The organism is Mesorhizobium sp. ZC-5, assembly GCF_025753855.1.
Classification (GTDB): domain Bacteria; phylum Pseudomonadota; class Alphaproteobacteria; order Rhizobiales; family Rhizobiaceae; genus Neomesorhizobium.
Map to the genome: position 1 here is coordinate 113,652 of NZ_JAOWPT010000007.1, position 115,343 is coordinate 228,994.

The 115,343-nt window shown below is 58.9% G+C and carries 98 protein-coding genes and 21 pseudogenes (2 of these 119 cut by a window edge); 59 read left to right on the top strand and 60 right to left on the bottom strand.

All coding sequences use genetic code 11. From position 1 onward, the window contains the following. The 3 genes and pseudogenes from OHD58_RS19255 to OHD58_RS19265 form a co-directional block, all read right to left on the bottom strand. Positions 1-78, bottom strand: partial view of a hypothetical protein gene (locus OHD58_RS19255; RefSeq protein WP_263805008.1) — the start only. It extends 216 nt beyond the left edge of the window; the window shows 78 of its 294 coding nt (coding positions 1-78); the start codon lies at positions 76-78; the stop codon falls past the left edge of the window. A 1,232-nt stretch (positions 79-1,310) separates the two neighbouring features. Beyond that, positions 1,311-1,780, bottom strand: a pseudogene (locus OHD58_RS19260) (formyltetrahydrofolate deformylase); the annotation flags it as partial. 112 nt (positions 1,781-1,892) lie between these two features. Further along, the gene (locus OHD58_RS19265; protein WP_263805009.1) at positions 1,893-2,078 is read right to left on the bottom strand and encodes a hypothetical protein; all 186 of its coding nucleotides are present in this window, start codon (positions 2,076-2,078) and stop codon (positions 1,893-1,895) included. A gap of 106 nt (positions 2,079-2,184) precedes the next feature. On the opposite strand from OHD58_RS19265, the gene OHD58_RS19270 reads away from it, so the two are divergent. Next, on the top strand, positions 2,185-2,502 hold the full coding sequence (locus tag OHD58_RS19270) for a hypothetical protein (RefSeq protein ID WP_006199600.1): 318 nt from the start codon (positions 2,185-2,187) through the stop codon (positions 2,500-2,502). Between the two features lie 114 nt (positions 2,503-2,616). Here OHD58_RS19270 and OHD58_RS19275 read toward each other — a convergent pair whose 3' ends face one another. Together OHD58_RS19275 and OHD58_RS19280 are read right to left on the bottom strand one after the other, a co-directional pair. After that, positions 2,617-4,575, bottom strand: coding sequence for a putative bifunctional diguanylate cyclase/phosphodiesterase (locus OHD58_RS19275; protein ID WP_263805010.1), 1,959 nt, complete (start codon positions 4,573-4,575; stop codon positions 2,617-2,619). Between the two features lie 265 nt (positions 4,576-4,840). Then, the gene (locus tag OHD58_RS19280; protein WP_263805011.1) at positions 4,841-5,122 is read right to left on the bottom strand and encodes a hypothetical protein; all 282 of its coding nucleotides are present in this window, start codon (positions 5,120-5,122) and stop codon (positions 4,841-4,843) included. Between the two features lie 1,152 nt (positions 5,123-6,274). Between OHD58_RS19280 and OHD58_RS19290 the strand changes: the two are divergent. The 9 genes and pseudogenes from OHD58_RS19290 (at position 6,275) to OHD58_RS19330 (ending at position 13,923) form a co-directional block, all read left to right on the top strand. Beyond that, a pseudogene (locus OHD58_RS19290) lies at positions 6,275-8,090 on the top strand (EAL domain-containing protein). Positions 8,091-8,174: 84 nt separating this feature from the next. Next, entirely contained in the window at positions 8,175-9,209 is a 1,035-nt protein-coding gene (locus OHD58_RS19295; protein ID WP_263805016.1) for a diguanylate cyclase, read from the top strand. Positions 9,210-9,292: 83 nt separating this feature from the next. Then, positions 9,293-9,839, top strand: a pseudogene (locus OHD58_RS19300) (IS630 family transposase); the annotation flags it as partial. A 46-nt stretch (positions 9,840-9,885) separates the two neighbouring features. Continuing rightward, positions 9,886-10,866: pseudogene (locus OHD58_RS19305) on the top strand (IS110 family transposase); the annotation flags it as partial. 307 nt (positions 10,867-11,173) lie between these two features. Next, positions 11,174-11,731: pseudogene (locus OHD58_RS19310) on the top strand (IS630 family transposase); the annotation flags it as partial. A 799-nt stretch (positions 11,732-12,530) separates the two neighbouring features. After that, complete coding sequence (locus OHD58_RS19315) at positions 12,531-12,722, top strand: hypothetical protein (RefSeq protein WP_263805017.1); 192 nt, start codon at positions 12,531-12,533, stop codon at positions 12,720-12,722. A 40-nt stretch (positions 12,723-12,762) separates the two neighbouring features. Further along, positions 12,763-13,083: pseudogene (locus OHD58_RS19320) on the top strand (TCP-1/cpn60 chaperonin family protein); the annotation flags it as partial. Positions 13,084-13,126: 43 nt separating this feature from the next. Beyond that, positions 13,127-13,446, top strand: a pseudogene (locus tag OHD58_RS19325) (LysR family transcriptional regulator); the annotation flags it as partial. A gap of 243 nt (positions 13,447-13,689) precedes the next feature. After that, a complete protein-coding gene (locus OHD58_RS19330) occupies positions 13,690-13,923 on the top strand; it encodes a hypothetical protein (protein ID WP_263805018.1) in 234 nt (77 codons plus the stop codon). Here the strand turns inward: OHD58_RS19330 and OHD58_RS19335 are convergent. From OHD58_RS19335 to OHD58_RS19345, 3 genes and pseudogenes are all read right to left on the bottom strand, one after another. Further along, on the bottom strand, positions 13,920-14,354 hold the full coding sequence (locus OHD58_RS19335) for a PIN domain-containing protein (RefSeq protein WP_263805020.1): 435 nt from the start codon (positions 14,352-14,354) through the stop codon (positions 13,920-13,922). The two genes, OHD58_RS19330 and OHD58_RS19335, sit on opposite strands and share 4 nt — an antisense overlap. Positions 14,355-14,357: 3 nt before the next feature. After that, entirely contained in the window at positions 14,358-14,606 is a 249-nt protein-coding gene (locus OHD58_RS19340; RefSeq protein WP_263791350.1) for a type II toxin-antitoxin system Phd/YefM family antitoxin, read from the bottom strand. Between the two features lie 341 nt (positions 14,607-14,947). After that, positions 14,948-15,207: pseudogene (locus OHD58_RS19345) on the bottom strand (transposase); the annotation flags it as partial. A gap of 131 nt (positions 15,208-15,338) precedes the next feature. Between OHD58_RS19345 and OHD58_RS19350 the strand changes: the two are divergent. Then, positions 15,339-15,800, top strand: a complete 462-nt coding sequence (locus tag OHD58_RS19350) for a phasin (RefSeq protein ID WP_263805022.1) — start codon at positions 15,339-15,341, stop codon at positions 15,798-15,800. Between the two features lie 382 nt (positions 15,801-16,182). Here OHD58_RS19350 and OHD58_RS19355 read toward each other — a convergent pair whose 3' ends face one another. The 3 genes from OHD58_RS19355 to OHD58_RS19365 all read right to left on the bottom strand — a co-directional run bounded on the left by OHD58_RS19355 (position 16,183) and on the right by OHD58_RS19365 (position 18,081). After that, a complete protein-coding gene (locus tag OHD58_RS19355) occupies positions 16,183-16,599 on the bottom strand; it encodes a hypothetical protein (RefSeq protein WP_263805024.1) in 417 nt (138 codons plus the stop codon). Positions 16,600-17,140: 541 nt separating this feature from the next. Then, a complete protein-coding gene (locus OHD58_RS19360) occupies positions 17,141-17,413 on the bottom strand; it encodes a hypothetical protein (RefSeq protein ID WP_263805025.1) in 273 nt (90 codons plus the stop codon). Between the two features lie 422 nt (positions 17,414-17,835). After that, positions 17,836-18,081: a hypothetical protein gene (locus OHD58_RS19365; protein WP_263805026.1), complete on the bottom strand. Its 246-nt coding sequence runs from the start codon at positions 18,079-18,081 to the stop codon at positions 17,836-17,838. Between the two features lie 759 nt (positions 18,082-18,840). On the opposite strand from OHD58_RS19365, the pseudogene OHD58_RS19375 reads away from it, so the two are divergent. The 3 genes and pseudogenes from OHD58_RS19375 (at position 18,841) to OHD58_RS19385 (ending at position 22,462) form a co-directional block, all read left to right on the top strand. Next, positions 18,841-19,331, top strand: a pseudogene (locus tag OHD58_RS19375) (DUF1173 family protein). A 345-nt stretch (positions 19,332-19,676) separates the two neighbouring features. Then, positions 19,677-20,570 (top strand): pantoate--beta-alanine ligase, encoded by an 894-nt coding sequence (panC, locus tag OHD58_RS19380; protein WP_263805030.1) that lies wholly within the window; start codon positions 19,677-19,679, stop codon positions 20,568-20,570. A 713-nt stretch (positions 20,571-21,283) separates the two neighbouring features. Further along, on the top strand, positions 21,284-22,462 hold the full coding sequence (locus tag OHD58_RS19385; protein WP_263805031.1) for a hypothetical protein: 1,179 nt from the start codon (positions 21,284-21,286) through the stop codon (positions 22,460-22,462). Positions 22,463-22,818: 356 nt separating this feature from the next. On the opposite strand, the gene scpB (OHD58_RS19390) is transcribed toward OHD58_RS19385, so the two are convergent. Next, entirely contained in the window at positions 22,819-23,535 is a 717-nt protein-coding gene (scpB, locus tag OHD58_RS19390; protein WP_263805032.1) for an SMC-Scp complex subunit ScpB, read from the bottom strand. A gap of 6 nt (positions 23,536-23,541) precedes the next feature. Beyond that, entirely contained in the window at positions 23,542-24,552 is a 1,011-nt protein-coding gene (locus tag OHD58_RS19395) for a DUF1403 family protein (RefSeq protein ID WP_263805033.1), read from the bottom strand. Between the two features lie 118 nt (positions 24,553-24,670). Here OHD58_RS19395 and OHD58_RS19400 point away from each other — a divergent pair, with 118 nt between their 5' ends. Continuing rightward, positions 24,671-25,819, top strand: a complete 1,149-nt coding sequence (locus tag OHD58_RS19400; RefSeq protein WP_263805035.1) for a site-specific integrase — start codon at positions 24,671-24,673, stop codon at positions 25,817-25,819. 345 nt (positions 25,820-26,164) lie between these two features. Here the strand turns inward: OHD58_RS19400 and repC are convergent, their stop codons facing one another. The 10 genes from repC to OHD58_RS19445 all read right to left on the bottom strand — a co-directional run bounded on the left by repC (position 26,165) and on the right by OHD58_RS19445 (position 33,779). After that, on the bottom strand, positions 26,165-27,370 hold the full coding sequence (repC, locus tag OHD58_RS19405; RefSeq protein WP_263805036.1) for a plasmid replication protein RepC: 1,206 nt from the start codon (positions 27,368-27,370) through the stop codon (positions 26,165-26,167). A 154-nt stretch (positions 27,371-27,524) separates the two neighbouring features. Then, the gene (gene repB, locus OHD58_RS19410) at positions 27,525-28,490 is read right to left on the bottom strand and encodes a plasmid partitioning protein RepB (protein ID WP_263805037.1); all 966 of its coding nucleotides are present in this window, start codon (positions 28,488-28,490) and stop codon (positions 27,525-27,527) included. 76 nt (positions 28,491-28,566) lie between these two features. After that, positions 28,567-29,769, bottom strand: coding sequence for a plasmid partitioning protein RepA (gene repA, locus OHD58_RS19415; protein ID WP_263805038.1), 1,203 nt, complete (start codon positions 29,767-29,769; stop codon positions 28,567-28,569). Between the two features lie 1,012 nt (positions 29,770-30,781). Further along, positions 30,782-30,907 carry a hypothetical protein gene (locus OHD58_RS30745; protein ID WP_412177250.1) on the bottom strand — a complete coding sequence of 42 codons (126 nt, stop codon included), beginning with the start codon at positions 30,905-30,907 and terminating at the stop codon, positions 30,782-30,784. 9 nt (positions 30,908-30,916) lie between these two features. Further along, a complete protein-coding gene (locus tag OHD58_RS19420) occupies positions 30,917-31,279 on the bottom strand; it encodes a Fic family protein (protein ID WP_263805040.1) in 363 nt (120 codons plus the stop codon). Positions 31,280-31,306: 27 nt separating this feature from the next. Next, positions 31,307-31,477, bottom strand: coding sequence for a hypothetical protein (locus OHD58_RS19425; RefSeq protein ID WP_263805042.1), 171 nt, complete (start codon positions 31,475-31,477; stop codon positions 31,307-31,309). Between the two features lie 30 nt (positions 31,478-31,507). After that, positions 31,508-31,747, bottom strand: a complete 240-nt coding sequence (locus tag OHD58_RS19430) for a Fic/DOC family N-terminal domain-containing protein (protein WP_318528270.1) — start codon at positions 31,745-31,747, stop codon at positions 31,508-31,510. A 246-nt stretch (positions 31,748-31,993) separates the two neighbouring features. Continuing rightward, on the bottom strand, positions 31,994-33,139 hold the full coding sequence (locus OHD58_RS19435) for a tyrosine-type recombinase/integrase (protein ID WP_412177247.1): 1,146 nt from the start codon (positions 33,137-33,139) through the stop codon (positions 31,994-31,996). Then, complete coding sequence (locus OHD58_RS19440; protein ID WP_263805044.1) at positions 33,136-33,522, bottom strand: type II toxin-antitoxin system VapC family toxin; 387 nt, start codon at positions 33,520-33,522, stop codon at positions 33,136-33,138. Before OHD58_RS19440 ends, OHD58_RS19435 begins: the two co-directional genes overlap by 4 nt. Continuing rightward, positions 33,522-33,779, bottom strand: coding sequence for a type II toxin-antitoxin system VapB family antitoxin (locus tag OHD58_RS19445; RefSeq protein WP_040583545.1), 258 nt, complete (start codon positions 33,777-33,779; stop codon positions 33,522-33,524). The genes OHD58_RS19440 and OHD58_RS19445 overlap by 1 nt, the downstream gene beginning before the upstream one ends. Positions 33,780-33,948: 169 nt before the next feature. On the opposite strand from OHD58_RS19445, the pseudogene OHD58_RS19450 reads away from it, so the two are divergent. The 14 genes and pseudogenes from OHD58_RS19450 (at position 33,949) to OHD58_RS19515 (ending at position 46,189) form a co-directional block, all read left to right on the top strand. Then, positions 33,949-34,940, top strand: a pseudogene (locus tag OHD58_RS19450) (DUF1403 family protein). 5 nt (positions 34,941-34,945) lie between these two features. After that, positions 34,946-35,532: pseudogene (scpB, locus tag OHD58_RS19455) on the top strand (SMC-Scp complex subunit ScpB). 306 nt (positions 35,533-35,838) lie between these two features. Next, complete coding sequence (locus OHD58_RS19460) at positions 35,839-36,321, top strand: hypothetical protein (RefSeq protein WP_263805047.1); 483 nt, start codon at positions 35,839-35,841, stop codon at positions 36,319-36,321. Positions 36,322-36,454: 133 nt separating this feature from the next. Next, positions 36,455-37,153 carry a hypothetical protein gene (locus OHD58_RS19465; protein WP_263805048.1) on the top strand — a complete coding sequence of 233 codons (699 nt, stop codon included), beginning with the start codon at positions 36,455-36,457 and terminating at the stop codon, positions 37,151-37,153. Next, the gene (locus OHD58_RS19470) at positions 37,150-39,141 is read left to right on the top strand and encodes an ATP-binding protein (protein WP_263805050.1); all 1,992 of its coding nucleotides are present in this window, start codon (positions 37,150-37,152) and stop codon (positions 39,139-39,141) included. Before OHD58_RS19465 ends, OHD58_RS19470 begins: the two co-directional genes overlap by 4 nt. An 86-nt stretch (positions 39,142-39,227) precedes the next feature. Then, positions 39,228-41,042 (top strand): hypothetical protein, encoded by a 1,815-nt coding sequence (locus tag OHD58_RS19475; RefSeq protein WP_263805051.1) that lies wholly within the window; start codon positions 39,228-39,230, stop codon positions 41,040-41,042. Between the two features lie 228 nt (positions 41,043-41,270). Then, positions 41,271-41,567, top strand: a complete 297-nt coding sequence (locus tag OHD58_RS19480) for a hypothetical protein (protein ID WP_263805052.1) — start codon at positions 41,271-41,273, stop codon at positions 41,565-41,567. Beyond that, positions 41,557-42,138, top strand: a complete 582-nt coding sequence (locus OHD58_RS19485) for a type II toxin-antitoxin system VapC family toxin (protein WP_263805053.1) — start codon at positions 41,557-41,559, stop codon at positions 42,136-42,138. Before OHD58_RS19480 ends, OHD58_RS19485 begins: the two co-directional genes overlap by 11 nt. A 203-nt stretch (positions 42,139-42,341) precedes the next feature. Next, positions 42,342-42,953 (top strand): dTMP kinase, encoded by a 612-nt coding sequence (locus tag OHD58_RS19490; protein ID WP_263805054.1) that lies wholly within the window; start codon positions 42,342-42,344, stop codon positions 42,951-42,953. An 80-nt stretch (positions 42,954-43,033) separates the two neighbouring features. Beyond that, the gene (locus OHD58_RS19495; RefSeq protein WP_263805055.1) at positions 43,034-43,375 is read left to right on the top strand and encodes a hypothetical protein; all 342 of its coding nucleotides are present in this window, start codon (positions 43,034-43,036) and stop codon (positions 43,373-43,375) included. Continuing rightward, on the top strand, positions 43,372-43,743 hold the full coding sequence (locus OHD58_RS19500) for a helix-turn-helix domain-containing protein (RefSeq protein ID WP_263805056.1): 372 nt from the start codon (positions 43,372-43,374) through the stop codon (positions 43,741-43,743). The genes OHD58_RS19495 and OHD58_RS19500 overlap by 4 nt, the downstream gene beginning before the upstream one ends. 1 nt (position 43,744) lies before the next feature. Then, positions 43,745-44,764 carry a protease inhibitor I42 family protein gene (locus OHD58_RS19505; RefSeq protein ID WP_263805057.1) on the top strand — a complete coding sequence of 340 codons (1,020 nt, stop codon included), beginning with the start codon at positions 43,745-43,747 and terminating at the stop codon, positions 44,762-44,764. Further along, complete coding sequence (locus OHD58_RS19510) at positions 44,764-45,441, top strand: C1 family peptidase (RefSeq protein WP_263805058.1); 678 nt, start codon at positions 44,764-44,766, stop codon at positions 45,439-45,441. The genes OHD58_RS19505 and OHD58_RS19510 overlap by 1 nt, the downstream gene beginning before the upstream one ends. Then, complete coding sequence (locus OHD58_RS19515) at positions 45,413-46,189, top strand: hypothetical protein (protein WP_263805059.1); 777 nt, start codon at positions 45,413-45,415, stop codon at positions 46,187-46,189. The genes OHD58_RS19510 and OHD58_RS19515 overlap by 29 nt, the downstream gene beginning before the upstream one ends. Here the strand turns inward: OHD58_RS19515 and OHD58_RS19520 are convergent, their stop codons facing one another. Beyond that, positions 46,190-46,858, bottom strand: coding sequence for a uracil-DNA glycosylase (locus OHD58_RS19520; RefSeq protein ID WP_081709733.1), 669 nt, complete (start codon positions 46,856-46,858; stop codon positions 46,190-46,192). Continuing rightward, complete coding sequence (locus tag OHD58_RS19525; protein WP_263805060.1) at positions 46,855-48,003, bottom strand: nucleoside triphosphate pyrophosphohydrolase family protein; 1,149 nt, start codon at positions 48,001-48,003, stop codon at positions 46,855-46,857. The genes OHD58_RS19520 and OHD58_RS19525 overlap by 4 nt, the downstream gene beginning before the upstream one ends. A gap of 129 nt (positions 48,004-48,132) precedes the next feature. On the opposite strand from OHD58_RS19525, the gene OHD58_RS19530 reads away from it, so the two are divergent. From OHD58_RS19530 to OHD58_RS19540, 3 genes are read left to right on the top strand one after another with little or no spacing between them, the layout of a single operon-like run. Beyond that, on the top strand, positions 48,133-49,266 hold the full coding sequence (locus OHD58_RS19530) for a hypothetical protein (protein WP_263805061.1): 1,134 nt from the start codon (positions 48,133-48,135) through the stop codon (positions 49,264-49,266). Further along, positions 49,263-50,408 carry a caspase family protein gene (locus OHD58_RS19535; RefSeq protein ID WP_263805062.1) on the top strand — a complete coding sequence of 382 codons (1,146 nt, stop codon included), beginning with the start codon at positions 49,263-49,265 and terminating at the stop codon, positions 50,406-50,408. The genes OHD58_RS19530 and OHD58_RS19535 overlap by 4 nt, the downstream gene beginning before the upstream one ends. Continuing rightward, positions 50,405-51,739: a hypothetical protein gene (locus OHD58_RS19540; RefSeq protein ID WP_263805063.1), complete on the top strand. Its 1,335-nt coding sequence runs from the start codon at positions 50,405-50,407 to the stop codon at positions 51,737-51,739. The genes OHD58_RS19535 and OHD58_RS19540 overlap by 4 nt, the downstream gene beginning before the upstream one ends. A gap of 208 nt (positions 51,740-51,947) precedes the next feature. Here the strand turns inward: OHD58_RS19540 and OHD58_RS30750 are convergent. Further along, positions 51,948-52,052, bottom strand: a pseudogene (locus OHD58_RS30750) (IS30 family transposase); the annotation flags it as partial. Positions 52,053-52,125: 73 nt separating this feature from the next. Next, complete coding sequence (locus OHD58_RS19545) at positions 52,126-52,515, bottom strand: nucleotidyltransferase domain-containing protein (protein WP_263805065.1); 390 nt, start codon at positions 52,513-52,515, stop codon at positions 52,126-52,128. Positions 52,516-53,330: 815 nt separating this feature from the next. Between OHD58_RS19545 and OHD58_RS19550 the strand changes: the two genes are divergently transcribed. From OHD58_RS19550 to OHD58_RS19560, 3 genes are all read left to right on the top strand, one after another. Beyond that, the gene (locus OHD58_RS19550) at positions 53,331-54,026 is read left to right on the top strand and encodes a DUF2971 domain-containing protein (RefSeq protein ID WP_263805066.1); all 696 of its coding nucleotides are present in this window, start codon (positions 53,331-53,333) and stop codon (positions 54,024-54,026) included. Positions 54,027-54,165: 139 nt separating this feature from the next. Further along, positions 54,166-55,080: a hypothetical protein gene (locus OHD58_RS19555; RefSeq protein WP_263805067.1), complete on the top strand. Its 915-nt coding sequence runs from the start codon at positions 54,166-54,168 to the stop codon at positions 55,078-55,080. Between the two features lies 1 nt (position 55,081). After that, entirely contained in the window at positions 55,082-58,660 is a 3,579-nt protein-coding gene (locus OHD58_RS19560; protein WP_263805068.1) for a DEAD/DEAH box helicase, read from the top strand. Between the two features lie 565 nt (positions 58,661-59,225). Here the strand turns inward: OHD58_RS19560 and OHD58_RS19565 are convergent. The 12 genes and pseudogenes from OHD58_RS19565 to ehuB all read right to left on the bottom strand — a co-directional run. Continuing rightward, a pseudogene (locus OHD58_RS19565) lies at positions 59,226-59,396 on the bottom strand (S-(hydroxymethyl)glutathione dehydrogenase); the annotation flags it as partial. Positions 59,397-59,519: 123 nt separating this feature from the next. Then, positions 59,520-60,173, bottom strand: coding sequence for a GntR family transcriptional regulator (locus tag OHD58_RS19570; protein WP_263805069.1), 654 nt, complete (start codon positions 60,171-60,173; stop codon positions 59,520-59,522). Positions 60,174-60,270: 97 nt separating this feature from the next. Beyond that, entirely contained in the window at positions 60,271-61,506 is a 1,236-nt protein-coding gene (locus OHD58_RS19575) for an NAD(P)/FAD-dependent oxidoreductase (RefSeq protein ID WP_263805070.1), read from the bottom strand. A gap of 184 nt (positions 61,507-61,690) precedes the next feature. Next, positions 61,691-62,011 (bottom strand): non-heme iron oxygenase ferredoxin subunit, encoded by a 321-nt coding sequence (locus OHD58_RS19580; protein WP_263805071.1) that lies wholly within the window; start codon positions 62,009-62,011, stop codon positions 61,691-61,693. A gap of 126 nt (positions 62,012-62,137) precedes the next feature. Further along, complete coding sequence (locus OHD58_RS19585) at positions 62,138-63,151, bottom strand: sterol desaturase family protein (protein WP_263805072.1); 1,014 nt, start codon at positions 63,149-63,151, stop codon at positions 62,138-62,140. A gap of 580 nt (positions 63,152-63,731) precedes the next feature. Continuing rightward, the gene (locus tag OHD58_RS19590) at positions 63,732-64,511 is read right to left on the bottom strand and encodes an NAD(P)-binding domain-containing protein (protein WP_263805074.1); all 780 of its coding nucleotides are present in this window, start codon (positions 64,509-64,511) and stop codon (positions 63,732-63,734) included. A 34-nt stretch (positions 64,512-64,545) separates the two neighbouring features. Further along, positions 64,546-65,307, bottom strand: coding sequence for a GntR family transcriptional regulator (locus OHD58_RS19595; RefSeq protein ID WP_263805076.1), 762 nt, complete (start codon positions 65,305-65,307; stop codon positions 64,546-64,548). Between the two features lie 43 nt (positions 65,308-65,350). Beyond that, positions 65,351-66,169 (bottom strand): aspartate dehydrogenase, encoded by an 819-nt coding sequence (locus OHD58_RS19600; RefSeq protein ID WP_263805078.1) that lies wholly within the window; start codon positions 66,167-66,169, stop codon positions 65,351-65,353. Continuing rightward, complete coding sequence (gene ehuA / locus OHD58_RS19605; RefSeq protein WP_318528271.1) at positions 66,169-66,984, bottom strand: ectoine/hydroxyectoine ABC transporter ATP-binding protein EhuA; 816 nt, start codon at positions 66,982-66,984, stop codon at positions 66,169-66,171. Before ehuA ends, OHD58_RS19600 begins: the two co-directional genes overlap by 1 nt. Next, the gene (gene ehuD, locus OHD58_RS19610; protein WP_172235024.1) at positions 66,984-67,649 is read right to left on the bottom strand and encodes an ectoine/hydroxyectoine ABC transporter permease subunit EhuD; all 666 of its coding nucleotides are present in this window, start codon (positions 67,647-67,649) and stop codon (positions 66,984-66,986) included. The genes ehuA and ehuD overlap by 1 nt, the downstream gene beginning before the upstream one ends. A gap of 3 nt (positions 67,650-67,652) precedes the next feature. After that, positions 67,653-68,318, bottom strand: a complete 666-nt coding sequence (gene ehuC / locus OHD58_RS19615; RefSeq protein WP_263805080.1) for an ectoine/hydroxyectoine ABC transporter permease subunit EhuC — start codon at positions 68,316-68,318, stop codon at positions 67,653-67,655. 60 nt (positions 68,319-68,378) lie between these two features. Then, positions 68,379-69,218 (bottom strand): ectoine/hydroxyectoine ABC transporter substrate-binding protein EhuB, encoded by an 840-nt coding sequence (ehuB, locus tag OHD58_RS19620; RefSeq protein WP_263805081.1) that lies wholly within the window; start codon positions 69,216-69,218, stop codon positions 68,379-68,381. 221 nt (positions 69,219-69,439) lie between these two features. On the opposite strand from ehuB, the gene OHD58_RS19625 reads away from it, so the two are divergent. The 10 genes from OHD58_RS19625 to OHD58_RS30755 all read left to right on the top strand — a co-directional run bounded on the left by OHD58_RS19625 (position 69,440) and on the right by OHD58_RS30755 (position 81,000). Further along, the gene (locus tag OHD58_RS19625; RefSeq protein WP_263805082.1) at positions 69,440-70,597 is read left to right on the top strand and encodes a M24 family metallopeptidase; all 1,158 of its coding nucleotides are present in this window, start codon (positions 69,440-69,442) and stop codon (positions 70,595-70,597) included. A gap of 277 nt (positions 70,598-70,874) precedes the next feature. Continuing rightward, positions 70,875-72,281 (top strand): amidase, encoded by a 1,407-nt coding sequence (locus tag OHD58_RS19630; RefSeq protein WP_263805083.1) that lies wholly within the window; start codon positions 70,875-70,877, stop codon positions 72,279-72,281. 183 nt (positions 72,282-72,464) lie between these two features. Further along, on the top strand, positions 72,465-73,703 hold the full coding sequence (locus OHD58_RS19635; RefSeq protein ID WP_263805084.1) for an FAD-dependent oxidoreductase: 1,239 nt from the start codon (positions 72,465-72,467) through the stop codon (positions 73,701-73,703). Positions 73,704-73,722: 19 nt separating this feature from the next. Continuing rightward, complete coding sequence (locus OHD58_RS19640) at positions 73,723-73,989, top strand: sarcosine oxidase subunit delta (RefSeq protein ID WP_245951940.1); 267 nt, start codon at positions 73,723-73,725, stop codon at positions 73,987-73,989. Continuing rightward, positions 73,986-76,871: a 2Fe-2S iron-sulfur cluster-binding protein gene (locus tag OHD58_RS30590; RefSeq protein ID WP_318528272.1), complete on the top strand. Its 2,886-nt coding sequence runs from the start codon at positions 73,986-73,988 to the stop codon at positions 76,869-76,871. Before OHD58_RS19640 ends, OHD58_RS30590 begins: the two co-directional genes overlap by 4 nt. A 1-nt stretch (position 76,872) precedes the next feature. Continuing rightward, entirely contained in the window at positions 76,873-77,496 is a 624-nt protein-coding gene (locus OHD58_RS19660; protein WP_263805086.1) for a sarcosine oxidase subunit gamma family protein, read from the top strand. Next, positions 77,447-78,553, top strand: coding sequence for a threonine aldolase family protein (locus OHD58_RS19665; RefSeq protein WP_263805087.1), 1,107 nt, complete (start codon positions 77,447-77,449; stop codon positions 78,551-78,553). Before OHD58_RS19660 ends, OHD58_RS19665 begins: the two co-directional genes overlap by 50 nt. A gap of 87 nt (positions 78,554-78,640) precedes the next feature. Then, positions 78,641-79,606, top strand: coding sequence for a threonine/serine dehydratase (locus tag OHD58_RS19670; protein WP_412177251.1), 966 nt, complete (start codon positions 78,641-78,643; stop codon positions 79,604-79,606). A 146-nt stretch (positions 79,607-79,752) separates the two neighbouring features. Then, positions 79,753-80,637, top strand: coding sequence for a formyltetrahydrofolate deformylase (purU, locus tag OHD58_RS19675; RefSeq protein ID WP_263805089.1), 885 nt, complete (start codon positions 79,753-79,755; stop codon positions 80,635-80,637). 171 nt (positions 80,638-80,808) lie between these two features. Next, the gene (locus OHD58_RS30755) at positions 80,809-81,000 is read left to right on the top strand and encodes an ATP-binding domain-containing protein (protein ID WP_354494736.1); all 192 of its coding nucleotides are present in this window, start codon (positions 80,809-80,811) and stop codon (positions 80,998-81,000) included. Positions 81,001-81,062: 62 nt separating this feature from the next. On the opposite strand, the gene OHD58_RS19680 is transcribed toward OHD58_RS30755, so the two are convergent. The 3 genes from OHD58_RS19680 to OHD58_RS19690 form a co-directional block, all read right to left on the bottom strand. Further along, positions 81,063-82,715: a hypothetical protein gene (locus tag OHD58_RS19680; protein ID WP_263791597.1), complete on the bottom strand. Its 1,653-nt coding sequence runs from the start codon at positions 82,713-82,715 to the stop codon at positions 81,063-81,065. 193 nt (positions 82,716-82,908) lie between these two features. Further along, a complete protein-coding gene (locus OHD58_RS19685; protein ID WP_263805091.1) occupies positions 82,909-83,772 on the bottom strand; it encodes a DUF3800 domain-containing protein in 864 nt (287 codons plus the stop codon). Between the two features lie 46 nt (positions 83,773-83,818). Beyond that, complete coding sequence (locus tag OHD58_RS19690) at positions 83,819-84,328, bottom strand: helix-turn-helix domain-containing protein (RefSeq protein WP_263791600.1); 510 nt, start codon at positions 84,326-84,328, stop codon at positions 83,819-83,821. Between the two features lie 229 nt (positions 84,329-84,557). Between OHD58_RS19690 and OHD58_RS19695 the strand changes: the two genes are divergently transcribed. Together OHD58_RS19695 and OHD58_RS19700 are read left to right on the top strand one after the other, a co-directional pair. Continuing rightward, complete coding sequence (locus OHD58_RS19695) at positions 84,558-84,710, top strand: hypothetical protein (RefSeq protein WP_263805093.1); 153 nt, start codon at positions 84,558-84,560, stop codon at positions 84,708-84,710. A 251-nt stretch (positions 84,711-84,961) separates the two neighbouring features. Then, the gene (locus tag OHD58_RS19700) at positions 84,962-85,744 is read left to right on the top strand and encodes a YkgJ family cysteine cluster protein (RefSeq protein WP_263805095.1); all 783 of its coding nucleotides are present in this window, start codon (positions 84,962-84,964) and stop codon (positions 85,742-85,744) included. 629 nt (positions 85,745-86,373) lie between these two features. Here OHD58_RS19700 and OHD58_RS19705 read toward each other — a convergent pair. Next, a pseudogene (locus OHD58_RS19705) lies at positions 86,374-86,529 on the bottom strand (IS256 family transposase); the annotation flags it as partial. Positions 86,530-87,419: 890 nt separating this feature from the next. Here OHD58_RS19705 and OHD58_RS19710 point away from each other — a divergent pair. After that, positions 87,420-87,899 (top strand): annotated as a pseudogene (locus OHD58_RS19710) (IS6 family transposase); the annotation flags it as partial. Between the two features lie 112 nt (positions 87,900-88,011). Next, positions 88,012-88,932 (top strand): omptin family outer membrane protease, encoded by a 921-nt coding sequence (locus tag OHD58_RS19715; protein WP_263791605.1) that lies wholly within the window; start codon positions 88,012-88,014, stop codon positions 88,930-88,932. 538 nt (positions 88,933-89,470) lie between these two features. On the opposite strand, the pseudogene OHD58_RS19720 reads toward OHD58_RS19715, so the two are convergent. Continuing rightward, positions 89,471-89,850 (bottom strand): annotated as a pseudogene (locus OHD58_RS19720) (IS6 family transposase); the annotation flags it as partial. 244 nt (positions 89,851-90,094) lie between these two features. Between OHD58_RS19720 and OHD58_RS19725 the strand changes: the two are divergent. Beyond that, positions 90,095-91,270, top strand: coding sequence for a cytochrome P450 (locus tag OHD58_RS19725; protein WP_006204707.1), 1,176 nt, complete (start codon positions 90,095-90,097; stop codon positions 91,268-91,270). 194 nt (positions 91,271-91,464) lie between these two features. Here the strand turns inward: OHD58_RS19725 and OHD58_RS30760 are convergent. Continuing rightward, positions 91,465-92,259: pseudogene (locus OHD58_RS30760) on the bottom strand (IS6 family transposase). A gap of 127 nt (positions 92,260-92,386) precedes the next feature. Here OHD58_RS30760 and OHD58_RS19740 point away from each other — a divergent pair. Beyond that, a pseudogene (locus OHD58_RS19740) lies at positions 92,387-92,488 on the top strand (IS6 family transposase); the annotation flags it as partial. A gap of 103 nt (positions 92,489-92,591) precedes the next feature. Here OHD58_RS19740 and OHD58_RS19745 read toward each other — a convergent pair. The 10 genes from OHD58_RS19745 to OHD58_RS19790 form a co-directional block, all read right to left on the bottom strand. Then, positions 92,592-93,029, bottom strand: coding sequence for a VirK family protein (locus OHD58_RS19745; protein ID WP_006204705.1), 438 nt, complete (start codon positions 93,027-93,029; stop codon positions 92,592-92,594). A 533-nt stretch (positions 93,030-93,562) separates the two neighbouring features. Beyond that, entirely contained in the window at positions 93,563-94,612 is a 1,050-nt protein-coding gene (fni, locus tag OHD58_RS19750; protein ID WP_040583539.1) for a type 2 isopentenyl-diphosphate Delta-isomerase, read from the bottom strand. Between the two features lie 85 nt (positions 94,613-94,697). After that, entirely contained in the window at positions 94,698-95,600 is a 903-nt protein-coding gene (locus tag OHD58_RS19755) for a terpene synthase family protein (RefSeq protein ID WP_263805097.1), read from the bottom strand. Then, entirely contained in the window at positions 95,597-97,147 is a 1,551-nt protein-coding gene (locus OHD58_RS19760) for a hypothetical protein (protein ID WP_263805099.1), read from the bottom strand. Before OHD58_RS19760 ends, OHD58_RS19755 begins: the two co-directional genes overlap by 4 nt. A gap of 307 nt (positions 97,148-97,454) precedes the next feature. Beyond that, positions 97,455-98,453: a polyprenyl synthetase family protein gene (locus tag OHD58_RS19765; RefSeq protein ID WP_040583538.1), complete on the bottom strand. Its 999-nt coding sequence runs from the start codon at positions 98,451-98,453 to the stop codon at positions 97,455-97,457. Positions 98,454-98,600: 147 nt separating this feature from the next. Beyond that, positions 98,601-99,944: a cytochrome P450 gene (locus OHD58_RS19770; RefSeq protein WP_006204700.1), complete on the bottom strand. Its 1,344-nt coding sequence runs from the start codon at positions 99,942-99,944 to the stop codon at positions 98,601-98,603. Between the two features lie 9 nt (positions 99,945-99,953). Next, positions 99,954-100,799: an SDR family oxidoreductase gene (locus OHD58_RS19775; RefSeq protein ID WP_006204699.1), complete on the bottom strand. Its 846-nt coding sequence runs from the start codon at positions 100,797-100,799 to the stop codon at positions 99,954-99,956. Further along, complete coding sequence (locus OHD58_RS19780; protein ID WP_006204698.1) at positions 100,786-101,094, bottom strand: ferredoxin; 309 nt, start codon at positions 101,092-101,094, stop codon at positions 100,786-100,788. Before OHD58_RS19780 ends, OHD58_RS19775 begins: the two co-directional genes overlap by 14 nt. A 1-nt stretch (position 101,095) precedes the next feature. Then, positions 101,096-102,385 carry a cytochrome P450 gene (locus OHD58_RS19785; protein WP_006204697.1) on the bottom strand — a complete coding sequence of 430 codons (1,290 nt, stop codon included), beginning with the start codon at positions 102,383-102,385 and terminating at the stop codon, positions 101,096-101,098. Between the two features lie 93 nt (positions 102,386-102,478). Next, positions 102,479-103,681: a cytochrome P450 gene (locus tag OHD58_RS19790; protein WP_006204696.1), complete on the bottom strand. Its 1,203-nt coding sequence runs from the start codon at positions 103,679-103,681 to the stop codon at positions 102,479-102,481. 712 nt (positions 103,682-104,393) lie between these two features. Here OHD58_RS19790 and OHD58_RS19795 point away from each other — a divergent pair. Further along, positions 104,394-104,817 (top strand): annotated as a pseudogene (locus tag OHD58_RS19795) (IS6 family transposase); the annotation flags it as partial. Between the two features lie 281 nt (positions 104,818-105,098). Here the strand turns inward: OHD58_RS19795 and OHD58_RS19800 are convergent. After that, a complete protein-coding gene (locus OHD58_RS19800) occupies positions 105,099-105,341 on the bottom strand; it encodes a hypothetical protein (protein WP_006204694.1) in 243 nt (80 codons plus the stop codon). 282 nt (positions 105,342-105,623) lie between these two features. On the opposite strand from OHD58_RS19800, the gene OHD58_RS19805 reads away from it, so the two are divergent. After that, a complete protein-coding gene (locus OHD58_RS19805) occupies positions 105,624-105,791 on the top strand; it encodes a hypothetical protein (protein ID WP_156788646.1) in 168 nt (55 codons plus the stop codon). On the opposite strand, the gene OHD58_RS19810 is transcribed toward OHD58_RS19805, so the two are convergent. After that, positions 105,768-107,660: an amino acid adenylation domain-containing protein gene (locus OHD58_RS19810; protein ID WP_006204692.1), complete on the bottom strand. Its 1,893-nt coding sequence runs from the start codon at positions 107,658-107,660 to the stop codon at positions 105,768-105,770. The two genes, OHD58_RS19805 and OHD58_RS19810, sit on opposite strands and share 24 nt — an antisense overlap. Positions 107,661-108,323: 663 nt before the next feature. Here OHD58_RS19810 and OHD58_RS30595 point away from each other — a divergent pair. Next, a complete protein-coding gene (locus tag OHD58_RS30595) occupies positions 108,324-108,560 on the top strand; it encodes a DUF1403 family protein (RefSeq protein WP_318528273.1) in 237 nt (78 codons plus the stop codon). A 615-nt stretch (positions 108,561-109,175) separates the two neighbouring features. On the opposite strand, the gene OHD58_RS19820 is transcribed toward OHD58_RS30595, so the two are convergent. Both OHD58_RS19820 and OHD58_RS19825 read right to left on the bottom strand, forming a co-directional pair. Then, the gene (locus OHD58_RS19820) at positions 109,176-109,490 is read right to left on the bottom strand and encodes a hypothetical protein (RefSeq protein WP_006204690.1); all 315 of its coding nucleotides are present in this window, start codon (positions 109,488-109,490) and stop codon (positions 109,176-109,178) included. Positions 109,491-109,805: 315 nt separating this feature from the next. Then, on the bottom strand, positions 109,806-110,612 hold the full coding sequence (locus OHD58_RS19825; RefSeq protein WP_006204689.1) for a cyclase family protein: 807 nt from the start codon (positions 110,610-110,612) through the stop codon (positions 109,806-109,808). Positions 110,613-111,156: 544 nt separating this feature from the next. Between OHD58_RS19825 and OHD58_RS19830 the strand changes: the two are divergent. From OHD58_RS19830 to OHD58_RS19850, 5 genes and pseudogenes are all read left to right on the top strand, one after another. Further along, positions 111,157-111,300 (top strand): annotated as a pseudogene (locus OHD58_RS19830) (hypothetical protein); the annotation flags it as partial. Continuing rightward, positions 111,237-111,958 (top strand): annotated as a pseudogene (locus OHD58_RS19835) (alpha/beta-hydrolase family protein). The pseudogenes OHD58_RS19830 and OHD58_RS19835, both read left to right, overlap by 64 nt. 160 nt (positions 111,959-112,118) lie before the next feature. Next, positions 112,119-112,283, top strand: a complete 165-nt coding sequence (locus tag OHD58_RS19840; protein WP_006204685.1) for a hypothetical protein — start codon at positions 112,119-112,121, stop codon at positions 112,281-112,283. A gap of 64 nt (positions 112,284-112,347) precedes the next feature. Continuing rightward, the gene (locus OHD58_RS19845) at positions 112,348-113,910 is read left to right on the top strand and encodes an asparagine synthase-related protein (RefSeq protein ID WP_050900815.1); all 1,563 of its coding nucleotides are present in this window, start codon (positions 112,348-112,350) and stop codon (positions 113,908-113,910) included. A gap of 140 nt (positions 113,911-114,050) precedes the next feature. After that, complete coding sequence (locus OHD58_RS19850; protein WP_167361638.1) at positions 114,051-114,869, top strand: phosphotransferase enzyme family protein; 819 nt, start codon at positions 114,051-114,053, stop codon at positions 114,867-114,869. Positions 114,870-115,315: 446 nt separating this feature from the next. Here the strand turns inward: OHD58_RS19850 and OHD58_RS19855 are convergent, their stop codons facing one another. Next, positions 115,316-115,343, bottom strand: the 3' portion of a protein-coding gene (locus OHD58_RS19855; protein ID WP_263805101.1) for an HlyD family type I secretion periplasmic adaptor subunit. Its footprint extends 1,283 nt past the window's final position; the window shows 28 of its 1,311 coding nt (coding positions 1,284-1,311); its start codon lies off the right edge, out of view; the stop codon is at positions 115,316-115,318.

Genomic DNA, 115,343 nt, shown 5'->3' on the forward strand with positions numbered 1-115,343 from the left:
CGCCGTGTCATCAGCCGCAAGCAGCACTGTAAATGGCCTTTCGGCGATGTGTTTTTTCCGCCGGCGCCAGCTAGCCATCCAACGTCTCCCCCAAATCCGGTGCAGACATCAGCGTTCGTCGATTGGTGGCTTGCTAGCAAGGCCGAGCCTGGCTCGTTGGTCATCGGCGGAATTTTCGGCCGGAGACTGTGTCTTGAACCGAAGAACTGTCAGTTTGCCGTCCTCAACAATATGAACGACCCATCCCCCACCGGCGCGTTTGACGCGCACGTCATTAGGTTCGCCAGCCACCATCGCTGCCCCTCATTTTCGTCGCCCTGGACCGAGACTGGAAGTCACTCCCTGCACCGCGAACAACACGGGACCTTACGTTACGTCAAGCAGAGATTTTCTGATAACTGACGCGCTCTATGGTTTGACCGCAGCGGCAATTTAGGTCCGGAACGTTCGGGCGCGCGTCATATTGCGATCGGATCGATTTAGATGCCCAAATTTTGCATTTTTATGCAGCCTTAATTATCTGCAGCTAATGTGATTGGGAGCGCGTATCCAGTTCGTGTAGCTCTGCAATAAAAGCCCGCCACTCTTGCCCTCAAGAGTAGCGGGCTTTTCGGCTGTGAAACGCTGGCGCGGAGAAGCTGTGTAGGTGGGATGTGCCGAACGACAGTTGGCCGCAAACAGGTTGCGACCGGTGTGCGGCAGGACATCGTCGGCAAACCGTGGTTTTTATAGCAGCGCGTCAAGATCGCTCCTGGTTTTGCCGAGCCGGCATGCGCAGCCACGGCGTTCCAGCCGAACTGAATCCGGCGCGCATCGTTAAATGTGGCGTTTTCGACTGGGTTGTTGTCGAGCTCGAGCCGGCCGTCGCCGAGGAAGCGAGTTAGCCCTCCCAATGGGCAAGACCATAGCCGATGTCTTCGGCCAGCTTTGAGCCCGAGGAGATCATCGACAATTGCTTCAAACCACGGAAAGGCGGCGATGATCGGGGGGCATTACCTGCTGTCAGGCGGTGAGCCGAGCTTATGGCGTCATGCCGCGGACCGTCGCATCGACGGGCGTAGAGCGTGGCGATCTGGCGCACGGCGGCTTCGGCGATCGGGGACTTGGTGTTGTGCGCCAGCTTCCAAAACGTCGGTTGCGGCGCGGCGATCGATCAGAATGAGATTCGTATTGCCTCACCGGGGAATGCTCCGGACCGACATTGGTAGGCTGGACCGACATCGCAAGCCTTGTTTTCATACTCTCGCCTGCTTCAGCACCTCAATAACAGTTGCCGCCACCTGCTTGCCGTCGATGGTATTTGTCATCGCTTAGCCCATGCGCTCAGAAGCGTAGCTTCCCGGGCTTGCCGGGGAGACGACGGTTCGTCTGCCGTTGATGAAAGTGCGGTGGTGTATATGCGCATGTATGGCGCGTGCCAGCACTTGGCTTTCGACGTCGCGGCCCATCGAGACGTAGTCCTCGGCTGACTGCGCATGGGTGACGCGCACCGTGTCCTGCTCGATAATCGGGCATTCGTCGAGATCGGCGGTGACGTAGTGTGCTGTTGCCCCGATCAGCTTGACGCCGCGCTCATGGGCCTGCTTGTAGGGATTGGCGCCCTTGAAACTTGGCAGGAAAGAATGGTGGATGTTGATGATGCGGCCGGACATCTTGTTGCACATCTCGTCGGAGAGGACCTGCATGTAGCGGCGAGCACAATCAGCTCGGTGCCGGTCTGCTCAGCCAGATCGAGGATCTGCGCCTCGGCCTGAGCCTTGTTCTGCTTCGTCACCTTGACCCGCTGTTCCTAGCCCTCAGCCAGGTCCCAACCCTCTGCTGGATGCCGATCGTCATTCTCATCGTCGGCATTGACGAAGGCTTGAAGATCATCGTGATCGGATGGTCAGCTTTCACTCCAGTGGTACTGAACACATCCCAGGGCGTGCGCGACACCCGTCCTCGTTGCGCTCTATGCCGCCGGGGTCCACCGTCGCCATCAGCGTCGTCGGAAAAGTCCTGATACGCCCTGGAGCCGACAGGCCGGTGCCGTCCGTCGTCACGATCACGGTGCCGAGATGTTTTGTCAGTGTCGTCACGTGGCCTCACCTGTGGTCGCGCACGAAGGATGGAATCACGTCGTGCAGTTGTCATTCGTTGCTGCCTGGTTATATGGTTGCCGCCGACAGTCAGAAGAGAGCTTCCATGAATCCGATCAGACAGGTTCTCAACGTCCTGCTCCCCATCCGCCCAATTTCCGGCAAGAGCCCGGTCCGCTACAGGACAACCGCCCAAGCTCTTTCGTCGGCAATTCGGATCGCACGGCGCCGCAAAGCTGTCGACCTTGCTGCATCATTCGCCACTGAATCTGTTATCGAGGAGATCGAAAACAGTTCTGTGCCTTGGGACTTCCTGAAGGACAGATCCGACGATGCTGCCCGGGAACCGACGCCTGCCATGGCCAAGAAAACTGTCGGAAATTCCGATGAGTTCGCGGAGTGGCATCGTCTGCCATCAAGATGAAAGCAGACCCATTGCCTCAAGAAAAATGTTGCCGGATGGCGTCCGCCTCGCCTCGTCACCGTTGGCATACGAGATAAAACCAGACCATCACCGGTAAAGTGCGGGTCGTGCCATTCATGTATTTAGCTGCTGACCAAACGACTCCGCAGCAGTGCCATGAATGTCGTCAATCCGGATAGGTTTCCCGATTAAATAGCCTTGAGCTTCGTCACATCCGACGCGGCGAAGATAGTCGAGCTGTTCGGGAGTTTCGACGCCTTCGGCCGTTACCTTAATTCGAAGCTCGTGCGCCAATTCAATCAGTGATCTCACAATCGCGGCGCAGTCCGCATCGGTGAGCATATCCTGGACAAAAGATCGGTCGATCTTGAGCCGCGAAAGAGGCAATTTACGAAGATACGTGAGTGATGAAAGGCCAGTGCCAAAATCGTCAAGGGCAACTGTGATGGATAGAAAACTCCACGATTGTAACAATGAAATGGCGCCTTCAAAATCCGAAATCAGCACCGACTCCGTAATCTCGACCTCCAGTCTTCGGGGCTCCAAACCGGCTTCAGCCAAGGCCATTGCAATTCCATCCAGCAAGGCCTTGTCCTTAAGCTGCACTGCCGACAAATTGACGGAGACCCGCAAGTCGCGCGGCCATTGTGCCGCGGCCAAGCAAGCCGTCTTGGCGGCCCAATGTCCGATGCCGTGAATCAATCCGGTTTCTTCAGCGATAGGAATGAACTCCGCTGGAGGGATCGCGCCAAGGGTCGGATGCTGCCACCGCAGAAGCGCTTCAAAACCACAGATGCGATCGCTCCCGAGGTTGAGAAAGGGTTGAAATGCGAGCCAGAGCTGGTCGTTGGCGAGCGCGGATGCCAGATCGCGTTCAAGGGCATGGCGCCTTGCAGCAGCCTCATCGTCATTTGCGCTGAAAAACTGGATGGAGCTCGCCCCCCGCGTCTTGGCCCTGTATAGCGCGGTATCGACGCACCGCAGGAGCTGGTTGGCATCCAAACCGTCAGTGGGCGCCAGAGCGATGCCGATAGAGGCCCTGCAATATATTTCGCGCCCTTCGATCAAGAACGGCGCGCGCATGACATCTATGATCTGTTTGGCCAAGGACCTGATTTGATCTGGCCTGATATCGCGTGCAGCGATTATTGCAAATTCGCCGCCCTCCAACCTGGCAATGCCATCGCACTCGCGCGTCGATTTGCGAAGTCTCGCAGCCACTTCGACCAAAAGGGCATCCGCCATTGCTCGACCAAAGTGATCATTCACCTCGTCGAAATTGTTAAGGTCGAATAAAAGTAACGCAAAGTGCTGGTCGAACTGCTTTGCGTCCACCAACGCGGTCTCAAGCCGCTCGTTGAAGCTGAACCGGTTTGGCAAACTGGTTAGAACATCCCTGCGAATGGCATTTTCGCTTTCCGCTTGTAGAATGAAGCGTTGGGTAAATTCGGACGCGTGAGCAAGCACTGCACGAAACAGCGTGATGGCGTAGCTCACTATCAGGATTGCGACGGGCAGATTGACGGCGTCTCCCACCCGCACAATGGCAACCGCCGAACCGACGAAGATCGGTAGCGTATACGCGATGGCCGCAATAGGAATCGTGCAAAAGGAAGCGGCACCGCCTGCGATCATCCCCGCGCTCAGGCAGGTGATGACGACTTGGGCGGCAGTTGTTGCCCCACCGAAGAACAGAATGGGAAGTGCGCCCCACCAAGTACCGAACAGGAAGGCGTTCCGCACCAGGTTTTGCGTAGTCCGACGAGACACCGACCTTGGTTTGACTGACCGAAACGATGATCTCGCTCTCAAGCCCACGAAACCAGCGGCGACGATGATCCCACTCGACCAGACGATGGCTTTCGTCTGGTCGGGCGAGCCCCAAACCGCCATAACAAGAGTGGCTGCATTGAGTATATTGGCAACCATGCCAAGAAGGGTGTTGCGAAGCACGATACTGACCTGCTCCGCTCTAATGCGGCCGGCAAGTGGTTCGATCGTCGAGGGCCCGCCAAAAGCCCGCAGGTCGCCCGCCAGAAGGTCCCCGAGCCTTGCGGCAGACAGACGCTGCATCACTCTTTCACCCCCCGCTCTAGAGTAGTCGCTGCGTGTTGATCCCCTACCGAACAATTCGGTAAAAGTAAATTTCCCCCAGCGCCGATCGTCATATCGCTCTTGTGGCGGACGCCGCGATCATGCCTGCCGAGCAGAGGGACCCCGCCCGGTCGCCATGATCCAGTCGGCCCGCTCGAGATGGATTCCGCGGCTTTCGACGCGGCGGGCCTCCTCCTTCGAAGCTGGAGTGTCAGCAGCTCCAGAAGGTTTTCAGATCTTCTCTTCAGCGCCGAGCGACTTGCAGGCAGAGTTGACGCAGGTCGTTATCATAGGTGCCTTCGTTGTTGATGACATCGACGCAGCGCTTCTTCATCCGCGCCAGTTGGCCGCTCGATATGTTGGCAGAGATGCCAGGCGGATTGGGATTGCTGGGAGTCCCGATGGTCGACGGAGTGGCCCCGACACCGAGGCCGGTCCCGGTTCCGGTTCCGACCGCTGCGGTGGCGTTGTCGGTCCCCAGAGTTACATTGGCAACACCGTTCGTTCCTCCGACAGCAGGCGCCACGCCGGAGCTGCCGATTGAGGCAGTCGCGTTGGCGCTGTCGGCACCGATTGAGGCATTAGCACTACCGTTTGCTGGTGCACCGGACCCGCCGACGTTGGCGCCAGCGCTTCCGCCCCCCGACGGATACGCCGCCAATGCCACCTATACTAATTCCAGCGGCATTGGCTGGCATGCAAAGAATTGCGAGAACCGCTCCGCTGGCAAGGCTGCCAGCGAGACATTTGAATATTCTTGTCATTTGATGCCTCCCTTTTATATACGGCAATTACAGATTCAAAGCACTGCACTTCCGACAACGAGAAGACGAGCCACAGGTTTCACCAAGAAACAAGTTTGGCTACGACATGGATGATTGTTCTGTAAAATCGGATCAACCAAATACAATAAAATTCTAGCTCTATCATTTTCGCGCAAAGAGGGCGTTCCCACGGGCCAAGATCGACGGGTGACGAAAAGTAATTGCGCCGGGATTGTTGCTAGGCTGCTAAAGGAGCGCGATCCCCCCGATTTGGTCCGCGACGGACCTAATTCGCGCAACGCGATGGGGACCTCCGGCTTCGACAATGATGCGCGGGCGTGGATGGATGAAGGCGTCGCGTGAGGACGACGCTCGTCAGGTACGGGCGCATTGCGGAACTGGAGCGCGACCTCATTGCGGTCACACCTCAAGGACGCCATCGACGTTTGGATGTCGGACTTGAGCTTCGCAATGCGAAGTTCCGCCTTGAGTGCCTTGAGGAATGCATCGCCGGAGTAACGAGGAAAGGTGCGCGTTAGGGGAAGCTTCACCGCTCTCAATGCTTGGAGCTAGTGCGACTGGTTGGAGGGGAAGCCAGATGCGGTCTGCAACCATGGTCTCTCCTTCAGTGATGGCCGACCTTCCAATATCTGGAGCACCAGCGATCGCTAACGTATGGCGCTCAAGGCGCGTGGCGGACGCACGGGAACACTGAGACCGCCTTCACTCGCCGCCCGTCGCTGTGGTGGATCCTCCCGCGGAAACGGGTTCGTCCAACTTATAAAGAATTGCGCGACATTATCATCTCGTACACTGCGACTCCTCAAAGGGATTTCACCAGGAATGCCAGCAGGGTATTCAGGAACGCGGATTGGCGGGTTAACGTGCTGCATCTCCAGAACACTATTCTCGAAATGATCGCCCGGGGCGAAACGCTCGAAGCGACGACGGACCGTCTTTCCCAGCAGATCGAGAAACTGTTGCCGGGCGTCAGATGTTCCGTTCTGCGCGTTGACGGTAACGGCCTGTTGCATCCTCTCCCAGGGTCCAGCTTCCCGAATGAATATGTGGCTCTTCTCGAGGGCCTGATGATTGGCCCGCTTGTGGGCTCCTGCGGCAGTGCGGCCTATTTCGGAAAGGCGGTGGCTGCGAAGGACATCGCGACCGACCCGGGCTGGGTCAGCTTCAAGGAGCCTGTCCTGGCACTGGGCCTGAAGGCCTGCTGGTCGAGCCCGATCTGCGACGCAGAGGGCGCCGTGCTCGGCACCTTTGCCCTGTACTTTACGGAGAAGCGCGGCCCCCACGCCTCGTGAGGAAAAGATCGTCGCCTCGTCTACCTCCCTGTGCGCCATCGCGCTTGAGCGTCACAAGCGGGTCATCGAGCGAGAGCACGGCGCCTATGTTGATGCCCTCACCAACCTGCCGAACCGGGCCAGCTTGGACGTCGCCCTTGAGCGGCTGTCCTGTGTCCAACCGGGCGCCTGGGCGGTCCTGATCATCGACCTCGACAACCTCAAACCCATCAACGACACCTTCGGCCATGCGGCTGGCGATGCTTTGCTACAGGCCGTGGCTTCACGTGTCGCCGAAAGCGTAGCGCCTGACCGTTTGTTCCGCATGGGCGGCGACGAGTTCGTCGTAATCCTTCAGCGAGCCGTAGCGCCCGCCGGCATTGAGAGCACGGCGCGTCATATTCTCGACACTCTCGCTGTGCCCGCCGACTGCGACGGGCACATGATCCTGGCACGGGCTACCATCGGCGGCGCAGTGTTGTCAGCGGGGGACGTCGATGCGAAAAGCGTGCGCCAAAACGCTGATTTCGCGCTCTACCACGCCAAGGAAACTTCGCGAGGCGGCTTCGTGCTGTACTCGCCGGGAATCGGCAGCGCAATCAAGACCCGGATCGAGGTGATCCGCGATGTTGACGTGGCATTGCGCGAAGGCCGGATCGACGCGTTCTATCAGCCGATCCTGCGGCTCGACACCCGCGCGATCGTCGGCATGGAGGCCCTATGCCGCCTTCGCAAGCCGGATGGCGAGGTCGTTTCCGCCGCTGCTTTTCACCAGGCGACGTCCGATGTCAGCGTCGCCTCGAATCTTACGGAACGCATGATGGCGATCGTCGCAACGGATGCGCGCGCGTGGCTGGATCAAGGTATTCCGTTGCAGCATGTCGGCATCAACATTACCTCAGCCGATTTTCATAGCGGCACGCTTTACGCGCGTCTTCAAGCCGCCTTCGGCCGCGAGAACGTTCCGTTGAAGCACATCATTTTGGAGGTCACGGAGTCGGTCTATCTCGGCCAGCGCGATCCGGTCGTCGCTCGGGAGATCAAGGCGTTGCGAGCCCATGGCCTGCGTGTCGCACTCGATGATTTCGGAACCGGTTTCGCTTCGCTCACGCATTTGCTGACGGTGCCGGTCGATATCATCAAGATCGACAAATCGTTCATTGATCGCCTTGTCCAGGGAGATCCGAGCCTGGCGATCGTCGAGGGCTTGGTCGGCATCGCTCGCAAGCTCAATATCCAGGTCATCGCCGAAGGCATCGAGAACGAAACCCAGGCCGTCTTACTTGCGGAGATCGGGTGTCAGCTTGGTCAGGGATATCTGTTTTCGCAAGCGGTGCCGCGTCAGATCGCGAAAGGGCTTTTGAAGCGGTTCGGGCGACCGCCTGCTGAGGAGGCTTGGATGGCGGGCGAAGCGAACCCAATCGATCGGAGCGCCTGACAGAAACCCTCCCTGGGGTGGCTTGAACAACCGATAAAGAATGCTGCGGCGCCCCCCACAAAAGTGTCCGAAGAGGAGATAAATATGCGCCTGCCATCCGCGTCACAGCTTATTCGCAAGGCTTTTGGTCGCACCGGGTCCGGGCAATCGCCGGCCGGCCGTGCTATCCCTTCGGACATTCTCCCGGAGGAGACGAATTTCCGGATGCTCACTGAGAACAGCGGTGACGTCATCATGCAACTCGGACCGGACACGAAGGCACGCTACGTTTCACCGTCATGCACCCGACTTCTGGGATGGCTGCCGGAGGAGATGGTGGGGCATGGTCCGGAGGTGTTCGTTCCGCCCGAGCATCTTCAAAACATCGCCGCGGCAGCCGCGCTCTTGCTTGCCGGGGCAGATGAAGGCGAGCCGCTTGCGATCGAGATTCGACGGAAGGATGGGAAAACCGTCTGGGTGGAGACCAAGGCGCGCATCGTGCGTGATCCGCTAACTGGCGTTCCTGGCGACTTCGTGCTGATCATGAGAGATATTACAGAACGCAAACGGCTCGAAGAACAACTCCGCTCGCTTGCGATGACGGACGGGCTGACCGGCCTCGGCAACCGCCGAGCCTTCGATGAGACCCTGGACAGGGAATGGCGGCGCACCGTTGGCAGCGCTGGACAGATGTCCTTGCTGTTGCTCGATATCGATCGTTTCAAAGGCTTTAATGACAAATACGGTCATCAGGTAGGCGATGATTGTCTTCGTGCCGTCGCTGCCGCTATGAAAGACGTGCTTCATCGTCCTGGGGATCTGGCATCGCGATACGGCGGGGAAGAACTCGCCGTCATCTTGCCTGATACCGACAGCGAGGGAGCGCTCGAAATAGCGGAGCGGCTGAGGATCGCAATCGAAAACCTCGGCCTGCCTCATGACGACAACCCGGAAGGCGGCGGACACGTCACCGTCAGCATCGGTTCAGCGACCGCACTGTCACGATCGGGCGGGACGATCAGGATGCCGGAAGGCCTGCTTCTCGCCGCCGACACCGCCCTTTACAAGGCCAAGCACAAAGGCCGAAACCGCGTCGAAGTTGCACTGCTGCTCGCATCGGAAGGTCCCGACCCGGTCTGATCAAAGCACGCCACAGCCTAGTCATCTGGAACTAAAGTTCGTTACATTGTAAGCTGTTCGCCTATTTGATGGAGGGTGCAGCGATGGCGAACGCGACAGGCCGACCGACGGCGCCTCTGGTTCTGGGGCTGGAAGAGCGCGAATATCTGGAACGACAGGTGCGTCGGCAGCGTGTAGCGCGATCCATGTCCGAGCGGTGCCGGATCATTCTTCGTTGCGCCGACGGCATTGCCAGCAAGACCGTCGCAGCTGAGCTGGGGGTGCATGAGCATACGGTCGGCAAGTGGAGGCGCCGCTTCCTCAAGGATCGCGTGGAGGGTCTGCTGGACGAAGCCCGGCCAGGCAGGCCCCGTACGATCGATGACGATCAGGTCGCCGCCGTGATCGAGCGGACGTTGCGCTCCACGCCCAGCGATGCGACCCATTGGTCGATCCGATCGATGGCCGGTGCGACCGGCTTCTCGCACACGACGATCCGCAGGATCTGGACCGCCTTCGGGCTGCAACCGCACCGCTCGGAGACGTTCAAGTTGTCGAGTGATCCCCTGTTCGTCGACAAGGTGCGCGACATCGTTGGGGCTCTACCTGTCGCCACCCAATAGGGCGCTCGTGCTCAGCGTCGACGAGAAGAGATCCCATGGGGAGTGGATAGCGACCGACGCTCTGGCAGAGTGAGGTTGCTAAACCATGGGCACGGTTCTCTCAGCTCAAGGACAAGGTGCAGGTCCGCATTGGGCAGGTCGTTCCAATCATCGTGATTCAAGAGGCGGGCCTCGACGGCTTTTGGATCCACCGCTTGCTGCAGGACGGACGGGCCGAAAGCCACGTCGTGGACCCCGCTTCAATTGCGACGTCGCGCCGACGTCGACGGGCGAAGACTGACAAGATCGACGGGGAAGCTCTGGTGCGTGCGTTGCTGGCGTACAAGCGAGGCGAGCCGCGGGTGTGCGCCATGGTTCGAGCACCGACCCCACAAGAGGAGGATCGCCGCCGGGTGACAGCGGAACGGGTCGAGCACGTCAATCGGATCAAGGGGCTGCTCTTCGCCCAGGGCATCTCAGACTATGAGCCGTTATCGCGCAAAAGACGGGAACGGCTTGAGGAACTCAGGACCGGCGACGGTCGTCCGCTGCCTGAGCATTTGAAGGCACAGATCGGGCGCGAACTTGATCGTCTCGAACTCACACTTCAGCAGATCAAGTCCGTAGAGGCTGAACGGGATGCTGTGCTCAGCCCGTCGCACGAAGGCACGCCAGCGCCAGGAGCAATGTTAAAGAATTTGAAGGGGATTGGCCCGGAATTCGCCGGCGTCCTGTGGTCGGAGGGATTGTTCCGAAGCTTTTCCAACCGACGGCAGGTTGCCGCTTATGCCGGATTGGCGCCGACGCCCTGGCGGAGCGGATCCGTCGCGCACGAACAAGGTGTCTCCAAAGCCGGAAACCCCCGGCTGCGAACGACCATGATCCAGCTCGCTTGGTTGTGGGTAAGGCATCAGCCCCGTTCGATGCTGACCCTGTGGTTTCATCAGCGTGTACAGCTCAATGGTGGCCGAGTTCGGAAAGTGCTGATCGTTGCCTTGGCGCGAAAGTTGCTGATCGCCTTCTGGAAATATGTGACCGCCGGGGTTGTGCCGGAAGGAGCCGAGGTAACGGCCTGAAAACAAACGCTTCCCCCTTTCAATCTTCCGGAGCTTGATCAGCTCCGGCGGATCCAGGTGAGCGGACCGGCAATTTGGCTTGGCTTAAAAAGCCGAAGAAAAGAATGGTCCCGCCCTCCTGAGCCTTTGCCCGACGCAAGCGGGATATTGGTGCGGCCGATGAGAGCGGCGACCGGATGTGAGTTTGAAGCGGCATCGGAAACGGGCCGGGTCACGCAAACGGGCTCAGACCTTGGATACGCAGTAACGAGCGGAGATTTACCATCGAATCCTGATCCGAACATCTTGACCCGCAAATCCCCATGTGAGCCAGATTCAGGCGCTCGACCGTGAGCAACCCGTCCTGCCGATGATGCCGGGCATTTCCGAGCGCCGGACACATAGCTATGTCCGGCACGGCACGACCTCGCTGTTTGCAGCGCTCGACGTCGCCTCCGGCTTCGTTATTGGCAAGTGCTACAAACGGCACCGGGCCACCGAGTTCCTGGACTTCCTGAAGCAGGTCGATGCCAGTATTCCGCCGAACCTCGACGTCCACATCGTGATGGATAACTACGCGACTCATAAAACCGCGCTGGTCAGGTCATGGCTGGCGCGACGGCCGCGCTACCATGTCCACTTCACGCCGACATCGGCATCCTGGATCAACCAGGTCGAACGCTGGTTTGCCGAGCTCACCCGCAAGCAGCTGCGCCGCGGCGTCCACACCTCGATCAGCAAACTCGAAGCCGACATCCGCACCTTCATTGAGCGGCACAATGAGAACCCAAAGCCCTATCGCTGGGTCAAATCCGCCGACGACATCCTCTCATCAGTCAAGCGCTTCTGTCAAAAGGCCGAACAAACATTATGCAGCGAATTTTAGATTCAGATGACTAGCACATCGACTCGGAAGGTCCCGATTTCGTTGGCCTGGCCATAGGCAAGCATGGCCGATCCATTCCCGACGAGATTGACGAGGCGCATGTGGAACGAACACTGTTCGGCTTTCGTCGGAACCGCGAATTAGCGGAATGGGTGTCCACGAATTTCTGAAACACGCATGCAGACCTCTCGCAGGCATTCGATCCAGACGCCTGGACGGAATGGGATTGTTTCTGGGACCAGATTGTCCGCATCGATAAGAACGTTCCGTCATCCTGGAAACTTGCGGATCTGGTCATCACCGCCGGACTTCGCGGCATCCTGTTTCCTCGCTCCGCTGCCATGAAAGTACCAGCGTGTCGCCGATGAGGTCGCCTGCGGCACCGGTGTGGCCCATCATCGTCCTGGCGTGATTGGAGCCAACCAACCTGGGGCCTGGCGGCCGCATTCTGGCTCTACGCCGCAAGATCGGGGCCGGTTCCGCGTCTGCATCGAATGACGGAGGTAAGAGATGGTCTCGGAACGGGTTGCTCGGCATTTATGATCCGACCGAGCGCTAGTCTAGCGAGTGATCGTCGCGGGCTCGACGGCGGCATCATCTCAGGGGATTCCGGCCTCCAGGCGCGCGAGGAATGCCGAGACCTCAGCCTTGATGTCGGCCGGTTCAGTGACCGTGGGGGGGCGTCTTGGCTACTCCCCAGTCATCCCCGATTTAAATCAAATCCGTCTGTGGATCTTGACGATTGCGCGACTCTCACCTCGTACATCGCGTAAATGCGGGCGCCTATTGAGAGGGTTCTATGACAAGCGATTTTTCCGCCGCCCGAGTGCATTTAGATCGAGCGTATGACTACCTTCGTGGCGATGACCCGATGAGCCGGAGGGGACGCGAAGTCTTGGACCTGTTAATTGAGGCGGTTGCTGACGAAGAGTTCAAGCAGCCACGACAAAACGCGGAGGTGCTAACGTTTCCGATTGGGCGCCGCTTCTGAGGCAATCTCCATGGCCGCCGTGTATCCCGGATTGCGCCGCCGTCGTGCGCTGCAGGCTCCGGCCCGCCAGATCGCGGCCAACGCCAGTGCGGAAGCATCGATGGTTGCCGGCAAGATCCTCGACAACAAGGATGCGACCCTCGGCTACAACGCCCAGACCGGCGCCCATGGCCACATGATCGCCATGGACATCGTCGACCTGGTCAAGGTTGTGCGCACGGGTCTTCAGGATGCGACCTCGGTCGCCAGCCTGCTGGTCACCACCGAAGCCATGATCGCCGAGGCGCCGAAGAAGGATTCCCTGGCGGGCATCCGGTGGAAGGCGGTGGGCCTCATGAGTGCTCAAGCCCTGCGCCTTTAGCAGCGTCAGATACTGGCCGTTTCAACCTGGCTGTCCTTTATCGCTGGCGGTTCCCATGCGCAACAATGTCCGGCGGTCGGTGGCGGATGTCGTTGCCCAGCACGGTTGTGTGCTGGACTGGTCATGGAAGGAAAGGCGTATTCCATCCTTACCCCGTCGGCCATTCAGAAAGAGGCGTCTCAAGGCCAGGTCCGCACCGTTAAGATCATCGATCCAGTGATCACCCGTTCCGTTGTGCTTGCCGTCAACCCGAAAGATGAGCGCTCTCCAGCCGTGTCTGTGGTCCGCAAGCTGATCCCCAAGGTCGTAAGGACCTTGATCGAGAGCAGGCACTGGTCAGCCACGCTTCCGGACCGGGCTTAGGCCCATCCTTCAAACCAAGTTCCAGCTGCTACCGCTCCTCCGCCACTGCTTGAGCCGCATTAATCTGGATTCGGGATGGTTTTGGGCGACATACGATATTTGACCGCATGCGACGATCGCGGTGAAATCGCAGAGCAGCCAGGCTCGGTTCGGATATCGGCCGTTGTCGTATCTGGCAGGAATATGGATTGATTTCCATCGAGCTGGCAGGGTCATCAGGGGATTATACGGGCTTTCTGGCCATTGAACGGTTACCTGAAGGTTGTTCGAAACGAGCCAAGTTACAACGCCGGGCGATCTCGGCTACCTCAACTTGAGGAAGGAACGACCCGCGCGCCGCAAGAAACAGGTATCTCGGTGCGAATTTCGGCGCGGGCGAACAACCGCGATCAGTGGGCAGATTACATCCACGACCGCGATCAATACGGGTTCGAGACCAACGGCTTCGCGGTCGCTCGTTTCGAGCGCGGGGACTAAGCCGGGAGTTCCTTGAGCGGGTTCGCCCACGGCACCCCGAGCGGCTGAAAATGCCGCTCGTTTGCCGTCAGGACCATGTAGCCTCGCGCTGCCGCCGTGGCGGCTATCGCGATGTCTTCGAAGACGGGATCATGCGCCCGCGCCCGGTCAATGATGGCGCCGGCGTGGCGGGCCTCGTCGATGCCGAACGGCAGGATGCGGCCAGCATAGAGCTGCTCGACGGCGGCGAGCCAGCGGCGCAGCCGTACTGTCTTCGTCGTCGCGCCGATCCTGACGGCGCGGGCAATGCCCGCCTCGATCTCCGCGACCGTGACCGTCGACATGTACAGATGGTCATTGTTCTTGCGCAGCCAGTCGGCGAACGGCTGCAAGCCGACTTCCTGTTTCGTCGGCGCGTCGGCCGACACGATATTCGTGTCCAGCAGATACACGGGCTAGAGGCCCTCACGCAAAGCGCGGGCGGGCTTGCGCCTCCGTTCCGGAATGTCGTCGCCGTCGCCCGGGAAGGCTAGCAGGAGGTCTGCAAAGCTGGGCACCTTGGAAACCCTCTCCCATTCTTCGAAAGACACAAGCACGGCCTCCGGCTTGCCGTGGCGGGTGATCACGGAAGGCTCTCCGGCAACGGCCTGGTCGACCACCGCGGACAAGGTGGCCTTCGCGTCCTTCAACTGAATCTCTCTCATGTCGACGTCTCATTATGACTACCTATAGTCATATTCTATTTTGTTGGCAGGCGCAAGAGATAGGATCGTTATCCTATCTTCAATTTGACGTCTGGTGTGCTGCCGTGGGCGGCATCGCCGCAACCCCGGACGATGGAACTTGCCGCCGATTCTGCTCGGCGAGCTCAGTCGTACTCCAGACGTTCCGAGAGCAACACCACACCTCAAGGCTGCCACAATCACCACGCTGGCGGGGCACTCCTCCTTGCCGCTCCGCAATCCCGGAGGGGTTGGTCGAAAGTATCTCATCTTACGGCACTACGCTGCCATAAGGTCTCGCCCCACAGGCGAATGCGAGCGACTTACATCAAGGCTTCTGTGGAAGCGATGGATTTCTCCCTGTCCCTGGCCAGCCTGCGGCATCGCCCCAGCCATGCGAAATGCGCGCTCCACGACCCAGCCACTCGGCAGGACCTCGAAGCCCTTGGCTTTATCCGTCCGCGTGACGATCTTCACGGTGAACGTGCCGACCTTTTGCATCGGGCCCTCAAGCTTCGGTCCAACATAGCCGCCGTCGGCGAAGACGTGTGGCAAGCCACGCCCAGCGTTCGAGAATGTTCTTGGGGGTATTCGTGTAGCGCCAGGCACAGCCGCTCGCGCAAATTCATGGCAGCTTCATAAATCCGTTGCGGCGATTTCGTACATGGTGGAGACGGCTTTGTTTTGAGGCCGCCCCTGGAAAAGGATGGAAAAATGTCCAAGATCATCGGCAATACCGAAACGATCGAAAACGCCGGCTCCCCTGCCTTCGACTCCTCCAAGTCTGTCGAGCAAATCCGCGCTGTCGCCGAACAGGGCCTTGAGCGGTCGAAGGAGGCATTTTCCAAATTGAGCTCGGACGTCGAAACGACTCAAAGGGCTTTCGACTCCACCTTTGAAATGGCCAAGACCACCAGCAACGAGATGCTCCTGAAGACGATTGCCGCTCTGCAAGCCAATGCCGAAGCCGGCTTCACGCACCTCGAGGCCCTGGTTGCCGTGAAGTCGCCGTCCGAGTTCTTCGAACTGCAGGCCGCATTCCTGCGCAAACAGATCGAGAAGGCCTCCGAGCAGGCCAAGGCCCTCCAGGCATTGATGGTGAGAGCTGGCGATGACGTATCCAAGCCGATCAAGGATGCCTTTGAGAAGGCGTTGAAGGAACGCAAGGCCGCCTGATTCTTTTAAGGCAACCCGAGACCGAAGGTCAGCACCTCGCCCAAGGGCCACATTAGAACCGGCACCTTCTTCCATTTGGTCGGACGGCTTTGTCTGCCCGACCGCATCGCAGGCCCGTCGTCCTGACTGTTTTCGGCGCTTCTTGGCCTTTAGGTCCGGTCGACAATCAGATTAACGCAAAAACGGTGGGGCCGATTGTCGTAACCAATTTCCGCAACAACGCGTCAATCTTCACAGCAAGACTTAGCATCGGGAATGCCTCACGCCGGTTGCGACGGGAAATCGTGCCCCATAGCGCAGATATTCACAACAGCTAAAAGTAGGGTGGATTGTGCCGCGTGAAGGACTTGAACCCTCTCGGGTAGTCGCCAGTTTGAAGCCTTTAGGTCCGGTTGGCATTGTCGGATTTCCATTGTTCCATCATCATCGTCATCCACGGCCCGAATTCTTGCCAGTTCTCGCGATCCCACGCTGTCAACGTGTGCATAATTGCCGAGCGACCTTCGCCGGCAGAACAGTGGCCATCTCGCACCCTTGTTAGGACTGCGGAGATGAAATGGTCCAAGGTGTAATAGTCATCGTCCGAAATTCGCATGTTGGCTCCCTTGCCATCCGCCAAGTATATAGGAGATTGCGGCTGATATGCCACGCTTCTCAACACGCTTGCCACCGAATTGACGGCTGCGAACATGATGACGTGCAGCTTAGCGAAGCTATCAAAGCCCTTAGCCGTGATTTGAACAGGCAAGACGACTTCGAAAATAAAAAGGCCCGATACGAGCTTTTTCAGACCGGCCAACACGACGTGGTTTTCAAGTTGAGGGAGGTCATGCGAACGGGCAGCCGATTTATTTCATATGCCCGGTGTGTCCCAATGCCGACAGGCTGATCGGCTTTAGTTCCGGGGAAGGCGACTTCAAGGTCTGCTAGGGGAACCGTGTGGGCGCCTCTGCAGCCAAATCTTCCGAACTACCCAGGCAAAGCCTTCCTGCCGGGATCGCGCTTTTCAGGTGTCCGCCGCATTGCACCGGGCACGCACACGGGGGACAGCGCGAACATTCCAGGCGCAAATTTGGGGGAAGTAGGGAGCCTCGCCGTTCTTGCATAGCTGCACTGCACAAAATGTGTTTGCGCATTGCACAACTTTTAGCCACTAGGGCTACAGCTGGTGCACACGATGGTTTCCTCCCATTTCCATCGCGTCAGCTGTTCCTCTGGAGGTTTCAACCTTCACACCTAAAGGGCCTCGGTTTTCCGATGGCCCTGTTTTTTTGGCGGTACCATTACCTTCGTCACTGTGCGCAAAGTGGGGCGAAGCTTCAGCCATCGGACTTTAGGGGTCATTTCTGCCTGGCGGAGTCGACCCCTCCCGACAGAAGCCTGACCTTTGCCAGTCTTCTACGGGCAAGCGTTCGCGCCAAAAGTTCAAAGCCGCGTCCGTAAGATTCAACAATGAACGCCAGCGTCATCAGATCGAGCAGAAAGTCGTCGATCGCATGTGTGAGCGCGTCAGACCTTTGTTCAAGCTGAAGCAGCAGGGCGCGCGTCTCTTCGATTGCGGCCCCGAAATCTTCTGCGTCAATCCGCGAGTCGATCCTGTCGAATATCTGCAAGCGTCCTCACTCTCCCCAAGACATACTTAGCGCATGTTCAAGTTGCACGGGGGAGAGGAAGCGCCTCAAATGACGCTTTCGAAAGAGCGGCCGACAAGCTCAGCGCGCAAACCCTATCAGTCAATTCTTCACCTTCCCCGTCATTGAGCCCGACCATCCAATATCTGGATAAGCAGGCTGCGGGCTTCGACATTCCGAAGACTTGAGGCCGCGCGCATCGGGACCAACCCCATGCGGCGGAGAACTGGGCCGCGAGCGCCGGACGGCCGGCGATTTTCTCTTAAGCTTCGGCCCTCTAGAAATTGGGCATGGATGACACAGCAAGCTTTCCGATCTGTACGATAATACGCCCCGTATTGGCGGCGCGTGTGACAGCTTCGATCGCCTCCGCTACGCGAACCAAGCGTTTCGTTCGGCGTTTTTCATTGAGGCCGACCAGATGCTGACGCACTACCGAATGGTTGATGAAATTGCGCCTTACGAGAGAGCTGAATATCGCCCCGCCGTGTCCTGTCGCGGCAGTTGAGAAGGTCGACCAAGTCGTCGGCCTCTTCGATAGGCATGTCGATTAAGGGGACGCCCACCTCGACGACCGGCAGCCCCGTGAAGACGTCGATAATGTCCCACGTGCCTTCGGGCGTCTTCTCTATGTCGTAACGCTGGGCCATTGGGGGTTTGGGCGGGATATCTAGAGGTTACAGGTGATCCTTTGGGCTCCGAGAATGGCCTCCCGATCGGACTGCTCTAGCGCCTCAATTTAACGAAGCGAGCGGACTTGGCAATCCTAGGTCGACCGCCAGATTTCGCATGACGCGTTAATAACATCGGCTGCGAATGCAAACCGTCTTGTTTCGGAAAGACTGACCTAGCGAAACGGGTTCCAGCAGATCTGAACAAAGCAGACCGTCGAACAAAAAAGGCCGGGCTCGAATGCGGCCCGGCCAAAGGAAGGTCAAAACCTTCAGAGGGGAACACCGTTTAGCGGAATGGGAGGAAAACCGCCGAACGATTTTGTCTTTCTGAGCTCATTTCAGGGCTTTGGCGACGAATTACATTCCAAAGAAAGCGCGAAACGGCAAAGATTCGTGCTCCGACCGCAAACTTGAAGACGACATGGTACCGGCGTGCCACATCGGCATACGAACGCAGTCGGCTTTTCAGGTGACATGTCGGAACAACGGTGCCCGACCACTTGCCGGTCCGCGGGCCTCGGCCGCCATTCTTTCGGCAGGCTCAGAAGCGGCATGGTCGCATTCCCGCCGCGCCTAAGAAAAACGGAACGGAAGCCCTGGACGCCGGCGGCGGCGTCACGACGCGATGCAAGGTCGCACGCAAATAGCCATCGACGCCAGTTCGAGCACCGCGCCGAGATTGACGACTTGCCTCGGCACCATATGCCCGACGCGCCGGTCTTCTTGGATGAGAAAATGTTCAAGGCGGTGCCGAAGCTCTTTGCAGCGGAATTCGACCTGTTGCGACTGCACGAAAATTCGCACCTGATCATTAACGCAACGGTCATGCGGAAGCCGTTCGGCATCATGTCGATCGACGAAATCGGCTTTCTGAAAGTGACGGAGAATTGGATTCTGTTCAGCACAACGACAAAAAGGATTTGATCGAGGTCCTGACCAGGGAGCATCGGCGATTTGTGAAAACGTTGCGCTACAACGCCTTGCCGGCGGCGCCGATGGCGTTTGGTCTTCTGACCGACGCTGACTGGCAGGGAACGGCCCTTTTCGTCGTACCGTACGATGCTAAGGGGGCCGTGCGGTCGGAATTCGACCATCTGATTTCAAGCTGCGAGCTTCAAACCTGGTGCTGGGACGCAAGCGGCCCTCGGCCAGCGCTGCTGGGCAAACAGCAGCGGCTTCCCGCGCCGGACAGCAGACCGGCTTTGGAATATCAACCGAACACGTGAAACACGGGATCTCCAAGTCTGAGCGCACCGCGTGCCAAATCGGGCGCAATAGCGCCCGTCAACCGGCGCCGAAACCCGCGAACTAACTAGAGGACACTCACGTCGGACCCACGCGAGAACATCGTCGGCAAATTATTGTGCGCTGCAATTTTCTCTTTCGCACTTGCACAAAAATGTGGCAAATGCATCATTGCCTGACGTTGCGGAAGGACCTTGAGATGGCCCGGCACGTCTACGGGCGAAGTCGAGGCGGCGAGTGCAAAGTGCGCAAGAGGCACGAGCACCGATTTCCGCTGGCCATGTGGTTGGCGGCGCGCCCGAGGCGGGTAGAAGAGGAGCGTCGGCGTGAGCATTCCCATCCTTCGCACAGTTGCGGAACTGCGCAGCATCGTAGCCGTGTGGCGCCGAGAGGGCTTGAAGGTTGCCCTGGTTCCTACCATGGGCGCCCTCCACGACGGACACCTCAGCTTGGTGCGAGCAGCCCTCGCCAAGGCCGACCGGGTGATCGTAACGCTGTTCGTCAATCCGAAGCAGTTCAACAGCCTTGCCGATCTCCAAGCATATCCGCGTACTGAACATGACGATGCTGCGAAGCTGGCGTCGGTTGGAGCCCATATCGTCCTCTATGCACCGGATGCGCTGGACATGTATCCGAAGAGCTTTGCCACGACTGTATCCGTGAGCGGGGTGAGCGAGGGCTTGTGCGGTGCATTCCGGCCGGGCCATTTCGATGGTGTGGCGACAGTCGTGACAAAGCTTTTCCTGCAGACTGGCGCCGACCTCGCTTTCTTCGGCGAGAAAGACTTTCAGCAGTTGCATGTGGTGCGCCAACTCGTGCGCGACCTCGACGTTCCGATCGAGATCGTCGCCTGTCCGACAGTGCGCGAAAGCGATGGACTGGCGATGTCGTCCCGCAATGTGCGGCTACGCGAAGCCGAGCGCCAGGCAGCACCGCGACTGGCCGAAATCCTTCACGAAGCGAGCGAGCAACTGACAGACGGAGACCCCGTTGCACGCGTTCTTGCCGTCGCGCGCCAGACCATACTTGCTGCGGGTTTTGAGCGCGTGGAATATCTCGAACTGCGTGCCGACGAGGACCTAATGCCAATGGCGGCGCTCGACCGTCCCGCACGACTGCTCGCCGCCATCTGGCTTGGACAAACCCGGCTGATCGACAATGTAAGCGTCCGTCCGCGGCAAAATGCTGGCGCCTTCAACAGAGCGACAATCGCAGCATGAGATCGGACCCTAACATTCGCCGCTTTCAGCGCCTCGGCCTTACAACGCGGATACCCTCAGCGACCTCAACCAGAAACGGATCTCGGTCATTGCGACCGGCGAGCCGTCGAACACTTACCCCCCGCGGGCAAACTCACGCGATCGCCAGCGCAAGGCTGAGCGTATTTCGGCAGCTGTGCGAATCAGGCAAGCCGCCGAAACTCCTGGCGGCCACGTTGCCTAAATGAATGCGATAAAGTCGTCGATCACGATCCAGCATGGCCAGGGATATTCGAAGAGCAAAAGCGTCGGATCTTGGAGGTGATCGGCGACATGGTCGAGAGCATCCATGACAGAGCTATGACGGAATTTGGGAGACTGGGTTGATCAAGCGGCGCTTTGCGGCTTCATTTCGATGACCTCGATGCCGTCCTGGAACCTGGCACCTGCGAGCAGTTTGGGCGGCGTTTTCACGTTGTTTGAAATGTGGCCGCGTGGGAAGCCGTGAGTGCACGGCCTGCCTGAAAAGCGCGGTGTCGGCCTCACGCGGATTAGCGCAGATACTACAACGAGGTGCGCCGGCATGGGGCGATCGGGCACAAGGCCCGATCTCGTTGCTCAATCCCGATGGCGCCACCAGCCCGCGATCGTGAGAAAGCCGGGAAATTCTACCTTCCGGCGGTCCAGAAAATGGTATCGGAGCAGCAGTGAGTTCAAGTCTAAAGGTCCAACATATGATCGATGGGTTCGGTTTTCCGATGCTCAATTGGATTTATCCGGGCAGGGGAAAAATCCTGCCTTCCGGCGCCGCATGTGGATCCTGCGCAGCCAGGATTATACTTTTGTACGCAGTCGCTTTTTTAGTAGCTCTAGGCACCGATCCCGCCTTTGCCCATGTGAAGTGGTTCTCTGCATACGACCTGGGCATGCCCCCTCAGCCGCTTTCGTCGCTCATCAACCCGCTGTTCATCGGGTCGGTACTGCTTTCGATGTGCTTTGTCATCGTAATGTTCTGGTTCGATGCCTGGCTCGCCTCCTGGCCTGCCTACGCCGACTACATGCGTCAGTTTGAACATTGGCGGAGGGCATCGCCGGATCTCCTTCGCATCGGGCTAGGGCTATTTCTTTGGGCACTGTGGCTGCTTGGAGGAATTATCCTCACGCCTGAGCTAAGGATCAGCAGCACCTATATCGGCTGGCTGCAATTTTTCCTGGCCCTGTGCACCCTGACCTGGCCAACGACCCTGATCTCTGGCGCAGGTTTGATTGGATTGTACGCCTATGGCATCCATGATTATGGGGTGTTCCATATGATGGATTATCCGTTGTTCCTCGGCATCGCGGTCTATCTGATCATCCAGTCGGCCCGCCTGGAACGTTTCTACCGTCATGCTGACATGATCCTTGTCGTCTCGCTATCGGCCACGCTCCTTTGGGCTGCGGTTGAGAAGTGGCTCTATTGGTCCTGGACCATGCTGCTGCTGGAGAAGCATAGCTATCTAGCTCTCGGCATAGACCATCATGAATACATCATTTTGGCTGGATTCGTGGAGTTCGTCGCAGCCTTCCTCGTTCTGTTCGGCAGAGCGAGCCAGATATTGGCTTCAATAGTGCTGTTGGCGATATTCACCTCGGCAATTGCTGAATTCGGAAAGATCGATGCGGTTGGACACCTCATGATTATCCTGGCGCTTGTGGTTATCATTCTCGATGGCGTTGCGACGACTGCACATGGCAATTTCACGAGAAGGCAATTGAGGGTGAGCCGAGCAGGCACTGCACCATTGGCTTTTTCAGCATTCCTGTTTCTTTATGTATTTGCCTATTCCTTGATGTATCAGTTGGCTCCCCCGACAGACAAACTCCCAAAGGAACTTCCTAATTCCTTGCCTCGGCGCGATGCCGAAAAGTAAAGTCGGCAGCGTCTGTTTTTGTACCTGATTTGAAGCCGGCGGCAATGGGACTGGGCGGAGCGACAAAGTGTGCAGGAGTCGATCCAGATCTGGGCAACCTGCACAAGCTGCTCTGTTTCGGTGCCCGAGAACTGGAACTTCTTTACTATATCGCCCATGAAGCGCTTGCTCGACGGGTGCCGCCCATGCCCGGCCTCAATGGGATCGATGTCGACATAGAGCCGGTCCCTTCTTGCCCTTGAGCATCTGGGCATGGTTGGTATCGTCGTCGATCCAAGTGTGAATCCTGTAGCCCTTGTAATCGATTCTCATGCGAAACCTCGTGTGGCGCGTTAACCGGTCGTGGTTGATGTCACTCAGCTGAATTCGTCGTCGGCTCTCATTTCGGTTTCGACTGCCGGCAAGATGTCGCCCGCGAGCAGCTTTTCCTTCGACAGCAGCCCCGCATCCTCGAGCGCCTCGACGTCGGGCAGATCGCGCAGTGTGTCGAACCCGAACTCGAGCAGGAATTCTTTCGTCGTGACATAGGTATAGGGCGCGCCCGGCGTCGGGCTGCGCGGGCCGGAGGCGATCAGGCCGGCGCCGCGCAGATGGCCGATCAGGTCGCGACTGATCTCCTTGCCGAAGAAAGACGACAATTCTCCACGCGTGATCGGCTGGAAGTAGGCGATGCACATCAGCACCAGCACCTCCGACTGCGTCAGATCGGCCGCCCGTTCATTGCCGCCGACGGCCGTGCCAAATGCACTGCGGATGGCGTCGGCATAGGCCGGCCGCGTCAGGTGCCGAAAACCGCCGGCGACGGCGACCAGGTCGTAGGGCCGGCCACGCAGTTCCTCCCGGATGTCGTCGATCAAAAGGTCGATGCTGCAGCTTTTTCCGACGATGCGGGCCAGCGTCTCGCGGCTGACCGGTTCGCTGGCCGCGAAAATCGTCGCCTCGACGCGGTTCATCCATTCGCGCCAGCGCGCTTCCGGCGGCAGGTGATCCAACTCGCGGTCAAACAGGCGGTCGCCTGACCGACCGTCGTCTGGTCGGCCTTTCGCTCGTCGCGCGTGCGTCGCCTCGGCCATCGTTTCTCACAGCCCGTAGATGCGGAAGGTCGCTCGACCAGAGAGTTCGCGGACAGCGCCGAGCTCGACCAGGCGGTCGAACAGGCGGCGCAGGCCACGGTCGCTCATCCCGGTGCTTTTGTCGCCGCGCGATGCAACGAGCGCGTCGTCGTTCAGCAATCGGTCGACGACGGTGTCCGCCCCCTTGGCTCTGAGTTTTGGTGCGACGGCGAGCAACCGATCCGCGCGGCGTTCGAGCTCCGCCGAGAGATCGATGGCGAGCAGCGCCGCGTGCGCCTGCGCGGCAAGCAAGAACTTCGCCGGATACGAGGCCGCGGCCGAAGGGGTACCCGCCGGGAGGCGCGCCCGACTGGAACTTTCGCCCCCCTTTGGCTCGCTGGTCAGCACGGGTACTGCATGGCTCCAGCCGAGCCGCTGCGCCAGCAAGGCGTCGGCAAGCCAGGGTCCCATGGCGCGTGGCAGGCCGTGGCCCTCGACGGCCGCGTAGGCGCCTGTCAGCATCCCGACTGCGCCTTCGGTCGTGGCGAGCCGCCGCAGCGCGTCCGCCAGATCGCTGACCGCCGCGCCGTCGCGGGCGAAAAAACCGAATTCCTCCAACACCGCGGCGAGACTTTTCTTCGTCAGAAGCTCCTCTGCGGGCCGCGCTGCCAGCCGGCGCCAGCCGAGGAGCAAAAGGCCGCCCGGCCCAACGTCGTCGCCGGGGCGGGTGAGGAGGAAAGAATCGCGCAGCGCCGCTTCATCCTCGACGCGCCCCGTATGCCGCGCCGTCGCCGCAGCCGCGGCGAGCGCGAGGCGCTGGCGCCAGGCGCCGGCCCATTTTTCGTCGCGGCGCACAACCGCATCCAGCGTGGCGATGGCCGCGCCGGTGGCCAGGGTAGCATCCTCAACGGTTTGCGCCGCCTCCACCGCCTTTCGCAGCCAGCTCGGCACGGTGACAGTCGGAGCGGCCGGGGCGGCGCCGGACTGCGTGACGTGACGGCGTAGGGGCGATTTCGGGCGCAGAATCATCGTCGACATGATGATTCATTGCGGCGCTTATTACAACACAAATGGCAGCAATCCGCCGCACCTGTCGCCACACAATCATGTCCGGTAAGCTTGCCTTATCGGACGTATGCGGCTAGCCTGCCAAATCATGGCAGAGTCTCCGGAAAACACCCCCAAAATCGACGATAGCGCCTCCGACCATCCAGAGGGCGATCTGCCCGACATCGTCGATCTGGTCATGGAGATGGGCGCCTTACCCCCCGCCTCGGGACCGACACCCCGTGTCCCGGCGCCCCTGGAAGCCCTCGTCGCGACCGCGACAAGCTACGCGAAGGCCGCCAGTTCCGAGAACACGCAAAATGCCTACGCCAAGGACTGGCGGCATTTCACCTCCTGGTGCCGTCGGGAAGGGTTCAATCCGCTGCCGCCCTCCAGCCAGGTCATCGGCCTCTATATTGGCGCCTGCGCCTCAGGCAGTGTCATTGACACCGCTGCCGGTGATCCGAAACGCGGCGCCCCTGCCCTCTCGGTCGCGACGATCGAGCGGCGCCTCTCCGGCCTTGCCTGGAACTTTACCCAGCGCGGCGTGCCCATGGATCGCGCCGATCGCCATATTGCCACCGTGCTTGCCGGCATTCGCCGCAAGCACGCAAAACCGCCGCGGCAAAAGGAGGCTGTGCTCGGCGACGATATCAAGGCGATGGTCGCCACGCTCAGCCATGATCTGCGCGGCCTGCGCGACCGCGCTATTTTGCTCCTGGGCTTCGCCGGCGGCCTACGCCGTTCCGAAATCGTCGGCCTCGACGTCGTCCGCGATGATCACAGCGACGGCGCCGGCTGGATCGAGATTTTTCCTGACCAGGGCGTCCTGGTGACGCTGCGCGGCAAGACGGGCTGGCGCGAGGTTGAGGTCGGCCGCGGCGCTTCCGATCAGACCTGCCCCGTCGCCGCCCTTGAGAGTTGGATCCGCTTCGGCCGCATCGCGAAGGGGCCCCTCTTCCGCCGCATCTTCAAGGACAACAAGACCGTCGACGTCGAGCGGCTCAGCGACAAACACGTCGCCCGCCTGGTCAAACAGACCGCGCTCGCCGCCGGCATCCGCTCCGATCTTCCGGAAGGGGAACGTGCGCTGCTGTTCTCAGGGCACTCGCTGCGCGCCGGCCTCGCCTCGTCGGCCGACATCGAGGAACGTTACGTGCAGAAGCAACTTGGCCACGCCTCGGCCGAGATGACCCGCAAATATCAGCGCCGTCGCGATCGGTTCCGCACCAACCTCACTAAGGCGTCCGGGCTTTGAAAAGGGCCCCTCCCCCGGCCGGGCCCGCCTCACGGTGCTGCGGGAGGGCAGGATTTTCCGCCTTATCGCTTCAATTGAACTCGGGACGTGAAAGCGACACAGTATCTTCGGCGGCTTTCTCGCTATCGATAATCACCTCTTATCGATAGCGGTGGAGGCGAATCCGTGGATCAGCGACCTATGAGAGGATGCCATCGTGCCAATCCCCTCCCCTCTTCCGACAGAAAAGCCCACAGCCGGATCGTCAGAGTTGTCGGTCGCTGTGCGGCACGCCCTGTGCGAACCTATCACCGTCAGCATCGCAAAATACTACCTAGCCCGGTCGTCCAGCGGCGCTCGCAATTCTCATCCGGCCATCCTCGCCGTCACGCCATTCGCCTTCAGGGCGGCCATCAGCATAGGTCCGACGGAAAACTGCCCTGCCCTCGCCTTTTCGGTCAAAACCCGCAGATAACCGCCGGCCGAGTTGATGTGCTGGGCCCGCTGCAAGATGCAGGCAATTACGATGGCGGCGACCTCCTGGCCCATCTCATGGCAAGCCTCCTCGTATGCTGAGGGCGAAATACCAAGGTAGCCTCGCACCTGGGCCGCGGTGATCATCAAATCGCGCCAGTTTCCGATCCCGCGCACGGCGTAGTCTGAGATTTCGGGGCACGCTTTCAGCACCAGCCCTATTGGATAGCTTTTCAGCTTCTCATCCGTTCCTTGCCTTGGCTCGACCGCCGCCCTGCTTTTCTCGAAAGCTGGTTCAAATACAAAATTGGAGTCTGTGTTTGAATCAGATTGCTGCCGCTCATTTTGGGACTCATTGGCGCTAGGATTCGTGGAATTCATGAAGCTTTCCAGCATCATATCCACTTCGTCATGAAGTATGGTCAGATCGGCTACAATTGCCTCCAGTTCTGACAACCCTGCCCGCCGCGGGATTGCATCCACAATGGCTCTAAACCGTCTCCAGACGCCTCCCCAGTCGCCAGGAACGTCCTCCTCGATCGCAGCCTCGACAAGTTTGTGGATGTCGCGACGATGGAGCGTAATCCGCTCCCTCATCAACCTGAGAGCCAGGGCGTCGGCGCGCACCTGTTCGGCAGCATGCTGGAACTCAGCAGCCCGCGTCAGCAGCGGCGCTAGCGAAAATCCGAACGCTTCCGCAATAGCGCCACCCTTTCCCTTCCGGGCAAACCTTTTGCCGTTTGGGCTGTCCCGACGGATGACCAGGCCGCAACTCACCAGCTCGGCCAAGTGTCGCCGCAATGTGGAACTGGGCATGCCGTGCGTGCGAAGCGACAGCTGCGCATTCGAAGGAAAGACCATCAGGCCGTTTTCCTCGCTGATCTGATCGTCCGGATAGAAAGACAAGAGCCCGCTCAGCACGGCCAGAGCGCGATCTCCCACACCTACGACAGTCTTGCCTTCGCACAACCAACGATAGACCTGCCATTTCTCGACAAGAGCGCCGTCCGGAATCTCTCGTGATGCCGCATTCGCTTGCACCAAGGCAAGCGTCATCGGCCGCCGCCCAAAGGGCGTCGTCGCGTATCCCCTCTCCATTTCCCTCACCTTTCAATCAGGCAAAAGAAATTGGCTCGCCGAAACGGCGCCACGACTCTTGACAGTGATTCGGGGAAGTGCGATTCTCAGCTTGCTACAGACCGAGAAGGGCTTCCGCGACGGCGACGTTCGGGGGCCTTTTTCTTTTGCGGTTTTAGTCTCCTGTTTTCTTCGCCATTTCCGACTCCCGAAAAGCCTCGAAAAGCTCGTCGAGCTTGCCGGCGATGAATGCGCCAAAGGGCGATGCTTCCTTAGACTTCAAGGCGAGCGTAAACACCTTTCCGGTGTCGGTGATTTTGGCTCGAACCGATCTATCATCGGGTGTCCAAGCCGTTTCCTTGGACTTCGTAGACGCATGCGGGCGTTTCGCTGGCACACTCATGAAGTCGAAGAGGCGGGTAAACCGGGCCTCGCTGGCTGGTTGGGCGAAATCGGTGCCTGCCACATACTCTGCCGCCCTCACCCCTGCCCCGGGCGGCTCCATGAGTTTGGCAAGCTGCCACCAGCGGTCCCGACCAACGCTCTTGGCGGCGCCTATCGCCAAAATGACCCGCTCGGGAATGTTACTGGTAACCGAACGCATCTTCGAGAACGTCGTGTCATCGAGCGCAAGCGCCGACTTCACCGTATCCGGGGAATGGCCCCGCTTGAGAATTCGGTCGGCAAACAGGGTCCTTTCGATGAAGGACAAATTGGCTCTGGCAGCATTTTCCTGCCCTTGGGCGATAACATGGTCCTCATCGTCCATCTTCTTGACGACGGCGCGGACCGGTCGGTCCAACTGGCGCGCGACCCTGACACGCCTGTGGCCAAAGACGGTTTGGAAGCGGCCCGAAACCTCGGGGTGAGGCCTGACAAGAACCGGCGAATCCTGCCCTCTCTCACGAATAGCTGCCAGCAATTCCTGGAAAGCCTCATCGTCATCGTCCATGCGGTCTGAAACGAATGACGTGTCGACTAATGCCGGATCGAGATCGACGACCGAACTCTTCGAGAGTTCCTCGAATGACTGCATAATCGAGCGGGAAGCGCCGCGAACGGCATAGGCTGAGATGTCCTTGACGTTCGCAACCGAGGCCGCGGGGCCCATGACGCTGCCAAATATGTCCTTGCGTGCCATCAATCGCCCCGATTCTCGGTTAGTCGACTGATTTCACGGTCAAAATTCCCATTATTTACTGCCGTAAAACCCGCCGTCATGACCGCCCCCATGCGCGATGGATGAGCGTCGCGATCTCGGAGTTCACCGCATCCAGTGATTCCAGTGCGCGGTCGTAGGTAGAGCGGGTAAAGGACGACTTCTCGACCTCGTAGAGTGTCTGTTTCGTCAACCCCGCATCCGAAATGGCCGTCGACTTGAGCATCGGATTTTCGAGTATCTGGCCGGCCAGCATCGACTGCATGAAGCCAACCATCTGCGCTTGCGGGATGTCTGTCGGTTCGTAGCGCGTGATCAGGTAGCGAAACCAATCCAACTCGATTGCTGCACCGGCTGCCTTGATGGTCTTCAAGATGCCGCCGAGCATCAGCAGGAACTGGCTCATCGACATCAGGTCGAGCATTTGAGGATGAACCGTGATGAGGACAGATGTCGCCGCCGACATCGCCGTCAAAGTCAGATAGCCTAGTTGCGGAGGGCAATCGACAATCACTACGTCATAGCGGTCGTCCACCTCCGACAACGACCTTGCAAGCCTGGTGAAGAACTGGCGACCTACGTTGGACGTTCTGTCCTGCATGGCGAGCGGCGTGTCGTACTCATACTCCTGCAGTTCAAGACTGGCTGGAATGATATCCAGACCGGGAAAATTCGTCGGGACGATCACGTCAGAGATCGGTTTGCGCTCGTCGTCATAACGGATCGCCTCATACAAAGAGAGGTTCCGATCAAGTTCCGGCTGGAAGCCATGCAAGGCGGACAGTGAGGCTTGCGGGTCGAGATCGATGGCAAGGACGCGATGGCCCGTCAGAGCTAGATGCTGGGCGAGGTGGGCGGCGGTGGTTGTCTTGCCGCTGCCGCCCTTGAAGTTGACGACAGCAACAACCTGGAGCTTGTCGCCAGGCTTGCGGTGCGGCACGTATTTCTTGACCTCGGTCCTGCCGTGTCGGTCCAGGAAATGGCGCAGCTCAAGCATCTGCTCCGCGGTATAGGATCGGCGTCCCGACGGTATCTGCTCGGGCAGGGGGCCCTTGCGTTCCAGATGGAGACGCTTCAGATTGTTTTGCGATACTCCCAGATAGTGGGCTACCTCCGCCATCGAAAAAGACCGAAGGGTCTTGGTCGCATTGGGCGGGAACTTGTCCATACGAAGCTGGTTCAGTCGCCGGGATATCTCTTCGCCCTGCTCGATGATCGTGTTATCGAACTCGAAGCGTGGAAGCCGCATGGCAATGTTCATTTCTTGTCGAAACCTGAATTGGCGCTTTTTGTAAGTAATCCACTTAACAAGTGCCATTAAGCTCCGATTCGGCCAACCGCGGCAAGAAGTTTTAGGTTAACAGAACGTTACCGGGGCCGAGAGGCTTTTTACTGCCGGCTGCAGCTGAGGTCATGAAGCCAATGCTCATGTGTGGAAGCCCATATAAATTGCCCCGCGCTCTGAGCTAAACCCATGTTTTCTCTGTAACAAAGGCCCGTTTTTACGGCAGTAAATATGATTCTTGCCGGGGGAGGGATGCAAGCGGCCGCACGCGGAACACGGCCGCCTAGGTCTCAGTCGAGGCCGGCCGCGCGGAGTTGCGGTCACCGTGGAGGTGGGGCGCTGGCTCGCGAGAACACTGGTATCGGATGGATGCCGGCTCGAGCTGACACCATTTCTGGACTCGCCGGCCTGACTGACGCATTCTTGGTGTAGGGCGATGGCGGCGCGGTCGCGGCAGGCACGGTCGGGGCGGGCGCAAGATCATTTTCACATGCTCGCATCTTCATGTTATTGAGGGCCCGCCTATGCGCGAATTGCCCGAGAACATCGATGCTGACGTTGTGATCGAGATCAGTAAGTTGCTCGATTAGCATCCTTACATGGTTCCGGTTCCAGTGCATAAGCTCGCCGGGCTGGTTCGCCAAAGGCTCAAGACCGGTCTACCCAGTCCATGAAGAGTTGGTCATCGAAATGGCCACGACACGCCAATTGGCAATGGTTTTCGATCTGCCAAACCACGAGAATGTCGTGCCGCTCCCGGTGAGACGATAAGTTGGAGACAACGGGCATCATCCGCCGCCGATCGCGGTCCTTCAAGAAACTCAGTTGCTGGCCGAAAAGATATGCCGGAACCAGGGCAATCAAACGGTCCTTCTCGGGTGAGGCAAGATGCACGGACGGTCGGTTTAGTGCCCGGTAGGAAGAAGAGCGCTTCACCGGCCGATTTGCGCTCGCGCACGGTGAGAAGCGCGATCAAGGCCGGATTGATTTAGAGGTTCTCCCGACCAGCCTTGACTTCTTGTGCCAGGCCATTGTCGACGAGGGTCTTTAGATAGACCGATGCCGCCTGTCGTTTCGCTATGCCGGATGAAACCAGGTCGCCGATCCGACGGATTAACGAAGATCATCTCGGATAGCTCTCGGAGTAGATTTTCGGGAGGTCTCGGCGCAAGCGCTCGGCGGTCTGGTCGAGCAGGTCGCGGATCGCGTGTATACGGTCAGTTGACCAGCCAGCAGCCTCCTTTACCGCGGCGAGCATGTAGAGGATCCAACTTTCCCACGCGCCCTCCGTCGTTACGGCGAGAAGGCGATCGTAGTAGGCTCCTTTGTTTCGGATGATATAGCGGCTTAGATAGAGCACCGGGATGTTCAGGAGGCCCTTGTCGACCAGATAGAGCAGGTTCAGCACGCGGCCGGTCCTGCCATTGCCGTCGACAAATGGATGGATGGCCTCGAATTGGTAGTGCATCACGGCGAGGCGGATCAACGGATCGATGTCCTTGGCCTCGTGGATTCAGCGCTCCCAGTTCGCCAGCTTGTCGCGCAGGAGGTTCTCCCCCCTCGGGTGGGGTGTAAACGACCCACCCATCGCCTGGTTGACCAGGGCCGTGCCGGGCGTCGACCGAATGTCGAGTTCGACGCCCTTGATCGTGCGGCACACCGCGACCGCCGTTGACGTCGTCACAGGCGCCTTTGCATAGTTCGTAAGCCCTGATTAAGCGCAGTGCGGTAGCGCAGCGCCTCCTTCGTGGCAGGCATCAGCGAGATTTCCGGCTTCATTGGCGAAGCGAAACAATCGGTCCATCGTTGTGACGATGTTCTCCATTTCGGAACTTGCCTGGGCTTCGAGTAGAGGAATAGAGTTGACCAGGACTGCTTGGTTCGGGATAAGCTGACCCGATACTCTGAGCTCTGCCAAGGCCGCGCGCGCCGCTATGCAGGCCTTGAGCACCACATTCGTTTCAACATCCTCCTTTGGGGGCAGGAGAGGGAGGTCATTGTAAGGCCTGTCAGCCTGAAACGTCCATGTCGATGGTTCCTGGTTCGATCGACATGTCAGGGTTGATATGTCGTTGGCATCGACATATCGTCAAATCGTGTCGATAAAATCGTAATCTGTCGACATATTGTGATTGCAGCAAGGCGATCGCAAACGGAAGCTATTGCCCCTTGGCAAGGCTGGGCTCCCTTGTCAGCGCGTTTACAGCCCGCTGGCCTTGGTGAGATTGACGAGAAAACGGTCGCGGCGGCGCTGATATCTCCGCGTCATCTCTGCTGAGGCGTGGCCGAGCTGCTTCTGCACGTAACGCTCATCGACCTCGGCTGAGGAAGCGAGGCCAGCGCGAAGCGCATGGCCGGAAAACTTTTGGCCGCGTTCGCCTTCCGACAGGTCACCGCGCACCCCAGCAGCGAGCGCCGCGCGCTTGACTAGGCGCGCCACCTCCTGGTCCTTCAATCGCTCGGCGCCGACAGCCTTACCTTGGCCGGTGACGCGTCGAAATAGCGGGCCGTGCCCAATCCGTGCCAGTTTCAGCCACGTCTGCATGGAGACGACCGGGCAGGTGGCATCGGAAGCGCCGCGACCGATCTCGACCTCGCGCCAGCCGGTTTTTCCCCGCAATGTCACCAGCATGCCTTTGTCAAAAATCTCGATCCAGCCCGACGAATCTTTGGTCTGATCGCGGCCAACATCGAGACCAACGATTTCGGAGCGGCGCAGGCCGCCAGCGAAGCCAAGCAACAACATGGCCCGGTCGCGTAGGCCCCGTAAGCTACCGCGATCGAGCGTTTCCAGCATGATCAGAAGATCCTCGGGCAGGATGGCCTCCTTCTGCACCGGCGGTTTTGCGTGGGTGTTGCGAATGCCGGCAAGCACGGTGGCGATGTGGCGGTCTTTGCGGTCGAGCGGCTGGCCACGCTGGGCAAAGTTCCAGGCGAGCGACGAAAGGCGGCGCTCGATCGTCGACACAGAGTTCGGCTTTTTGTCCCCTGTTACGGCCCCCGACGCGCAGGCGGTGATGTAGAGGCCGACCACCTGCGGTTCCGGGGGCAGAGCATCAAGATGCTGGCGCCTGCACCACGCGGCAAAATGCTTCCAGTCAGATGCGTAGGCGCGGCGGGTATTGGCTGAGCTCGCCGCTTCGACATAGTCACGGGCGCGGTCAGCGAGCGCGTCGAGATGAACGGGAAGCCGTTCCATCCCGTTTGCCGTGCCCGCCAGGGGAGGGGAGGGGGCCTTCTTCTGCTCTGCAGGACGTCCCATTTCCATCACTAGGTCGATGATGTCGGGGAGATCGTCCTTTCCGGAACCCGCTGATGAGTCCTGAGCGTCATCAGCCATCGTCATGCTGCCACCACATCTGTCTTGGAAAAGTCATTACCGATGAACAGCAGCGGCTCGTCCGAACGTTTTGCCAATGCGTAGGAGAAGCAATCGGCAAACTTCAGGGCGGCCGGATGATGGCCCTTGCCGTAGGAGAGCCAAGCTTGGGTGGCCAGATCAACCAATTCGGAGTCAACGGGAATGATGTTGACAGCGATCTTATGAAGCCAAAGATCGATCTCGGCCAATGCGTGTTCGCCGCGCCTGCTGACCATCACCATACGTGCTTCGAGTACACAGGTCGCCGGAACCAGACGGATTGGATCGGAGACAAGTGCTCTTTCAAGCCTTGCCGCCTCGGGTTCACTACGCAGGATCGCCACAATGGCTGAGGTGTCGATCACCATCAGTTCGGAATTCCGTGTTCGTCGTACCCGATGATCTCCTCGTCGGTGCGATTATCCCGGTCAGGCAACCGCGCCAGTCTCTCCCGGATCGCGCGCAGTTCCGCGAGCAGACGCTCCTGCGCAGCGTCACCGAAACCCATTCGATGCAGGCGCTCGCTCAGGGCCTGATGAATGGCCGCAGTCTTGCTGATACCCTGGCGGCGTGCGAGCTCCTCGGCGAGGGCGACGGTTGCCGGATTTTTGATGTTGAGGGACACCACAGGCTCCAAAAATCTACCTTTCTGGCATTTTCTACCCATCGTTCTGAGATTTGTCAATAAACGAACGATAATGCAACATTATCGTTCGTTGTGTCAGGGCGACAGGTGCGGCGGTTATTGCGCAAATCAAATACCAAAAGCGCCGCCGTGATTCATCCTGCTTCGGATGATTCTGCGCCTCAAACCCTCTCCGCGCCAATACGCCACGCTTGGCGGTTCGACCGCGGCGATGACGGTGCCGGCCTGGCTGCGTCGGGCTATCCCGGATGTGCAAAGCCTTGCGCGAAAAGATGTTGAGGAGGTCGTGCTCACCGCAGGCGCCACCATCGGCGCGTTCGATGCGGTGGTCCGCCGGCAGGAGCGGTGGGCCGGCGCCTGGCGGCAGCGTCTGGCGCTTTCGGCGGCCGCGGTGACGGCGAAGCAGGCCGGCCGCGTCGAGGATGAAGGCGCGCTGCGCGACGCCGTGCTGCTCACACGGCCGGGCGATTTTTTGTCCGTCGGTCCCGCCGGGCTTTTGCTGATTGCCTGGCGCCGGCTGGCAGCCCGGCCCGGGGACGAATTGCTGACGGAGAAAAACCTCGCTGCGGTGTTGGAAGAGTTCGGCTACGCCCCGGATGATGAGGTGGTCAGCGACCTGACGGACGATCTTCGCCAGTTAGCCGCCATTGACGGGACGGTGGGAATGATGATCGGCGCCATCGTGAGCGCCGAGCGCCACGGTTATGGGCGCGCTGTTGGCGCCTGGCTCGCCGATGCCTGGGCACATGCGGTGCCCCTGCTGGGCGCCGAAGCGGTCTTGGGCACCAGCGCTCGCCCGCGTTGATCGACAGGCAGCTCTGTGGCGACAAGCATTGAGACAGATCCTGAGCGTGCGAAAGGCCTGCTTGCCGCGCAGGCGCGTGCTGCGCTGCGCGCGATTGATCTTTCCGCCGAGCTCGAGCGCCGCGCGGACCGTCTGCTCGCTGTCGCCCCGAAACTCAGGGCCAAGGCGGCGGACGCTGTTGTCAACAAGCTCCTGTCCGACGACGCGATCGTTGCCTCGGAAAAGATCGCGGGCATGAGCGACCGTGGGCTGCGCCGCCTGTTCGACCGCTGGTTGAGCTTGGCGCCGTGCGCGAACTGTCGGGCCGCACCGCGTTCCGCATCTACGGGCTCTGACGACCATGGCGGAAGCGGTGCGCAGACGCGGAAAGGATCGGTCGATCAGCTGACCAGCTGTTTGACCGGGAGCTGGATCACCTGCCGCCGGAGGCACGCTGGCGGGAATGGATGCCGCGCGTCGAGGCCACCATTTTCGCGGCCAGCGAGCCTGTTGGTCGCGAGGTACTTGCGCGGGTCGTCGGCAAGAGCTGGAGCATCGATCTTTTGATCGACGACATTCGCGAGGAGCTGCGCGGCCGCCCCTATGACCTCGTCTCCGTCGTTGTGCATCGCCTACTTCCAGCCGATCACCCGCGCCGAGTTGTCGTCTTTCTTCGGCAAGGAGATCAGTCGCGATTTTATTGGTCATCTGCGCGGTGCCCGCTTGATCGTTTCCGGTCCGCGCAGCCCGACGCCGGGCGCGCCCTACACCTACGTTACGACAAAAGAATTCCTGCTGGAGTTCGGGCTCGACACTCTGCGAGACTTGCCGGATTTCGAGGCGCTCGAGGATGCCGGCCTGCTATCGAAGGAAAAGCTGCTGGCCGCTGACATCACGCCCGACTTTGCCACCGGCCAAGAGGAGGTAGGAGGTGAGACGAGCGAATAGCTGCGGGCGTTCGACGAACTCGACACTTTGTTCAGTCATTGTCGAAATATGCAGCAAATTTCAGACATAGCGCGATTCCGATTGAAGGTCTTGCGTCTCACTCGTCGCTCTCGCCACTTTCTGGGCAGTCACTGGCATAATCGAACAAAGGTAGAACAATGGCTTTGACAATTCTTAGAATCGGTGGATGATCACCAGCCACAGCGTTCGGCGAAGTTGCATTGAATACCGTGAGCCCTGAGAGGGGTCGATAATATCTACCAGCCGCACCGCTTTCTCCATTCAACATTTGATGGGACGAAGTTCATGGCCAAAGACTCTGCACTATTGTCGGAGCTTCATAAACTTATTGGGCAGCGGATGGATGCTGGCCAGATTGCACAACCAAGCCAAATCGTTGCAGATATTTTCGAAAGCAAACCTCTGGCGGGCCCGCATGCTGACTTCTATAAAGCGTTCGCTAAGAAGGAACTGGTAGGTGTCGTCACACGCATGTTGAAGCGCGTGGGGATGAGCGACGATCCTGCGTCTCCACAGATGGTCTTTCCCGGCCACACTCGCTTGGTCAAATCGTATCCCGTGCTTCGCGATGGTGAACGCTCCCTGGTTCCAATAGGCCTTTGCACAACGCACGAACTTTCTAACCATGTCTCGCTTCTTCGAAAGCAGGCAAAAGGCTGCGAGAACCACGCCGCAGAATTAGAGGAGTACCTGGCCAACAAGGCTTCTCGGAGGGAGAACCATGCGGAAATGAAGCAGTTTGAAAAGACCGAAGCCGAACCGGCGTGATAGTCGAGGTGGCCCCTTCCACCGTTTCCTTCACCCCCACATACATCAGGGATATGCCGAGGCAGGGTCGCACTAGATTCGCGAAATCAAATCATTTCAGATATCATCGTCCCTGTTGGGGGGCGCTTCCGGTATGGATATTTTGATCGAAGGGGAGGGGCCGGAGGGCGAGACTTCGCCGCGTTCACGAGCATCGCGCGAGCCGAGCTACAGGCATCGCGACGCGCTTAGGTTGCTCTTCATCTTGGTTGCGGGTGGCGAAGACGTCGCCAAACCCACAGAGGAGGCCGTGAAGGTCTTTCGAGCCGAGAAGCGTTTGATGGCCATGGATTTCCTTGTCCGTTATCCCGACTATCTGGGTGACGCCCTGCTGGATCTCTACGAGGAAACCCGCGAGCCCGAGCTGCTGGAAGCGGTTCAGCGCATCTTCCTCGACGACGAGCCTTCCGTCAGAATGGTGCGGATGGTCCGCTGGCGGCACGGCGCCTACCAGAATGTCGAGGATGCCCTTGCCATGCTGAGCTACTACGGCCTGACGAGACCGATGCAACTCGCCGGTGATGACGGCAAGATTCGTCGGTACGAGTACCTCATATCGTCGAAGGCGATCTCGTTCCTGGACAGGTGCATTAAGGATCACCCGGAGTTGGAGTGGTATCGTGATCGATTGGCTTTGATCATGCGGGTTGCCACCGGCAAGAGCGGTTCTGCGCTGAAGGAATGGCAGTATGAGCACCCGGAGTACGGAAACACCATCCAAGGCGACGTTATACCGACCATCCGGGAGCAAGTCGAACAACGCCTGGTCAAGATCATTGGATTAAAATCATGAGAAAGGAACAGACCATCGAGCCGACCGAGTCCGGCTGGATCAAGGCCATCGCCGAAGACAGCGGCAGTTCGGAATCGGATGTGCGTACCGTGCTGCTCAAGTTTGGGGTTCGCGCGCAGACCACGCCGCCCCGTGCCAAGAGCCTTCGCTTCGACAGCATCAATTTGAGGGGCGTTCGAGCCGGGTCCGAGCGCGACGGACCGTTCGATCTGTCCTGGTCGGATCTGGGGACCGGCATCTGGGCGGTGATGTCCGAGCGCAATTTGCGTGGAAAGTCGTCCATCCTGAATCTGCTCCAAGCCGCAATCCGCGGCGACTTTCCCGGCCGGGTTAAGCCTGACGTCTGGAAGTGGCTGGAGATTATTGAAATCCGGTATCGCGTCGATGAGGTCCTGCATCGCCTGGAATTGCGCAAGGCGGCCGGCGAGGAGAAAGCGGCGGAGGGTAGGGCAATGCTGAGCCGGAGCGACAGCGACGGTCAGTGGATCACGCTCTACGAAGGCGACTCCGGGGACGGGCTGAAGTCGCAAACCGAGCACCTGATGATGGAGGAGCTCGATTTTCCGTTGATTTACGCCCACAACAAGACTACGGGCGGTCATCCACATGGTTGGCCACTGATAGCATCGACGTTCTTTCTGTCGAGCTCAAACGAGCCTAAGGCACTGTTCGGCGACCTTCCCATCGACGGGCTCCCCCTTCGCCTGCTCCAACTGTTCATCGGGTTGTCGTGGGTCTCCACTTATAGCGCTGCGTTAACCGCGCAGAAGCAGGTCGAGCAGGGGCTGATCAATCGGCCGAACCAATCCGGCGTGAACGCCGTGCTCAATACCAGGCTTCTCGAGGTTGACGGCCAGCTCGCCGAGGCGAAGAAAGCTCATGGTGCCGGAGACCGCAGCGCAAAAAGACTGGAGCTGGCGCAGCTCGACGACGAGACCGCAATCAATAGGAAGACGGCCGAGACCGCCCGGGTCGCCTTTGAGACAGACACGGCGACCGTCGCATCCGTCTCAGCCAGCTACGACGACGCGCGGCGAAGGCTTAAGCAGCTAGAGGACGAGCGGTCGGCAGGATATTCGTTTCGTCAGCTCAGCCCGACTTGCTGCCCCGCCTGCGAGGCGGCCTTCGGGAAGGCCGCGCCGGGGGTTGAGCACGGGGATGGCAACACCTGCGCCTTGTGCAAGAACGATCTGGCGGTCCACGAAGACGACCTGGACAATCATCACATTCAAGACGCCCAGACCTTTGTAGAGGAACTGGCAACTTCTCTCCAGATCGCCAAGGCCAAACTCAAAGCCAGCGAGAAGACAGCGAGGGATGCGACCGAACAGCTCCGCGCTGTCATCAGCAGGGTGCGAGACCTCCAGGAAGTCATCTCCACGTCACCGGCCGATCCCGAACTCGTCGTGGTGCAGTTGGAAGCCCAAGCCCGGCAGCTTCGGGAACTACTGGCCTCCCTGCAATCGCCTGCCAACGACGATACCGAGACGCAGGGCGAACTCAAGATCCTCTGCGCCGCTACCGAAGTCAGCAAGACGTTGATGACCGCTATGCAGTCGGACGTCCTGAACGCGATCGCCGATTCGGTGATGGCTCTCGCCAAGAAGTTTGGTGTTTCCCACGTCACCAGCATGCACCTCGATGCCGGTGGGAAATTAAAGGTCCACCAAGGCGGCGCCGATATCTATTTCAGCAATCTGACGATGGGCGAGAAACTGCGCATCAAGATCGCCATCTCGCTGGCGGCGGTGGAGGTGGCCAAGCGTCGTGGGCATGGCCGGCATCCAGGCCTGCTGATCATTGACTCGCCGGCGTCGGAAGAGGTCGTGAACGAGGACTTCGAACAGATGCTCGACAGTGTTGCCTCAGCTGCGAAGGACATCGGAGGCGTTCAGATCATTATCGGCACCATTGCGCGCAAGGCGGTAGAGGCGGTTGTGCCTAGCGATCATCGACTGCACGCAAAGGGGGATGGGTACCTCTTCTGACTGGCGGAGCGACGGAAGACAAATTTGAGCTTCTGACGACGAGCGGTTGGGCGATCTCAGATCCGGGAACGGCACACCAGAACGAGTTGCTGGCCGCGATCGAAGGCCTGCCTTCCGAAACCGATCGCGCCGACGTGTTCTGCTGGCTGACCGGTTGGGTGACCGATGCCGCCGTTCAGCGCGCGTTGCTGCGGCTACTCGAGCGAGAGGACGACGCCACCTTCATTGCGGAAATGGTCGACTGCCTCGATGAACTGCCCGCGATACCGCAGGCTCTCGGCCGCAGCGCCTGGGAGATCTTCCGCAGCCGTTTCGAGCCCAGGTCTGAGCATGGCTGGATGCGATCGCAAGCGTTGCGCGGCGCCCTGGTCGTGGCGCAGGGCGATCCCAGCTTGGTAAGGCGCCTGCAGTCGTACCTCCTGGACGTCACGGTAGACGACGACAGCGCCTATCTGCGTCACGTAGCGAAGGTTGCGGGCGCCATCCTGCGCCGATACCCCGACGCCGATTTCCGGGACCTTCTCTCTCGGTTGGTCAAAGTCGACGCGGCATCGGACGAGGCCGCACTCGAGTTGGGGCTCGATCGGCTGCAGGATGGGTTGCTGGCCAGAACCCACGATGCACTAACTTCAGCGTTGGCGGCCGCCCAGGATTGGTTTCGCCGTTCGCTCGCCATGAGCGAGGGACGTTCGGATGCCGCGCTTTATGAGATCTGCACGTCGGTCCTGATCGATGTGCAGGCCAGGGGGCTGCATTCCGAACTCACACTCGATCTGCCGAAACTTCGGCGCGCCGCCATAGAGTACTCGGCCTATGCCAAGGATCATCACTCTGCGGGATCATGGCTCATTACCTCATCCCGCGAGCGTTTCTGCTGGCTGTCGATGGCCACCAAACTGGCCATGATCGCTCACACGTTCACGAAGGGCATCTGGCTGCAAGCGGCCATCGTGATCGAAGACGAACTGCTCTCGATCTTTTTTGCCAGCGAGAAGGTGTTCTCCCGATCCGATGGCCATGGCGTCGATGTTCTCGGACGGGAGGCGCTCGTCCAATCGCTGCGCAAACGACGATACTACCTGCAGACCTTGGATCAGTGGCTCGCCGAGAACGCGGACAGCGATCTGGCGCTGAATGTCGGACAGCTACGCGACACGGTGCAGCAGTCACTGGCCGGAGCCATCCATCGCAGCCCTTTTGACGAATCGACTGAACGCTGGCTGGTCGATGTCCTCAAAAAAGCCGGCCTCGACGCAGCTACAGCCGAGATGACTGCGGCGCAGTTCGATGTGGGAATAGATCGCAATCGGCAAGTGGCCGAGCTGTGGGCCGCCGTCATGGAGAAGCTCTCGGACAGTCCCGATTACCAGCGCGACTATTCCCGAGCGCTGCTGGAACACATGTGTACGCTCATCGTGCGTTTTCTCGATTTTCGCGCCAACGTTGGCAAGAGCACCGATCCGTCTGCTGAGTACGTATTTCGGCGCGGCGCCGATCTGCCGGTCGAACACGACCTTCAACTGGATTTTCTTAAGTTCCTCACGACGTCGGACGCGCCATCGTTTCGAGCCGAAGCCCGCGATTCCGGTGGCGGCCGCGCCGACATCGCTATCCAGTATCGTGGCGTGAAGTCGGTCGTCGAGGTGAAGAAGGACGACAACGTGCCCGACAACGCCGCCCTTGCAAAGCGATATGCTGGTCAGGCAACAGGCTACTTGACGACTGGTGTCCGTTTCGGTTTCCTACTGGTGCTCGACCTTACGGATCGGAATGGCCATCAACCGCACATTTCCGAGCAGATTAGCGTAGAGCGTAAGGTGCCGGAGGGATCTGAGGTCGAGTACCATATTGTGGTGGCCAGGATTCAGGCCAAGCGCAAAACGCCGCATGACTTGCGGTAATCGGCCCATTGATGTTGTCATCGACAACGTCGTCTTGCAAAACTGCTGACCTTTCCAGCAGACGGTCGTGGCTTTAAGGTCCGTTGCCGCTGACATGGCGGCCGTCTGTGACGCGCCGGCCTCGGTCTCATATTGACCGGCGCCGGGATCACCCCCGCGACCGACCTCGACTACCCCTTGCATCTATGTTGAACGTACACTATGTTATGTTCAACACAAGAGGCTGGCATGGGCGCTCAGATCCATACTACAACAGACAGCGAAGCAACGGTCGCGCTGACCCGCAACAAGCTCGTCCTCGAACAGGCGAGGGCCGTTGGTCTCCTTGGCTCCGCTAAGAATACGCGTCTGTCGGGGCGCGTACCGTCAGAGCTGATCGACGCGGCCAAGAAGCGGGCCCACGTCACGTCGGACACCGAGTTGTTGGAGCTTGCTCTGTCGCGGCTGGCGCTGGAGGATGATTTCGGGGCTCGCCTCGTCAAGCGCAAAGGCAGCATTCCCTCGGATATCGATCTTGGGATTTGATCTCGCCGATACCCTTCGATCATTCAAACCGCAGAAACGCCTTGGGACGCTCGTGCGCCGGTCCGATGACGATCTGCCATGGGTCGACGACGAGCCTATTATTGGCGGTCCATTGTTTTTGGATACGACCGTGTATCTGGATGTCCTCCAAGGCCGATCACCGGCAGAGGTGGATAGGCTTCTGACGTATAGGCTATGTCATCATTCGGCTGTGTGCCTTTCCGAGCTGACATACGCATTCGGCCGATTGGATCCAAAGCACACCTCAACGAAGATCGCCCTGGAAACGATCCGGGCGACAGTCGCGGATATACCCGAGCACCGACTTCATGCCCCTGACTCTGCCATCTGGGGGCAATCCGGCATCCTCGCCGGCCTGCTTTTCCGAATGAGCAATTTGCCAAAAGGCGAAGGTCACGAACGCAAGTTCGTCAACGACGCTCTGGTTTGCCTGCAGGCGCGGCAGCTAGGTGCGAGTGTGCTCACGGGAAACATTCGGGACTTCGACTTTCTTTCCCAACTTGTACCAACGGGGCGAATTGTCCTGTATCGAACACTAGAAGCCTCGTGATTCGCATGAGTTCGGCGGCCTCAGAATACCGCGTGATCTTCCGCCAAAAATTCGGACCAGCTTCTAAACTGCGGTTAAACCTTTCGCCGTATCAATGGCCGCTGGGTATGAAAGCCTCGACTGCGACGCTGGCGTTTTGCTGAGTTTGACGGTTTAACTAGATGCCATTCTGCTTATCTATTGGCCGGTACATGGGGTCGTAAATGTATGGAAAATTATTTTTTATCGAGGGTCCGGACGGAGTTGGCAAAACGACGACGATCGATCTCTTGAAGGTCGCCTTAGTGCAACGATCTGGCCGCTTTGAGTTCTTGAGCTTTCCGGGGAAGGCTGAAGGCACCCTTGGCGCAGTCATTTATCGTATTCACCACGATCCGGCGGCATTTAGAATAGCGACAATGAGCGAGCTCTCGAAGCAGGCGCTTCATGTTGCTGCTCACCTTGATGCTATCGAACGGCTGATAGTGCCAGCGCTGAAATCCGGGACACATATCTTCCTCGATCGTTTCTGGTGGTCGACGCTCGTCTATGGCGCGGCCGCTGGTGTCCATCAAGCCGGTCTCCGAACACTCGTGGAAGCCGAACGACTGGTCTGGGATAAATTTCAGCCGGCACTTGCCATTCTTCTCGATCGGGATCAGCCAATCGACCGTGATGACGAGATCAGCAGTTGGTTGAAGCTGCGTGACGCTTACCGGAGTCTCGCGCTCGAGGAAGGTTCTCATTATCCAGTGGAAATTGTCTCAAATATGCGGACGCCCGTAGAAGCAGCTTCGGCGATCGTCACGCTTATCGATAGGACGCTGGAGAAATGATGTCCGAATTTCAGACAATAACTGTTGGAAAAACAGACGAACTATGTTAGGCGTTGGTGACATCCTTGGAGGACCGCGCCTTGCCAACCGATCCGAACACCAAAGTCAAAGTTCCCCCCTATCCCCTCGAGCACGTTCAGGAAACGCTACTTGCTGAGCTCATCAAGTCCGTCAAGGATCTGGCGGAATTTGAAGGTGTTCTTCTTCCAAAATCTCAAAAAGAGCTGATCGTAAAGGCGATCCATATCGATTCCCACACCGTGGTCGAAATTCTCTGCGTTCTTGACGAGGTGGTCGGCTTCGAGGTTGGGCAGGCAGCTGTGCGACCTGGGGGATATGAATCCATCCAGGAAGCCGTCGATGATGTAACAGCCCGTATGGCCAAGCTCTGGAATAAGCATTTTGATGGGGCGGTCGCATGAAAGGCCCCGCCAACCACGAAAAGCCGGACGAGGCCGAGCGCCTGGTCATCGCCGACAAATTGCGTCAATCCAGGGAATATATCGGACTTAGCCAGGACGAAGTCGCCAGCCGCCTTAATATTCCGCGGAGCGCTCTTTCCAACATTGAAACCGGCCAACGCAAGGTCGATGTCATCGAGCTTCGAAAACTCGCCACACTTTACCGGAGACCGGTAAGCTACTTCACGAACGACGCCGACCCATCGGACATTTCGGGCCCGGTGCGCCATTTGGCCCGCACTGCATCCAAGCTGTCATCAAACGACCTTGAGGAACTGAGCCGCTTCGCAGACTTTTTGAAGAGCCGCTCTTCGATCGAGGAAGAGTAGGATGACAGCGATCGAAAACGCCATTCGAAAAGCGATGGCCGCCGCCGGTCGGCTACAGAACGATCTGGCGATTCGAGACAGGATCGAACGCGCCAACGGCGCTCTGAATGGCCAGATCGACGTTTTTGGCGTCATGGCACATCTCAACCTGCCGCTCATCTTTCGCCCCTTGGAAGGTCTGCTCGGAGCATTCATGAGCGAGCCGGTTCCCGGAGTGCTTGTTACCACCAAGCGTCCGCTCAGCGTGCAACGGTTCACCGCGGCCCACGAGCTCGGACATTTTTATCTCAAGCACAGGCCAAGCCTTGATGACGATTCGATCCTGCGCCGCAGCCCCTTTGCGGCTTCAAGGAATACAAATCTTCAAGAGGTAGAGGCGGACGCGTTCGCCGCGTCATTTCTCCTGCCTCAATGGCTGGCACTCTTTCATTGTAAGCGACACGGCTGGACGAAGCCTGATCTTCCCCATCCTCGAATCGTCTATCAGTTGTCTCTGCGGGCCGGCACGAGCTACTCCGCTACCTGCTGGACGCTTGCCCGTTATAATTTGATCAGCCGTTTAGATGCAAAACGCCTTGCCGACATAGAGCCCAAGAAGATTAAAAAGGGGATCCTCGGCGAGGTGGAGCCGGCAGCATATTATGGTGATGTCTGGGAGCTGAGCGAGGCAGATAGAGGAGAAGTTCTTCACGGCGGCCCCGATGATCTTTTTGTGATGCGCCTGGAGGAGAACGCCGGCGCCGGCTATCTATGGCGTGTTGACGAGCTGACGCCGGATGCATTCGCGGTCAGGGAAGATGTCCGGGAGGTGACCGGGGAGGAGAACGCAGGGGGGCCTGTCGTTCGAAGGATCGTCGCGCAATCTGTGAGGCAGCAGCAAGGCACGATCCGGATGACGGAAGCGCGGCCCTGGCAGCCTGGCAGCGTTATCAATGACTATACGCTCGACGTAGATCTTAATGGCCCTGAAGTCGCGGGCTGGTCACGTGCGGAACGTCGTTTCCGACTAGAGGCCGCGTAATGTCGAGGCCGTCGCTCACCCCTGACCTGCGCAGCATGTTTGGAGAAGTGCGTGATCAGGGCGTGCGCCCAACATGCTTGGCTTTTGCTGTGAGCGATTGCCATGCGGCGGTTCGCGACGGGTGGGATCCACTTTCGGCCGAGTTTGTCTTTTACCACGCGCAGAGGCGTGCAGGCCTGCTGCCGAACCAAGGTGCGCTCCTATTGCACATCCTTGAAGCGATCCGCGACGACGGACAGCCTCCCGAGACAAGCTGGCCCTATCTTGCAGACTTACCTGCGGACCTGAGCCATTGGGGGCCGCCGGTCGTCAAGACTAAGTATTTTCGAAACTTCGAGCGCGGTCCCGGGTCTTTTGACGAGATCCTTGCGAATTTGCTGGGAGGATCTCCGACCGTAGTAGTGCTGTACATCGGCGAGGCGTTCTACAACCCTGGCGGCCAAGGAATTGTCGCAGGCTATCCTGGCGAGAAAGATGTCACCCGTCATGCCGTTATCGCGGTAGGCGCTGGGGTCGTTGGAGGGCGACGGGCTCTGCTCGTGCGCAATTCCTGGGGACTGTTCTGGGGTCTGAATGGCCATGCGTGGGTTACCGAGGATTACGTTTCACAGAGATTGCGCCGGATCGCGGTGCTGAAGGAGGAAATCGGTGTATCTGCCCATCAAAACGCAGCCTAGCTGTGCGTCTGCTTGGCTCGCGGCCGTCACTGCCGTCGATTCGGCCAGTGGCAGCCACGATGCACAAAACGTCATCGTGGACGTCGCCAACCCGACAGTCATGAGCGACGCCGACCTAGAGGTTATCTCCCTTGTCGATGAGTACCTCCGGGAATACGATAGGTATCCTGTAGAGACAGTCGCCAACACCATCTTTCCGCGCTCCCTATTCTTGAGACATAAGGCTCCCGCCTTCTATGACGTTTACCGAACCAAGGTTCTTCCGCGCATCAAAAAGGGCGATTGGGGACGATACTTCGATCGTATGATCACCTTTCCGCTGCAGAAAAAGGGAAAATACCTCAATCCCTTGGACGAAATGGTGACGAAAATGCGCGATCAAGTTGCATCCGGCAGGTGTTTCCGTAACGTCTACGAGATCACTATCTACGATCCCATCCGTGACGCCGGTCCTCTGATGAACAGACAGTGCCTGAGCTTCCTAAGCTTCAAGCTTACGGATGGGCCCGAACGCAAGCTTCTGCTGACGGCGATGTACCGCAATCACTACTACATCGAACGGCTTCTGGGAAATCTCATCGGCCTCGGCCGCTTGATGAAATTCGTTGCAGACGAGGTGAAAGTCGACGTGGGAAGCCTGACGATCGTTTCGACCCATGCCGTGGTCGACTGCCCGTCGGACAGGGAAAGCCTGAGTGACCTCCTTGATGAGGCTCGAGCGACGGGAAGCCTGAGAGAAGCAGCCTGATCAGAGAAGGTGCAGTTGTGTCTGCGGGACCGCTCTACCCCGAACGCTGTAAAACGTCTCCAGTGCACCTATGAATTCATTCTGTCCGCCGTAACTTGGATGCCGTACCGCTGTTGCGGCCAGATCAAGATCGGCGAGGGCGGACTGCGCGTCGCGGCCGATTGCAACGAGATGTTTTGGTCTGAGGGCGGCGATCAGACTTTCAAGCAGGGGCTTGCAGGCAAGCCTCTCGCTTTTTGTATGGCAGCGGTTGGTCATCGGATCCCCGGCTGCATGAGGATGGAAAGGAAAGACGTTCCATAAAAAAATCGGCTGCTCGATCGATCTCAGCATCTGCCAGATGACCGTAGCCGTTCTCTCGGCAATCGGAGGTCCTTTCGTTGCTCTGTGCAACGGCGCTGTGCCGAGCAAATCTGCGTGCCAATCGAGATGCAATTCATCAGTTAGCGCGAGTCCGGTGCGACGACCACCTCGATAGCCAAGATCGCGGGCGATCCAGAATGAATGAACACCCCGCGCTAACGCGGCATCCAGAACCGCTTCGAGGTTCCTGCGCCGGATCGCCGGCGCTTCGTCGGTATCGAAATCTGGGCAAGCGTCAACATACGGATTGAACGCGTTTTCGAACCTGTACGAGGCAAGTTCTTCGACAAAGGCTGCAGCTTTCATGGCACAAGCTCCTGCACGGTCATGCTCCTTTTGTCTAGATCGAGAACCAGCCGTCCACGACGATGTTCCTTGAGATAACGGTAGGCCGAATTGCCCGTCAGGATGGCCTGTTCCCAAAGCCACAGAGGGCAAGTTTCGGACTCGAAGCCATGAACAAATCCCTTGACCGTCTTCAGCAAGTTTAGATCGACCTCGTCTCGGTTTTCAAAGAAGCTGTGCTCCTTCGCACGCGAAAAAACGTAGGCCGCTACGCCTTCCTCAACGATGATCGCTCGTAGGCCGTCCTCGCCGTCGTCCACTTTGGTTTTGCTTTTCCGTTTCACCTTCAGAAGCGCCCGTGTCACCGGCGACCACCCCAGGACGGCTGCGTAAGCATAGTGGAACGCATCATGGAAACGATAGAAATCTTCGACGATGTTATTGTCGGTAAGCCGGTCACCAATATTGACGCCGTTGCACCGCTGGTACACATAGGCTTTCTCGCCGCTCGGCCGCTCGAAGATCTCAATCTCCAGATGGCGCGGCAATTGCTCCTCCGGGAGGAAGTCGATGTCGAACAAAGCTGGCGGCGTCCGTTCGAGCGGCCATTTGTCTCGTGCCTTCAGAATATTGCGAACGGCGGCATCGCCCAATGTCACGCCAGCTTCGGTGGCGGCATCAATAAGATTTCGGAAAATGACCGACAACTTGCTGAGAAGTAACGGTCTGTCCGTTTTGGAAACAGCTTCGCCGTGCTCGTTGGCGAGATTTCCAACAGCGTTTGCGAGTTTCAGAAGGGTCCGTGATACTTCGGGGGTTGGAAATGGGAGTCGAAGGCTAGGTTGCGGCTGTAGCTGCGCGAAGGTAAGCGGCCCATCGCGCGAATGACGGAAGTCCGTTGCCAGCTCTTCGAGCGAAATATCCGCCTGCGCCGCGATGATCGCCAGATACCAAAGCGCATCCCCGAACTCCTCGATCACACCGCGTTCATACGAGTCGTATGCGTTAGCGTCTCGCTGCTTTTTCTTTACCTCGCTCAGGAGACTGCCGGTCTCTCCGAACAATCCAAGGATGGGCAAACCCAAACCGGTCGCCTTGCCGTGCGTTTTGTCTGTCGTCTTCGCAGCAGTCTGGTAATCATTCAGCGTAATCGTAGAACCGTCCATCCCCGAATCCTCCCTATGAAACGAGGGTGACAGACTATTCAGGAAATAGGAATCGGAGACTTTGAACTTGTAGGTGCTGTGGCTTGCGGGCCACAGGCTTTCAGGTTAATTGCAAAAGGGGATAAGGGAATGGTGCAGGTCGTTTTTGTTCACGGCGTTGCCAACAGAAAATCAGACGCCGGTTTCGACGCGAATGTGGCGATTCGTGATCGCCGGTTCAAGGAACTCGCGTTTTCGTCAGCGGACTTCACAATCCGCAATCCCTATTGGGGCGAGTTTGGCGCCGACCCTCAGTGGAAGTTGGCCTCGGTCCCGAACTTCGATGCCGATTACCAGGCACTTGGTATTGGTGCCGCTTTGGCCCAAGGCGGTGGTTCTCAAATACTTGAAGCCGCCCGAATCGATTTTGCCGCCGTGGTAGGGGCACTTTCCGTCGCTGCAATCTCGAACCCAAACGAGGCGCCCGCTCAGGATATTGAACTCTTTTGGATGAGAGTAGCCAGATATGCTGCAGCCCAGCCAAAGCCTGCATGGTTGGGCACCGTAACTGACGACGCACAGTTTTGCGATCGGCTGCGCAAAGAGGCCGAGGCTGGCGCCGCCATACAAGCGCTGGGATTTCTCGATCAGGTGAAAGCCGCAGCCGACAAAATAAAGGGCAGCGCTTCCAATCTCGTCAACGGCCCGTTCGCCCGGGCTGGCCGGGAAAAGATCACGCCGGGTCTCGCTATCTTTATCGGGGATGTTTTTCGGTACCTGCGAGAAAACGACGCTCGCACTCAGATTCGTAAGACAGTTTCCGAGGCGATTGTTGCCGCGGGCAAACAGAGAAAACCTAACGAGCCATTCGTATTGGTCGGCCACAGCATGGGCGGCGTAATCCTTTATGACCTGCTCGCGAGCAGCGAAACTGTCGAGGGCTTTTCCGCAGCCATTGGGACGAAATTCGCCGTCGATCTCTTTCTTACCGTTGGCTCACAAGTCGCGCTTTTTGAGGAAATGAAGCTCTATGAGGCAAGCACCTCCGAATTCTCGGGGCAATCCAGATCGGTACCGAGGCCAGAGGCGGTCAAGAACTGGTGGAATGCCTTTGACAAGATGGACGTGCTTTCCTTCATCACATCGCCGATTTTTGAAGGCGCCGAGGATTTCTCCGTTGATACGATCGCAGGCGTGCTTGACGCTCACGGCGCGTATTTTTCCAGCACGATGTTTTACACCCGGCTGAACGCTCGTCTGAAAAATATAGGGCTTGCGCCGTGACGACAATCTACCTTCGGCTAGCTAACGCACCTCAGACCCACGCATTCATCATCGGATGTGGCCGCTTTCCGAGCCTCAGCGCCAACGGATCGGCCGACAGGCTGGCGACGACCGCTGGTGCACGCGCTATCGTCCGCTTCCTCCTTGATCGGGCCGACAGATTGATCGCCCCTCTCGGTTCGATCGAGGTGTTGTTGTCTGATCCGGCTCTAGTCGCCGGCCAGGATACGCTCAGCCTGGGCATCGTGGATCACGATCCTCGGGTCGACGATGTCGTTCAGCCAGCCAACGAAGCCAATTATCACACGGCCGGGGATCGCTGGATCGGACGATGCCGCCCAGGCGATCATATGTTTTTTTATATTGCGTCGCACGGCGTGACGGACAGCGATACAACGGCCGTTGCCGTGTTGGAAGATATACGCTCCATCAATCACAGACCATGGGCGCAATCGATTAACATCACGCAGCTGGCGTCGGCGTTGCCAACTTTGCAAGCCGACGGCTGTTGGGTCTTTCTGGACGCCTGCCAGGAAGTCATTCCGGCTATATTTCAGCAGATCAACGGAGCGCAAAGCCCAGCTCTGATCACCCCCGATATTACCGCGCTTACTAGACGGCGGACAAGCTCGGTTTCGCTAGCCGGATCCAGGCTCGGCACCAGCGCTTGGGCTCCGACCGATGGAGCTCCGCCTTTCTTCACACAGGCCTTGATCGAAGGCTTAAGTGGAGCAAGCGTCGAATTCTCCAATCCCGACGGCTGGGTGGTGACCGGACAGCAGATCTTATTTACACTAGGTCGTATTGCAAATGCTGCCCTCAACAATACCGATCTGCAAACAGAATCTCTTACGCAATTCAACAGGGATGTTAAGTTGCTGAGGGTACCACACCCGCAGATTCCCGTCGTCGTACGAACGGCGGTCGAAAGCCACATGATTGCCGCGGTGTCTGTCACGGCGAATGATGGAAACGGGCGAATTTTTACCAAGAACGACGCTGAGATGGCGTGGAGGTTTCGTGTCGATCCCGATCTCACGCGCTACACAACCTCCGCGCAATTCCCAGGCGGGAATCCCTCGTATCAAGATCAAGTCTTCACAGCCGCTCCTCCCGCCCAGATCGTGGAGCTCGTGGAATGATCGACGATCCTGATGTGCACAATGTCCGCATCGTCGGGCTAGCGCATGTCCCGTACCACTTCCGCTTAATCGGTATGAAACGTGAATTAAGCGGGGCAGATCTTCTGAGCAACAAAGACGGAGTTGCGGAGACGCAACTGCAGGCTGGGACATTTTTGTGTTACGCGGAAGATCTCACGACAGGGGCCTTGACGACGACGAAAATCGACATTGTCGGCGGCTTGGACCCTTTTATCGTCGAACTAGGCGAGAAGCCGCGACGAACGCCAGTAACCTCTAATTTTCGACCAAGCCGCATTCAAGCGTATGAGTCATTCCGAACGGCGTCTGCGGTGCCTATCGACATCGACGAAGACCTTGTGCCAGTGGTCTCCCCCAACTTGGCTGAATATGCCGCGAAGCAATTTTCGAGCGCCACTACGCCGCTCACTTCACGTTTGGAAAAGCGGTTCTCAATTGGTCTTTCGATCGATCTTACTTCGGCTCGAAGGGGAGGGTGGCGCGCTTTTCAGCGAGTCGAGGGCCTCCATCCGCGGAAGGACGGCAACCAGATCATCATCGATTTTGGTTCTCTAGCGTTTCGGCCTAAGGAGCGGCTGCGTTTGAGCGTCGGCATTGAAGGCGACCAAGTCTGGCAAGTTAACGTGCCGCTGTTCGAGACGGGCCTTAACGCAGAAATCGCATTAGTCAAATCCGGCTTCGGTCCAGAGCTGGCGTTGCGCTTGGTTGCACCGGATCCCAGCCTCTCGTTGGTACTTGCTGGTTCGAGCGGATCGTATCCAGGCGGCTTGGAAAGAATTTCCGGTTTTCAGTCGGATCGTCGAGGAAAGCTCGACGCCGACCCGTGGACAGACCTTTCTTGGGCTCTTGCCGATATCAGGGCGGGGGCTGTCCCTCGGCTGCCGGGTGAAGGGCCATGGCCTTGGAACAAACATGACCCGATAAGCGATGGGTATGTTGTGTGGGCCTGGATGATTGCAGCAAGCGCCGACAAAACCTCACTCAGTCTTGATCAGCGCTGCCTTAACACGTTGGTGCAAGCCCGCAAGCTTGGGCGGCCCTATTTCTCGGCCACAAGTGAGTTGGCGGCCGAAATGTTGGAAGCGCTGGCACTGTCATCAATTGATTCTGCAATCCGCGCGAATGCGAAGTACGAAGCTGCAATATGGAGCCGCCGAGGAAAGACCAAGCTCAAAACCGGACCATTCTATGCGTGGGAGCGCCCAGAACGAAACCTGCAAGCTGGCAAACTGCCTACTGGGAACTACAGAACATTGGCTTCGGGCCGCCTTCGCAGTGATACTTTGGACCTCGAAAAGGTTCTGGAATAGCGGAGAGCTGATCGTGGCTTCGGGATGGCGTTTCGAGACCTGATGTTCGAGCGACCGAAGCCCCCTAACTTCTATGGCTTTAAGCAAATGCGCCATTTTCTCGATGGGCTGCTCGCTGGGTCGTGACTCTAACAATGAGCTGGGCTCGACGTTCACGCTTGTGAGTTCTCGTTGAAGTGCGACCTTGCAGCGAGGCAGGTTAGCGCGTTCACCGATTAGCTGACAGTATCTTCTGACGGAAGACTTCGGCCGGTGTTCTGAAGCCGAGGCATTTGCGGGGCGTCGAGTTGAGATGGGCGCACACCTGGTGAAGGTTGATGAGCGCTCCGTCCTCGACGTTGGTGCTAGCCATGATTCTGAGGGATTGGCGCGCATCCATGAGGAGGTCAATGTCGTCCGTGGATGTGACCCACAAACACTCCGGCCGCCGCCTCATAGGCATAGATCGCATTCGTTCCCGCAATGCGAATGCCTCCGCCGAGAAGACCGGCATCATCGATTGCCCTGATAATTCGTGCGGCGAGGAGAGGGACACGTCCAAGTCTGAGCGCTCGATTGACTGCGGATTGGCGCTCGATCTGCTCCTGTCGCGCGGAGAGCGTTTCCTGGGCGGATGCGCGAGCTTCTTCCCAACCCGCTTTCTGAGCTTCGGTCGCTGGTGAGCGACGTCCTTCGACCTTCTGGCGCCGTGCACTGGTGGAGTCGTAGTAGCTTCGCATCAGATGATCGATGCCATTTACGGTGTGCCAAACGAGCGATCCTCGAAAGCTCTTCACCTTTTTTGGGCTTCCTTAAGCGCTGCGAACCGTTGATCGGAATTGATCTTTTCGCGACGTTGGTCGTTATTTAATCCAATTAAATCAATCATATCAACAGTAATCCAATGATTGTATGCGGACTGTTGCAAATTACAATAAGGCAGGGCCACTCCTTGCAACAGTTTCTCAAACATTTAACCGACACTGTTGATGTTACTGAATCAGTTGCAATTCATATGGGACCCTTTCGAACCTGGAGGGCATCGCGTTGAAAGCACGCTTCGGCATCGAGACCCATTCCGAGTTGCGGATCGAAGAACACCGCGCCACGGCCTTCCGCATGGAGGAAATTGTCGAAGGCGACGGCAATCTGCCGCGCCCTTGGTCTATCGGCCTTGGCCGACGAGGAGCTTCTCAGCCGCGCCGTCGATTATATCCGCAGCCAGGGCATCGTCATCCCCGACGAGTGCTTTCCCATGTCGCACCGTGCCATGGGCACATATCGCGCTAACCGGAATGAAATTGACCGCCCCCTCGAACGCTTCAGGCCGATCTGCCTATCTGCGCTAACCGCTTCAATCCAAACAACTTCAAATTCCCTTAGCGGCATTGTAGAAATGCTCACGGAGCCCCTTACCGAAAATTTGCGATAGGTCCACGCTGTTTGTTTAACTGGCCAATGCCATGCGGATAGCTGCCCTCCGTTCATCCGTTAGGTCCATGCTTTCGGGGGCATTGCAACCGCCACGACCCACAAGCGGTCATTCACTGCCTTCTCCCGCGGTCATCGCAGCCGTGCTATGTCGCAGTCACGAGGCGGGGGAACGGCACACGTGGCGCAGTTGAAGATCTATGCAAAGCCATCCAATCTGTACCGTTATCGGCCTTTGGGACCGAAGGCCGAGCAGGAACTGAATGCACTGGTCGGCCACTATATTTACTGCCCTGCATTCTCCGTCATGAACGATCCTATGGAGGGCCTATATCGCCCATCGGCACGGTTTACGCAGAACCCATTAGGAGAGAAGAGCGCCGCGCGCGTCCACGATGCGTTGCAGAAGACGGGGATTGCTTCGTTGTCGGAGGTCTTCGATCACGAACCGATGTGGGCACATTACGCCGATCAGTTCGCTGGCATGTGCGTGCAGTACAACGTCAATCGGCTCCTCAAGGGCCTGGACACGAAGATTGCCCTGACGAGGATGATGTATTCCGAGAGCGAACCTGTGCTGCTCAACGACAAAAGCCTTGCGGTAGACCGTGCGCGGTTGTGCCTCTCGAGCAAAACTGTCCGTTGGGCAAGTGAACGGGAGTGGCGTCTGTTCAAGGACAACCAGGGCGAGGCACACTACCGAGATCCCAAAACCGTCACCAAAATCTTCCTCGGGTCGCGAATCGGCGAGGCGGATGAAAGCGCTGTCCGCGCTGCTTGCCGAGCGCTGGGGGTGCCGGTCGTAAAGATGGCGATCGACGCGTACTCACTCACATTTAGATCGGCGCTGACGATCAGGCGCAAGCCCTCGCCGTAAGGCAGATAGGCAAGCGCGCCTACAGGGAGCCCTCCCGGCATCTTCCCGAAGGCGTACACACGATATACACAGCTCGTCGCAGCCTTACGCCAACGGGGTTTGGTCTTAGTGGGGCTTGGCAGATCGGGACAAAGCTAAGATGATTCGGTTTCTCAAGCTGCCGCAGCCTTTTCTGAACGGCTGGCTCGTAAATCAGCCATTACCGGTCCCAAATCCTAAGTACCGGCTGCGCGTGTGGCGAGAAGACCATGCGTCCTTGGCACCGCTGAAGAACGAACTGATCGCCTATGTGCAAGAGGCGCTTGACGACGCCCGCAAACGCCTGCGATCCGGCTTCGAAGACGATTTGTCACCCTTCAACGATCCCGTTCATGACCCCGCCGCAAACTACCCCGCGATGCTCAATCAAGCCTCCCTCAAAGGCTATTTCGGTGAAACGCTCGCAGCGCTTGCGGTCGAACATTTTGGGGCCATCGGACATCCGGACTGGCATGTCCCAGCGTTGCTGTTCCGGTTTCACGATCAGGAGTTTCAACATCTTGAGCTAATCAACGAGCGACTGTTGGCAGGCGTGCCGCATGACCCGGACGCGGTCGCCGAACGCCGCCCAGGTCGAACGGGCGATGACGGCTTGGCATTTAGGATCGACGCAGCAGGTGCGATTACTGACATTCTCACACTGGAGGCCAAGTGCCTTACGGTGAGCAATAACGCTACCATGAGCGAAGCTCACGCGAAGCTGGTCATCGGAGGGAATCGCCCGAGCGGCGTGCGCGAGCTCATCAACCTGCTGCAGGAGTATACGACGCCTCACGCAGAATTCTGGCAATACGCCCTCCTGCAGTTTTACCGCGAAGGGTTTAAAACGGCGCATCGGCACGACGGTGTCGTCTATGCCGTCGGCAATTCGCCAGTCGTGCCGGCGACAAAGATCAGCTGGCTGCCACACGACGCCCCCCACCCCGCATACACCTTGCCACGCAATCTAGAGGCTATGGAATTCCAGTTTGAGAATCTCGATGGTGTGATCGACATCGTGTACCGGGGCGGCTGAGGTGACCCATCCCGCAACAGTGGCGATGGCCGCCGGAATCCGTACGGTGCTGGCGACCCAGGCCCTGACGGGAAGTCAGGCCAGGCTCTACAGCCAGCGCTTGCGCAGAGACATGGGCCGCGACGGCCTTGCGAGCTTTTCCGGAGGCGACGTGGTCGGCTTGCTCGACGAAGCCATGCTGCTGCTCGAAAGTGGCTGGCTCGAACGGAGTGCTGACCTAGCATCGCCATGGCGCACCGCCATCAAGCGCGCGGCAGAAATACTGGAATGGCTATCGCAGCCTGATCTGAGACCGAAAGGTGCACCGCTGCATCTGCTGGCCGCTGCCGCGTACCAATTGGCAGACTTTCCGGCGATGGCGATCGGTCATCTCCGCCTGCTTCCCGCTGAGGAGCCGTTGTCCGAACTGCTCCAAAATTTCCTGCGCGCTGATTTTCCTGCGACGTTCGAGGCCACGCAAAGCTTCTGGAACACTCGGCAATCAGCTTCGCACAGGAGTGGCGATGCCCCGGACCTAGAGAATGCGACGGTCCAGCATATCATTATGTGCGTGGGCACCATTTGCGCGCATTTGCGCATGGGCAGCGACGTGCCGGTAGAGCGGGCGATCATCAAGTTGGAGCGCCTTGCGGTGAGCTATCTGCATAGCCGTGATCCCTTTTCCTATCTCCTCGCGCGGCTGACAGCGGCAAGCGCCCGGCGGTTCGTCGAAACGAGCATGTGGCCCCAGATCGAACAACTGCGTTTTGTTTCGAGTGCCGCCGCCGGCGCTGCCCTAACGCAGTTCGCGCGGTCGGCCTATATCAATCGCCGCGCGCTTGTCTGGCCGGCTCAGGCTGTTGGAATCGAGCGGTTACGCGAGAATACTTCGTTCGTCCTGTGCACACCTACGGGTTCCGGAAAAACGACGGTGGCGACGCTGGGCGCCGTGCAGGGCCTGTTCGCGGATTCTGGAGCGGGTGTCACTAACCCGCCGACGCTCGGCAACCTGGTTCTGTATCTCGTCCCGTCACGTGCGCTTGCTGCGGAAGTTGAGGGCCGCCTCACGGAAGATCTGCGTGGGATTTCGGCAAGTCCCGTGGTGGTGACTGGCTTGTACGGTGGCGTCGACTGGGGCCCGACCGACGCTTGGGTCCAGACCGATCAGCCGACGGTGGTGATCTGCACGTTCGAGAAGGCGGACGCGCTGCTGCGCTACCTTGGCGTCCTGTTTCTCGCTCGCGTGCGCACCGTCATCATCGACGAGGCGCATATGGTCGATCAGGATACGACCCGACTCGCCGGCTTGCAGGACGGGTCTTCGCGCTCCTTCCGCCTTGAGCAGTTGGGATCGCGGTTGATGCGTGCCCGCAGCCAGTTCGATTTTCGGATCGTCGCACTCTCCGCCGTCGCGGCACGGGCGGCGCCCGCGCTCGCACGGTGGATCACCGGATCACCAGACGCTGAACCGATCGCTTCGAGCTACCGTAGTACACGACAAATGTTGGGGCGACTCGAAGTCAGCGACGCCGGGCAATGCACAATCCGTTACGACCTGATGGACGGGCGGTCGCTGAAGTTCGAAGACATGACGCGCGCCGATACGCCATTCGTCAGCGACCCGTTCCCTCCCTCCCCGCCCGGCCTCGAAGGCGATGACGGGCCGGAGCTAAGAATGCGGGCGCCAACGCTGTGGGCGGCGCTCAACCTCGCAGCACGGCGTCCGGATGGTTCGACCCCCTCGGTGCTGATATCGCTTACCCAAAATGCCTCCGGCTTTGCAAAAACATGCGTAGAGCTGATGGATGCTTGGCGGGATTGGCCGCTTCCGGCGTACCGCGCGGTCAATCTGGAAGACGGCGCCTGGATCCGATGCCTTGCCGCCGCCGCGGATTACTTCTCAGTCAACTCGGTCGAATATCGCCTGCTGGCACACGGCATAGCGCTCCACCACGGCAAGATGCCCAGCCTGCTCGCCCGGAGGCTGAAGACGGTCATCGACCGCGGCTATATCCGGGTAATTATCGCGACGTCGACGCTTTCGGAGGGCGTCAATATCCCGGTCAACTATCTCCTTATCCCAAGCGTCTATCGAGCCGACACGCTGCTGCCATTGCAGGAGTTCAGCAATCTGATCGGTAGAGCCGGCCGGCCAGGTGTAGCTACCGAAGGTAACGCGCTCGTGGTCTTGCCGAGACGTACCACCGAGACCAATCGATACGGCCAAACCGTGTATTCTTACAGCAGGCAGTGGAACGGATATGAGCAACTCATCCGCGACCTAGAATCGGCGACAAACGCTGCCGTGTCGCTGGTGCCGGACGACCAGGCTTCGAGTCCGCTGCGCCACCTGCTCGATGCCTTGCGGACGGCCTGGATCGCATTGACTGGCGGCGAGAGCGAAGACGAGTTCCTGTCTTGGCTTGATCAAACGGCCGTTGAAGCCACGGAGTTCTCGGAGATTCCGCTCGCGCATGAGTATCTCGACTCGCTAGATGCGTTCCTGATCGCATCGATCCAAGAGATCGAGGATTTGCTATCGATCGAGCTTGTCGGTCCAGCACTCGAGACGGAGCTGACGACGATCTGGCGTCGCACCTATGCCTTTGCAGCCTCGCGTGGCGAAGCGCAGCTGGCTGCAGTTTGGCTCGCACGGGGTCGTGCCATCAAACGACATTACCCGGAGGTAGGCGAACGGCGCCGTCTCTACCGGACCAGCCTGTCGCCGCGATCGGGTCGTATACTCCTCAATCGGGCAGAGGCGGTACGCACGAAGCTTGGCGAAGGGAAGGACTACGCCCGGTGGAGTGCTGAACAGCAGCTTTCTTATGCTCAAGGCGTCTTGGCGCTTCTGTCAGAAGTTCCGTCCTTCGAGATCAAACGGACCCTTGGCCGCAAGAAGAACTTCGACGACTGGCCAAAAATCCTGCGGTGGTGGCTGGCGAAAGCGACGCTAAGCCGGCAGCCCAAGCCTACTGAAATTACCAATTGGTTTTCGTTCGTCGCCGAAAATTTCATTTACCGCGGCTCTTGGGGGCTTGGCAGCGTCATTGGACTTTTGCTGGATTCGAGCGATGGTAGACAGCCGATCCGCGCACTCGAGATCGCAGATTGGCCACGTACCGGCCTGCCTTGGATCGCCTTCTGGCTGAAAGAGTTGATCGGGTGGGGCACGCTCGATCCCGTGGCGGCATTCCTGCTGGCCCGGGGCGACGCGTTAGATCGCCCCCAAGCGGAATCAGACGCCAAACATTATTACCAAGCACGTGCCGAGGAAACGGACGCTAATGCGCTGCTGGATCCAACGGCAATCCGCGACTGGGTAGACGCGCGCGCGCCCGTTCGTTTTGCCCGAAGTCCCCAGCACATCGCGACTGTCGAGGTTGCGCTCGTTCGTCCATCTGCGGACTTCCGGCGGGCGCGGCTAGCGGTGTCGCCTCTGGCCAATGCGGCAGCCCTCACCTGGATCGACCCGGCCGGATATGAAGTCGCGCGCTCGGCAAAGCCTGTTGGATGGGACGACGACCTTTCGCGGTATCAATTCGAACTCGATGTCGCCTCAGCAACAGTCAGTGGCGAGCCATATCAATTGCACCTGTAACAAGCAGCACTTTGGCTGCCAGATTGGCGACGGTCCCACAGCCGCAAATGGGATAGGTGCAATTGCCAAGCACCAAAAATAGCGGTTTAGCCCCCGAGAGTTAGTTTAGTGAGGCGGCAAAACCAGTGGATTGCTCGATAAACGAATGGTGGCCGAAATTATTGAACTTGCCCCCGAAAGCGGACAGGCTGCTTTCCACCAGCGATGGTCAAGGTTGACCGTTTCGCGGCTAGCCAGAACCGACATTAACGAAGGGCCGCTTACGAGATTGTGTATCGCGGCCATGAAGGTCGCGAAGGCGGCGCGAAGCTGACTTCCGGTGGCGAATCGAGCCCAATATCCCCGTCATCAATGTTCATGATTTGTGCTTCGAAAGTCGCATAAAAAGGCAGTGTGGAACGAACGTCGAGGCTGGCGAACGAGGCGCAATTCCCATGTTCAGTTCGAGCAGATGTTGGTCCAACTCCTTATCCGCAGCCGTCAGGCGATGATTCAGGCGGGAACAACATCCCTTCCAAGCGATGCTCGGTAACACGAATGTCGTTAATCGGAATTGGCACTAGTACGGAAACAGGCCTTCGGGATCGGCGCCCGACAGCGTGAACTCGTCAGTGTGACAGATGCCGGTCGCCTTGATCTCGACTAGCACTTCACCATCACGCGGGCCGTCGAGTTGCACGGTCATGATTTCGAGAGGCTTTCCAGCCTGAACAGCAACAGCGGCGCGTACGTCCATATACAAATTCCCCCTGGTATTGTGCTTGCGAGAAAAATTCAGCCGTAGCCGTTGTGCGTTCTGCCCGCCTACAATGGGCCGATCGCTGGCATCAGAAGTCGGGCAGAAGCGGTGCTAAGCTTGCTACTTTGATGAGATCCGCTTCCAAGAAAACTTTATGTAGTTTCGTTTGATGTAACCGATTGCCTCGATGTCATTCTCTCGCATTGCTGTGAGCAGATCAGTTATCTCTAGCTGTAGCAATCGAACCGAATCTGGCCAGATGTCGCGGGACATTTCATACCAGGCTCGGGCCGCCCTAAAGTAAAGATTATGCCACACGTCAAGGAACACTCTATTCAGCAAGAGATCGCTAATCGCGAAGTGGAGAATGTGGTTGATTTGCCAATGCTCACCGACATCGAATTTCTCTGCCAAATTGTCCGACCGGTTAAGCAAAGTCTCTAACACATCCACATCCGCTCTCGTCGCATCACGTGCTCCAATTCGCCCAAAAAGCTGTGCCATTTCAATCCTAAGGTCAAACACCTCACGCAACTGAACGGGGTCAAAAGGTGTCACGAAAGTACCAATGCCGTTTCTCACCTCCACGAGTCCTTCAATCGACAGGCGCTGGAAAGCTTCACGCACTGGTGTCCGACTGACGTGGAATTCAACGGCGATATCATTCTCGCGAAGCATTGCTCCTGGAGCGTACTCTAGAAGGCAAATACGATCTCTCAACAGGTCGTGGATCTCGATCGCACCTACCTTCTTTGATTCCTCTTCTCCGCTCATTCTCAGCAACTCCGATTGTCACTTGCTCCGCTTTTCCAAACATGTCGGTATCAGATCAACTTGCTAGGTCATTGCTGTAGGGCGGCCGCCTTCTATGCTAACTCGCTAAAGATTTGATGGCGATTGCCGGATTTGCAAGCGCGTCGGCATCTGGGCGGATACGCCGCCCAATCATCGTCTCGGCGATGCGTATATCCTTACTTATGGTGGCAAGACTGCCAAATCCGCAGGCCGCCACTAACCGTCCGTCTGGCGCTAAGTAGAAGCAGATCTGCCCCTTGTCGCCAAGATCCCTGTTAATAGCGGCATCAGAATTACTATAAATTCCAGCAATCTGGAGCGTCTCGTCGTACTGGTCTGACCAGAACCACGGGACACTCTCATACGCCGAGCCCAACCCCAACATGTTGGCCGCTGCAATCGCGCCTTGTTGCCATGCATTCCGCCACACCTCTAGCCGCATTCGTTCGCCGTAAAGACGATGCGGGAAAGAACAACAGTCGCCGGCCGTAAAAATGTCAGGATCGGAGGTAGCAAGAGTGTCGCTCGCCGCAATCCCTTTTTCGATCGCTAGCCCGGCTGCCTGTGCAAGTTCTACGTTTGGGACCGCACCGACTCCGACCAGCACTAGATCGGCAGGGAATGAGCGACCGTCGGCCAATGATACCAGAGATTGCTCTTCGACGGCCTCGATACCAGCAACCGTAGCATCCAGTTCAATGCGTACGCCGGCGTCCAGGTGCTTTGCTTTAATCCGCTCAGCGATGCTGGCGGGAACCGCTCTCATGAGCAGTCGTGGGCCGGCCTCAAGCACCGTCACAGAGGCGCCCCTGGATACCGCACTTGCAGCAACTTCAAGCCCGATGAAACCGCCACCGATCACTACGACACCACATCCTGGCCTGAGGGTCTGTCGAATAGCTACAGCGTCGGCGTAGGTACGAAGTGTAACCATGCGACATTCTGGGTCGACTGGAACACCTAGCGTTCGCGGGCGGGCGCCGGTTGCCAAGAGCAAACGCTCGTAAGCTAAGAGCTCGCCTCCTTGAAGCGACACGGTATTTGTCGCCCGATCGATCGATAGAACGTTGACCCCTGCAAGGTAGTCGATTGCCAATTCTGTCAACCGCTGGGCAGTGATAAGGAACTTCGGTCCGCTATCTTCGCCCTCGGTCAAAAGGCCTTTTGATAGTGGCGGCCGTTCATAAGGTAGCGTAGCTTCACTGCCGATCAGAATGACGCGCCCGGGCCACCCGCCCTGCCTTAAGGCAACAGCCGCAGCCGTTCCGGCCTCGCCCGCACCGACAACTATCATGGCACGTTCTTGTTTCATGCTGGCAGTCCAACAACGTTACCGCGCCGGATGGCCAATCGTTGCTCAACAATCTTCGGTCCCACAGCTTGCTCTTCATAATTTTTTTCGTCCGACGATTTAACCGAATACCTTATTTCGCTCGCAAAGCGTGCCGTTGCGGCCAGGTATCCATGCGACATCTTACTTCTCCCGATAGGTCCATTCAGATCTTGATGAACACAACATTGGAATCCACCTTGATCTCGTACCGTCGGAGATCGACGCAAGCGGGCAAAGCTCGGGCCTCGCCAGTTCGGTAGTCGAACGTCCCAAAATGCTTGGGACATTCGATGATGTTACCGTCGACTATGCCGTCTGCGAGATGAACCTTTTCATGGCTACAATGCCCGTCAATCGCGAAGAAGTTACCCTCTAGCGACCGGATGATCGCAAACGAGCGCTCTCCATGGGAGAACCGCATTGCTTCCTCGGGCGCTATCGCATCCGAGGTGCACACCTCGACCCACTCTCCTATTTTAGTCATGTTCTTTCCTCTCGAATCTAGCTGGCAATACAAACACGGCTACCGATGATGTAGAACCGCCGTGCCAACTAGCTGCACAGCGCTAATCGGGCATCCAAACTTGGAGAAAGTGCAGGCTGGCAGAACCTATACCTTGGACCCGCCACGGCTGAAGTTCTTGGCTTTCGTTCGTTTGTACATCGCCTCGTCGGCCTCCTGCGAGCCATCGTGCGCCGTACCGAACCACTCATCGAAGGGAATTAACGTGTCGCCGTAGTTTACCTCAAAATACCTGTGATGCAGGTAGTGGTAGTACCCATCGGAATCGAGATGTTTACCGCCTTCGGAAACGATCTTGTCGAAGCCCAGATGGCCTAACGCCGGGATTAGCGCCTGGATCATGAGGCAGAACATCACGTTCATCGGATGAGAGGGCACGAGGAAAAAGAACAGCACTCCCGAGAAATACAGGATGTGTTCAAACGTATGCATCGACAAGCCCGACCATGGCCCTGGATTAACGTTATTGTGATGCACCTTGTGGATGACGTGGTAGAGAGGCCCAACGTGGATCAAACGGTGGACCATGTAAAACTGCAGCTTTAAACAAGCCGGAGTTATAAAGAGTAGACCGACAAAGTAGATTGAGTGCTGCGTTATATCCACTTGCATGGTGTAACCATTCGAATACATCCACCACGCGAGCACCTCGTACGCCGTCCAGACAGGCACACCACTACACATGGTCCAAAAGACATTTTCGGCGGTCTGGCTCCGGAACAGAAATACGGAATTGTCGGTGTCGGGCCACTTCGAATTGTATTTGAAGTTTGTGTCCTGGCGACGCTGAATGTAGAACAGCATGTGCAGTCCACCATATACAAGAAGGGCCAGCGCGGCGTTGCGCAGGAGAATGGCCGCCACCCAGCCAATGCGGAGCTCTCTCATCGTATCCGTTGTGGGCGTTAGATAAACCCACGCGACAACGGAGATGCCGATCAGGAGCGCGTTCCAGGGCCACAGATATCCAGGAAACCCGAACATCCATACGAGAAACTTTCTCGGTTGGGCCGGCCATACAAACAAGGGCTCGCGCGCGGGTCGCTTATGAGGTGACCACTGCCCGCGCTTGTCACGACTTCCATACAGCTTGTCGTCCATGCGGTTCTCCGTTGGCGAAACTCTGCGCCACTTAATTCGAAGATAATGATGTATACAGCATTACGACGCGTGCTGCGTGATGTCAAGGTTTTTCCCGTATTGACAGGTTTTCTGCGTGGTTTGCCGCCGTCCTAGTCGTCAGCTGTGTATAGCTTGGGCGCGAGGCCTAGTGCTGAGGGCAGGGGTTCCCAGTGGCCGCTGCGCAGCCCACATAATCCCTGAGCGCAGGATGGCGCGTGTAGCGCCTAACGGTAGCGCCTTGGGCCGCGGTACCGGACAAACCAAATTGGACTGGTGCTGCAAGGCGGTTACGCCGGCGCAACTTGAGTATCCGCGGACCGGGATGGAGAGGATCCGGATCCTCGTCCCCGAGCGATCTGACTATCAGCTTAGATGTGAGGTTCTCAAATCTCTGGTAGGTTGCCTAGGCCAGCCCAATCTACGAAAATCCTCGTCGGGGAACTGGCTTTCGTTGGAAAATTACCTCGGCTCCGCCAGGCCTGCTTCGTTCGGCAGGAATGCACTGCAGAGACCGCGGGAGACCGGCTCCATGCTTGTGTCTCCGCTGTCGATCACGTGACTAGGTCAACAAGTTCAGCCTTCGGAAGACGATATCGAGAGCCTCTAACCAGGGCAAAGGGGCTTGCCTTGCGGCAAGATGGTCCAACCCTAACTTTGTAAAGGTGCCTTCCGTTGCGATCCCGTCAGATACGATGTCAAGTGACACCTCCTCCCGCGCCAGCGCGTAGCCAGCCGCTCCCGCGATATTTCCCGCAACAACTAGCCTCGCTTGAGCCGACGTGAGCCCACGCTCCAAGAACCAAGATTCGAGCGTTGCTATGAAGCTATAGATCCACCCGGCGAGGCAGGCCCCCACCATGGCAAGTTCGAATTGATCTTCGGTTTCGAAGGTCACAATCCTACCTGCCGTGCCCAGTACCACTGCCACGTCGTCCGAGGCGGGATATATGGGTACGAGGCCTCTATCAATCGTATCAATGTAACTCGATGGCATGATGCGGACCACCGATATGTCTTTGCCTATCGCCGCCTGCAGTTCGGCAATTGTGGCGCCTGCGACAGCTGAAATTAATACCTGCTCTGGGCGCAGAGTCAGATTGGGCAAAGTATTGGCAAGCTGCTCGGGCCGCACCGCCAGAAGGATCCAGTCGGCCTCGGCGAACATTCTCGCGTCATCCTCGGCTACTATGCAGCCGTGGGTGGCGGCAAGCCGCTCTGCCTTGACTCGGCTATAGGGCGAGAGAAGAATTCGACCGCCAAACCCACCCCTTCGCAGGGCTGCTATTAAGTAGGCGGAGAAGTCGCCGGTTCCAATAAAGCCAATTGTCGGCAGGTTCATATGGCGCCACCAATATCGAATGCCGTCTCAGTTTTCAAAATACAAATCGGTCTGCGCTAGCTGCTTCCATCGCGTCTAGCCTGGATAGCACCATCGCCAAATGCGACTTATGAACCGTGGCGACCAGACGGACATCCCGAAGCTCGAGGGTTCGCCGTATCATGCGGAGCTCGTCAAGAAGGTCTTCTACCTGCTGACGGAAATCCATCTTTTCGAGAAGCAAGAACCAGAATCTCGCCGATTGAAAGAACAGGATATCGTTGAAATCCCTTAGCGGGCCATTGCTGCTCAAGCTATGCAAAATCCTATGTAAGCGGATAATAATCTCGGCAAACTGGCGTTTATCTTTGGTATCTAAGAGTTGGCGACACGCTAGCTCCAAGTCTTGAATTTCGCGGAGGTTATCGTCAGTTACTGGAAGTGGTGAAGACTCGGCCATGGCATCCATCAATCGCATCCGAACGATGTATATATCGCGCATAGAGCTCAGATCGATCGACGTGACTTCAGTACCATTGCCGTGCTGGCTTACGATCAGACCGTCGTACTCCAGGCGTTGCAAGACAGTTCGTAGCGGTGTCCGACTGACACCAAATTCTGATGCAAGTTCCCTCTCATTGAGGCGGCTACCTGGCTGGTAGTCAAGGAGACATATCCGGCGCCGTAACTCGAGGTATATATCCTGTTTGCTCATTTTGCCGGTGAGCTGCCTGTCGCCTTCCAACCCCCCCTCTTGATCCTCAGGAGGTGTCAAGGTGATTTCGTTAGTAGGTAAGAGGGGGCTGTGGCGTGTCATCGCTAGCTTTCTCGAGGCTGCAGCAAGGTATGTACGACATCCGTCACGTTCCAACACGCAAGGTCGAGTTCATTTGACGTAAGTACGCTATCACGCTCTGCGAGGTTATACGTCCGGTCGCCGGGTTCTCGTCGCTTGGTCGATTTTGTATCAACATGGAAAAGTTCGAACTGTCGGATTCCACATCTACGTTGTGGGTGTTAAACGTTAGACTTGGATCTGCCCAAATCTCCATCTGCGTGCGGTCCGGTCCGAGAGCCGCCAGGCTCAGAGCCGCAGCGACATTCACGTTGGCTGGGAATTCCTTCGCCACGTCGCTTACGGTGCCTCTTAGAACGCAAACGGCTTCCTCAAGACTTTCCAAGTTCAACCCGTTGCGGACGACATAAGGTGCGGTTGCAAGGCTCCTTGGTGGTTTGCAGGTGCGGATCTTCACCTTTCGGATCTCACCAACTGCCGCGGCTTTGATGGCGTCGAGCCCAAGGATCGCCCCGGATGGGACCACAATTCGCCCTCCCATGCGGCGCGCCAACTCCACTAAATCTTCTCGACCGAGTAGCTGGCTCGCAGACATAGCTATGAGAGTCTTGCCGGCGCTCAAGACAGGCAGCGCGATAGCGTCGAACATCTGGGGCGGGAGACCCTCCAAAACTGTATCACACTCTTTAGCCAAATCTTCAAACGAGAGGCAGGAAACACGACTGTTTAAAGTCGCATTGAACTCTGCGGCCCGATTTTGGCTCCGGGCCGAGATAGCCACCAGTTCGCACCCAACTATTTGCCCCCGATCCAATGCGTGTGCCACTGACGAGCCTATGGCGCCAATCCCAGCTATTCCAATTCTGATAGGAGTCCCGACCATCAATCCGCCGCTTTGACTGCGCTCAAAAATTGTTGCGTTCGTTTGCTTTTGGGATTGGAAAACAGTTCAGCAGGACTGCCTTGTTCTTCAATCTTTCCACCATAGAAAAAGCAGACGCGATCGGAAATATCACGAGCAAAACCCATTTGATGCGTGACCATAAGCATGGTCAGCCTGTGCTTGAACACCAAATCCTTAATCACATTCGTGACTTCGCCGATTACCTCGGGATCAAGGGCAGAGGTGACTTCGTCAAACAACATAACCTTGGGCCGCATCGCAAGGGCGCGGGCAATCGCTACGCGCTGTTGTTGGCCACCCGAAAGCCGGGAGGGATGTTGATCCTTCTTGTCGATCATGCCAACCATCACGAGAAGCTCTTCGGCACGCTCTTGAGCCTCGCGGCGCGAGAGACCCAAGACCAAGACCGGCCCCTCCATACAGTTCTGTATCGCCGTCATGTGGGGAAACAAGTTGAAATGCTGGAAGCACATTCCTATCGAGGAGCGTGCTTTTCGCAGGTACCTTGCATCAGCCGGCACCAGCACGCCGTTTTGCGGCATGTGGGTGAGGGGTTTGCCATCGACATAGATGACGCCACCGTTAATGGTCTCGAGGGTCATCAGCATGCGCAGGACTGTCGTTTTGCCGGACCCCGATGGGCCGATGATGGTGACCATTTCACTTGCTGCGATGTCCAAGTTCAGGTTGTCCAGAACGATAAGGTCGCCATAGCTTTTACGGACCTTCATGAACCGTACCATCGGTATGTTTGGACCGCCGAGCTCGAGGGGATATGACGAGAGATCTTCCATCATTGCATTCCTAACTTACGGCGAACAGTCGCTTCAAACCAACGAATGGCGCGCGCGGAGGTCAGTGAGATAACTAAGAAAATAACGCCCACCATCGTGTAAGGCTCAAGGTAGCGATAGTTTTGCCCGCCTACAGCGTTTGCTGCCTGCATCAATTCGGCAACACCAATTACAGAAAGAATCGGAGTATCTTTAAAAATGGCGACCAGATAGTTTCCCATCCCAGCAATTGCTGGTGGGAGAGCCTGCGGCAAAACAATACGCCGATAGGTCTGCATCGTCGTTAGATTGATGGCGGTGCATGCTTCCCATTGCCCCTTCGGGACGGACTCAATGCCACCCCGATAAACTTCAGAGAGATAGGCAGCATAGTGCAGGCCGATAGCGATCATGCCTGCCACCCAAGGGCTCAGGTAGAGCCCGTATTCCGGCCCAACATAATACACAAAGAAGATCTGCAGTACGAGGGGGGTTGAGCGGATGAACTCGACAATTTCCCGAGTAATATACGTCAGAATACGTAGCGGTGTTCGCTGAGCAAGTGCGAACAAGAGACCAATGACAGCGGCAATGGCGTATCCCATGCCAGCAGCCAAAAGGGTATTGCCCGTAGCCCAAAGCATCTTGGGTAGGATTTCGGCTGTGAATGCGAAGTCCCACTTCATCACTCAAGCCCTTCCTATCCGCCGAGCCATGACGCGCTCGGTCCAGCGCATACAAGGCGTGATGAGAAAGCGAGAGAAGACGTAGTAGATGGCCAGCGCTGTTCCAAAAGTCCAGGTAGATAAATAAGTTGTATTGTTCAGCTGGCGCGCTTCAAACATGAGGTCAGGAACTGCTATCAACGCCACCAGGGCGGTACTTTTGAGCAGCTCGATCACCAGGTTTCCCCAAGCCGGCAGCATGGTGACAAAGGCCTGTGGGAGGATAATCCTTCGCATGCGTTGGGCTGGCGACATCGACAACGCGTAAGATGCCTCCCACTGGCCACGGGGCACTGACTGTATGGCACCTCGAACCAGCTCAGCGCCGTAGGCCCCAAGGTTTAGGCCAACTGCAAGAAATCCGGTGAGAAAATTGTCCAGCGTGATGCCAAACAGGGGCAACACGTAAAACAACCAAAAAAGCTGAACCAGCAGTGAGGTGCCGCGAAAAAACTCGACGTAGCCTACTGCGGCTCTCCTTAGCGTCGGGTTTGACGATAGCAGCATCAGGCCGAAGAGGTTGGCCACCACCACGGCCAGACCCAAGGAGCAAAGGAATTGGATGGCGGTTACGAGCGCACCGTCTACAAACCGGCTACCATAATCCGCAAGGAAGGAGGCGTATGTCATAGGAGCTCGCTTCGGCAATGCTGACGAGCTGCCTCATGCGGCTCGTCAGCCAACTCATTGTTACCGATTGGCGCAGACCCATTCGGTTTTTGCATCGCCCGGAAGCTGAGCTTTCGTGTATTGAAACTTCCCGACGGCCTCAAGCATTTCCGGCGAACCGAGGTACTTTGCCTGGGCCTCGTTGTACGCCTTCAGAAAGTCCTTGTCCTCTGGCTTGAATGCAATCGCTACCCAATTATTCGTCCAATCAGGTAGAGCGGCCGGGTCAGTCACTTCGATTTCGTCAGGTGCGCTAGCGGCCAGATTTTTGGCATCGAAATAGTTACTAGCCCCAGCGTCCGCTCGCCCCGCGCGAACGGCAGCCAGCAGTTCAGTGGGGCCTGGCACCTGCATAATCTTGCTTTCAGGGACTCCTTCCTTAAGCGCCTCGTCAACATTGACGTAGCCGGAGACAGTCACCATCGTCGCGTCCTTCTCCTTGATGTCCTTATAGTTCTGAATGCCTTTCGGGTTGCCTTTTTTGACAATAAACGCGTTGCCGAATTTCCCCATTGGTTCGGCAAAAGCGACGTTCTTGCAACGCTTGCCGGTGATGTACATTCCGCCGGTGATAATGTCGAAGCGACCTGCCTGAAGCCCCGGTATCAAGCCACCCCAATCGGTCACGACTGGCTCGATATTAGTGTATCCCATCGACTTTAGGACGCCGACCGCCAGTGCGTTCGCGAATCCCAGCGGTTCGTTCTTGTCGCCCGGGTAAGCCCAAGGGATTTCGTGAGCAAAGCCAATGCGTATTGGTTTTCCAGCTTTAGCGCTGTCCGTCAGCCCGTCGGCGTGAGCGACGCCGATAAATAGAGCAGCAGTCGCGGCGAGTGCAGCCAAGATAGCTTTCATTTTCATCCGTTCCCTCTGTTTTTGGGTTTATGCAGAATTGCCCTAAGAGGTATACCATTGCGCCAGAGAGGCCGCAAGGGGGTATTCCCGTCCCGTCGAAATTTCCCGCAAATTTGGGCAAATGGCGCCGACTTTGGAAAATTGCTCTTGTCATTTTTCGCAAGTGACGGTACGAGAGGTATACCTATTTCCGACTTGAAAACTGGATACAGCACCCGAGGGCGTCCATGACCTACCTTTCACCCTTTCCAAAAGATGAGCTTGATCGTCGCATACTGAATGCGCGTAAGGCTCTCAAAGAGAACAACCTTGATGGCATCTTGATTGCCGTTCCTGAGAACATTTATTACCTGACCGGGCTTGATCACTGGGGATTCTTCGCGGCGCATGTGCTCGTTCTGAATCAAAGCGGAGAGATGGGCCTCTGCTGCCGCGCAATGGAGCGGATAACGGTAGAGAACCAGGTCAACAACGCGCGCTTCTACGGGCATAAGGATCACGAGGAGCTCTCGGATTATGTTCATCAAGCCATGAAGGATCTGGGCCTGCTCGGTGCCCGCGTCGGCATTGAGAAGCGCAGCCTCTTCCTCACGCCTCGACACGCGGAGCGCATTCAAGATGACCGTTCGGGTGTAAAGTGGGTGGACGCTTCCGGAATTCTCGATGACCTGCGTCTCGTGAAGTCGCCCCTTGAAATAGAATATACCCGGAAGGCGGCTCATGCAGTGGATCTTGGGACGTTGGCCGCGGTGGCATCGATACGGGATGGCGGGTCGGACTACGAAGTAGCGGCGGCCTACCACAACAAGATGATCCTCGAGGGCAGCGAATACCCTGGTTTCGGCCCGTTCATCCGCCCGACTAGCCGCCTGGGTGAAGAGCACACCACCTGGCGTGGTGAGGTATTCCGGAACGGAGATGCCGTCTTCCTTGAAACCTGCGCATCATATCGCAAGTACCAGTCTCCAATGGGCAGGCTTGTTTATGTCGGCAGCGCACCAAAGGGTGTCGAAGAGTCAGCTGAACTCGCTGTTCGCGGCATGAAGGCGATCTGCGAAGCGCTTCGGCCGGGTGCGGATGCGGGTGACGCCTATGAGGCTTGGCATCAAGTGGCGGCAAGCGGGGGCCTTGTCGACTACCATCGCCACCATTGCGGTTACCTTGTAGGGATTGGTTTCCCTCCCAGCTGGACGGGCGGGTCCATGGTGACGAGCCTTTTCCCGAAATCGACCCGCAAGATTGAAGTCGGCATGGTTGTTCATGCCCATTCCTGGTTTACCAACACAACAGTCGCAGATTATTTCATCTCCAATACCGTGTTGGTGACGGAGAATGGCGGCGAGATATTGACAAATAAGACGCCGGAAACCCCGATCATTCGTTGATGACTCACAAGCGTGCGCTGCTGGTCGAATGTCAGCGCACGCTGTTCTTGATCATTCTGCGAGGGCATCATGCAAAGACTAAAAAAAGCTACGCTGACCGGCATATGCGCCCAGATGGCATCGCATAGCTGGTCGGAAGAGGAAATAAACGAGTTGGTCGATCCCCGCTTGGGGCTCATTACCGGGTTTCAAGATCTGTTGAATGAGCTTGAACAGCTGAGGAAAATCGACTTGGGGACCACGCCGCCGGCTATGAGCGTCCAAGGCGCAGACAGGCATGAGTAACGATATCGCATTTCAAAGCGTCAAGAACCTGAGGTCGATGCTTCAGCGCGGGGAGGTAACCCCAGTCGAGCTTGTGGATACATTCGCCGAGAGGATCGAACGACACAATCCACAATCAAAGGCGTTCATCACGACGACGATCGATACCGCGCGAGAACAGGCGTCGCGGCTCTCGCGTGGTGATTTGAATGGCTCCTCGTTCGCCGGAATTCCGTATGCCTCCAAGGACTTGTTCGACGTGCAGGGTGTTCGAACGTCCGCCGGATCGCGGGTTTTCCACGACAGGACTGCCAAAAAGGATGCGTTTGCAATCGCCAAGTTGCGGGCAGCTCAGGCGGTTAGTCTTGGCAAGACGAACCTGCATGAATTCGCATACGGCGCAACGGGCGAGAACGAGGTTTATGGGACGGCCGTCAACGCTTACGATCCGACGCGTCTTGCGGGTGGCTCGTCGAGCGGCTCAGCGGCCGCGGTGGCTTTTGGTCTCGTGCCGGCGGCACTTGGAACGGACACCGGTGGCTCCGTCCGAGCGCCCGCTGCGTTGAACGGGCTTGTCGGCTTTAAGCCTACGATCGGACGTGTCCCCACTTCGGGAGTGGTGCCATATTGCTGGACGCTGGATCACGTCGGGTTGATGACGCGCACGATTGCCGATTGCGCCGATCTGCTGACCATCGTGTCAGGCTACGATCCCAGCGATTCCGCGTCAGTCAATCGGACCGTTGAAAATTACCCTGAAGCGCTTGATCAGGACATCTCAGGATTGCGCGTCGGTATTCCGAGCAACTTCTACTACGAGCGTGCGGACAACGAAATCCTCGAGGCTCTTGAGCGTGTGAAAGAGTATCTCGTTGCAAGCGGCGCAAAGCTTGTGCCGGTGACATTCCCAGATATGGAACATAGCCGTACAGTCTCCCTCACCGTGCAGATGCCTGAAGCGCTGAGTGCACATTCGGCTTATTTGCAGGAGCGCGGCGACCTCTATTCCGCGGATTTCCGGGCTGGTTTGGCGTTGGGGCAGTGCATTCTGGCGGAGCACTATGTCAAAGCGAAGCGGTTCATCGAGATCTACCGACAGCAGACAAATAGGCTATTCGACCAAGTCGATCTGATCCTCACCCCGGCGACTCCCGAAATCGCCCAGAAAGTGGGCACCGTCAAGGTGACACGCAACGGGGTCAACGAAGCGATCGGCAACGCGATCACCCGGTTCACGACATTCTTCAATATGACCGGTCACCCGGCGCTGACAATGCCATGCGCTATGCATACGCAGGGTCTCCCGATCGCACTGCAATTGGTGGGCCGGTATTTTGACGAGATGACTGTCTTGCGTGCCGCACACGCAATCGAGCGAAGCGACCAGTTCTCAATTCCGCTACCGAAAGTAGACCCCTGAGATGGCACTTACGTCCCCACGATATGGGTTCTCGCGACGTTTTGCCGAACCTGGAAAGGCTGCGCGGATGCGCATCGCATCGCGTATGATTGGACCCCGCTTTGACCAAACGACGGTTATTGGCATCGCTCCTGCAAGCGAGCAAAGCGTCCATTTCCCGGCCGCGCTCCTAGAGGGAGGAATATGGTGTTTGCGCTTCTAAAGTACGGCTTTTCAAGACGTTATCCCGAACGCGACGAGATACCGCGCACTCCGGATCTGCAATCCCACTACGACGTCGTCATCATCGGCGGCGGTGGTCACGGAGCCTCATTGGCTTACCACCTGGCGAAGCACCATGGGATCACCAACGTTGCGATTCTGGAAAAGGGCTATCTTGGAGGCGGGAACACCGCGCGCAACACCACGGTGATCCGCTCGAACTACACGGATCAGCGCTCAATACGGTTCTATGCGAACGCCCTGAGACTTTACGAATCCCTGGCCAATGAGCTCGATTACAACATGATGTATTCCCGCCGGGGACAGCTCACGTTGTCCCATTCGGACGGCGTTTCGCGATCGCTTCGCCTGCGCGCCGACGCCGGCGTCTTTTGTGGTGAGGCTAACGAGATTGTTGATCGCCAGCAGATCAGAAGCTTAGTGCCTTCGCTCAATGTCGATATCAAGGGTATGCCCATCCTTTGCGGTCTTTGGCACCCAAGCGCGGCCATCGCGCGTCACGACGCAGTCGTGTGGGGATATGCCATCCGCGCGTGTGAGCGTGGGGTCGAGCTTCATCAAAGGACGGAAGTCCTGGGGATGGAAGTCTCCGGGGATAGAGTCACACGCCTGCGCACAAATCGCGGGGATGTTTCAGCCGGGACCGTGGTGCAATGCGTCGCCGGTTACTCTTCGGTCGTAGCAAAGATGGCCGGTTTGAAGCTGCCGATCCGCAGCTATCCACTTCAGGCAATGGTGACCCATCCTGTCAAACCCTTCCTGGATCCGATGGTGTCGTCAACCGCTCTGCATTGCTACGTTTCGCAATCGGCGAGAGGCGAACTCGTCATCGGAGGCGGCTCAGACCCATACGAGCTTTACAACACACGCTCGACCTTGGAGCTCAAGGAAAGTCTTGCTGCTTCGGCGTTGGAGATGTTCCCGTTCATTGGCGAACTCAAGATCTTGCGCCAGTGGGCCGGGATCACCGATATGACGCCGGACTACAGTCCGATCATGGGTCAGGGTCCGCTCTCGAACTATTGGCTGGACGCAGGTTGGGGCACCTGGGGCTTCAAGGCGACCCCGGCCAGCGGATTCTTCTTGGCGAAGGCCATTTCGGAAAACCGCATTCCTGACGAGATCAGGCCATTTCAGTTGAGCCGGTTCCACAGTTTCGATCTGGTCAACGAGATGGGCGCTACCGCTGCAAGCCATTGAGGACCCGATCGTGAAGTTGATGACATGCCCTCTGAACGGGCCACGCAACATAACCGAGTTCCAGTGCCATGGAGAGGTGCATCGGCAACCTGAGCCGTCCGGCGCGAGCGACCACGAGTGGGCCGAGTACGTCTGGATGTCCAACAATACGGCGGGCGTCGTGCGTGAGTGGTGGTGTCACACACCAACAAACTTCTGGTTCCTTGCGGAACGGAACACAGTGACCGATGAGATTCTGGCCACATTTCCTGTACCGGCAGATGGACCTTTAGGAGAAGCGTCATGAATAGCGCGACGCTACGCAAGGGGCTGCTAATCGACGCATCAAGAAAACTCAAGTTCACGTTCGATGGGCGAGAGTATGAAGGCGTAGCGGGGGATACAATCGCGTCGGCGCTTGCGGCTAACGGCGAATGGATATTGTCACGGTCATTCAAGTATCACCGACCACGCGGTATCCTGACCATGGCCGCTCAAGACGCGAACACCCTTGTTCAGATCGGAAACGAGGTAAGCGTCTTTGCCGATCGTCATCCTATATCGGACGGTCTGGCGGTACGGGCCCAAAATGTTGGGAATTCGGCACGCAGGGATAGCGCGTTCGTCATGAACAGGCTTTCGCGCTTCATGCCGGTCGGATTTTACTATCGAACCTTCTATAAGCCCAAAGGAATATGGGAGAAGGTGTGGGAGCCCATCATTAGGGCCAAAGCTGGGCTGGGTAAGCTCGACGTCACGAAACCCACCCAAGGGTATTACGACAAGGCCTATGGCTGGTACGACGTGGTCGTCGTCGGTGCAGGGCCCGCCGGTATGGCGGCGGCGATTGCCGCGGCTGATGCGGGAGCATCAGTCTTGCTGGTGGACGAGAACCCACGGATAGGCGGAGCGCTGAATTATGCGCGACTGGCAACCGAAAGGGACCTTGTCAGCGAGGTCAAGGGCCACAGCAAAATCGAGATCTGGACCGACGCGATCTGCAATGCATGGTATGCTGATAACTGGCTGCCGGTAATTCGCGGTAACCGACTATACAAGCTGCGGGCTAAACAGGTCATTTTCGCGACCGGGCTCATAGAGCAGCCGTCACAGTTTCGAAACAATGATTTGCCCGGCATCATGCAGGGCTCGGCGGCTCAACGGCTCATTCGGCTGTTCGGTGTCAAGCCTGGTAATCGTGCAGTCATACTCGCTGCCAACGATGACGCCTATGGCGTGGCGCTTGACCTTCTTGAAGCCGGCGTCGACCTGGCGGCAATTTGCGATCTCCGTAAGGCCGGTCACCACGGACCGTTGCGTTCGGAGATAACGCAACGAAATGTCTCAATTCTGGATGGATGGTGCCTCCATGAGGCACAACCGGAAAAGGGGCATTCGCACGTCCGTGGGGTAGAGCTTGCCGAAATCGATGCGGAGGGCACTGCAGGCAGGAGGCGGCGAAGGATCGATTGTGACCTGGTCTGCATGTCCGTCGGCTATGTTCCCGCCTATCAGCTGCCACTGCAGGCGGGTGGCAAGCTCGCTTACGATGACGTGGCCGCGCAGTTCACCATCGACGGGCAGGGCAAAGCCGTTCTGCTTGCCGGATCGGTCGACGGATTTTTCGACCTGGACGGTTGCATAGCTCATGGCGCGGGTCAGGGCTTGGCGGCCGCGATCAATTGCGGCTATCAAAGCGAGCGTCGGCCCGCGCTTCCAGTTCGGGATCGAGGTTCCCCAAATCATCCTTGCCCGATCTTCCCGCATCTGAAGGGAATGGACTTTGTCGACTTTGACGAAGACCTTCAGGTCAAGGACATCAAGAACGCCATTGCGGACGGGTACCGCGAGCTTGAACTCGTAAAGCGGTTTTCGACCGTCGGCATGGGGCCAAGTCAAGGCCGGCATGCTGCTCTGGCAACCGCAATGCTCGTATCGAAATACACAAATCGGACAATAAGTGAGGTGGGCGTCACCACCGCCCGGCCGCCGGTTACAACGGAGAAAATCGCGACTTTGGCTGGTCGAAAGTTCACGCCATTTCGCCAAACACCGATGCATGAACAGCATACCGCTCAAGGAGCAGCATGGCTGCTTGCGGGAAACTGGCTGCGCCCCGCCTACTATGGTCATGAACCCGATGCCAAGAGGCTCATTGCCGAAGAGGTTGTGAACGCAAGAAACAACGTAGGTATGATCGATGTCTCGACTTTGGGCGGGTTAGATGTGCGGGGGGCCGATGCGGCCGAATTTCTAAATCGCATGTACACGTTTGCCTATGTCAAGCTGCCCGTTGGCAAGACCCGTTACCTGCTTATGACAAATGAGGCGGGGACGGTCATTGATGACGGTGTCGCGTGTCGGCGCGGCGAAAACTATTTCTATGTCACGGCGACCACCACGGGCGTGGATCGAATATACCGCAACATGCTGTGGTGGAACGCCCAGTGGCGACTCGACGTGGATATCGCGAATGTTACGGCCGCTTATGCGGGGGTTAACCTGGCAGGACCTAATGCCCGCAAGGTACTCGCACAACTTACGGATGACATTGCCTTATCGCCGCAAGACTTCCCATACCTGGCGTACCGTGAAGGGACGGTAGCGGGGATCCCCGCACGGGTGTTCCGAGTGGGTTTCATCGGCGAGCTTGGCTACGAAATACATGTACCGTCACGGTTCGCGTCAGAACTCTGGCGTGCCATTGGCGATGCAGGGAAAGAATTTAGTATTCGTCCATTCGGCCTTGAAGCTCAGCGGCTCATGCGGCTCGAAAAGGGGCATGTGATTATCGGTCAAGACACTGACGGCATGACCACGCCTGAAGAGCTCGATATGAACTGGGCAGTCGCTAACTCGAAGCCCTTTTTCATTGGAAAGCGCAGTCTGGAGATCCGCAACAAGACGTTGTCGAGCCGAAAACTGGTCGGGTTTGTGCTCGACCGGATGCCGATGGCTGGGCTCCAGGAGTCTAATCTGGTTGTGAAGAATGGATCCATAGCAGGGTTCATCACCTCAATCGCTTTTTCGCCGAGTTTGGGACGAGTCATCGGTCTGGCCTATGCCGACCGCTCGGACGCCGATCTTGGAAGCCGAATTGTGCTGCGTGCAAGTGACGGAAGCGAGCACCATGCGCAAGTTGCTTCCCCCCATTTCTACGATCCCGAAAATCTGCGGCAGGAGATGTAAGGTGGGCGCCATTGCCAGAAGTCCGTTCGCTCACCGCTTGACCGGCGCTAGCCAGACTCCGCAGAACGAGAATGTCGTCATCCGTGACCTGTCGACGCTGCCGCGGATCGGCTTCAAGGGCAACGGGACGACGAATTGGCTGAGTTCGAAGGTCAGCGCCGTCCCGGCCGCCCCCAACAAAGCCATCACCCTGTCCGATGGCACTCTCATCGCGCGGCTCGGTAAGGAAGAGTACCTTGTCCTGCCCGGTCGAGACGCGGTTGGTAGCGTGTGCAGCGAACTGGAGGCAAGCTGGAATGCCGACGACGCGAGCGGTGAGCGCCGCATCGGGTACCCGCTTCCCCGCGCCGACAGCCATAGTTGGCTCTATCTAGAGGGCAGTTCGATTGCGCAAATGATGGCGAAGATTTGCAGTGTGGATTTGCGTGGCGATCGTTTCCTCCAAAGCGAGGTCGCACAGACGATCGTAGCGCGGATCAGCGCGGTTTTAATCCGCGAAATTACGGACGGATCCTACGGCTTGCATATGCTGACTGATTTCGCTTCAGCCGACTATCTATGGGATGTCCTCCAGGATGCTTCCGCTGAATTTGGTGGCGGCTTTGCCGGAAATGGGAGGATCTAAAATAGCAACCTATCACTTCAATTCAGACAATGGCGCGCCGGTCTGCGAACAGGTGATGAACGCGCTCGTGAACTGCAACCGAGGCGTCGAGGTGGCCTACGGAGCAGATCGATTCACCGCAACCTTGGCGGAGGCCTATTCGAACTTTTTTGAGCGTGAAACCTTCATTTTTCCGGTGCCTACGGGGACTGCGGGCAATGGGCTCGCGCTCGGCGCCATCACGCCACCATATGGCACGATCTTCTGTCACGAGCGCGCGCATATCGTGACGACCGAAGCTGGGGCGCCCGAATTCTATAGCGGTGGTGGCCGCATGACTTTGCTGGCAGGTGAGCACCATAAGATATCGCCTGCTGCATTGGAGTGCGGCCTACAAAGTCACGGTATCGGCAACGTGCATCATATGGCGGTCTCTGCACTCAGCATCACCCAAGCCACGGAAGCCGGTGTGGTTTATGAAATGGACGAATTAGGCGCACTGAGTGCAATTGCCCATAATGCCGGCATGAAAGTCCATCTTGATGGGGCGCGCTTAGCGAACGCCATGGTTCATCTGGGCGCAACGCCCGCCGAAATGACCTGGAAGGCTGGAGTGGACGTTCTCACCTTCGGCACCATCAAGAACGGAACCATGAATGCGGAAGCGGTGATCACCTTCGATCCTGAAATCGCAAAGATACTGAGCTTCATGCACAAACGCGCCGGGCACTTGTGCTCAAAGATGCGCTACATGTCAGTGCAACTCTTGAGCTACCTGGAGGATGAGCTCTGGCGCCGAAATGCTCTGCAGGCGAACGGGAACGCCGCACGGATAGCTGATGCTTTAAGACTGTGTGCGGGTGTTGAGCTGGTTCATCCAGTGCACATTAATGAGGTGTTCGCGATTCTGCCGCCGAGCCTTCTGCAAGCACTCCGGGACAAGGATATCCACCTAAGGCCGTGGAACTTTCAGCGCAAAGGTCAAGGCTTCCGCATGGTGATGTCCTACTGCGACAGCACAGAGCAAATTCAGCGATTTGAACAGGCCTGCCGCGAGCGCGGACCTTCCAAGGCTTAGAGCCCACCCGGGTTCACCCGCTGATTGCGTGATGTGATCAGCGAGCGGCAACGAGATTTCATTAGCTTCTGGTTGGAAAGCAGCGCGATGCTCGAATATAAAATGATCGTTCATGCCGCCCGGGTTCTCGAGGGCGTAACACGCCTTACGCCTTTGCTCGAATCCGAACTTCTCAACCGCCGTCTTGGCTTCCGCTTGCTCGTAAAAGCCGAGTGCTTGCAGCGGACCGGGTCGTTCAAGATTCGTGGGGCCTACGTCAAGATCGCGTCGTTGAGCAAAAAGCAGCGCGCGGCGGGTGTCGTGGCCTTTTCATCCGGCAATCATGCTCAAGGGGTTGCTGCCGCGGCTGCGGAAATGAATGTCCCATCGACCATAATCATGCCGCAGGATGCGCCAGCCGTGAAACTGCGCAACACCGCCCAGTACGGGGCCAAGGTGATCACATATGATCGGGCAACCGGCGACAGGGCCAAGATCGCACGAGATGTGGCCGAGCAAACGGGAGCGACTTTGATTGCTCCCTATGATGATTATGTTTTGATGTCGGGGCAGGGAACAGTTGCACTGGAAATCGTCGATCAACTGGCGAAACTGAAAACGTCCGCGGACGCTTTGGTGTGCCCCGTTGGTGGCGGTGGGCTGATCGCTGGTATTGCCACCGCCATGGCAGAGTTGTCCCCAGCGACCACTGTCTGCGCGGCTGAGCCGGAACATTTCGACGATACCAGGCGATCGTTGATAGCAGGCGAGCGTGTTGGAAATGAACCCGGGTACAACTCGATCTGCGACTCGATCGTAACACAAATTCCAGGTGAGAAGACCTTTCCGATCAATCAGAAACTTGTCTCCCTCGGCTACGAAGCGTCGGAAGCTGACGTCATTTTCGCGATGCGATTATTGGCGGATGAGATGAAGATCGTTGCCGAACCCGGTGGAGCAGCTGCGGTAGCTGCGGTCCTGCGGCACCGCGAAATGTGGAGCGGCAAGACCGTCGTTGCAGTGGTATCGGGAGGGAACGTGGACCTGAGCGCCTGGCGCGAATTTCTGAGTTGACCTCCTGCCGCCGCCGGAGCGCAACGTTTGTCATTGTTAAGGATAGGGCCGGCCTCCGAAAACCCTCAAGCCTAAAGCTACTTTTGCCGCCACCTTTCCGCTTCACGAAGTAGCGGATCTTGTCCGATAACCCTAAAAGGCAACGAATGACCACTTTTATGCTGACAGCAACGTGTCAATCAACGCGAGGAATAGTAGCCGCCATCTCCGCCTTTCTCTGCGAAATGGGCTGCAATATTGTCGATAGTTCGCAATTCGACGATCTCAGCACTGGTCGCTTCTTCATGCGCGTCTCCTTCATATCAGAGGACGGGAAAGGAGCCGAAGCGCTTGCCGAGGGGCTGAGACCGATCGCCGAAAAATTTCACATGGAAGCAGAGCTTCACATCCAGACGCAAAGGATGAAAGTGCTGTTGATGGTCTCGGCGTTCGGGCACTGCCTCAACGACCTTCTGTACCGTTGGCGGATCGGGGCACTCCCGATCGATATCGTCGGCGTCGTCTCGAACCACTTCGATTACCAGAAGGTGGTGGTCAATCATGATATTCCCTTCCACTACATAAAGGTGACGAAGGAGAACAAACCCCGGGCGGAAGCGCAGCTCATAGATCTTGTCGAGCAGACGGGTACCGAGCTCATCGTTCTCGCCCGCTATATGCAGGTTCTTTCAGACGCTATGTGCCGCAAGATGTCGGGCAAGATCATTAACATCCATCACTCCTTCCTGCCGAGCTTCAAGGGAGCTAATCCCTACAAGCAGGCGTATGAGCGCGGCGTGAAGCTGATCGGTGCCACTGCGCATTATGTGACGCCGGATCTAGATGAAGGGCCAATCATTGAGCAGGACACGGTGCGCATCACGCATGCTCAAAGCGTTGAAGACTACGTCTCAATGGGCCGTGACGTTGAAAGTCAGGTCCTGGCACGAGCGATCCACGCCCATATCCATCACCGCGTCTTCTTGAACGGCAACCGCACCGTCGTCTTCCCAGCGAGCCCTGGAAGCTACGCATCGGAACGCATGGGTTAAATTTGGCCCCGCCTGAGGGTGCACACTTTTCGTGGCAGGGACCGTCCACAACCTATTTGCCTGCGATTCATCCCAGCACAGTCCAGATGAGCAGGCGTCAAAAGGTCTTGCTTCCGAGACCTTATTGCATCGCAATGGTGCGCCTGGATCGGGACGGAAAACATTTGTGACTTGAGCACAATTCACAAGTCCAAGGGCCTTGAGTGCGCGAACACCTTAATCATGATGTGTGACCGATCGGCGTTCTCAGGGACGGAATACAAGCGCAGACTTCTGTATGTCGGCTTGAGCCGGGCCAAAGAAACGTTGACTCTTGTTGTTTCGCAAAACAATGCAACTCCGCTGTTCAACGCGCTAGGCTGAGCAGCGTAAAATTTCTCCGGCCGCCCATTTGGTCGATATCGTGAGGGCTTCGAGCCGTTGCCCTACTTTAGTTGCTTGAAATCGTCCGGGTGGTGGCCAAACGCCTCCTTGAAGGCATTCTTGGCCCAGATTTCCGTGGCCCCGTTTAGACTATCGCCGGTCAGCGATCGAAAATCGTAGTGAAAGGGTCCGTCCCGAAGAATCCATTGCCATGTCAGATCGTAAAGAACCGTCGATGCCATAAAGGTATCGAGCATACGCTTGATCGCCGTCCCCTCGCGACCCGCGAACGCGCGCGTAAAGATTTGCTCCGTGTCGGCGCGGTCGGTGAAGAGCGACACGTGGCGCAGGAAGAGCCCCTGCGATACCTCAGTCGTGCCGCCCAGGGCCAACGCTCTGCCGGCCCAACAGAAGAAGTGGGGATGGGCGATCTTACTCCTGCAGAAATCCATAAAATGTGAGGTCATAACCCGGATAGGTAGGTTACCAGTGGCGTACTCGAAACTCGCCCATTGGGCCATGAGGGCTTGGCCCGCCGCCGTCTCAGACAAGGCTATAACAGCTTGTAGGGCGACAAGCGGATGGTCGTAGCCGCAGCGGTCTGCGAGGACCCGCGAAACGAATGCATACTCTTCAAAGCTATAGGCCTGGATCGCTTGCTTCACTTCAGGATGCTCTCGCGCGGCCTGACAAAGCAGGGCGAAGCGTGCGCCGGCATCGACATCAGAAATGAAATCCTCGAAACGTTCGATGTCGAGGGGAAAGCCGCGGGTCGGGTTGATGGAGAGGTCGCAGATCAGCAGAAACAGCCCGACGATGGGATTGTCGATTGTCTCGGGCCATTCGGATTCACTGAGGCGCAGGAATTCTGTAAACGCATCGACGTAAATACCGCTCAGATAACCGTCGGCAGCATAGGCCGCGCAGGTCGAGGGGCCGCCTGACGCAGCGAGAAACTGAAGTTGGATGAAGCGCGCCTGGCCCTCGAAGATAGCGTGGAGACCCACGTTACCGCGGGTGATTGGCGATCCATGGTAGAAGCCCTCGTGGCGCGCGAGCATGAGGCGATCGAACTCTGCTTGCCATCGTTCCGCATCAGGCAGGCTGTCGGGCGCAAGATCGCACGACTGGACGAGCGCCATCAACGTGTTGCTGTAGGCAATGCGATAAGAATGACCCACGCTTTCAAAATGCTGGTTCTGCCTGAGCTCGGTTGACCGGTTTGGGCTATGCGCGAAGAATTTGTAGAACTCGACGTCCAGCGCATTGTTGACGGCGATGTTCGCCTCGGCGAGCGCCTTGGGTGAGGGCGCCGTGCCATGGCGAAGCGCATCATCAGCCCACCGTTTTAGCGATTTCTTTGGCCCAATCTCCGCGATCGCCTTTTGAAGGTGCTCGAGGCTGCTCGAGAATTGCGCCGGGTAGCAGAGACTGAAAATAAGGCCAGCGGTCGAGCCTACATGCTGCCACCAGTGGACGGTCTCATGGATGTAGGTCGAATACGCTTGGATGAGGTCTGCAGGCTCATGACTCCCAAAGTCGCCAGAGGCGAGGGCGTCGACCAACTCATGAACACGTGGGCTCAAGCGCAGCACGAACTGTTTGGTGCTGTAGAGACCATGTGCTTCCAGCGTCGCCGCGAACGTCGTAGGCGCCATCAGAACGCCTCTGCTCGGTTCGAGCAGATCGTGTTTGAGATCGTTGAAAACGATCATATCGCGGCCTTTGCGGTGGTGGTGCGGTTGCACATATAGTTGAGGCGTGATTTGACCTGCGGCATCCTCATCGACGTTAGGTCGCTTCGCCGCTGGCACCCTGCGCTACTGAGGCAAGGTTGACATTAGCCCCCCCGTGACATAGATGTCCTCTCGGAGGCTTTGTACGCGGAAACGTGGGCATTGCCTTTTTTTATGCCGGATTGAGGGGAACTGGCCTCAAGTCCCGAATGTGCTTGATCCCCCAGATTTTTTCACCTCCTTCGGTCTCTCGACTGAACCGGATTCGTTTCACGCGATCGGCTAGTCCCGTGAGCTCGGGCCTGGCCGGCAGCGTCATCCCATTCAATCGCAAGCCCCAACTGATGACATATGCAACGATGTCGGTCAGTTGAATTAGCGTCGTTAGATCGCTGTGTACGAAGAACGGTTCCGGAATAATGAGGCGGGAGCGCACCCTTCCATTCCGGGTCCTTATGAAATAATTCGACACCTGCCCAAGCAGGACATGGCTCTGCGCTTTATCAAGCTCGTCAAACACAAGATATCCCATCGGATCATCAGGCATTCCATTCAAAAAATAATAGAAGCGCTCGAACAGGAAGGCGTAGTCCTTCCGCATAGCATCATCGCTTGGTGGTCGGGGTGCTGACTGCGGGACCATAGTTGCGAAGACCTGCGCTCCGTGGCTACGAGCAAGGTTGAGGGCGAACTCGCAGTAGGCGATCTTCGCCTGCGCGAGCGCAGTCAACCGATCGCGCGTCACTGCTGTCCCATCAAGAAGGATTTCCCGAGCAAGGCGGCCGCGGGCGTTCTGCTCGAAGGCTGGCAATTGTGCAGCGTGTCTGAAAGTCTTTGGCTTGAGCAGCTCCTTGGCCTTCGCCTCCTGGCCGTAGGCCTGATAGAGACGCATCCCGAAGATATGCTGCTGGGCATCGGACAATTGCCGGATCAATGGCCATATCTTGCGGTCCTCGATCGCAACGCCTGCCAGCACTTCATACGGCGAATTCCTGCGATCTTGGCCTGACTCGTCAATAAATAGCGCCCAGCTCATGCCAACCCCTCGCTCTTGTTCTTTCTAAACGGCGGGCTCCAGGTGATCACCGTGTGGCCCCGCCGCTCGGTTTGGCCGTCGCCTTGTAGCCACGCTTTGTCACAGCCTTGCGGGCTGCCTTCGCCGACTCTTCGATTTCGCGGAATTCAGGTTCGAGTTCCTGAAGGCGCTTCACAAGACCGCTCAGGTCGTAGGTATTGCTGAGCTTGCCGCCGTTGCTGCTACGACGTTCGATCCGTTGGACCAATCCAGCCAGCTCGAGTTCTGCAATGTAGCGTTGAACCTGGCGTTCACTCAGGCTCAACCGCTGTGCGAGGGTTTCCTTGCTTGGGAAGGGCTTCCGCTCCTTGTCCCACCAGAAATCGCATAGTTGCAGGAGAACAGCGAGCTGGGTGGGGTTAAGCCCAATGCGCTGCTGCGCGCGCAGCAAAAGAGATGGAACGAGGCAGAAGCCCAACTCGATCACCTGCTGCCCCCATTTATCGGCAGAGGCTTTGTTGGTCTTTATCGTCGGTGCCGGCGTCGCGTCGTCTACTTGCTGAGGAATCGCGGTCATGGTAGTGTCCTTTTGCTCGCTTCTGGGACACAAATGCGCAGTGTTGGCGCGGTCCGCAAGGGAGCACGACTGGACGTATCTGTCTCTAGGGACAAGACATAGATGTCGCTAGGCTACCGGTCAAGGATGGCTGGTAAATAAAGACGCATCGTCTAATCGCAGATGAAAGCGGATTGCACATAAACGAGTAGTAGTTCGACACCAGACGCCCATGACCAGTGGGAGAGGCATGATTTCCCGAAATATCAGGCCATGTTCAGTCCCCTTGGCGTCTGTAGGTAAGGGCTCGGATGCCTTTGTTGACTATGATGAGCGCCGCAACCTGCATTTCGATCCACAACTGGCGTTCATCGACCGCCTGACGGCGAACAAGGTGGCTTGAGGTGCGAAGCGAAGCTGGGTCTTGGTGCCGATCCGTGTGACAAGCCGTTGTTGCTTCAGTGATGGGTAGCGGCGCCCGGGGCAGAAGTTCGCGGCTCCCCACCCTCGATGTCAAGAGCGCGCTCGCATTTCATCCTAGAAGACCGTCTTATGCCTATCGCAAATTGCTCCGCCAATTGGATGAAGCCGCGCGCAAGCAGTAAGGTGGAGAAGAGTAATCTGAGTCGCTGAATCAGCGGGGAGGCCGGTCCGGTGGGTGAAGCGAAAAGACGACGGCAAATGGCCGGTCTTGCCTCGGCAATGGATCTAGAACTTGGCGAAAAGGTTCTGAGGCAAGCGTATCAAAACACATGCCAAGCGTTCGACCTCTATCCGAATGATATGGTCGATGCACTAATTGCGTCGTACCGTGGGCGGAACGCATCTCTTGATTTGGTCGCCAAAAACAATCCCGAGGATTCTGTTGCGTGTCGAGCAGGTTGCTCCGCATGCTGCCATCAGATGGTGCTATGTAGCCCATTTGAGATATTTATCCTTGCCCAGTTGCTCCTTTCGACGCGCTCGAATGTTGATTTGGAAGGCATCGAGCATCGATTGTCCGAGATATCACGACTGCCCCTCAATCCGCATGCCAGATATGGGAGGCACGCTACCTGCCCCCTTCTCGTGAACGATCGGTGTTCGGTCTATGATAGGCGCCCGGCTGTCTGCCGTGCACTGTACTCGAATTCCAAGGCAAGCTGTGAGCAGGCACTGACCAGCGGCGGCGGCGACGTCGGGTTTCTCGTTCACCCCCAGATGCTTTCGTCCGCGATGCAAGTCGGAATTGATAGTGCGTTGCGCCAAAAACGAGGCCTGAATGTCGAGCCGGTGGAGATGTGTGGCTCGTTGCTTATCGCATTGCAGGATTTTAACAGCTCCCTCACCGACTGGTTGAACGGAGGCGATCCATTTGCGGATTTTCAAGTGCGTCGGACCGGCTCACCCACAAACGCTCAACAAGTTGAACACGTCGCGGCTCGGCTGGGACTTTAAGTGGGAGCTGAAACCACCAATAGGTGACCTCCGGATGGGGTCTATGGCGATGACTATGGCTATGATGACCTGAACGTCAGCTTCAACATGTCGGAACCGCTTCTCGAGGATCAGGCAATGCAATTTGGCCGGAGGCAAGTGTTTGCAAGGTGCTAGTCCTATGCGGCTCGGAAAAAGCTTCTTCCTTCATCGCAACTTTCCGCTTGGCCAAGCCGGACCAAGGATTGAAGCACGTCGCGTACTTCGGCGACGGTCTCGTCCGGTGACGTGAACGCGACGGCGATTTCTTCTGCCGACAGGGGCACTGTCGCACGTGTCATGAGGTCGAGGACAACCCGCGCCTGGTCCAGTCGTGCGACCGGGAACGGGGTCTTCTTCGCCCTGACCTTGGTCGCCAAGATCGCTTGGACGCGGTCGCCGCGATGCGCCAGCGGACCGATTTTGTCGATCTGATACTCGGGGCGCAGCCATTTGATGAAGCCCCGGCGCTCGTCGGCGGCCCGGACTTCGTTCAACCGGACAAGGCCGTAAAGGATTTGCTCGACGTCAATGTCCCCGTGCCACCCGTAGGATTTCAAGACGGCGGCGTCCAGCCGATCATGAAGCTCTCGCAGGATCACAACACGGCCACGGAGCGGGTTCTTCTCGCCATAGGCAGCGCCGGTCGCGGCACCCACCTCCATCTCCATCAGCCGCTCGGCCGCGAAGCCGATCATCTCACGCAAAAGATCGGCATCCGCGCTCTTCTCCACGAGCGTGCGCAGGTTCATCATGTCGTCGGTCATCGGTGGTCCTTCCAGGAACGGGTTGGTGTCGACAACCAGACCCTACCGGAAAGCGCCGATGACCACCGCGCTACCAGCTACACCACGTCCCGGGACGTCACCTCCGTCACGTCGAACGCCTTTCTGATCAAGAGTTACAATATATGCGCATGCCATCGAACGAATGCCACGCCAATACGCGTTGGTTCGAGAAGAACGATCCAATGCGGCAGGCTAAGGCCGTCACCGGATGCTGGGGTTGAAGGTCTGAATTTTATTCTACACAGCGCAGGATCCTAAGAGACGCTCACTTGACAGTGTCTGAACTTCAGGAGCTGGAACGTCCGAAGGCGGATCATATCGATCTCCTATCCTGAACGGGCATTCGATGTTGGGTGAAGCCCTCGTAAACAATGCTGCGACGCAGCATCATTGTCCGCGCCATGGCGGGCCGCTAGCGCCACTGACCCGGCGCCGCTTAGACAACCGAATCCTACGCCAAATCAACCGCTCAGGCTACATCCGCAAGCCTCTCAGACGTTCCGTCGTGCATAAGACGGGTTAGCCAAAGTATATCATAATCTTAACAAACCAAGTTGTCTGTATCATATATACTCTGGCCACCGTTCAACGGTCTTTTGCGCTCGGCAAGCCGCAGGGTAGATCGCCGTCTTGGTGAGCAACGGTCGAGAGATGACAGAGGCCCGGCGAACGAAAGCTCGACGCTTGGCTTACTCAGCGCCAAAGGCGCCGTGTTGCAAAAAACATGCGTACGCAAGAGAGATCGTCGACCAGAAGGATAACGAAATGGCCAAGACTGGCGCAAGCGGGTCGAAATGTGTGTGGAGCAGGCCAAGGAATTCCAGGCACTCGGTACCAAGGGGGTGGTCGACGCCTCTATGCCGATCAATCTCAGCTTGCGCGATGTCGAGGAAATGCAGCTCGATCGCGGGATCGTCGTTTCCTACGAGACCATCCGCCGATGGTGCCGAAAGCACGGCCCTGATTATGCTCGCCGCATACGTCATCGTCTTTCGTTGGTGCCTTGCGGCGGGCTGCTGGGTGAAGTCGTGGTGCGCATCAACGATCAGAAATGCTGGTTGTGGAGAGCGGTTGATCAGGACGGATATGTGCTCGACCAGATTGTCCAGACGCGTCGCAACACCAAGGCCGCCAGGCGCCTGCTGACGCGACTTCTGAAGAGGCAAGGGCTGCCGCCAAGCGTAAAATCATCGACAGAATGCGTCCTACGGGGGCCAAACGCCAGCTCATGCCGAACGTGGAACACCGTTCGCATAAAGGCATGAACAACCGGGCGGAGAATTCTCACCTGCGGCTCATTGCAACATTTCGTGTCGATGTTCTCCGCCGTCCGAAACCTCTTCGTCCCATCGCAGAGGTGACAACGCCCTTGAACCAACCCGCGTCATCCACGCAAGTCTGTTTATGAGTTTAGCGACAGAACCCCCAAAATCGCCACGACACAAAGGAGTAGAGATATCCATGCGGCAACTGTTTTTGACATATGTGGCGCTTTGTGGGCTGACAGCGACCGCTACCGCTGCCGACGTTCTGGCAATCGCCGATCCGGCATTGGTATCTTTCGAGGGCGGGCTACGCTACTGGTACAGTACCGGCGAAGCATCGAAGGACCTCTACGATTCCAGCGGCACGCTACGGGTCTCGCGGCTCACCTATGACCGCCTCGATGCGCATTCGGGCGAAGTCTTCTTCAACGCGACCCACAATCCGACTGGCATTTTCGTAAAGGGCCTCCTTGGTGCGGGCGGGATCGCCGAGGGCTCTCTCGTCGACGAGGATTTCCTCCCGTATACCAACCCTTATTCGAACACGTCGAGCGATCACCGCGGCGACATCACCTATTTCATCACCGATCTAGGATACTATTTCTGGAACACGCCTCGCCGCCGCATCGGTGCCTTTGTCGGCTATAATTTCTGGAACGAGCGCTACAACGCTGCCGGTTGCGCGCAGCAGGCGACCAACCCGTGGATTTGTGCGCCAGCCATCCCGACCAATGTCGGCATCATCAGCCAGGACAACGATTGGCATTCGCTGCGGCTCGGCCTGGCCGGGCAGACGCAACTCACCGAACGACTCAGCCTTTCTGGCGACGTGGCGTTCCTGTTCACGCGGCTCGATGGCAAAGATCGGCACCTTCTGCGCCCAAAGATCAACCCTATGCCTGAAAACGGCGACGGGCATGGGGTTCAACTTGAGGCAGTGTTGAACTACAAGGTCACGGATTTGTTCAACATCGGCGTCGGCGCCCGCTACTGGAGGGTGGCAGCTGACGGCACAGCGCATTTCGACGAGACACCGGGCGGAGGTATCCCGCAGGTCGAGGACTGGCAGGCAGAGCGCTACGGCATGTTCGTGCAGGCGAACATCAAGTTCAACTGAGAAAGCAATTGGCCACGACCCGGAAGGGCGTTATCAACTTAACTCGGGTTCAGGGATTTGCGGCATAGACCGATGGCATGAAGAGCTATGGCGGAAACTGGGTGATGACGGTTTGAGGAGAGCGGCGTATCGAGGCGAGGTAACGAGCCTGCCAGAACCTCACATGGGGAGGATTAGGTCAAGTGAGTGCATCAAGGCGACATCAGGGTTCCAACTTTTGTCGGTGATCTCTTCAGTCAGGGTGGCGTTCCATGGGCACCATGTGTTGTGGGGCAAAAAGCTCCTCAGGTGTTTCTCCACTTCGGTCATTTCAGCGTTGCAGACCTCTATGTGGTTCTCGCTAAGCTCACAGTCTCAGGCTTCCACATGAAAGACCAGCCAGGATTGTAGGCCGCCTTCTTCGGCTGGATGGTTCCAGCGATCGTCATGCCTTTTGCTTTTGACTTGAAAATATCACGTGCATGCGCGACCGTTTCGACGCGGCCGCTGAAGATGCCGACTGGCGAGAGGTTGCCAAGATCGTTTTGCACATCGACCCTGCGACAGAGCCCTCGTGATTGGTCTGGCTGCCGTCGATGAAGAAGCGTTTGGCCGTCGGCAGGTCATGGTTCTCGCTGAAGAAGAACTCGACCGTGTCGCCCACGCTGTCGTCGGCGCGGTAGAGATACATCCAGCGACCGCGCACCCGGACATTCATTAACGTGCCACTTGCCGGTGACCGGACGTTTTCTCCGATTGAACCGTTCAAGCAGCAGAGGCGAAAAATGCACGAGCCAGCGGTGGACAGTGGAATGGTCGACGTGAATGCCGCGCTCGGCCATCCATCTCTTCCAGATCACGTAGGCTGAGATTGTAGGCAACATACCAGCGAACGCACAGCAAGATCACGGATCGATCGAAATGGCGGCCTTTGAACATGACAAACTCCCGGAAAAAAGAGCAAGCGTCATGCAGCAAATGATCTTTCCGAAAAGTTTGCGACAGAACCGGTCTGGGTCATTGCGATAGCCCATGTCCTCGCTTAGACAGCCCGCAGGCCCGGGGCATCGAAGACCAGAAGAAGCCGGCTGACAGCACCGCCGCACGATCTTTCAAGCGTCTTCGTCCGCGGATGGAGCGTACGTCGGCTGATATCAAATGAACTAAGAGGAGAAGTCCCGCAATGCGACTGGTGCCAGTAGATCGGGTATCCACGATCGACGAGCTTACATTCGACCCATATCCGATCTATCGCCGGATGCGCGCGCAGACCCCCGTGGTGCACGTTGCCTCCGTGCAGCGGACGTTTCTCACTAAGGCCTCCGACACGAAAATGGTGAAGGACCAGCCCGAGCGCTTCAGTTCGGATGATCCCAACACACCGATGAAGCCGGCCTTTCAGGCCCATACTCTGATGCGAAAGGATGGCGCGGAACACGCCCGCGAAAGAATGGCCATGGCCAAGGCTTTCGCCCCCAAGACTATCGCGGAACATTGGGCGCCAATCTATCGCGACATCGTGAACGAGTATCTGGATCGCCTTCCGCGCGGCGGCACAGTGGATCTGTTTGCAGAGATCTGCGGCCCGGTGGCCGCCCGCATTCTAGCCCATATCCTCGGGATTTGCGGAGCATCCGACGCAGAGATGATACGCTGGTCGCAGCGGCTGATCGACGGGGCGGGCAATTTTGGATGGCAGCCGGAGCCATTCGAGCGATCGGACGAAGCCAATGCCGAGATGAACAGGCTCTTCGACAACCTAATCGAAAAGCACCGGGCGGAACCGAACCCCTCGGCTTTCGCGATCATGGTGAACGCGCCTGATCCGATACCCATGAGTCAGATGTATGCCAACATCAAGATCGCCATTGGCGGGGGAATTAACGAGCCCCGCGACGCTCTCGGCACGATCGTCTACGGGTTGCTGACCAATCCCGAGCAGTTCGAGGAGGTCCAGAGGCAGCAATGCTGGGGGCAGGCCTTCGAGGAGGGCGTGCGGTGGATTGCTCCGATCCAGGCGAGTTCGCGCCTCGTGCGGGAGGACACGGAGATTCGCGGTTTTCTTATTCCGAAGGGCGATACCGTGATGACCATCCAAGCTTCGGCCAATCGCGATGAAGAGGTCTTCGAAGACGGAGAGCGGTTCAACGTCTTCCGCCAAAAGATTCCGCATCAGTCCTTCGGCTCGGGGCCGCATCACTGTGCAGGCGCGCAAATCTCGCGTCAAACCGTAGGGGCAATCATGCTGCCCATGCTATTCGAGCGTTTTCCGAATATGACGCTGCCGGATCCTCAGGTGGTGCAATGGCGCGGCTTCGGCTTTCGAGGGCCGATCAATTTGCCGGTTAAGCTGTCATGACTAGTTACGCTTTGAGCTTCTATGGCTGCCATTCTCTGGCAAAGCGACGCAACGGCATGCTGCCGGTTTTTCGGACCCGCAGTTAAGCCAACATAGCTCGTTCACCGAACTCTACGAGGCTCAGATAGCCACGTGTCGAGGGTTCCGTTGCAAAGTTTTGTCTGGTCAGAGAATTTGCCAGAGTGGTGGCAACCTCATGTGGCAGCGAGGCTTTCGAACTGCTCGGCGAGAGACGGGTTCGGATTGAAGGCGTACCGCGCCTGTCGTTCGCGCATCATGTGGACTATCTCGATGCCGGACAGGGTGACACCCCGGCGGCGTCCGTCGATTTGAAACTGAGCATCGGCCGCACGCGGCGCTTGATGCGCCGATGATCCTGCTCGATACTGTTATTGAGGTATTGGCTTTGGCGGATGCGGATCGGCTTCGACCGGCGCCGGGAGCAATCCTGCAATCGACTTGTGGCATCGCAGGAAACGATGGCTTCCCCGTTGGTCTGACTGCCGTCGATGACGATGCGATCGGTACGGCCATGGCGTGCCAACGCTTTTGTGAAGAAACGCTTGGCGGTCGGCAAATCCCGGTATTCACTGAGCCAGAACTCGACGGTGTCGCTGACGCTGTCGATGGCGCGATAGAGGTGCATCCATCGCCCGCAGACCTTGATGTAGGTTCTTTAATTGATCGTCAGCGCCCGGTGAGTTTGTCGCTTTCTTTTCGAAGTCATCCCATTTGGCGCTTCATCTCGGCATCCAAGGCGCCGGCTCCCGAAAGGTCTCATTCGCGATGCATTGGCTCGCATGTAAATCAATCGGGTAATCCGGTAGTCGCGCGAAATGAACGACCCAGCGATGGATCGTTGATGATCGACACTAATGCCACGCTCCGTCATCATTTCTCTAAGGTCGCGTAGGTTCAGTCCGTAGGCCAGATACCAGCGAATGCAAAGCAAGATCACAGATTTGGTCGAAATGGCGACCTTTGAACATCTCAACTCTCTGGGAACACCGGAGCCTAATGTCATGCGTCTGATTACCAAAAACTTTGCAACACATCCTCAGAGCATGGGGCCATGTCAGAAGTTGCTTGTGATCCGCTCTATCGTCGCCACCGCTTATCATTGCGCAAGCGGTATGGCTCTGCTTTCGCTTTCCGCTCAGTCTGCGCATGGTTGAGGACATGCTGGCAGCCCGCGGCATCATCGTCACGCATCACAGCCGTCCCGGCCAGCTATCGCTGCATCAATCCGCTGATAACTTTACAGTGCCGCCGCAGGTCTCAACGCGTTTATATTCAGACAACGTGACATCGCCGCCAGCGATCACTGTGGAGCGAAGAAACTCAACCCGTGACTGATCGCGCACTTGTAGGCCAAGCTGGTACCTTTTCTCTCATAGCTTGGCATGTTGAATACCACCATGGTGAGTTCGGCGTCACCGTCCAACCGGATTTGGTAGCGAAGAAATTGAAGAATGGGCTTACCGTCACGATCAATCGTAAAGTGCTGATCCGCAAAAGCGAGGGTGCCGTCAGAAGTGATTCTATACCCATCTATGCGAAGGCCTCCTCGCGTCTTCGTCGGCGGCGTATCGGCGTTCGCCGGAGTACACAAACTTAAATCGACCATAACACCCACTTGCTTGCCGGCATTCAGCGCCAGCTCAATCTGGGGAAAGGTTGCTAGTAAATGACTATCATTGGCAGCATTGGCAGTCGTAGCCAAAAGTATCCCGAGCAGGGCGGGTAGCATAGATTTCATAGGTGATCCTATTTTGGAGCGACGTTCAGAAGCGAGGGCATGCCGACGCTATTGGGCCAGTGCAGAAGGCGTTCTGCAGTTAGGATAAAAGCGGTCTCGAGGCGCATGGACCCCAGCGACGGGGTCGGCATCGGTGCGGCGTGCCTCGCGCAGCGTGCTGCTCAAAGCCATCGCGCCCGGCGTGTCCCACCGGCTGCCGTTGCATGGCGTAGAACGTCTCCGCCATGCGGGATCCATTGGACTGAAATTAGATACGTCCACGCTAGCCTCACGGTTGTAGATCACCGGAGACTCAAAACTACTCGGGCAAGCTTTCGAGAAGCTGACGCGCTCCACCGTCTGGCACCGTAAAGTCAACTGACGGCTGATGAAGATGTGCGTCCATGGGGTCAGAACAAGAGCCGCTCAAAATCGTACGCTAAGGTCGAACGAAGCGAACTGAGTTTGCTTGCTTCTCGTGATTTCTGGGGACGCCGCGACTTTCTGACTCAGTAAGACTAGGCGCCCGCCGCCACGTGCGGGCGACGCCGGCATCAACCGGCGGGCAGATGCGCCGAGGGCAACAAGCGCGCCTGACGCAACGCCGCCAGATCGGCCGAGCCGGTGCAGAAGCAGGCGACGGCCAACTGGCGGATGACGATCTCGAAATGCGCGACAACCGCCTCGGTGGATACCGTAGCCGCGCGCAGCACGCCGGCCGCCTGCCCGACGACGTCCGCGCCCAGGCGGATGGCCTTGGCCACGTCGACACCGTCGCGGATCCCGCCCGACGCGATCAGCTTCACCGTTGGCAGCGCCCGACGTACCGCCTGCACGCTGGCCGGGGTCGGAATCCCCCAATCGGCGAACGCCATCGCCACTGCACGGTCGGCGGCATTGCGGGCGCGCTCGGCCTCTACCGCGGCCCAACTGGTGCCACCGGCGCCGGCGATATCGATCACCGCCACGCCCGCCTCGACGAGCGCACAGGCCACCGAGGCGGACAGGCCCGACCCCACTTCCTTGGCCACGATCGGCACGCCCACGCTCCGCGCGGCGCGAGCAATCTGCGCCAGGACGCCGCGCCAGTCGCGGTCGCCCTCCGGCTGTACCGCTTCCTGCAGCGGATTGAGATGGACGATGAGTCCATCGGCCTCCAGCGCATCCACCGCCCGGCGCGCCAGGCCCAGGCCGTCGGCCTCGCGCAGTTGCGCGGCGCCGATATTGGCCAGCAAGGGAATGTCCGGGGCCAGGCGGCGCAGCGCGCGCGTCAGCCCCTGGGAGTTGCGGGATTGCAGGCTCACGCGCTGCGAACCGACGCACATGGCGATCCCCAAGGCTTGCGCTGCCTCGCTCAGATGCCGGTTGATGGCCTCGGCGCGTGGCATGCCGCCGGTCATGGAGCTGATCAGCAGCGGCGCGCGCATGGTCTTGCCCAGCAGCGAGGCGCGCAGGTCGATCTGCGTCAGGTCCAACTCGGGCAATGCGCAGTGTTCGAAACGGATGTACTCCCAGCCGGCGGCGACCGCGGCCAGCGCCGTTCGCTGATCCACCACGATGTCCAGATGGTCGTCCTTGCGCCGGCTCAGGGCGGTGTCGCTCATGCTGGCTCCATCCGTCGCATCGGGCGACGGCGTTGCGTCGGATCGGACCGACGGCAGCGCGCGCACGCCGCCGCCTCCCGCGCGTTCAGGCCGGCGCACGCTGGCCTCCCCCCACAGCGTCGCTGCCGTAGCGACTGGTCGAAGTCTGGTAGTACTGCGCGCGGATGGCCGCCATGGCCTCGATCAACGGTCCCCACGGCGCGGGAAAGCGTTCTTCCGCCATCACCCGGTGCAGCATGCGCGTATGGCCGGCCAGCTCGTCGTTGAGGAACTCCACCACAGGCATAGCCGGATAGCGCTGCAGCAGCAGGATCGCTGCGTTGTCGGCCTCGCCGGCCGACCTGTCCTTGTCGCGTCCATGCAGATCGTTCTGCAGGCGCCCTATCGCGGAGAGGAGCCGCAGGACCTGGCGAAACGCCGGACGCGCGCGCAAGATCGCCATGTCCAGCCCCCACAGCAACGACAGGCAACAGAACACGTTTGTGTAGGCGATCGAATCGATGCCGTTGTGCAGGTACTCGGCGTAGGACCAGAGTTCCGCCCCTGCCGCCTGCGCATGTCCGGCGCGCAGCGCCGCGCAGTAGCACCGGGTATCGTCGAGAAGCTGAGCATAGTCGCGACGATCGTAGGCGAGCGCGGCCAGCGAAGCGCGCAGCACAGCGCAGCCCTCGAATCCGGGGAGCGCGCACGGCACGCCCAGCCCCAGCGCCTGCTCCACCGCGGTAAGTTGCTCCGGCGCGATCAGGCCAAGGTCGTTGCAATCGTCGAGCCAGAACAGCAGCGCCAGTTCGCGATAGAACGCCACGATCAGCGTTTCGTCCTGCGGATCGCGACCGGTGCGGGCGCTGGTGTCGCGCAGGCTCGGGTGGATGCGCTGCAGGATGTACTGGCCGCCCCTGACCGCTTCCACGGCATGCTCGTCGGCGAACCCGGTCAGCGAACGCCCCCACTCCAGCACCTGCTGCAGCGCGCGTTCGGTCCGGATCATGGCGCCGCTCCCGCTCCCTCGGCCAGGACGCGCCGCTGCCAACGAATCGCCAGCCACAACCCGGCGAGTTCGGCCACGCGCACGACCCGGGTGGGGCAATACAGTTCCTTGCCAATCCACAGCGGCGTCTGCGGCAATGCATGCGCCGCATGGCGGGCGAGCATCCACTCCCGCGCACGCGCCACAGCCTGCGCGATGCGCCGGCGCACTGTCGGCTCTTCCCTCCCGTCCAGCACGTTCAAGGCAAACAGCGCATAGGCGGTTTCCTCGAATGTGGATGCGCGACCGGCGCCCCAGCCGCCGTCGTCGCGCTGGGCCTGCAGCAGCGCCGCCAGCGCGCGCTCGTCGCGCCACTGGGGCTTGCCTTGCGCCAGCGCCGCGACCGCATGCGCGGTGGGATATAGCCAGGAAACGTGCCATTTTTCGTTGTCCCATAGACTGTGCTGGTTGCGATTGGCCTCGACGTAGGCGCTGGTGCCGGCGGTGGGCTTTCCCAACAGTCGCAACGCATGCAGGGCATGGATGTTGGTCGACACCGAGGCATTGCGCTCGCCGGGGAAGGTGACGAACAGCTCGCCGATTTCGAAATGGCGCAACGCATCGACCGCCGGGTCGCGTCCTGCAAGGCGCAGGACGCACAACGCAACGGCGGTGTCGTCCGCATCGGCCGCGAAGTGCAAGGTGGGGCCCAGACCGCGCACGCCCAGGCGGGCGTCGAGCTGCGCGACGATCACGCGCACCGCCTCGGCGAGCGCGGGATGCGCGAACAGCCCGGCCAGATGCAGGGTGTACAGCGACCAGCATGGCTCGAACACACTGATCGGCCAGACGTTGGGAACGACACCTTCGATGCCGCTGCGCGTCGCCCGCGATGCCGCCTGCAGATACGCGTCGGCGCGCCCGACCTGCGGCGTGCTCCCCTGTGTCACGGCGTGCGCACGCCACGCGGCGGTGGCCGCCGGACTGAGGCCGATGCTGCCGTCGTCATCCGGGCATGCGGTGGTCGGCGACGTCCCCCAAGCTTCCCAGGAGTGCAGCAATGGATGGCCGCTCGGCAACGTCGCCACCGCCCCCAGCTTGACCAGGCATGCTTGTCGCAGCGGCAACAGCGCCGGGTGGCGCGGAAACGCCACGCCGCCCAGAAAGGATGCGGCCTCGCCGCACAACTGCGGCAGGATCAGCTCCGCGCCGATCGGCGCGTCTTCCGGCACCGCGTTCGCGTAGGGATCGGGCTGGCGCTCGAGGAACCGGGTTGCAGCCTGGACTGCGTCGGCAGCGCCGGGAAGAGGATCGGCACGCTGCAATGCCAGCAACGCCGCCCACGTGGGCGCATGGCGAAACAGCGGGAAGTCCGCGCTTCCCCATCCGCCATCGGGCTGTTGCTGCGCGATGAGCCACGCATATGCGTCCCGCCTACCCGTGACGTTGCCGTGGAACTGCAGAGCTCGCGCCGTGTCGTAGACTGACGGACCGACGCTGCCGCCGTCGCTCATCTCGCCCAGCAGGTGGCGCAATTCGGAAAGGACCTGTTCGGACAGCGCGTTCACGCGGGATGTTCCTTCCGCAGACGGTTGACGAGAACCAGGATCGGGCAGACGCCGCGCACGTCGCCGCAGGCCCGTCGCGGCCAGGCGCATGGGCAGCGCCGGACGGCCGCCCTGTTCCGGCGCGGCGACGCGCCCCGATGCTGGCGCCGGTCCGCCGCATAGGCTTGCGCGCAGCGCGCCGCGTGCGCCGCGGCCGTGCTGGGCAACCGCTGCGATCGGCGCCGCGGACTGGGACACAGTGCAGCATGCACCGCTGCCACCGGCCGATCGCAGCGGCACGGGGGCGACTCCATGCGGACCGGCGCCCTCATGCGCATGGCGCGTGCTTGAACAGATACGCGTTGGCCCGCTGCAGCATCTGCGCCAACCGTTCCGCACGCGGCCCCAGCGGGGCGATGGCCTCTCCGGCGTCGCGCAACAAATCCAGCGCGAACTGGCGCGCTGCCTGCAGCCCCATGATCGACGCGCAGGTCGGCTTCTGCGCCGCTGCGTCCTTGCCGGGGGTCTTGCCCAGCGTCGCGGTATCCGCTGTCGCGTCGAGAATGTCGTCGACCACCTGCAACGCCAGGCCGAAACAGGCGGTGTAGCGATCAAGCGCACAGTACAGCGCAGCGTGCGCGGCATCCTCCGCGATGGCGCATAGCGCGCCCATCCGAACGGACGCGCGCACTAGCGCTCCGGTCTTCATCCGGTGCATCGCCACGATCCTGTCCAGCCCGACGTGCTTTCCGCCCAGCGACAGATCGATGGCCTGCCCGCCTGCGGCACCCTCGGCGGACACCGCCTGCGCCAGTTCGCGCACGAGCGCGATACGGTTGTCGCCCGGCGCATCCAGGCTCGTCAGGGTCAGGAAGGCGTGCGCCTGCAGCGCATCGCCGACCAGGATCGCAGTGGCTTCGCCGAACTTGACGTGCACGGTCGGAAGGCCGCGGCGAAGCACGTCGTCGTCCATCGCGGGCAGGTCGTCGTGGACCAGGGTACAGGCGTGCATCATCTCGATGGCGGCGCCGACGTCGTCGAGCATGTGCGCCGGCGTGTCGGCCAGTGCGCCGGCGGCCAGACAGAGCAAGGCGCGGGTGCGCTTCCCGCCATGCAAGGTGGCGTAGCGCATCGCCGCCATCAGCTCGGTCTCACCGTCGTCTTCGGCGCAGAGAAGACGCGCCAGTGCCTGTTCGATCCGCTTTGCGCCGTCCTGCATCCAGATCTCCGGGAGCGGCCTGCCGGATGCGCCGCGCGCCGGCGCGCCCAATCCGCCGAGCGCGGAAACGCCAGTTCGGTCGTCGTATAGTGTGGAACCGGTCTGCATGTTGTTCATGTCCTTGTACCTGACACGGCCCCGGCGAGCGCCGAGCCACCGCGGTGTTGCCGGCGTCACACCGAGCGCGCCGAGTGCAGCAATGCCGCACGCCTCACCGGCGCCGCTGCATCGCCACACGGGGCATGCGATGCCAGCTCATGAGAATCCGATGCGGATTGTCATGGACGGCTGTGCGGTCGGGTAATAGCGCCGGCCTTTTTCGACGCCGCTCAGCAACCGCGGCCGCACCCCGGCCTTGTGCATGGTCAGCGCCAAGGCGATGCAGAACTGCACCAGTTCCAACCATACCAAGTGGTAGCCGATGCAGACGTGTGGGCCGGTACCGAACTGCAGCATGTCCACCGGCCGGATCGGCTCCGTGCGTTGCAGCCACCGCGCCAGGCGGAACTGATCAGGCGCCTCATGCAGCAGCGCCGAGGTCGAGAAATGCAGCAGCGGGATGCACAGATGTGTGCCCGCGGGAATGCGCCGTTGGCCGAGTTGCAATTCCTGCAGCGCGCGACGCGGCAGGAGCGTGACCGCCGGATGGAGGCGCAGCGTCTCTCGGAACAGCGCCTCGGCGACCGGACACTGCGCCAGGTCCGCGTGCCGGGTCGGCACGGCGCCCACGCGTTGCGCCTCTTCGACCAGGGCGTCCCACAGCACAGGCTGCCGCGCCAGCTCGATCACCATCCAGGCCATCGTCGAGGCGGTGGTCTCGTGACCGCCAAGCAGCAGCAAGCGGATATTGGCGACCAGGACGTCATCGGAGAGCGCATCGTCGCTGCGATCGAAGGCGCTCACCATGTCGTTGATCAACCCGGTGCGCGCGGCATGCGCGCGCGCGTCGCGGACGAACTGGCGCAACTGCGCGTCGATCCAGTCGCGGGCGGCGCGGCCGCGCCGCAAGGGCAGCCCGGGCAGGTCGATCGGGGGCGCGACGATCAACTGCAGCAGTTGCCGGTACTTCCGATGCCATCCCGGCAGGTCCTGCGCGGGGATTCCCATGAGGCTGAAGATGAGCTTGAGCATCAGGTCGCCGGTTTCGCGCAGGATGGTTACGTCGCCGCGGTCGCGCCACGCCTGCACCCGCGCCCGGATGACGGGCGCGAACAGGTCGCCGATGCCGGCCTGGGTCAGCCCCTTGGGCAGGAACGCCGCCTTGATCGCATCGCGCGCCTGCCGGTGCGCGCCGCCGTCCTGGGCGACCAACGTTCCGCCGAGCAATTCGGGCGCGATCTCTTCGATCAGCGCCGAGGACACATCCTTGTGCCGGAGCAGTGCGAACGCAGCCGGATCCACGCAGGTCATCAGCTGTCCGGCAGGGCCGAAATCCAGCCAGAAGTGGCTGCCCAGCGTCCGTTCCGCGCGCCGCAGCAGGCGCGGCAGGTCGCCGACGATGGCGGGAAGATGCCCGACCAGGGGGAAAGCGCCGGGCACGACCGGGATGTCGTACCGCAGCCGGTGGCGACGGTTCAGCGGGTTAAGCAGCATGTCCATCCAGCTCCATCAGCAGCGCGGCGCCGCGGCCGCTTCGGCGGTGTCGCCGGCAGGCCGCGCGGCGCGGCTGTTGCCACCGTCGGCGTACGTCGGCACATGCGCCAGCATGCCGCCGTCGATGCACACGACCTGGCCGGTGATGAACGCGGCATCGTCGGAGAGCAGGAACGCCACCAGCGAGGCCACGTCCTCGGGGCGGCCGACGCGCGGCAGGAGCTGGTGCCGGCGCAGATGCCGCTGCATGCACTCGTCCAGCTTGGCGAGGAGACGCTCGGTCATGATGAGACCCGGCGCAACCGCGTTGCAGCGGATCTGCGCATGACCGTACTGGGTGGCGAGCGAGGCCGACAGCATGTTCGTCGCCGCCTTCGACGCGGCGTAGGACGTCTGCGCGGTGTCACCGCTGAGCCCCTGGCACGACGACATGTTGACGATCGCGCCACCGCCGCGGGCGATCATCCGTGGAATGGCCTGCCGGCAGCAGAGCAGCGTGCCGCGCAGATTGGTCGCTATGGTCTGATCCCAGACCGCCAGGTCCAAGTCGAGGATCGCGCAGTCGCGCGGGGTCAGATGCATGGCGCTCGCGTTGTTCACCAGCAGGTCGACCCCACCGAAGTGCCGCTCCGCCGTCTCGAACAGCGCGGCCACCGCCTGCGCATCGGCGATGTCCATGGCCAGGGCCAGCGCGTGGCCCGCTTCGGCCTTGATCTGCGCGGTGCAGGCGATGGCCCCCGAGCCATCAATGTCGGCCACCACCACTCTGCCGCCCTCGCGCGCGATGGCGAGGGCGCATGCCTTGCCGATGCCGGCGCCGGCGCCGGTTACCACGGCCACCTTGCCTTCAAACCGTCCCATCGTGTCCTCCTGGATTGCGTTGGTCTTTCGCGGCATGCCGCTCGGCCTCCGCCGGAGAAGGCGCAGGGTCGGCGCTGGCGCGCTCGTCATCGCCAGCGTTGCTTTCGATGACCCGAATGGCGGCGACCGGGCACTGGCTGGCCGCCAGCCGCACGGCGGCGTGCAGCGCCTGCGGGACCGTCGCCACGCACACTTCGGCCACGCCGTCCGGTTCGCGCTGGCGAAAGGTGCCCGGCAGCGTCAGCACGCACTGCCCGGTGGTTCCGCACAGATCCTGGTCGACCACGACGCGCATCTCAGCCCCCCTGCGCATGCAGCCGCACCGGCAGCGCGCGGAAGGTCCTAAGGAACGCGGAGGGCTCCCGGGTCGGCTGCTCGGCCAATGCCAGCGTGGGGAAGCGCGCCTGGATCCGCGGCAGGCTCTCGGCCAACTGCACCCGGGCCAGTTGCGCACCGAGGCAGAAGTGGATGCCGTGGCCGAAGCTCAGCATGATCTTCCCGTCGGTCGACATGCCAGGACTGGTGCCGTAGAACCGCGCGGGATCGAAGCGGTCGGGATCGGCGAAGGCGTCCGGGTCGCGATTGCCGGCCGCGAGCAGCACGCGCACGTCCGCGTTCTTCGGGATCACCACGCCGTCCAGTTCGATGTCGCGCTGGGCGATACGCGGAATGGAGCTGAACATGGCGGGCGCGTCGCAGCGCAGGACTTCTTCGACGAATGCCTTCACCCCCACGGCGTCTCCCTGCAGCCAGTGCCGCTGTTCGGGATACGCCAGCATCGCCAGGACCGCATGGTCGATGCTCGCAGCAGTGGTGGCGAAGCCGCCCAGCAGCATGCCCCACAGCATGCTGATCAACTCCGCATCCGACAGCGTGTCGGCATCGTCGTCGTGTGCGCCGACCAGCATCGACACGATGTCGTGGCGGGGATCGGTGCGCTTGCGCTGTATGAGGTCGCCGAAGTAGGCCTGCACCCTGGCGCTGGCCGCGTCCGCCGCGGCGAGCTGTGGATCGCTGGCGTGCGGGCTCAGGCCTTCCAGAATGGCGCCGATGCCGGCGGCGAGCCCGAACATGTCGTCCTGGGGCATGCCGAACAGTTCGGCGAAAACCAGCATGGGCAAGGCCAGCGCGAATTCCCGATGCAGGTCCACCGCCTCCCCGCGCTCAAGCGCGGGCGCGATGCCGTCCAGGCGCGCTGCGACGATGAGCGCGATGCTCGGCCGCAGGTTGTCGATCTGGCACATGGTGAAATCGCGCGAGATCAGCCGGCGCAGACGCGTATGCGTCGGTGGTTCCTTCATCGCTAGGGTGGACGCCAGCAGATTGAGTGACAGGCTGGTGGCCGCACGCGGGAAATAGCGCGCCAGTTCGCCCGGCGCCGGTCCCCGAAACGCATCGCCCGTGGCCTTGAGCGCCCAGTAGATGTCGGCGTGGCGGCTCAACAGAAAGAGGCCCGACGCCGCACGATGCACCGGATCGTGCTCGCGCAACCACCGCATGAACGGATACGGGTCGTGGATGCACGCTGGCGATGCCAGTTCGGCGAAGGCGTCCCGGCATGCTGCCGTGGCTTCTTGCACGTCCATCTGGTTACCTGTTGGCTGGCTGATCTGACCGGCGTGCGCTAGGCGCGCCGGCAAATTGTGGAGAAGATCGCGATTCTCGGCGGCGTCCGCGCATCACCAGAGCACCGGGAACTCTTCGAACCCGCCAGTGATGATCTCCTTGCGCAACTTCAGTTCTTCCGGCGCCACGGCCAGGCGCAGCTCGGGAAAGCGCTGGAAGATCGAACCGAACACCACCTTGAGTTCCAGCCTGGCCAGCGCCATGCCGATGCAGTAGTGCGGCCCGTAGGAGAACGCCAGGTGCGGCTTTTCATCGCGTCCGATGTCGAAGATTTCCGGGTTCTCGAAATGGCGCGGATCGAACGACGTCGCCGGCAGGCCGACTAGCACCTTGCTCTCCGCGGGAATATGCACGCCCGCGATGGTCACGTCGGTCCTCGGATAGCGCATGATGCCGTCCCAGCCCGCGCCCGGCGGATACATGCGCAGGATTTCCTCCACCGCCTTGTCCAACAGGGATGGATCGCCGACCAGGCGTTCGCGCTGTTGCGGATGGCGGAACATGGCCAGCAGGCCGAATTCGATCTGCGCGACGGTGCTTTCGTGCCCCGCCACCAGCATGCCCGCCGCCAGGCCGATCGCCTCTTCCTCGGTCGCCTTGCCTTCGTCGACCGCCGCGAGCAGATCCGTCAGCAGGTTGTCGCCCGGGTCCTGGCGCTTGTCCCGCATCTTGCCGCGAATGTAGGCGCGCAGTTCTTCCCAGGCCAGGCGCGACGCGCTGCGCGGGCCGCTTTCATGCTGGTGCGTCATCACCTCGTCGGACAGCCCGGCGAAAAAGGCGTGATCCTCGTAGAGCACGCCCATCAGCGCGCTGATGACCATGGCCGGAAGCGGAAAGGAGAGGTGGCACCGCAGGTCGGCGGGCTGGGGCTGGGCCGCCAGCGTCTCAAACAACTGCGCGGCGATCGCCTCGACCTGCTGCGCGAGCTGCTTCACCCTGCCGTTGCTGAAGGCCGGCGCCACGATCGTGCGTAACCGGGCATGCTCGCCCCCCTCGTGCGAGACCAGCCACCCCGGCGAACCGAGAATCACCGAATCCGGGGTGAATGCCGCCGGCGGCATTCCCGCGGGCCGGAACGCCGCGTTGGACAGCACCGCCTTGGCCTCGTCGTAGCCTGTCACCCACCAGCCTTCGTGCCCGGACGGGAAGCGCACGCGGTGGATTGGACCGTTGGCGCTTAGCGCCAACATCTCGGGCGAGGGCTCGATGTGATCGACGCGCCACATGGGCAGCGTCGGCAAGGGTTGTTCGGACATGGTGGCACTTCACTCTCTAAGCGATGGAAGGGCGGAAGGTGACCGGCAGGCGCTGCGGGCAGCGAATGACGTAAGACGGCATGTAGACGACGTCCTCCGCGGCGTAGCCCGACTTGATTATCAAGATCGGCCAACGTGTAACTGCCTAGGCATACCGCGCGGCGAGATGCCGAACTTATCTACGCCTTCGAGTTCAGGATAAGGCGAGTGTGGTGGGCCTTCGCAGCCGGCCATCACGATTTCCTGCGCAAGGGTCGACAAGGGCGGTGAGCCTTTTGTCGGGGGCGGTTTCGCCGAGGCCCCCGTCCCATCTATCTGATGCGGATTTGACATTTTGCTTTTCTTTCTTCGTTCCATCGATCGGGGTGTCATCCACGAATGAAGGTCGGTCGGCGGCTCCCGGCTCGCAACGAAGGAGCCGCAAAACTCGTGCCAATCTGGCCGACCCAGCAGAAGAAAAACATTGTGATTGCTTTTCAGCGGATTAGCTGAGGCCACAAGAGCTCGGCGAAATAGGCCGGTGTCGCGGACCCAACAAAGGCGACAGAACAGTGTCGGATAAGTACCGTCGTCTGACGTCAGACTGGCGACACCTTCTTTATCGGTTGTCCTGTCCTGGCATGATGGCAGGCCACCTGACCGTGTGCCCCAATAGGGGAGGCCGGTACCGTCGCCTTAACTCGGCGCGAAGGTTGGCGTCGTAGGTCGCGCCATGACGGAACGTCCTGCCGACCCCGCCAGTCATCTTTACAAGGCCATCGTTTTCGGGCTGAAATCATCAGCCATGCGGTGTGGCTCTACTTCCGCTTTCCGCTCAGCCCTCGCCATGTCGAATGCTCGCCGTTCGCGGCATCACGGTCTCCTTCCAGACCGTGGGCGAATGGGCAGGCAAGTTCGGAGCCGCATATACCCGCCAGATCCATCGGATGTCCAAGGCGCCTTGGCCGACAAATGGCACCTTGATGAGATGGTCGTTTCCATCAAGGGCAGGAAACACTGGCTGTGGCGAGCGTTCGATGCAAACGGCCATGTTCTCGACGCTCTTGTGCAAAGCCGAAGAGACCGTAAGGTGCGCTGAGGCTGCTGCACAAGCTGCTCAAGCAACATGGCATCGCGCCACTACAGACAAGCTTCGTTGATATGGCGCGGCAAAGAACGAACTCATGCCCGACGTGGAACATCGCTCCCACAAAGGTTGAACCGATAGCAAATCTCTTCCACTATCCGCGCAACCTTCTCACCTCAGCCCAGTAACGCAAACTTCGAACGGCCTCCATGGAAACATGGAGTCGGATTATGCCGACGGCGGGGTGAAAACGGCCCTCGAGCCTCCGCACGCTTCAACCGAGTTAAGCCGACGGTACCGAATGAGCAGCAGTGCCTTGAGCCGCTTGCCGCAACCTCGATCGGAAGCTTCTCATAGCGCAATCAAGGCGCCCCGAGCAGCTTCATCATAGAGCGACGGGCGTTGACGGGTCTGGCGATGCCTCGGCTCCGGGTAGGTGCTCAGGGCACAGATTCCGGACTTTTCGTGATACCGCGTCGCGGCGATGAACTCCTCCAAGATCCTGCGCTTGTCCCGAGTCATTTCGGCCGCATAGCGATCCCTGACTGCATTGGCGCGTTCCATACACATGGCATGTGTCAACTTCGTCTTCATGATGCCTCCCTCCTGGTGAAGGCATCATGGCGACCCGCGCCTTCACGGGTAACATTTTAGGTGAGGCAACGAACCCGCGCGGTAACATTTTCCTTGAGGCAATGCGCACCGCTAACCAAGATTCGCCTGACATTGGATTGGCACGATTGCTCGGGCACGTTAGAGGCTGGCTACAACAATGGCGGTCATCTTCGGATTGCGGGACTCCCTGCCGAAGCGTGTGTTGAAGTCCGCCATGAACTCGGGCACCCCACAGGCCAACCAAACCTCCAGGACCGGCTTGTGAAGGAACTGCACCTGCGCGACATCAGTACGATCGAGGCGGCCAATGCCCCTGACAAAGATCGACCCTTCGCGCTTCAAGGAAAGTACCTGAGAATGGTGCAGCGGCTTGTGAAGGCCTGGCGCATGGAAAATGGCTGGACATCATCCTCGATCGCGGTTCGATGAATCGCTGGCCCCACGGCGCTCGGTAACATTCCTCGCTGAGGCAATAGGAGGGGTCAAATCCTCACTTCGCTTGACACGGTGATCGACCGGTTGAATTCGCCTTGCCCACTCCTCAAGCGACAGGTCTTGCTCGCGATACACGTCGTCGGAGAACATAAGGCCAGTTTCAGCCAACTTGATCTGTACTTCGAGAAAATCCAGTGAATCAATATTGCACTCCCGCACTATCGAGCTGGGTAATACCCATTTTCGCGTGACGGCGTGTACCGCCTCCAGCAAATGGTCTAATGGTGACCTCGTTGCATGTTCTTTCTGGGGTACCGCACAACCCAAGGCTGCCCTCAGCGCCTCCTTTGCTGTTCTGTCAAGCGCGCGCTGGTCCAGTTTTCCATTGGCAGTTAACGGAAGCTCGGCAAGAGGCACAACGAGCCTCGGAACACGATCATTCGGCAGGGTATCCGACAGCCGCTGGCGAACTTCATCCACATTGGCGCTGACAGGTGTCACCATGCAGACCAGATCCTGCCCCGTGTCATCGTTTCTATCTACCACGACCACCGCTGAATCTGAGCAAAGGCCGGTCCGATCAATCGCACTGGCAATCTCCCCTTTTTCCAGCCGGATTCCTCGATAGGTGATCTGATCATCCTTTCTACCGATAAACCTCAATCCATTTTCCTCTGATGCCACGACATAATCACCAGTGCGGTACAGCACTTGTTCACCGTTAGCGGTCATAAATGGCATAAAGCGAAGTTTCGACTGTGCTTCGTCCGCCACATAACGTTGGGACGTTTGCACACCACCCACCAAGAGTTCGCCCTCAACTTCAAAACCAACGTTGGAGTTGCTTTCGTCAAGAACATAGAAATCAACGTTACATGTTGGTTTTCCGATGAACATCGGAAGCTCTGTATCATCACGACGGCAGTAGTGATAGCTAACCGCGACACAGCACTCCGTTGGCCCATAGGTGTTTACAAGCGTAGCGTCAGGAAGAATCGAGTAAAAACGCCGTCTAACCGAGTCCGGCAAGGCTTCACCATTACATACCACATATCTGAGATCGGTGAACCGCTCCGCCAAAGAGGGGAGACGTTCAAGGGTTCCGACGAAGCGTCGTAGCAGTGTTGGTACCATCTGAATGACGTTCGTGCGGCTATGAGTTAGGAATTCTATTGTTTGAATGATCTGCGCTCGCAGTTGCGTACTAGGCAAGACAATTGTCCCGCCTGTCACAAACGGTACAAAGAACTCGGGGATTGAGACGTCGAATGCTGGTGGCGTAAGTTGCGAAATGCTGCTGCCCTCCGAAAAGTCGATCATTTCGATATACCAATCGAGCAAATTCAGGAGGGCTGCCTGGGAGACAGGTACCCCTTTCGGGATCCCCGTGCTTCCCGAAGTGTGCATGATATATGCTATGTTCGAGAACGCTGAGTTGATGCCACCGCGTGTCGGAAGACGCTCAACGCGCATCGAACCGCTTGGATCCGAACTAGCGATCGCTTTGGCGTCGGTGTTGCGGATTATATGGTCCAACCGTTCGTCTGAATTCGATGGATCAACGGGCACGAAGGCAACGCCCAGCATTTGGGTTGCAAGAATGACGGTGACAAGATCAACTGATCGAGGAAGTCTGACAATCACCGCGTCACCGGGACGGACGCCGACGGTCTCGAATCGACCCATAAGACTGGCCGCGGATATGCCCAACTCCTTATAGCTTATGTCGCCATTCTCGTTCGTGTGCACAGCGGTGTTCGACGGAAATTCTTCCAGAGTCTTGGCGATAGCATCGGCTAGCTTGTCGCCGCCAAAACGTAACGGCCGGCGCGGACCTGACAGGATCGATGTGAGCGTTTGCATCGTAGGTCTCCACTGCAGTTTTCGGTCAACCGCCCTGCGGTGCTCAGAAATCACTTGGACACTTCGCCGGAACGCCGCCAATCCCATTTTCGTCTAGCGTTGCGACTTGGGAGCTTCAACAATCGTGCCAATTGCGCGGAGAGAGCCGGAGCACATTATCCACGGAGTATACAATGGAGTACAACACGACATCATCGAAGGCTGATCGTGTAACAATCTTCAAAACCCGACAGCAGTTGTCGGCTACCCGACGTTCTCCGACAAAGGAATTCCTTCGCGATGTACGAGCAGCACCGTCCGCCGGTTCTTTTCTTCGTGTTCCCCTGCGCCGATTGTGCCGCGACAGGTGCGGCGGATTGCTGCCATTTGTGGTGTACTAACCTCCGCAATGAACCATCATGCCAACGATGATTCTGCGCCCGAAATCGCCCCGGCGCCGTCACGTCACGCAGCCCGCCACCCGGCTGTCGCCGTGCCGAGCCGGCTGCGCAAGGCGGTCGAGGCGACGCAAACCGTTTAGGATGCTGCCCTTGCCACCGGCGCGGCCATCGCCATGCTGGATACGGTTGTCCGCCGCGACGAAAAAAGGGCCGGCGTGACGCGCCGGCCGTGGTGGCGGCGCGGCCCGCAGAGGAGCTTCTGACGAAGAAAAATCTCGCCGCAGTGTTGGAGGAATTCGGTTCTTTCGCCCGCGACGAAGCGGCGGTCAGCGATCTGGCGGACGCGCTGCGGCGGCTCGCCACGACCGAAGGCGCGGTCGGGATGCTGACCGGCGCCTACGCGGTCGTCGAGGGCCACGGCCTGCCACGCGCCATGGGACCCTGGCTTGCCGACGCGCTACTCGCCCAAAAACTGGGCTGGCAGTATGCCGTCCCGCTCCTGGGCACCGAGGCGTTCTAGGCATGAGCGCTCGCCCGCGTCGATCGGCAACGAGCTCTCCGGTGACGGGCATTGAGACAGAAACCGAGCGTGCGAAAGCTCTGCTTTCTGCCCAGGCGCGCGGGGCGCTGCGCGCCATCGATCTCTCGGCGGGGCTCGAACGCCGCGCGGGACCGGTTGCTCGCCGTCGCCCCAAAACTCAGGGCCAAGGGGGCGGACACCGTCAACGGTCGATTGCTGAACGACGACGCGCTCGTTTTCGACGCTGCGATAGGCGCCGGTTGCCGCACGAGATCGTCTAGGGTGACGGACGAAACGATGTCCGGCTCAACAAAGGGAACTCTCGCCAAGGCATCAATGGCGTCAACATTTCGCCAGCTACGCGGAACTGCCTCAGAGAATGTCCAAAGTGCTCGTCGGGCTACGGCGCTACCCTTGCCGCTGCGACTCCAAAGGCTTGCACCCTCAAGGCATGATCTGGGCTCGCGGAGCCAATCTCGATCAATTGAGTGCAGACGTCGTCGTCAAGCTGATCATAACGTTCCAACGCATCAATGGCAGCTCCGTCAACCGGAAAAGATGGCTGCTCGTCATGGTATGGTTCGGCATCAGACCAACTGTCGCGGCAGCTGCAAATCAGACAAAGATTACGCCGCCCGCACCTTTTCCCTTCGCCCGCACCGACCCGAGTAACGCAACGATTTCTTGCACACGTCTTTGCTGGGTCACTGCGTCAGCAGAGGCGATTTGCAGCTCTCGCAGCAGGGCGGCATCGTCATTCGACTCCAGCTCTAATGGACCGGCGCCCATTCCCGATAACAGCCATGAGGGGCTCACGCCCAGGATGCCCGCCATTGTGGCAAGGCGATTGGATTGCGGCGCGGCGCGGTCGCATTCCCAGGCCTTCCAGCATGCCGTCTCGACACCAAGTCGAGTTGCAGCCTGCGCCATTGTAAGTTTGGTAAGCTCGCGAGCGAACGAAATACGTCCCCCTAGAGTATCAGATGACGCGAAATCATTAGTGTGGGTTTGAGTGAGAATCAGCTCGGTCTCCCTATGCTTTGGTTCAATCCTTTTCGGGCGATGACCTGCTGCGTATTCCGACCGAGACGGCCATCGATTCGATTTGAAGCGCCAGTCTGAACAGGGCTCTACCCCGATCCTTAAAGGGCACGTATATACGGTGCAACCTTCAAATCGTGGACAACGATACGCTTCCGGACTCGGGCCGCGCGCCATGGTCAAACGTCACATGGTCGAATTTTCTTACGGAGTGCCCTGCGGCGCCATGGCCGGACCCTCTTTGAGAAGGGCCACCGCGCGCGTCCATCCGGCAGAGGCACCTTTGATCTTTACTGGAAAGCAGGTAATCGTAAAGCCCTTGGCCGGAAGCTGGTCGAGGTTGGTCAGTTTTTCGAGGTGGCAATAACCGATCTCGGTTCCCGCCTTGTGTCCTTCCCAGATGATGCTGGCGTCGCCGGTTTCAGCGTAACGTTTGGCGGTGAAGGGAAAGGGGGCATCCCAGCTCCATGCGTCCGTGCCGGTCACGCGCACGCCGCGTGAGGTCAGGAAAAGCGTGGCCTCGCGGCCCATGCCGCATCCCTTGCCCAGATAGGCCGGGCTGCCATAAGCGGCTGCGGCCGAAGTGTTGACCAGCACAATTTCCAGCGGGCTCAACGTGTGGTCTATGCGGGCAAGCTCGGCCTCAACGTCGGCGGCGGTCACCACATAACCGTCTGGCAGATGACGGAAGTCCAGCTTCACACCCGGCTGCATACACCAGTCCAGTGGTACTTCGTCGATGGTCATTGCCCGTTCTCCACCGTTCATGGTGGGGTGATAGTGCCATGGCGCATCGAGGTGGGTGCCGTTGTGCGTGTTGACCTTGCACTCTTCCACCGCCCAGCCATAGCCACCGGGCAGCTGATCCACGCCGAGTCCGGGAAAGAACTTCACCATGCCTTCAGCGCTTTCGCGATGCCCGATATAAGTGATCGCGGGGCGGATCGGCAGCGGGTCCGCTGGCGTTTCATTGTCGAGAGCGATGGAGAGATCGATGATACGGCGGGTCATGGAGTTCCTCCTCAATAATCATTCGAATGTCCGGCGAAGAACCTGGTTGGGCAGGGTGCCGAGACCGTCAGCGGTCAGTTTCACCACGTCACCGGATTGGCTTCGGGGACTGGTACGGGTTATTGATCGGTATAGACATTCCGCAGACCGTTGGTCCAGATGATCACCAAGACTGTTCAGTCACTAGCCGGCCGGGGATTGGTGCTTGGCACCTTGTTGCCGCTTCCCTGATGCCCACTTTGATCCCTCGGACATATCTGACGCAACGGGTGCCGGCGGTTGCTTCGCCTTGGGCTTTGGGTTGGGTGTCGCGGGGCGTTGGCTCTGGCGATATCTCGAAATTCCAGAAGTCCGGCCCTCAAGGCGTTTCGTAACCCGGCGCGTGGCAAATGTGGTCGGCTTCGGCATTGCAGCCCTCGTGGTCGGGTCGCTTGCAAGCGACGATCTGCTCCGTGCCGTGTTCCGCATTCTGGATTCGTCGTGAAGCAAACTCGATGCACTACTCGAGCTTGACCGGCCTCAGCCCGTCGATAGCGACAAGACCGGTAGTACGGCCCCGTTGGTGAAATGGGATCAACTCGGCCGAGCCGGCCGCGAGTTCCTCGCAGGAACCGGTTCGCTTGTATGTTGGCCCTGGGCGCCACCGCCGATCCTCAAGCCCGTGCGAAGCTTGCCCTGGATGAGCTGAAACGCGTTGGCGGCTTCAATTGCGCTTCGCTCATTATCATAATGCCGACTCGTACGGGCTGGATCGACCCCGCCTCAATGGAAGCCTTAGAATACCTTTGCCACGGTGACGTCGCCAGCGTTGCGGTCCAGTATTCCTACCTGAGCAGCCCGCTGTCGCTTCTAGTGCAACCGGAGTACGGCGCCGAAACGGCGCGCGCCCTCTACACGGAGATCTGTGGCTACTGGACGAGCTTGCCCAAAGGTTCGCGTCCTGAACTCTATCTGCACGGGCTTAGCCTTGGCGCGATGAATTCGGAAAGATCGACGGGCCTGTTCGAGATCCTGGACGGCCCAATCAGCGGTGCGCTGTGGAGCGGACCGCCATTTGAAAGCCGGGCTGGCGTTCGATCAGCGACGCGCGAAATCAGGGAACGCCTCAATGGCTGCCCGTTCTTCGCAACAGCAACCTTGTCCGGTTCATGAAGCTGGACGGACCCGTGGTGGCTCAGAATACCCCATGGGGATCCATGGGGCCGTCTATCTTCAACTATGCCAGCGCTCCGATCGTCCTCTCCGACTATCGCGATGCTTACCGTACGCCGGACTGGATTGAAGGCGCCGCGCGGCTTCAATCCGGTCCATCCCTGGCCGAGCAGTTCGAAATCCCCGCCGCCTGATTGACCGCGCATCGGGCCTCTCTGCGCTCCTATTCAGCCGTTGCAACAAAACCATCTTCCGCCGTCGTGGAAACGTAACAAAAGTTTCGCACGGCCCGCCCTGCCGCCGAGGTATGTACACATGCCGCCATCCCGGCGGCTTTCCAGATGGAGATTTGCCATGAACAAACAGAACCTACCGCCATCCCGGCGGCTTACCAGATGGAAAGTCGCCATGAACGAACAGAACCTCGATCTTCCGATGAAGAAGTCCATCGCCGTCCAGGCGCTGCTACCGAAGGTCCGCCTGCCAGGCGACAGCGCGACCCTAATGTACTACCTCTAAGCGCCGCTTCAAGGCCGCCCCTTCCGGACGGTACTATTTTGGGAGAACGACAGTAACGACCGTGTTGAAGGCGGAAATCAGGCTACAGGATCTGAGAGGCAGCGTGTTGCTACGCGCGGGCCGAGTGGAATTCGGCGGGAGCTGGATCGAGGCTTTTGAGCATCCAGCGTTGGAAATGGTGCTGGTCACGACCGACGGCCGATGGTTCGCCGTTGTACGTGAGCGAGCAACCGGAGTGACCACACCGGCGCCAGCCCAGGCCGTCGGTTTCGACGCCTATGTCGAGCTCTACCAGGAATGTGTGGCCTGGCCGCTGGACTATGTGATGGTCGAAGTGGTGAAAGAAGAATGCCGGATGCGCATTCGCGCCGGCGTTCTGGGGTCTGCGCCGATCTACTTTCGAGCCCAGGACGATGCGGTACTATTGTCATGGGATTTTGCCGACTTCCTGGGTGTGCCATTCGCGCTCGATGCCGAAATCGCAGCGCATTACCTGACGCTCGGCACCTTCTACTCGGCGCGGCAAATCTGCGCCGGCGTCACCATGCTGACGGAACGCGCTTCGATCTACGTTGCTCCCAGAATGGCAAGGTACTGCTATCCGGAAGCCGTGGAAGTGGTCGGGCCCACGGAAGCGCAGAGCGCATTCGATCCTGACCACGGATTCCGCCAGCTGTTGCATGAGGTCATGGCCATGAGGCCGATCAAAGCAGGCCGGGCTGCAATTGAGCTGAGTGGCGGAATGGACTCGGCGGCAGTCGCAGCCGCAGCGCGTCACACGATGGGCAGGCAGTCCAGCAAAGGCATCCTACTGGATGGCCAGCACCGGCATGCCCAGGTCGAAAGGCGCAACGCGATCATCGCGCTGCTTGAGCTGCGGGATAGCACCGTGAACATGTCCGATTTCCTGCCCTGCCTCGATCTGCGGCCAGACGCTCGGCCGAAGGAGCACCCGTTGAGCGAGTTCTACCTGGAAGCCTTCGAGGCGATTTGGGCCGATGCGCGAAGCGAAGGCGCGCAGTACGTGCTGACGGGGATAGGGGGCGATGAACTGTTCCCGCTGTTCGCCGGCGAAATGGCCCACACCCGCGTGGCGAGCGAGACGATGATCGCCGAAGTCGGTTCCTACGCCGAAAGCATTCTTACACCACGCGCCCTAACGGCAGCACGCTCGATGCGGTTGTTCGATGCGCCCACGAGCCTGGTTTCCATGCCGACGCTACTGGCGCATGTGTGCAGAGCTCCGTACCTGCTGCGGCGTGGGTTGTGGCCAATCAATCCGCTGAGTGATCCGCGGCTGATGGAATACTGCCACACGCTCCCACTGGCGGCCCGGTTCCAGCGAACGACAATGCGCAACTACCTGAATTTGAGCCTAAATGCTGGCATATTCCCCTGCAACTACGCAAAGGAGACTTTCGCTCGTGTTCTTCCGGAATTGATCGCCCAAGAGGCTGACCGTATTGCGTCGCAGCTGAAAGACTGCGCGCTCGCGGATTTCGGCCTGGTCGATCAACGGGCGGTACTGGACCTGTTGGCGGAGGTCACGGCAACCCGCGCGGAAGCGCCCTGCGCGCCGCTGGCTTTCTTCCTGTGGCTGGAACGATTTGTGCGGCAGGCGACGTGACGGTGGCGACGGACGATAGGGCAACAGTGGAACCGGTCGTTGCCGCCTCTTTGGAGGCGGATTACCGCCTTTCGGCCGAGGTCCGCACGGTTGTCCGTGGCGTCAATTGGACGCTTGCTGTAGGGCCGGAGGGAGCGCCAGTGGCCTATGTTCGCCTGTACCGGCCCGAAGGTCGGCTGGAAGCCGAGATAGCGGCCGAGCTTGCGGTGCTCGATGCGGTAGTGGCCACTGACCGATTGGACGTGGCGAGGGCGGTGGCTAATCAGAAGGGGCGCTTGCTAACGCAGTTGCAGGTACCAGGGTTCGGCACCCGGCCAATGGCCGTGTTTCAGGTGGCGGCGGGCCGGCCAATGCGCGAGCGACCCGACGATCTGCGGGCCGCGGGCGCGGCGCTGGCCGACCTGCATGGTCAGACGCAGCTGGCCGCGCGCGCGCTCCAACGCGAGCTGGTGTCCGAGGCGGAGGTTGATCGGACTATCGCCCAGATTGAGGACGGCTTCGCCGCTGAGCGCGCCAGGCTGGTGGCTGCGGTGGCCGATTTGCGGGGTCAAGGGGTGAGCCGGGCGGGTGGGCCTGCAGGGTTCTGCCACGGCGATTTCCGGATGGCCAACCTGCACAGGGCTGGCGATCAGATTGTGATGTTCGATTTCGACGATTGCGGCCTTGGTCCACAGCAGCTCGATCTGGCCACCATCGGCTGGTGGCTGGAACTGGCTGCGGGCGACAGCGCCGCCGAGTTGTGGCGAGCGTTCCTCGCTGGCTATGGCCAGGCGGAAGGCGACGCCGAGCTGGGCAATTCCCTGCGGTGGCTTGTGGTAGTCCAGCACCTGCGGTCACTGCGTTTCTTACAGGACTACTGCCAGTTAGATGCCGAAACCTGGGCTGATGCCTTGGACAGCGCCGCCGGTATGGTCGAGCGGGCTGCCAGCGGTTCCTTACGCTTCTTGGCGGGCGCGTGATAACCATCTTCGACGCTAGGCTGTCGGACGTGCCGTGGTGGAAGCACTGATCCGGTACCAGGGGTCGGCTTCCCTGGAGTGGCTGCAGGCGGTCGTGGATGCCCGCTAGCCATCTGTCGTTTCGAAAACGGGAACGAAACATGCAAGACCACCGATCGCCGGGAGCGTTGCAACGTTTCGCCTCCAGCACTCAGCTACCGGCAACTGCTTTTCAGTTCCGTCCCGCCGCCGTGCTGCACATACAGTTCGCTACCATCGCCTCGAGGCTTTCGATTCCTGGAAAATTGCGGCCTGCGTCGCCTGAAAACTAAGACGCCTCAAGGCTTCTCACGCAGAGGGAACTTACCGTGACAACACCCTCCAGCGTCTTAAGCTGACGGTGAAAAAACCGCTGTTCGCGCTTAAGCCTGAAGCGCCTCTTAGGTCGGGACCTGCTTTTCCACTATCTACTCCTCGCGGAAAGCCCTCCGTACT

What these genes read in the sequence shown, in the direction of transcription:
- OHD58_RS19775 (WP_006204699.1), bottom strand. Translation starts at nt 100,799, where the DNA reads ATGGGACGGTTTGAAGGCAAGGTGGCCGTGGTAACCGGCGCCGGCGCC.
- OHD58_RS19665 (WP_263805087.1), top strand. Translation starts at nt 77,447, where the DNA reads ATGCTTCCGCTGAATTTGGTGGCGGCTTTGCCGGAAATGGGAGGATCT.
- OHD58_RS19745 (WP_006204705.1), bottom strand. Translation starts at nt 93,029, where the DNA reads ATGAAATCTATGCTACCCGCCCTGCTCGGGATACTTTTGGCTACGACT.
- OHD58_RS19540 (WP_263805063.1), top strand. Translation starts at nt 50,405, where the DNA reads ATGATCGACGATCCTGATGTGCACAATGTCCGCATCGTCGGGCTAGCG.
- OHD58_RS19575 (WP_263805070.1), bottom strand. Translation starts at nt 61,506, where the DNA reads ATGAAACAAGAACGTGCCATGATAGTTGTCGGTGCGGGCGAGGCCGGA.
- OHD58_RS19480 (WP_263805052.1), top strand. Translation starts at nt 41,271, where the DNA reads ATGGGCGCTCAGATCCATACTACAACAGACAGCGAAGCAACGGTCGCG.
- OHD58_RS19570 (WP_263805069.1), bottom strand. Translation starts at nt 60,173, where the DNA reads ATGAGCGGAGAAGAGGAATCAAAGAAGGTAGGTGCGATCGAGATCCAC.
- OHD58_RS19525 (WP_263805060.1), bottom strand. Translation starts at nt 48,003, where the DNA reads ATGGACGGTTCTACGATTACGCTGAATGATTACCAGACTGCTGCGAAG.
- OHD58_RS19670 (WP_412177251.1), top strand. Translation starts at nt 78,641, where the DNA reads ATGCTCGAATATAAAATGATCGTTCATGCCGCCCGGGTTCTCGAGGGC.
- OHD58_RS19715 (WP_263791605.1), top strand. Translation starts at nt 88,012, where the DNA reads ATGCGGCAACTGTTTTTGACATATGTGGCGCTTTGTGGGCTGACAGCG.
- OHD58_RS19315 (WP_263805017.1), top strand. Translation starts at nt 12,531, where the DNA reads ATGACAAGCGATTTTTCCGCCGCCCGAGTGCATTTAGATCGAGCGTAT.
- ehuB (WP_263805081.1), bottom strand. Translation starts at nt 69,218, where the DNA reads ATGAAAATGAAAGCTATCTTGGCTGCACTCGCCGCGACTGCTGCTCTA.
- OHD58_RS19530 (WP_263805061.1), top strand. Translation starts at nt 48,133, where the DNA reads ATGGTGCAGGTCGTTTTTGTTCACGGCGTTGCCAACAGAAAATCAGAC.
- OHD58_RS19640 (WP_245951940.1), top strand. Translation starts at nt 73,723, where the DNA reads ATGACATGCCCTCTGAACGGGCCACGCAACATAACCGAGTTCCAGTGC.
- OHD58_RS19635 (WP_263805084.1), top strand. Translation starts at nt 72,465, where the DNA reads ATGGTGTTTGCGCTTCTAAAGTACGGCTTTTCAAGACGTTATCCCGAA.
- OHD58_RS19685 (WP_263805091.1), bottom strand. Translation starts at nt 83,772, where the DNA reads ATGAGCTGGGCGCTATTTATTGACGAGTCAGGCCAAGATCGCAGGAAT.
- OHD58_RS19810 (WP_006204692.1), bottom strand. Translation starts at nt 107,660, where the DNA reads ATGCAAACGCTCACATCGATCCTGTCAGGTCCGCGCCGGCCGTTACGT.
- repA (WP_263805038.1), bottom strand. Translation starts at nt 29,769, where the DNA reads ATGAACATTGCCATGCGGCTTCCACGCTTCGAGTTCGATAACACGATC.
- OHD58_RS19580 (WP_263805071.1), bottom strand. Translation starts at nt 62,011, where the DNA reads ATGACTAAAATAGGAGAGTGGGTCGAGGTGTGCACCTCGGATGCGATA.
- OHD58_RS19510 (WP_263805058.1), top strand. Translation starts at nt 44,764, where the DNA reads ATGTCGAGGCCGTCGCTCACCCCTGACCTGCGCAGCATGTTTGGAGAA.
- OHD58_RS19555 (WP_263805067.1), top strand. Translation starts at nt 54,166, where the DNA reads ATGATTCGGTTTCTCAAGCTGCCGCAGCCTTTTCTGAACGGCTGGCTC.
- OHD58_RS19780 (WP_006204698.1), bottom strand. Translation starts at nt 101,094, where the DNA reads ATGCGCGTCGTGGTCGACCAGGATCTGTGCGGAACCACCGGGCAGTGC.
- OHD58_RS19435 (WP_412177247.1), bottom strand. Translation starts at nt 33,139, where the DNA reads ATGACGATGGCTGATGACGCTCAGGACTCATCAGCGGGTTCCGGAAAG.
- OHD58_RS19595 (WP_263805076.1), bottom strand. Translation starts at nt 65,307, where the DNA reads ATGACACGCCACAGCCCCCTCTTACCTACTAACGAAATCACCTTGACA.
- OHD58_RS19440 (WP_263805044.1), bottom strand. Translation starts at nt 33,522, where the DNA reads ATGGTGATCGACACCTCAGCCATTGTGGCGATCCTGCGTAGTGAACCC.
- OHD58_RS19800 (WP_006204694.1), bottom strand. Translation starts at nt 105,341, where the DNA reads ATGAAGACGAAGTTGACACATGCCATGTGTATGGAACGCGCCAATGCA.
- OHD58_RS19690 (WP_263791600.1), bottom strand. Translation starts at nt 84,328, where the DNA reads ATGACCGCGATTCCTCAGCAAGTAGACGACGCGACGCCGGCACCGACG.
- OHD58_RS30590 (WP_318528272.1), top strand. Translation starts at nt 73,986, where the DNA reads ATGAATAGCGCGACGCTACGCAAGGGGCTGCTAATCGACGCATCAAGA.
- OHD58_RS19630 (WP_263805083.1), top strand. Translation starts at nt 70,875, where the DNA reads ATGAGTAACGATATCGCATTTCAAAGCGTCAAGAACCTGAGGTCGATG.
- OHD58_RS19395 (WP_263805033.1), bottom strand. Translation starts at nt 24,552, where the DNA reads ATGTCGACGATGATTCTGCGCCCGAAATCGCCCCTACGCCGTCACGTC.
- OHD58_RS19385 (WP_263805031.1), top strand. Translation starts at nt 21,284, where the DNA reads ATGATCGATGGGTTCGGTTTTCCGATGCTCAATTGGATTTATCCGGGC.
- OHD58_RS19585 (WP_263805072.1), bottom strand. Translation starts at nt 63,151, where the DNA reads ATGGACGACAAGCTGTATGGAAGTCGTGACAAGCGCGGGCAGTGGTCA.
- OHD58_RS19350 (WP_263805022.1), top strand. Translation starts at nt 15,339, where the DNA reads ATGTCCAAGATCATCGGCAATACCGAAACGATCGAAAACGCCGGCTCC.
- scpB (WP_263805032.1), bottom strand. Translation starts at nt 23,535, where the DNA reads ATGGCCGAGGCGACGCACGCGCGACGAGCGAAAGGCCGACCAGACGAC.
- fni (WP_040583539.1), bottom strand. Translation starts at nt 94,612, where the DNA reads ATGAGCGACACCGCCCTGAGCCGGCGCAAGGACGACCATCTGGACATC.
- ehuD (WP_172235024.1), bottom strand. Translation starts at nt 67,649, where the DNA reads ATGAAGTGGGACTTCGCATTCACAGCCGAAATCCTACCCAAGATGCTT.
- OHD58_RS19680 (WP_263791597.1), bottom strand. Translation starts at nt 82,715, where the DNA reads ATGATCGTTTTCAACGATCTCAAACACGATCTGCTCGAACCGAGCAGA.
- OHD58_RS19765 (WP_040583538.1), bottom strand. Translation starts at nt 98,453, where the DNA reads ATGCAGACCGGTTCCACACTATACGACGACCGAACTGGCGTTTCCGCG.
- OHD58_RS19470 (WP_263805050.1), top strand. Translation starts at nt 37,150, where the DNA reads ATGAGAAAGGAACAGACCATCGAGCCGACCGAGTCCGGCTGGATCAAG.
- OHD58_RS19365 (WP_263805026.1), bottom strand. Translation starts at nt 18,081, where the DNA reads ATGGCCCAGCGTTACGACATAGAGAAGACGCCCGAAGGCACGTGGGAC.
- purU (WP_263805089.1), top strand. Translation starts at nt 79,753, where the DNA reads ATGACCACTTTTATGCTGACAGCAACGTGTCAATCAACGCGAGGAATA.
- ehuC (WP_263805080.1), bottom strand. Translation starts at nt 68,318, where the DNA reads ATGACATACGCCTCCTTCCTTGCGGATTATGGTAGCCGGTTTGTAGAC.
- OHD58_RS19520 (WP_081709733.1), bottom strand. Translation starts at nt 46,858, where the DNA reads ATGAAAGCTGCAGCCTTTGTCGAAGAACTTGCCTCGTACAGGTTCGAA.
- OHD58_RS19340 (WP_263791350.1), bottom strand. Translation starts at nt 14,606, where the DNA reads ATGAGAGAGATTCAGTTGAAGGACGCGAAGGCCACCTTGTCCGCGGTG.
- OHD58_RS19270 (WP_006199600.1), top strand. Translation starts at nt 2,185, where the DNA reads ATGAATCCGATCAGACAGGTTCTCAACGTCCTGCTCCCCATCCGCCCA.
- OHD58_RS19840 (WP_006204685.1), top strand. Translation starts at nt 112,119, where the DNA reads ATGAACAAACAGAACCTACCGCCATCCCGGCGGCTTACCAGATGGAAA.
- OHD58_RS19600 (WP_263805078.1), bottom strand. Translation starts at nt 66,169, where the DNA reads ATGGTCGGGACTCCTATCAGAATTGGAATAGCTGGGATTGGCGCCATA.
- OHD58_RS19825 (WP_006204689.1), bottom strand. Translation starts at nt 110,612, where the DNA reads ATGACCCGCCGTATCATCGATCTCTCCATCGCTCTCGACAATGAAACG.
- repC (WP_263805036.1), bottom strand. Translation starts at nt 27,370, where the DNA reads ATGGAGAGGGGATACGCGACGACGCCCTTTGGGCGGCGGCCGATGACG.
- OHD58_RS19465 (WP_263805048.1), top strand. Translation starts at nt 36,455, where the DNA reads ATGGATATTTTGATCGAAGGGGAGGGGCCGGAGGGCGAGACTTCGCCG.
- repB (WP_263805037.1), bottom strand. Translation starts at nt 28,490, where the DNA reads ATGGCACGCAAGGACATATTTGGCAGCGTCATGGGCCCCGCGGCCTCG.
- OHD58_RS19695 (WP_263805093.1), top strand. Translation starts at nt 84,558, where the DNA reads ATGATTTCCCGAAATATCAGGCCATGTTCAGTCCCCTTGGCGTCTGTA.
- OHD58_RS19770 (WP_006204700.1), bottom strand. Translation starts at nt 99,944, where the DNA reads ATGGACATGCTGCTTAACCCGCTGAACCGTCGCCACCGGCTGCGGTAC.
- OHD58_RS19785 (WP_006204697.1), bottom strand. Translation starts at nt 102,385, where the DNA reads ATGGACGTGCAAGAAGCCACGGCAGCATGCCGGGACGCCTTCGCCGAA.
- OHD58_RS19400 (WP_263805035.1), top strand. Translation starts at nt 24,671, where the DNA reads ATGGCAGAGTCTCCGGAAAACACCCCCAAAATCGACGATAGCGCCTCC.
- OHD58_RS19505 (WP_263805057.1), top strand. Translation starts at nt 43,745, where the DNA reads ATGACAGCGATCGAAAACGCCATTCGAAAAGCGATGGCCGCCGCCGGT.
- OHD58_RS19275 (WP_263805010.1), bottom strand. Translation starts at nt 4,575, where the DNA reads ATGCAGCGTCTGTCTGCCGCAAGGCTCGGGGACCTTCTGGCGGGCGAC.
- OHD58_RS19500 (WP_263805056.1), top strand. Translation starts at nt 43,372, where the DNA reads ATGAAAGGCCCCGCCAACCACGAAAAGCCGGACGAGGCCGAGCGCCTG.
- OHD58_RS19625 (WP_263805082.1), top strand. Translation starts at nt 69,440, where the DNA reads ATGACCTACCTTTCACCCTTTCCAAAAGATGAGCTTGATCGTCGCATA.
- OHD58_RS19790 (WP_006204696.1), bottom strand. Translation starts at nt 103,681, where the DNA reads ATGTCCGAACAACCCTTGCCGACGCTGCCCATGTGGCGCGTCGATCAC.
- OHD58_RS19490 (WP_263805054.1), top strand. Translation starts at nt 42,342, where the DNA reads ATGTATGGAAAATTATTTTTTATCGAGGGTCCGGACGGAGTTGGCAAA.
- OHD58_RS19725 (WP_006204707.1), top strand. Translation starts at nt 90,095, where the DNA reads ATGCGACTGGTGCCAGTAGATCGGGTATCCACGATCGACGAGCTTACA.
- ehuA (WP_318528271.1), bottom strand. Translation starts at nt 66,984, where the DNA reads ATGGAAGATCTCTCGTCATATCCCCTCGAGCTCGGCGGTCCAAACATA.
- OHD58_RS19295 (WP_263805016.1), top strand. Translation starts at nt 8,175, where the DNA reads ATGCGCCTGCCATCCGCGTCACAGCTTATTCGCAAGGCTTTTGGTCGC.
- OHD58_RS19755 (WP_263805097.1), bottom strand. Translation starts at nt 95,600, where the DNA reads ATGATCCGGACCGAACGCGCGCTGCAGCAGGTGCTGGAGTGGGGGCGT.
- OHD58_RS19590 (WP_263805074.1), bottom strand. Translation starts at nt 64,511, where the DNA reads ATGAACCTGCCGACAATTGGCTTTATTGGAACCGGCGACTTCTCCGCC.
- OHD58_RS19460 (WP_263805047.1), top strand. Translation starts at nt 35,839, where the DNA reads ATGGCCAAAGACTCTGCACTATTGTCGGAGCTTCATAAACTTATTGGG.
- OHD58_RS19820 (WP_006204690.1), bottom strand. Translation starts at nt 109,490, where the DNA reads ATGGCGCAGGCTGCAACTCGACTTGGTGTCGAGACGGCATGCTGGAAG.